The organism is Streptomyces hiroshimensis (assembly GCF_014650335.1).
Taxonomy (GTDB): Bacteria; Actinomycetota; Actinomycetes; order Streptomycetales; family Streptomycetaceae; genus Streptomyces; species Streptomyces hiroshimensis.
The window spans coordinates 104,549-219,891 of record NZ_BMUT01000003.1 but is presented as its reverse complement, the minus strand read 5'-3'; the positions used below and the strand labels follow the sequence as shown (position 1 = coordinate 219,891).

At 71.8% G+C, this 115,343-nt stretch carries 83 protein-coding genes and 2 pseudogenes (1 of these 85 cut by a window edge); 48 read left to right on the top strand and 37 right to left on the bottom strand.

All coding sequences use genetic code 11. The features are described from left to right. The 9 genes from IE241_RS09685 to IE241_RS09645 form a co-directional block, all read left to right on the top strand. A protein-coding gene (locus tag IE241_RS09685) for a PAS domain-containing protein (RefSeq protein WP_190021264.1) crosses the window boundary here: on the top strand, nucleotides 1-11 show its 3' end. 592 nt of this gene lie to the left of the window's left edge; the window shows 11 of its 603 coding nt (coding positions 593-603); the start codon falls outside the window, past its left edge; its stop codon occupies nucleotides 9-11. A 207-nt stretch (nucleotides 12-218) separates the two neighbouring features. Next, complete coding sequence (locus IE241_RS09680) at nucleotides 219-3,050, top strand: helix-turn-helix transcriptional regulator (RefSeq protein ID WP_190021263.1); 2,832 nt, start codon at nucleotides 219-221, stop codon at nucleotides 3,048-3,050. 14 nt (nucleotides 3,051-3,064) lie between these two features. Beyond that, a complete protein-coding gene (locus IE241_RS09675) occupies nucleotides 3,065-5,785 on the top strand; it encodes an AAA family ATPase (protein ID WP_190021262.1) in 2,721 nt (906 codons plus the stop codon). Then, nucleotides 5,782-8,523, top strand: a complete 2,742-nt coding sequence (locus tag IE241_RS09670; protein ID WP_190021261.1) for an ATP-binding protein — start codon at nucleotides 5,782-5,784, stop codon at nucleotides 8,521-8,523. Before IE241_RS09675 ends, IE241_RS09670 begins: the two co-directional genes overlap by 4 nt. 346 nt (nucleotides 8,524-8,869) lie before the next feature. Then, nucleotides 8,870-10,480, top strand: coding sequence for a GMC oxidoreductase (locus IE241_RS09665; RefSeq protein ID WP_190021502.1), 1,611 nt, complete (start codon nucleotides 8,870-8,872; stop codon nucleotides 10,478-10,480). A 125-nt stretch (nucleotides 10,481-10,605) separates the two neighbouring features. Further along, nucleotides 10,606-10,869, top strand: coding sequence for a hypothetical protein (locus IE241_RS09660; RefSeq protein WP_190021260.1), 264 nt, complete (start codon nucleotides 10,606-10,608; stop codon nucleotides 10,867-10,869). 124 nt (nucleotides 10,870-10,993) lie between these two features. After that, nucleotides 10,994-12,016, top strand: a complete 1,023-nt coding sequence (locus tag IE241_RS09655; RefSeq protein WP_190021259.1) for an alpha/beta fold hydrolase — start codon at nucleotides 10,994-10,996, stop codon at nucleotides 12,014-12,016. Between the two features lie 307 nt (nucleotides 12,017-12,323). After that, nucleotides 12,324-13,967, top strand: coding sequence for a ribosomal protection-like ABC-F family protein (gene abc-f / locus IE241_RS09650; RefSeq protein ID WP_190021258.1), 1,644 nt, complete (start codon nucleotides 12,324-12,326; stop codon nucleotides 13,965-13,967). 142 nt (nucleotides 13,968-14,109) lie between these two features. Continuing rightward, nucleotides 14,110-14,670: a CGNR zinc finger domain-containing protein gene (locus IE241_RS09645; protein WP_190021257.1), complete on the top strand. Its 561-nt coding sequence runs from the start codon at nucleotides 14,110-14,112 to the stop codon at nucleotides 14,668-14,670. Between the two features lie 27 nt (nucleotides 14,671-14,697). Here the strand turns inward: IE241_RS09645 and IE241_RS09640 are convergent, their stop codons facing one another. After that, the gene (locus IE241_RS09640; RefSeq protein ID WP_190021256.1) at nucleotides 14,698-15,282 is read right to left on the bottom strand and encodes a TetR/AcrR family transcriptional regulator; all 585 of its coding nucleotides are present in this window, start codon (nucleotides 15,280-15,282) and stop codon (nucleotides 14,698-14,700) included. Between the two features lie 110 nt (nucleotides 15,283-15,392). Between IE241_RS09640 and IE241_RS09635 the strand changes: the two genes are divergently transcribed. Further along, nucleotides 15,393-15,821: a nuclear transport factor 2 family protein gene (locus tag IE241_RS09635; RefSeq protein WP_190021255.1), complete on the top strand. Its 429-nt coding sequence runs from the start codon at nucleotides 15,393-15,395 to the stop codon at nucleotides 15,819-15,821. Next, entirely contained in the window at nucleotides 15,818-16,714 is an 897-nt protein-coding gene (locus tag IE241_RS09630) for an NmrA family NAD(P)-binding protein (RefSeq protein WP_190021254.1), read from the top strand. The genes IE241_RS09635 and IE241_RS09630 overlap by 4 nt, the downstream gene beginning before the upstream one ends. A 13-nt stretch (nucleotides 16,715-16,727) precedes the next feature. Here the strand turns inward: IE241_RS09630 and IE241_RS09625 are convergent, their stop codons facing one another. Continuing rightward, the gene (locus IE241_RS09625; protein WP_268254372.1) at nucleotides 16,728-17,174 is read right to left on the bottom strand and encodes an Lrp/AsnC family transcriptional regulator; all 447 of its coding nucleotides are present in this window, start codon (nucleotides 17,172-17,174) and stop codon (nucleotides 16,728-16,730) included. A 74-nt stretch (nucleotides 17,175-17,248) separates the two neighbouring features. Between IE241_RS09625 and IE241_RS09620 the strand changes: the two genes are divergently transcribed. Next, nucleotides 17,249-18,010, top strand: a complete 762-nt coding sequence (locus tag IE241_RS09620; RefSeq protein WP_190021252.1) for an AzlC family ABC transporter permease — start codon at nucleotides 17,249-17,251, stop codon at nucleotides 18,008-18,010. Further along, entirely contained in the window at nucleotides 18,003-18,332 is a 330-nt protein-coding gene (locus tag IE241_RS09615; protein ID WP_190021251.1) for a branched-chain amino acid transporter permease, read from the top strand. The genes IE241_RS09620 and IE241_RS09615 overlap by 8 nt, the downstream gene beginning before the upstream one ends. Nucleotides 18,333-18,563: 231 nt before the next feature. Here IE241_RS09615 and IE241_RS09610 read toward each other — a convergent pair whose 3' ends face one another. The 6 genes from IE241_RS09610 to IE241_RS09585 are packed head-to-tail and all read right to left on the bottom strand — an operon-like array spanning nucleotide 18,564 to nucleotide 31,761. After that, the gene (locus IE241_RS09610) at nucleotides 18,564-19,685 is read right to left on the bottom strand and encodes a hypothetical protein (protein WP_190021250.1); all 1,122 of its coding nucleotides are present in this window, start codon (nucleotides 19,683-19,685) and stop codon (nucleotides 18,564-18,566) included. Nucleotides 19,686-19,725: 40 nt separating this feature from the next. Further along, nucleotides 19,726-21,330 carry a cell surface protein gene (locus IE241_RS09605; protein WP_190021249.1) on the bottom strand — a complete coding sequence of 535 codons (1,605 nt, stop codon included), beginning with the start codon at nucleotides 21,328-21,330 and terminating at the stop codon, nucleotides 19,726-19,728. 40 nt (nucleotides 21,331-21,370) lie between these two features. Beyond that, nucleotides 21,371-22,513: a hypothetical protein gene (locus IE241_RS09600; RefSeq protein ID WP_190021248.1), complete on the bottom strand. Its 1,143-nt coding sequence runs from the start codon at nucleotides 22,511-22,513 to the stop codon at nucleotides 21,371-21,373. Next, a complete protein-coding gene (locus tag IE241_RS09595) occupies nucleotides 22,510-26,196 on the bottom strand; it encodes a hypothetical protein (RefSeq protein ID WP_190021247.1) in 3,687 nt (1,228 codons plus the stop codon). Before IE241_RS09595 ends, IE241_RS09600 begins: the two co-directional genes overlap by 4 nt. Nucleotides 26,197-26,207: 11 nt before the next feature. Next, nucleotides 26,208-28,502: a hypothetical protein gene (locus IE241_RS09590; protein WP_190021246.1), complete on the bottom strand. Its 2,295-nt coding sequence runs from the start codon at nucleotides 28,500-28,502 to the stop codon at nucleotides 26,208-26,210. A 28-nt stretch (nucleotides 28,503-28,530) separates the two neighbouring features. Next, nucleotides 28,531-31,761, bottom strand: coding sequence for a DUF6603 domain-containing protein (locus IE241_RS09585; RefSeq protein WP_190021245.1), 3,231 nt, complete (start codon nucleotides 31,759-31,761; stop codon nucleotides 28,531-28,533). 424 nt (nucleotides 31,762-32,185) lie between these two features. Between IE241_RS09585 and IE241_RS09580 the strand changes: the two genes are divergently transcribed. Next, nucleotides 32,186-33,931 (top strand): S8 family serine peptidase, encoded by a 1,746-nt coding sequence (locus IE241_RS09580; protein WP_190021244.1) that lies wholly within the window; start codon nucleotides 32,186-32,188, stop codon nucleotides 33,929-33,931. A gap of 14 nt (nucleotides 33,932-33,945) precedes the next feature. Further along, nucleotides 33,946-34,233 carry a hypothetical protein gene (locus tag IE241_RS09575; RefSeq protein ID WP_190021243.1) on the top strand — a complete coding sequence of 96 codons (288 nt, stop codon included), beginning with the start codon at nucleotides 33,946-33,948 and terminating at the stop codon, nucleotides 34,231-34,233. 31 nt (nucleotides 34,234-34,264) lie between these two features. On the opposite strand, the gene IE241_RS09570 is transcribed toward IE241_RS09575, so the two are convergent. Further along, nucleotides 34,265-34,477 (bottom strand): hypothetical protein, encoded by a 213-nt coding sequence (locus tag IE241_RS09570; RefSeq protein WP_190021242.1) that lies wholly within the window; start codon nucleotides 34,475-34,477, stop codon nucleotides 34,265-34,267. Between the two features lie 64 nt (nucleotides 34,478-34,541). After that, nucleotides 34,542-36,044: an IucA/IucC family protein gene (locus IE241_RS09565; protein ID WP_190021241.1), complete on the bottom strand. Its 1,503-nt coding sequence runs from the start codon at nucleotides 36,042-36,044 to the stop codon at nucleotides 34,542-34,544. Between the two features lie 42 nt (nucleotides 36,045-36,086). Here IE241_RS09565 and IE241_RS09560 point away from each other — a divergent pair, with 42 nt between their 5' ends. After that, nucleotides 36,087-37,724 (top strand): IucA/IucC family protein, encoded by a 1,638-nt coding sequence (locus IE241_RS09560; RefSeq protein WP_190021240.1) that lies wholly within the window; start codon nucleotides 36,087-36,089, stop codon nucleotides 37,722-37,724. Here the strand turns inward: IE241_RS09560 and IE241_RS09555 are convergent. Next, the gene (locus tag IE241_RS09555; RefSeq protein WP_190021239.1) at nucleotides 37,649-38,275 is read right to left on the bottom strand and encodes a GNAT family N-acetyltransferase; all 627 of its coding nucleotides are present in this window, start codon (nucleotides 38,273-38,275) and stop codon (nucleotides 37,649-37,651) included. The two genes, IE241_RS09560 and IE241_RS09555, sit on opposite strands and share 76 nt — an antisense overlap. Nucleotides 38,276-38,605: 330 nt before the next feature. Here IE241_RS09555 and IE241_RS09550 point away from each other — a divergent pair, with 330 nt between their 5' ends. From IE241_RS09550 to IE241_RS09540, 3 genes are all read left to right on the top strand, one after another. Further along, entirely contained in the window at nucleotides 38,606-39,982 is a 1,377-nt protein-coding gene (locus IE241_RS09550; RefSeq protein WP_190021238.1) for a phosphatase PAP2 family protein, read from the top strand. Nucleotides 39,983-40,060: 78 nt separating this feature from the next. Further along, complete coding sequence (locus IE241_RS09545) at nucleotides 40,061-40,978, top strand: alpha/beta fold hydrolase (RefSeq protein ID WP_190021237.1); 918 nt, start codon at nucleotides 40,061-40,063, stop codon at nucleotides 40,976-40,978. Nucleotides 40,979-41,015: 37 nt separating this feature from the next. Beyond that, nucleotides 41,016-41,759 (top strand): MerR family transcriptional regulator, encoded by a 744-nt coding sequence (locus IE241_RS09540; protein ID WP_190021236.1) that lies wholly within the window; start codon nucleotides 41,016-41,018, stop codon nucleotides 41,757-41,759. A gap of 111 nt (nucleotides 41,760-41,870) precedes the next feature. On the opposite strand, the gene IE241_RS09535 is transcribed toward IE241_RS09540, so the two are convergent. Continuing rightward, nucleotides 41,871-43,178, bottom strand: a complete 1,308-nt coding sequence (locus tag IE241_RS09535; protein ID WP_373300625.1) for a M14 family metallopeptidase — start codon at nucleotides 43,176-43,178, stop codon at nucleotides 41,871-41,873. Nucleotides 43,179-43,782: 604 nt separating this feature from the next. Here IE241_RS09535 and IE241_RS09530 point away from each other — a divergent pair. From IE241_RS09530 to IE241_RS09490, 9 genes are all read left to right on the top strand, one after another. Continuing rightward, a complete protein-coding gene (locus IE241_RS09530; protein ID WP_190021235.1) occupies nucleotides 43,783-44,334 on the top strand; it encodes a VOC family protein in 552 nt (183 codons plus the stop codon). A gap of 48 nt (nucleotides 44,335-44,382) precedes the next feature. Next, complete coding sequence (locus IE241_RS09525) at nucleotides 44,383-45,300, top strand: SagB family peptide dehydrogenase (RefSeq protein WP_190021234.1); 918 nt, start codon at nucleotides 44,383-44,385, stop codon at nucleotides 45,298-45,300. 3 nt (nucleotides 45,301-45,303) lie between these two features. Next, a complete protein-coding gene (locus IE241_RS09520) occupies nucleotides 45,304-46,530 on the top strand; it encodes a coproporphyrinogen-III oxidase family protein (RefSeq protein ID WP_190021233.1) in 1,227 nt (408 codons plus the stop codon). A gap of 92 nt (nucleotides 46,531-46,622) precedes the next feature. Continuing rightward, nucleotides 46,623-47,660, top strand: a complete 1,038-nt coding sequence (locus tag IE241_RS09515) for a TOMM precursor leader peptide-binding protein (RefSeq protein WP_190021232.1) — start codon at nucleotides 46,623-46,625, stop codon at nucleotides 47,658-47,660. 22 nt (nucleotides 47,661-47,682) lie between these two features. Next, complete coding sequence (locus IE241_RS09510; RefSeq protein WP_190021231.1) at nucleotides 47,683-49,113, top strand: YcaO-like family protein; 1,431 nt, start codon at nucleotides 47,683-47,685, stop codon at nucleotides 49,111-49,113. Continuing rightward, a complete protein-coding gene (locus IE241_RS09505) occupies nucleotides 49,091-49,963 on the top strand; it encodes a CPBP family intramembrane glutamic endopeptidase (protein ID WP_190021230.1) in 873 nt (290 codons plus the stop codon). The genes IE241_RS09510 and IE241_RS09505 overlap by 23 nt, the downstream gene beginning before the upstream one ends. Further along, nucleotides 49,960-50,775 (top strand): CPBP family glutamic-type intramembrane protease, encoded by an 816-nt coding sequence (locus tag IE241_RS09500; RefSeq protein ID WP_190021229.1) that lies wholly within the window; start codon nucleotides 49,960-49,962, stop codon nucleotides 50,773-50,775. The genes IE241_RS09505 and IE241_RS09500 overlap by 4 nt, the downstream gene beginning before the upstream one ends. Nucleotides 50,776-50,872: 97 nt before the next feature. Beyond that, on the top strand, nucleotides 50,873-51,931 hold the full coding sequence (locus IE241_RS09495) for an LLM class flavin-dependent oxidoreductase (RefSeq protein ID WP_190021228.1): 1,059 nt from the start codon (nucleotides 50,873-50,875) through the stop codon (nucleotides 51,929-51,931). 47 nt (nucleotides 51,932-51,978) lie between these two features. Continuing rightward, on the top strand, nucleotides 51,979-53,064 hold the full coding sequence (locus IE241_RS09490) for an alpha/beta hydrolase (protein ID WP_190021227.1): 1,086 nt from the start codon (nucleotides 51,979-51,981) through the stop codon (nucleotides 53,062-53,064). An 11-nt stretch (nucleotides 53,065-53,075) separates the two neighbouring features. Here IE241_RS09490 and IE241_RS09485 read toward each other — a convergent pair whose 3' ends face one another. Then, nucleotides 53,076-53,597, bottom strand: coding sequence for a helix-turn-helix transcriptional regulator (locus IE241_RS09485; RefSeq protein ID WP_190021226.1), 522 nt, complete (start codon nucleotides 53,595-53,597; stop codon nucleotides 53,076-53,078). 708 nt (nucleotides 53,598-54,305) lie between these two features. Here IE241_RS09485 and IE241_RS09480 point away from each other — a divergent pair. After that, on the top strand, nucleotides 54,306-55,055 hold the full coding sequence (locus IE241_RS09480; RefSeq protein WP_190021225.1) for a class I SAM-dependent methyltransferase: 750 nt from the start codon (nucleotides 54,306-54,308) through the stop codon (nucleotides 55,053-55,055). Between the two features lie 285 nt (nucleotides 55,056-55,340). Beyond that, entirely contained in the window at nucleotides 55,341-56,546 is a 1,206-nt protein-coding gene (locus tag IE241_RS09475) for an alginate lyase family protein (protein ID WP_190021500.1), read from the top strand. Between the two features lie 145 nt (nucleotides 56,547-56,691). Here the strand turns inward: IE241_RS09475 and IE241_RS09470 are convergent, their stop codons facing one another. Beyond that, complete coding sequence (locus tag IE241_RS09470) at nucleotides 56,692-58,665, bottom strand: APC family permease (RefSeq protein WP_190021224.1); 1,974 nt, start codon at nucleotides 58,663-58,665, stop codon at nucleotides 56,692-56,694. A 136-nt stretch (nucleotides 58,666-58,801) separates the two neighbouring features. Beyond that, nucleotides 58,802-60,808: an APC family permease gene (locus IE241_RS09465; protein ID WP_373300642.1), complete on the bottom strand. Its 2,007-nt coding sequence runs from the start codon at nucleotides 60,806-60,808 to the stop codon at nucleotides 58,802-58,804. Between the two features lie 380 nt (nucleotides 60,809-61,188). Here IE241_RS09465 and IE241_RS09460 point away from each other — a divergent pair, with 380 nt between their 5' ends. Then, the gene (locus IE241_RS09460; protein ID WP_190021222.1) at nucleotides 61,189-61,998 is read left to right on the top strand and encodes an SDR family NAD(P)-dependent oxidoreductase; all 810 of its coding nucleotides are present in this window, start codon (nucleotides 61,189-61,191) and stop codon (nucleotides 61,996-61,998) included. 24 nt (nucleotides 61,999-62,022) lie between these two features. Here the strand turns inward: IE241_RS09460 and IE241_RS09455 are convergent, their stop codons facing one another. Further along, on the bottom strand, nucleotides 62,023-62,895 hold the full coding sequence (locus tag IE241_RS09455; RefSeq protein ID WP_190021221.1) for a universal stress protein: 873 nt from the start codon (nucleotides 62,893-62,895) through the stop codon (nucleotides 62,023-62,025). A gap of 140 nt (nucleotides 62,896-63,035) precedes the next feature. Further along, nucleotides 63,036-64,571, bottom strand: coding sequence for an alpha/beta hydrolase (locus IE241_RS09450; RefSeq protein ID WP_229899023.1), 1,536 nt, complete (start codon nucleotides 64,569-64,571; stop codon nucleotides 63,036-63,038). A gap of 207 nt (nucleotides 64,572-64,778) precedes the next feature. On the opposite strand from IE241_RS09450, the gene IE241_RS09445 reads away from it, so the two are divergent. After that, on the top strand, nucleotides 64,779-66,113 hold the full coding sequence (locus IE241_RS09445) for a sensor histidine kinase (RefSeq protein WP_190021499.1): 1,335 nt from the start codon (nucleotides 64,779-64,781) through the stop codon (nucleotides 66,111-66,113). After that, the gene (locus IE241_RS09440; RefSeq protein ID WP_190021219.1) at nucleotides 66,110-66,799 is read left to right on the top strand and encodes a response regulator transcription factor; all 690 of its coding nucleotides are present in this window, start codon (nucleotides 66,110-66,112) and stop codon (nucleotides 66,797-66,799) included. Before IE241_RS09445 ends, IE241_RS09440 begins: the two co-directional genes overlap by 4 nt. 51 nt (nucleotides 66,800-66,850) lie before the next feature. Here IE241_RS09440 and IE241_RS09435 read toward each other — a convergent pair whose 3' ends face one another. Beyond that, nucleotides 66,851-67,252 carry a hypothetical protein gene (locus IE241_RS09435; protein WP_190021218.1) on the bottom strand — a complete coding sequence of 134 codons (402 nt, stop codon included), beginning with the start codon at nucleotides 67,250-67,252 and terminating at the stop codon, nucleotides 66,851-66,853. A 229-nt stretch (nucleotides 67,253-67,481) separates the two neighbouring features. Continuing rightward, a complete protein-coding gene (locus IE241_RS09430; protein WP_190021498.1) occupies nucleotides 67,482-68,129 on the bottom strand; it encodes an SRPBCC family protein in 648 nt (215 codons plus the stop codon). Nucleotides 68,130-68,298: 169 nt separating this feature from the next. Between IE241_RS09430 and IE241_RS09425 the strand changes: the two are divergent. Together IE241_RS09425 and IE241_RS09420 are read left to right on the top strand one after the other, a co-directional pair. Continuing rightward, nucleotides 68,299-69,109: pseudogene (locus IE241_RS09425) on the top strand (DUF899 domain-containing protein). A 104-nt stretch (nucleotides 69,110-69,213) separates the two neighbouring features. After that, nucleotides 69,214-70,386 carry a CopD family protein gene (locus tag IE241_RS09420; protein ID WP_190021217.1) on the top strand — a complete coding sequence of 391 codons (1,173 nt, stop codon included), beginning with the start codon at nucleotides 69,214-69,216 and terminating at the stop codon, nucleotides 70,384-70,386. 87 nt (nucleotides 70,387-70,473) lie between these two features. On the opposite strand, the gene IE241_RS09415 is transcribed toward IE241_RS09420, so the two are convergent. Then, nucleotides 70,474-71,220 carry a FadR/GntR family transcriptional regulator gene (locus IE241_RS09415; protein WP_190021216.1) on the bottom strand — a complete coding sequence of 249 codons (747 nt, stop codon included), beginning with the start codon at nucleotides 71,218-71,220 and terminating at the stop codon, nucleotides 70,474-70,476. A 185-nt stretch (nucleotides 71,221-71,405) separates the two neighbouring features. Here IE241_RS09415 and IE241_RS09410 point away from each other — a divergent pair, with 185 nt between their 5' ends. Then, nucleotides 71,406-71,888: a flavin reductase family protein gene (locus IE241_RS09410; RefSeq protein ID WP_229899020.1), complete on the top strand. Its 483-nt coding sequence runs from the start codon at nucleotides 71,406-71,408 to the stop codon at nucleotides 71,886-71,888. Between the two features lie 20 nt (nucleotides 71,889-71,908). Then, nucleotides 71,909-73,144 carry an acyl-CoA dehydrogenase family protein gene (locus tag IE241_RS09405; protein WP_190021215.1) on the top strand — a complete coding sequence of 412 codons (1,236 nt, stop codon included), beginning with the start codon at nucleotides 71,909-71,911 and terminating at the stop codon, nucleotides 73,142-73,144. 72 nt (nucleotides 73,145-73,216) lie between these two features. Here the strand turns inward: IE241_RS09405 and IE241_RS09400 are convergent, their stop codons facing one another. The 11 genes from IE241_RS09400 to IE241_RS09350 form a co-directional block, all read right to left on the bottom strand. Then, on the bottom strand, nucleotides 73,217-73,969 hold the full coding sequence (locus tag IE241_RS09400; RefSeq protein ID WP_190021214.1) for a helix-turn-helix transcriptional regulator: 753 nt from the start codon (nucleotides 73,967-73,969) through the stop codon (nucleotides 73,217-73,219). 128 nt (nucleotides 73,970-74,097) lie between these two features. Next, a complete protein-coding gene (gene helR / locus IE241_RS09395; protein WP_190021213.1) occupies nucleotides 74,098-76,251 on the bottom strand; it encodes an RNA polymerase recycling motor ATPase HelR in 2,154 nt (717 codons plus the stop codon). Nucleotides 76,252-76,446: 195 nt separating this feature from the next. Continuing rightward, nucleotides 76,447-78,636: a catalase/peroxidase HPI gene (gene katG, locus IE241_RS09390; protein WP_190021212.1), complete on the bottom strand. Its 2,190-nt coding sequence runs from the start codon at nucleotides 78,634-78,636 to the stop codon at nucleotides 76,447-76,449. Nucleotides 78,637-78,818: 182 nt separating this feature from the next. Further along, the gene (locus IE241_RS09385) at nucleotides 78,819-80,405 is read right to left on the bottom strand and encodes a mucoidy inhibitor MuiA family protein (protein ID WP_190021211.1); all 1,587 of its coding nucleotides are present in this window, start codon (nucleotides 80,403-80,405) and stop codon (nucleotides 78,819-78,821) included. A gap of 8 nt (nucleotides 80,406-80,413) precedes the next feature. Beyond that, entirely contained in the window at nucleotides 80,414-82,423 is a 2,010-nt protein-coding gene (locus IE241_RS09380) for a DUF4139 domain-containing protein (protein WP_190021210.1), read from the bottom strand. Nucleotides 82,424-82,460: 37 nt separating this feature from the next. After that, nucleotides 82,461-82,988: a nucleoside-triphosphatase gene (locus IE241_RS09375; protein ID WP_190021209.1), complete on the bottom strand. Its 528-nt coding sequence runs from the start codon at nucleotides 82,986-82,988 to the stop codon at nucleotides 82,461-82,463. A 185-nt stretch (nucleotides 82,989-83,173) separates the two neighbouring features. Continuing rightward, the gene (locus IE241_RS34115; protein WP_229899108.1) at nucleotides 83,174-84,301 is read right to left on the bottom strand and encodes a hypothetical protein; all 1,128 of its coding nucleotides are present in this window, start codon (nucleotides 84,299-84,301) and stop codon (nucleotides 83,174-83,176) included. Further along, nucleotides 84,298-85,221 (bottom strand): hypothetical protein, encoded by a 924-nt coding sequence (locus IE241_RS09365; protein ID WP_190021208.1) that lies wholly within the window; start codon nucleotides 85,219-85,221, stop codon nucleotides 84,298-84,300. Before IE241_RS09365 ends, IE241_RS34115 begins: the two co-directional genes overlap by 4 nt. Before the next feature lie 46 nt (nucleotides 85,222-85,267). Beyond that, nucleotides 85,268-88,867 (bottom strand): hypothetical protein, encoded by a 3,600-nt coding sequence (locus IE241_RS09360; RefSeq protein ID WP_190021207.1) that lies wholly within the window; start codon nucleotides 88,865-88,867, stop codon nucleotides 85,268-85,270. Next, complete coding sequence (locus tag IE241_RS09355) at nucleotides 88,860-91,328, bottom strand: hypothetical protein (RefSeq protein WP_190021206.1); 2,469 nt, start codon at nucleotides 91,326-91,328, stop codon at nucleotides 88,860-88,862. Before IE241_RS09355 ends, IE241_RS09360 begins: the two co-directional genes overlap by 8 nt. Then, nucleotides 91,325-95,986 (bottom strand): YncE family protein, encoded by a 4,662-nt coding sequence (locus tag IE241_RS09350; protein ID WP_190021205.1) that lies wholly within the window; start codon nucleotides 95,984-95,986, stop codon nucleotides 91,325-91,327. Before IE241_RS09350 ends, IE241_RS09355 begins: the two co-directional genes overlap by 4 nt. Before the next feature lie 407 nt (nucleotides 95,987-96,393). Here IE241_RS09350 and IE241_RS09345 point away from each other — a divergent pair, with 407 nt between their 5' ends. After that, on the top strand, nucleotides 96,394-97,023 hold the full coding sequence (locus IE241_RS09345; protein WP_190021204.1) for a hypothetical protein: 630 nt from the start codon (nucleotides 96,394-96,396) through the stop codon (nucleotides 97,021-97,023). On the opposite strand, the gene IE241_RS09340 is transcribed toward IE241_RS09345, so the two are convergent. Further along, entirely contained in the window at nucleotides 97,008-97,541 is a 534-nt protein-coding gene (locus IE241_RS09340; RefSeq protein WP_308433658.1) for an AMP-binding enzyme, read from the bottom strand. The genes IE241_RS09345 and IE241_RS09340 overlap by 16 nt on opposite strands. Continuing rightward, nucleotides 97,538-98,230 carry a phosphotransferase enzyme family protein gene (locus tag IE241_RS09335; protein WP_229899018.1) on the bottom strand — a complete coding sequence of 231 codons (693 nt, stop codon included), beginning with the start codon at nucleotides 98,228-98,230 and terminating at the stop codon, nucleotides 97,538-97,540. Before IE241_RS09335 ends, IE241_RS09340 begins: the two co-directional genes overlap by 4 nt. Nucleotides 98,231-98,562: 332 nt before the next feature. On the opposite strand from IE241_RS09335, the gene IE241_RS09330 reads away from it, so the two are divergent. Both IE241_RS09330 and IE241_RS09325 read left to right on the top strand, forming a co-directional pair. Continuing rightward, nucleotides 98,563-99,183 carry an HAD family hydrolase gene (locus IE241_RS09330; RefSeq protein WP_190021202.1) on the top strand — a complete coding sequence of 207 codons (621 nt, stop codon included), beginning with the start codon at nucleotides 98,563-98,565 and terminating at the stop codon, nucleotides 99,181-99,183. A gap of 175 nt (nucleotides 99,184-99,358) precedes the next feature. After that, nucleotides 99,359-100,669 carry a cation:proton antiporter domain-containing protein gene (locus IE241_RS09325; RefSeq protein ID WP_190021201.1) on the top strand — a complete coding sequence of 437 codons (1,311 nt, stop codon included), beginning with the start codon at nucleotides 99,359-99,361 and terminating at the stop codon, nucleotides 100,667-100,669. Nucleotides 100,670-100,712: 43 nt separating this feature from the next. Here IE241_RS09325 and IE241_RS09320 read toward each other — a convergent pair whose 3' ends face one another. Next, nucleotides 100,713-102,113 (bottom strand): DUF2252 domain-containing protein, encoded by a 1,401-nt coding sequence (locus IE241_RS09320; protein ID WP_190021200.1) that lies wholly within the window; start codon nucleotides 102,111-102,113, stop codon nucleotides 100,713-100,715. Continuing rightward, nucleotides 102,110-103,135 carry a hypothetical protein gene (locus tag IE241_RS09315; RefSeq protein WP_190021199.1) on the bottom strand — a complete coding sequence of 342 codons (1,026 nt, stop codon included), beginning with the start codon at nucleotides 103,133-103,135 and terminating at the stop codon, nucleotides 102,110-102,112. The genes IE241_RS09320 and IE241_RS09315 overlap by 4 nt, the downstream gene beginning before the upstream one ends. A 242-nt stretch (nucleotides 103,136-103,377) precedes the next feature. On the opposite strand from IE241_RS09315, the gene IE241_RS09310 reads away from it, so the two are divergent. Next, the gene (locus IE241_RS09310; protein ID WP_190021198.1) at nucleotides 103,378-104,727 is read left to right on the top strand and encodes a diacylglycerol/lipid kinase family protein; all 1,350 of its coding nucleotides are present in this window, start codon (nucleotides 103,378-103,380) and stop codon (nucleotides 104,725-104,727) included. Here IE241_RS09310 and IE241_RS09305 read toward each other — a convergent pair. Both IE241_RS09305 and IE241_RS09300 read right to left on the bottom strand, forming a co-directional pair. After that, a complete protein-coding gene (locus IE241_RS09305; protein ID WP_190021197.1) occupies nucleotides 104,695-105,234 on the bottom strand; it encodes a potassium channel family protein in 540 nt (179 codons plus the stop codon). The two genes, IE241_RS09310 and IE241_RS09305, sit on opposite strands and share 33 nt — an antisense overlap. Next, nucleotides 105,231-106,874 carry an MFS transporter gene (locus IE241_RS09300; RefSeq protein ID WP_190021196.1) on the bottom strand — a complete coding sequence of 548 codons (1,644 nt, stop codon included), beginning with the start codon at nucleotides 106,872-106,874 and terminating at the stop codon, nucleotides 105,231-105,233. Before IE241_RS09300 ends, IE241_RS09305 begins: the two co-directional genes overlap by 4 nt. 324 nt (nucleotides 106,875-107,198) lie before the next feature. Between IE241_RS09300 and IE241_RS09295 the strand changes: the two genes are divergently transcribed. The 7 genes and pseudogenes from IE241_RS09295 to IE241_RS09265 all read left to right on the top strand — a co-directional run. After that, on the top strand, nucleotides 107,199-109,913 hold the full coding sequence (locus tag IE241_RS09295; protein WP_190021195.1) for a winged helix-turn-helix domain-containing protein: 2,715 nt from the start codon (nucleotides 107,199-107,201) through the stop codon (nucleotides 109,911-109,913). A gap of 143 nt (nucleotides 109,914-110,056) precedes the next feature. Continuing rightward, nucleotides 110,057-110,254 (top strand): DUF8691 family protein, encoded by a 198-nt coding sequence (locus tag IE241_RS09290; protein WP_190021194.1) that lies wholly within the window; start codon nucleotides 110,057-110,059, stop codon nucleotides 110,252-110,254. Between the two features lie 124 nt (nucleotides 110,255-110,378). Continuing rightward, complete coding sequence (locus IE241_RS09285; RefSeq protein ID WP_229899016.1) at nucleotides 110,379-111,755, top strand: hypothetical protein; 1,377 nt, start codon at nucleotides 110,379-110,381, stop codon at nucleotides 111,753-111,755. Further along, the gene (locus tag IE241_RS09280) at nucleotides 111,748-112,164 is read left to right on the top strand and encodes an SHOCT domain-containing protein (protein WP_190021193.1); all 417 of its coding nucleotides are present in this window, start codon (nucleotides 111,748-111,750) and stop codon (nucleotides 112,162-112,164) included. The genes IE241_RS09285 and IE241_RS09280 overlap by 8 nt, the downstream gene beginning before the upstream one ends. Before the next feature lie 343 nt (nucleotides 112,165-112,507). Next, nucleotides 112,508-113,251, top strand: coding sequence for a polyprenyl diphosphate synthase (uppS, locus tag IE241_RS09275; protein ID WP_190021192.1), 744 nt, complete (start codon nucleotides 112,508-112,510; stop codon nucleotides 113,249-113,251). A gap of 44 nt (nucleotides 113,252-113,295) precedes the next feature. Beyond that, entirely contained in the window at nucleotides 113,296-114,345 is a 1,050-nt protein-coding gene (locus IE241_RS09270; protein ID WP_190021191.1) for a terpene synthase family protein, read from the top strand. Between the two features lie 74 nt (nucleotides 114,346-114,419). Continuing rightward, nucleotides 114,420-115,343 (top strand): annotated as a pseudogene (locus tag IE241_RS09265) (NAD-dependent epimerase/dehydratase family protein); the annotation flags it as partial.

Here is a 115,343-nt window from a genome sequence, read left to right as displayed (position 1 = left end):
TCGTGAAGTGAACGGACACGCCCCCTCGCCCCCGCTCCGCCGACCAGCGACAATTCGGCCACAATGTCGGCGTTCTGACTCAAAGGTGAGTGGAATCGTTCCGTTCGGTTTCTTACTGTCGTGTCGAGTGGATCACGTACACCGGCTCTCCCCGAGGGCCGCCTGCCGACGCGCCGGCCGACATGCGAGGTCGCGTCAGGCTTCATGAGAGGAACACTTTGGCGGTCAGTACCGAGACGCGTCACGAGGCTTTCCAGGACCTGGTCGGCCGCTCCGCCGAACTGAACAGAGTGCTGCGGCAGGCCGGGCGGGCCCGGGCGGGGACCGCGCAGGCCCTGCTGGTCCGGGGACCGGCCGGAATCGGCAGAAGCAGCCTGCTGACCGCCGTCACCGCCCGGCTGCGAGCCGACGGCTTCACCGTGCGCACCGTCAGCGGCGGTTCCGCGCCCGGCCGGGTCGTCGACGTGCTGATCCCTCCCGCCGAGCCCGCGGCTCCGGGCCCCTCAGAGTCCACGGCTCCGGGCCCTGCCGAGCCGTCGTCCGACCTGTACGCGAGCTGCCGCCGGTTCCACGACCACCTCCTCCGGCTGCTGGCCGACGGCCCGCTGGCCATCGTCCTCGACGATGCCCAGTGGTGCGACGAAACCTCTCTGCGCTGCCTCGGCTTCGTCCTGCGCAGGGTCGCCGCGCAACCCCTCCTCGTGCTCCTGGCCCAGCGCACGGAGAGCGACGGCCCCGGCACGGCCGCCCTCGCCGAACTCCTGGCCCAGGACCGCTGCACGCTGCTGGAGCTGGGGCCGATGAGCGAGTCCGGCACCGGCCGGATGATCGCCCGGGCGCTGGGCGGCCCCGTGGACCCGCTCTTCGCCCGGCGCTGCGCGGAGATCTGCGGAGGCAACCCGCAGCTGCTCGGGCGGCTGCTCGCCGGGCTGCGCTGGGCCGGAATCCGCCCTGACCGCGGAGGTTTGCGCCGGCTGCGCGCGGTGCACCACGACATCCTCGCCTCGCTGATCCCGGGCTTCCTGGCCGGTCAGCCCCGCCCCGTACAGCAGGTGGCCACGGCCCTGGCCGTCCTCGGCCGTGCCGAGCCCGACCTGCTGGGCGCACTGTCGGGCGTTCCGGCCCGGCACGTGGAGACCGCCCTCGGTGTGCTGCGCCGGTTCGAAGCCATAACCCCCGGCCCGCGCGGCCCGGTGATGTGCGATCCCCTCCGCCGGACCGTTCTGGCAGGCCTGCCGACCCGCACCCTGCACGATCTGCGCTCCCGGGCCGCCGGGCTGCTCAACGACGCCGGACGGCCGGCCGCCGAAATCGTCGGCCAGCTCGTCTTCCTGGACCGCATCGACGAGCCGTGGATGCTCGCCGTACTCCGCGACGCCATCGCCGAATCACCCGGCCGGACCGCCACCAGGGACGTGGTCACCTGCCTGCGGAGCGCCCTGACGGCACAGCTCACGTCCGCCGACCGCAAGGACGCCCACCGCGAACTCGCGAGAGCCTGCGCCCCCACGGCTCCCTCCGCCGCGCTCTGGCACCTGCACCAGGCCCTCACCGCCGCCCCGGACGCCCGGGAGAAGGCCGCCATCGCCGTCGACTACGGCCTCTCGGCCGCCGGGACCCGCCACGCGCCCGACGCCGTGCGCATCCTCGGAGACGTCCTGGACGGCTTCGACGCCGGCCTCGGCACCGACCCCGCGCCCGCCGACCGCGAACTGCGCACCACCGTCGCCTCGGCTCTCCTGGTCACCGCCGTCAACGACACGACGGCCATGTCCGCGGCCCGCGAACGGTCCCTCACCTGGGCGCCGCCGCACGGCGACAGCCCCGCCGAGCGCCAGCTGCTGGCCGCCATGAGCGTCATGGCCTGCCTGGAGGGCAGGCCGGCCGGAGAGGCGGCCGCCCTCGCCCGCACGGCGCTACGGGTCGAGGACGAGGCCCCCGCCGCCGGCTGGTGGGTCATCGGCCCCTCCACCGTGCTCGGCCTGGCGGACGCCGTCGACGAGGCGCTGGCCGGCCTGGAGCGCTCCTGCGCCGGCGGTCTCGCCCGCCACGGTGCGAGGGTGCGGGTCCCGGCGCTCGCCGGACGTTCCCTCGCCCTCCACGACGCCGGCGACATCGCCGGCGCCCTGCGGCAGGCGCAGGCCGCTCTCGTGCTCGCCGAGCGGGACGGGCAGGGCGACCCCGCGCCCATGGCCCACATCGCCCTGGGCAGTGCCCTGCTCTCCGCGGGCCGGACCGCCGACGCCTGCGTCGTGCTGGACCGCCTCGTGCGCACCGACTTCGTACTCGAACACCGTCTCTTCGAGTGGCACCACTACCTCTACGTCCGCGGCCGGGCGCTGCGCGAACAGGGCGACCTGGAAGGCGCCGTGGCGGTGTGGCGCAGGTGCGGCCGCAGCCTGGAGGAAGCAGGCGTGGCCAACCCGCTCCTGGCCCCCTGGTGGCTGCCCGCCACCACCACCCTCGCCCGCATGGGCCGGACCGCCGAGGCCGCCGGGATCGTCGAGCAGGTCCAGCCGGACATCCGGCGCTGGGGCACCTCCCGGGCCCTCGGCCTGGGCCTGCTCGCCGCGGCCTGCGTCGCCGAGGGCCGGACCCGGCTGCGGCTGCTCGGCGACTCGGTGGACGCCCTGGCCTCCTCCCCGGCCCGCCTGGAGCTCGGCAAAGCCGAATTCCAGCTCGGCCACGAACTGCTGCGCCACGGCGACACCGACGGCGCCCGCCGCCACCTGCGCCGCGTCATCGAAAGAGCCACCCACTGCGGATACCACCAGCTCGCCGCCATCGCGCGCAGACTGCTGGTCACCGCGGGCGGACGGATGCCGCAGCTCGCCGCCAGCCCGCTGGACTCCCTCACCGCCGGCGAGCGCCGCGTGGCCGCCCTGGCCCGCGACGGAGCGAGCAACAAAAAGATCGCCGAGACGCTGTTCATCACCACCCGCACGGTGGAGATGCACCTGACCAACGCCTACCGCAAGCTCGGCGTACGGGGCCGCGCCGAGCTCCCCGGAGGCCTTCGCCCCGCCGGACTGCAGGCGACGGGCCGGTGACCGGGAGAACGGACATGTCACCGACCACCACCCCGCAGCCCGCTCCCCGTACGCCCGGCGACGGCCCCGGCGCGCCCTCACCGCTCTCCGGCCGCGAACGCGAAGAGGCCCTGCTCTCCGCCGCACTGCAGCACCTGCGCGGGGGCCGGCCCGTGCTCGCCGAGGTGCACGGGCCGCCCGGCATCGGCCGCAGCGCCCTGCTGGAGCGCGCGGCCGTCCTGGCCGGGCAGGCCGGCATCCGGGTCGCCGCCGCCCAGGCCTGCCCGGAGGAGACCGGCCTGCCCTACAGCCTCGCCGCCGAACTGCACAGGGACCTGGCGCGCAGCGGCCACGCCGCGGCCCCACAGCCGCTCCAGGGCCCGTGGGAGCCGGAACGGGCCGCCCTGTGCCGGGTCTTCCTCGCCGCCGCCCGCACCGAGCCGCTGCTCCTCGTCGCCGACGACCTCCACTACGCCGACCAGGCGAGCCTGCGCTGGCTGCAGGCCCTCGGCCGCCGCCTCGCGGGCACCTCCCTGATGCTGCTCACCTCCCGCAGCGACGCCGCCCCCGCCGCACCCGAGGACCGCATCGACGCGTGCCCGCTGGACGGCGAGCACACCGTCGCCCGGCACACCCTCGCCCTCGGCCCGCTGCCGGACCCCGCCGTCAGCCACCTCCTCGCCCGGGCATGGGACACCCCGGCCGACCCCGTGTTCCGGGAAGCGGCCGCGCGCGCCGTCGACGGGAACCCCGCCCTGCTGCGTTCGGTCACCATTCAGTTCGCATGCAACGGATGGCGGCCGACCACCGACCACCTGCCGCGCCTGGCCGACTGCACCGCGGATGCCGTCCGGCAGCGCACCCGGCACACGCTCACCGTGCTGCCCGAAGAACTCCGCGCCGTTCTGCGCGTCATCGCGGCCGCCGGCCCCGACTGCACCGGGCCCATGATCGCCGCCCTCACCGGGGCGCACGCGCCCCGCGCCCTCGCCCGGCTCTCCGGAACAGGCCTGCTCCTCCCCGGCGACCGGCCCGCGTTCCGGCACCCGGCGGCGGCCGAGACCGTCCTGGCCGGCCTGAGCGTCGAGAGCCGGGAGACACTCCACTCCCGTACCGCCGCATGGGCGTACCGGGCCGCCGCCCCCGACGGCGCGGTGGCCCGCATGCTGCTCGGCGCGCGGCCCGACGGCGCCGCCTGGGCCGTCGGCCTCCTGCGCGGCGAGGCCGCCCGCCACCGTGCCGCCGGCCGGACGGCCGACGCCGCCCGGCTGCTCCGGCGCGCCCTGCGCGAACCCGCCCCGCCCGCGCAGCGCGTCCCGCTGCTGACCGAACTCGCGGTCGCCCTCCTGCCCTCCGACCCGGGGGCGGCCGACCGGCACCTGCGCCAGGCCCTGCTCACCCCCGCCGACGCCACCGCCGGGCCCGCCTGGGTACGCGCCGCCGAACTCCTGGTGGCCCGCGGCGACATGGCCGCCGCCCAGCCGCTGATCGCCCGGGCCGCCGAGCGCGTCGCACCGGACGGCGACGACGCGGGCGCCCTGCGCGCCCTGTATTGGCTCGCCGAACAGAGCGAGCCGGAAGCCGCCCACGAGCTGGACAGCCTTCCGGTCCCGCCGCTGCCCCCGGAGCCCGCCGGAGCGGCGGAGGCCGCAGCCGCGGCCTGGCGCACCGCCCTGCGCGGCCAGGACATCGGCCTCGCCCGCCGCCTGGCCCGCACCGCCCTCGCTCCGGCCGCCCGCCGCACCGTGCCGCTCCTCCTGCAGGTGGCCGCCTGCCACGTACTGGTACTCAGCGGCGACCACGAGGAGGCCTGCACGGCCCTCGACACCGTGCTCGTACGCGCTCAGTACGCGGACGTGCGCCCGGTGGCCGGCCTGGCCCTGCTCGTCACCGGCCTCGCCGAACTGGGCCGCGGACGGCCCGGCGCCGCGTCGGACGCGCTGGAACGGGCCCAGGAGACCATGTTCGGCAACTGCCGTTCCCCGTTCCTCACCCCGGGGCTGATCGCCCTCGCGGCCCTGGTGCGGCTGGAACAGGGCGATCCGGACGAAGCCGAAGGGCTCCTCGCCCTGGCACAGCCGTACGGCACCGCAGCCGGACTGGCCGGGGCCCTCCTGTTCTACGCCCGGGGCCGGACCCGCCTGGCCCGCGGCCACCGGGAGCGGGCTCTGGCCGATCTGCTGGAGTGCGGGCGCAGGCTCCTCGCCCGGCAGGTGACCAACCCCGCCTTCCTGCCCTGGCGCTGGGTCGCCGCCTCGGCCTGCGGCGCGCCCGCGGACGACCCCGTGGCCGCCGGCCTCCTCGCCGAGGAACAGCACCTCGCACGCGCCTGGGGCGTCCCCGGGGCCCGGCCCGGCGCCGCGGCGGACGCAGGACGGCCGCCCGCGGGCCCCGGCGCTGCGGAACCCGCCGACCGGCGCACACCAGACCCCACCCTGGGCACCGGCGGCCACCGCAACCAGATCCGCAGCGGCAGGCCGCCCGCCGCCCGTGCCGAGGACCGGCGCGCCGAGGAACTGCGGCCCCCGCCCCGCTCCGCCCCCGCACCGGCGCCCCGGCAGGAACTGACCGTCGCCGAACTGCGGGTGGCCGCACTGGCCGCCGACGGCCTGCCCAACCGGGCCATCGCGTCCCGGCTGTCGGTCACTCCGCGCACCGTCGAACTGCACCTGACCAAGACCTACCGCAAGCTGGGCATCCAGGGCCGGGCCGAACTGGCCGCCGCACTGGGGCACCAACCGAAAGCGACATCATGACACCGCTTCGCGGACGCCAACGCGAACTCGACCTGATCACCGCGGCGATGGACGCCGCCCACCGGGGCGACGGCCGCCTGCTGGCCGTGACGGGCGGCATCGGCAGCGGCAAGACCGCCCTGCTGCAGCGGCTGCCCGCACTCGCCGTACGGCGCGGCCTGCGCACCCTGACCGCCGCCTGCGCTCCGCAGGAGCAGGACTTCCCCTTCGGCGTCGTGAGTCAGCTCCTCGACCCGCTCCCGGGCTCCCGGGCCCCCGACCCCGTCCCCGGCCCGGACCGGTTCGCCGAACTCCTCTCCTTCGTCACCGAGTACAGCGCCGGCAAGCCCCTCCTCGTTCTCGTGGACGACCTCCAGTGGGCCGACCCGCCCTCCCTGCGCTGGCTCGTCGCGCTCGCCAAACGGCTGCCCGGCTCGCGTACCACCATGGTCGTCGGAGTACGGGAGGGCGAGCCGGGCGCGGACGCACCACCGGTGCAGGCCCTCGCGGAACGCGCCGGCTCCGTCCTTCACCTGGCCCCCCTCCCCGTGGAGACCGTCGAGGCCCTCGTCGCCGACCACCTGGGCCACCCAGGTGACCCTGCGCAGGCCGCCGCATGCCACCAGGCATCGGGTGGCAACCCCCTGTTCCTCACCGCGGCCCTGGCCGCCCTCGCCCCGGACGAACCGTCGCCCGGGCACGCCCTCGCCGTGCGGGAACCCCGGCCCGTCGCGCTGCACGAGCGCCTCACCGTCGCCCTGCGCTCCCAGCCGGCCCCGGTACGCCGGCTCGCCAGGGCACTGGCGGTCCTCGGCGAGGACGCAGGCCTCGAACTGGCCGGCGACCTCGCGGAGCTCGACACCGCCGGCAGCGAGGAGGCCGCGCGATCCCTGCGCCGCCTCGGCCTGCTGACCGACGGCCCCGCACCGCGTTTCGCCCACCCCTCCGTGCGGGAGGCAGCCGAGGAATCGATGACACCCGCGGAACACGAGGACATCCACCTGCGCGCCGCGCAACTGCTGCACAGCGGCGGCCACCCGGCGGAACAGGCGGCCGCCCGGCTCCTTGCCGTCACCTCGTGCCACGAAGGCTGGACCGTCGACGTACTGCGCTCCGCCGCAACCGCCGCGCGACGGCGCGGAGCCCCCCAGGACGCCGCCCGCTACCTGCGCCGGGCCCTGCTCGGCAGCTCGTCGTCCGGCGCCGACCGGGCGGCCCTGCTGCTCGACCTGGCCGCTTCGGAGCGCGATACCGACCCGCAGACCGCCCTGAGGCACCTCTCCCAGGCCCTCCTCCTGCTCCCCACCCCCGCCGGGCGCGCGCTCGCCGCCGCCCGCATCCCTCCCTTCCTGCTCGGCAGCTGCCCCCCGCCGGTCATCGACACCGTCGCCAAGGCGGCCGCCGACCTGGGCGACCCCGACGGCCTCACCGGCGTCGAACGCCAGGCCGCTCTGCGGCTCGAGGCCCGGCTGCGCCACATCGCCGTGGCCGGACCGGGCGAGATCGGACGCTGCGGCGAACGGTTGCGCGCCCTGGGCAGCACGCCCCCGATCCACACCGCCGCCGAACGCGAACTGGTCACCGTACTCCTGCACGGCGCCACCGTGACCCAGCAGATGGCCGCCGCCGACGTCGCCTTCCAGGCCAACCGCGTCCTCCAGCACGAACCCGCGGCCCCCTCCCACGTCCACACCGCACTGCCGCACCTGACCGGCGTCCTGGTGGCCGCGGAATCGCTGGAGGCCATCGGCCCCTGGCTGATGATCGCGTGGGAACGCGCCCGCCGGGACGGCGCTCCCGCCCCCCGGGCGGTGATCGCCACCGAGCTCGCCCACCTCCAGCTGGCCCGGGGGCGCCTGCAGGAGGCCAGGGCCCACGTCGAGGAAGCCCTCGGACTCGGCATGACGGAGTGGGCCACGCTGTCCTCCATGGCCGCCCTCGTCATGGTCACCGTCCACAGCCGGGACACCAGGCTGGCCCGGCGGCTGCTCGCCCACCACCGCGAGATCGCCGACCACGACTTCCGGCCCTCACCCCTCCAGCTCCTGCGAGGCTCCGTCGCGGCCGTCGAGGGAGACCTGGCCACGGCCCTGGAGTACATCCTCGACTGGGGCCGCTCGGCGGAGCGCGCCGAATGGCGCAACCCCGCCCTCGTCCCCTGGCGCACCTGGGCGGCAGGGCTGTACCACCGCCTGGGCCGGACCCAGCAGGCCCTCGACATCGCCGACGAGGAGTACGAACGGGCCGTGGCCTGGGGCACCCCCGTCACCATGGGCCGCGTCCAGCGGGTCAGGGGCGCGGCCACGGCGGGGGAGCGGGGCATCGAGCTGCTGCGCGAATCCGCCGCCCTCCTGGGGGACTCGGTGAACACCATGGAAGCCGCGCGCACCGAACTGCTCCTCGGCCGGCGGCTGCTGGCCGCCGGGCGGCACGCCGAGGGCAAGGTCAGGCTGCGCAGGGCCCGCGACCAGGCCCTCACCTGCGGCGTGCCGTGGATCGCCGAGCGGGCGTCCCGCGAACTCGCCGACCCGGCCGGCTCCAGCACCCCGGTGGCGGTGGCGGCACTCACCCGCTCCGAACGCAGGGTCGCCGGGCTCGCCGCCAACGGGGTGCCCAACAAGGACATCGCCGAACGGCTCGAGGTGAGCTCACGCGCCGTGGAGAAGCACCTCACCAGCGCCTACCGCAAGCTCCACGTCGCCGGACGGGCCGAACTCGCCGCGTTCTCCGTCCTGCTGCCCGGCCCGGCGGACGACTGACCGGCCGACCGAACCGAACCGAAGCTTCCGTACCCGGAGTAACCGAACCTCCGGGCCCGGCATCCACAGGGTTAGTCCGGGCCCGTCCGGATTGAGTTGACAGCCTTCTCGGGGCCTCCATAGCGTCCAGTTCGCGGTGCTCCAGAAGGCTCACCACCCGGCACCCGCACGCCGGGTGACCGCCTCCGGTCACCCGGACGAGAAGCGCGAACGGCTGCCGGCACCGGACCGTACCGGGACATCCCCACGGCCGTGCCGTCCCGCGCGCCCTCGCATCCGCCTTTCCTCTCCCCGAAAGCTCAGGAGAAACAGCGTGGTAGCACACCAGCCCCTGTCGCGCCGCCGCATGCTCGGCCTGGCGGCCTTGGGCGCCGCCGCACTCGCCGGCCAGACCACGATCACCGCCGCCCCCCGCGCGGCCGCCGCCGCCCGGACCGCCGGCGGCAGCGGGACGTTCGTCCCCGCCGTCGTGATCGGCACCGGCTACGGCGCAGCCGTCTCCGCGCTGCGCCTCGGCGAGGCAGGGGTCCCCACGCTGATGCTGGAGATGGGCCAGCTGTGGAACCAGCCCGGCCCGGACGGCAACGTCTTCAGCGGCATGCTCAAGCCCGACAAGCGCTCCAGCTGGTTCAAGACCCGCACGGAGGCCCCGCTGGGCTCCTTCCTGTGGCTGGACCTCGCCAACCGGGACATCGACCCCTACGCGGGCGTCCTGGACCGGGTGAACTTCGACCAGATGTCCGTGTACGTGGGCCGCGGCGTCGGCGGTGGCTCGCTCGTCAACGGCGGCATGGCGGTCACGCCCCGGCGCTCGTACTTCGAGGAGGTACTGCCCCGGGTCGACGCCGCCGAGATGTACGACCGGTACTTCCCGCGCGCCAACGCGACCCTCCGGGTGGGCAGCATCGACAAGGGCTGGTTCGAGCAGACCGACTGGTACAAGTTCGCCCGGGTCTCGCGCGAGCAGGCCGAGAAGGCGGGCCTGAAGACCACCTTCGTGCCCAACGTCTACGACTGGGACTACATGCGGCGCGAGGCGGACGGCACGGTGCCCAAGTCCGGGCTGGCCGCCGAGGTCATCTACGGCAACAACCACGGCAAGGTCTCCCTCGACAAGAGCTACCTGGCCGCCGCCCTCGGCACCGGCAAGGTCACCATCGAGACCCTGCACCAGGTCAAGACGATCCGTCAGCAGAAGGACGGCACGTACCTGCTGACCGTGGAGCAGAAGGACGCCGACGGCAAGCTGCTGGCGACCAAGGAGATCTCCTGCCGCCACCTCTTCCTCGGCGCCGGCAGCCTCGGCTCGACCGAACTGCTGCTGCGGGCCCGGGAGACCGGCACCCTGCCGAACCTCAGCTCCGAGGTCGGCGCGGGCTGGGGTCCCAACGGCAACATCATGACCGCCCGCGCCAACCACGTGTGGAACCCCACGGGCACCAAGCAGTCGTCGATCCCCGCCCTGGGCATCGACGACTGGGACAACCCCGACGCCCCCGTCTTCGCCGAGATAGCGCCCATGCCGGCGGGCGTGGAGACCTGGGTCAGCCTCTACCTGGCCATCACCAAGAACCCCCAGCGCGGCACCTTCGTCTACGACGCGGCCAAGGACCGGGCGGACCTGCGCTGGACCCGGGAGCAGAACGCGCCCGCGGTCGCCGCCGCGAAGTCGCTCTTCGACCGCATCAACAAGGCCAACACCACGATGTACCGGTACGACCTCTTCGGCAAGCAGCTCAAGGCCTTCGCCGACGACTTCTGCTACCACCCGCTCGGCGGCTGCGTGCTGGGCAAGGCCACCGACGACTACGGCCGGGTCGCCGGTTACAAGAACCTCTACGTGACGGACGGCTCGCTCATCCCCGGCAGCATCGGCGTCAACCCCTTCGTGACCATCACGGCGCTGGCGGAACGCAACGTCGAGCGCATCATCAAGCAGGACATCACCGCGTCCTGAACCGCGGACCGGAGGAACCCCCGGACGGAGGAACCCCGAGGAGGACCGGCCCGGCCGGTCCTCCTCGGGGGCAGTCTGCGCGGAGGAGGCCGGCCGCCCGCCCGTAGGCGCCCTTCGCGTTCTACGTGTACGGGCCGGGCGGCATCGGCAAGTCGACGCTGCTGCGGCGCATGATGGACCACGCCCGCACGGCAGGCCGGCTGCTCGTCCCCGCCTGGTCCCGGCCCCTGCACGTGACCGAGCTGGAGCCGCTCTCCGAGGAACAGGCCCGGCGCCTGCTGGTCGCGGCGGAGATCCGGCCCGAGCTGCGGGACCGGGTGCCGGCCGCTCGGCGGTCAAACCCCTCTGATGTGCCGCGACTTGGCCTACGTCACCTGTTTGACCAGTGACGCAGGCTGTGCCACAGTCGTATGGCACGCCCATGGCGGTCGTCGGGACCCCTGCGGGCGTGGGATCTCCTGCGAGGCGCAGATCGCTCGCAGGCCGGCACTTCGGGACGCGCGGAGGGCTTTTATGATCAACAGGCGTACGTTCGGCAAGGCTCTCGGCCTGGGTGCCGGTGGTGCGGTCGCCGCGCCACTGGCGGGACCGGCGGGGGCGGCGCAGGCCTCGGCTGTCACAGGGCGCACCGCGTTCCCTCCGCTCAAGAAGGTCAGGGCCGGTCTGCTGGAGATCGGCTACGCCGAAGCCGGGCCGGCGCACGGGCCGCCGGTCATCTGTCTGCACGGCTGGCCGTACGACATCCACAGCTTCGTCGATGTCGCGCCCCTGCTGGCGGCGGAGGGCTACCGAGTGATCGTGCCGTATCTGCGCGGCCACGGCACGACGCGCTTCGTCTCGCCACGGACCTTCAGAAACGGGCAGCAGTCGGCCCTCGCCCTCGACATCATCGCCCTGATGGACGCACTGGGGCTGGAGAAGGCGGTGCTCGCCGGATTCGACTGGGGAGCGCGGACCGCCGATGTCATCGCGGCGCTGTGGCCCGAGCGCTGCAAGGCCCTGGTGTCGGTCGGCGGATACCTTGTCATCAACCTCGAAGCGAACCTTCAGCCGCTGGCGCCGGCGACCGAGCACGCCTGGTGGTACCAGTACTACTTCTCCACGGAGCGGGGCCGGATCGCCATGGAGGACAAGGACAAGCGGCACGACCTGACGCGGCTGGTCTGGGACACCGTGTCCCCGACGTGGAACTTCGACGACGCCACCTTCGAGCGCACGGCCGCCGCCTTCGAGAACCCGGACTACGCCGCCATCGTCATCCACAACTACCGCTGGCGGCTGAGCCTGGCCGAGGGGGAACGGCGCTACGAACCGTACGAGAAGCGGCTCACCGCCCGGCCGGTCATCACCGTGCCGACGGTGACGCTCGACGCCGAGCGCGACCCGTTCACGGTTCCGGGCGGCGGGGAGGCGTACCGGGACAGATTCGCGGGCCCGTACGACCACCGGACCCTGAACGGTATCGGCCACAATGCACCGCAGGAAGCGCCGGGGGCGTTCGCCCGGGCGGTCATCGACGCTGACCGACTCCGATGAGCAATCGTGGGACCTGGTGCTCTGAAGAAAAGGGCTTGCGGGCGACCGCACGGAGCCTGATACCGTTGCCCCGGTAATTGATCTTTCGCGGAGGAGTTCCAGACATGGCGGGTGACGACGACATCTCCGGGTGATACCCGGATCTGATCGACCACCGGCAGGCGCACTCTTGGCAGTGCCGCCGTCGTGGTCATCTCGTCGTCCCCTCTTTCCCTGTCTCAGGGGCAGTGTCTTTCGCGTGGCGAATTCCGTACAGCGGTTTCCTCGCAGAGCGGGCCTGCCCTCTGTCTCTCGCGAGGTCATCCCCATGTCTGTCACTTCGGCCGCTTCCGTCACCTGCTCCCAGCTGGCCTTCTCCTGGCCCGACGACACCCTTGTCTTCGAGGGCCTGTCCTTCACCGTCGGCGCCGGCCGTACGGGGCTCGTGGCACCCAACGGCTCCGGCAAGAGCACCCTGCTGAAGCTGATCGCCGGTGAACTGCGCCCCGCGGCAGGCGTGTTGAACGTGAACGGCTCGATCGGCTACCTTCCGCAGAACCTCCCTTTGACCGGTGAGCCGACGGTGGCCGAGGTCCTGGGCGTCGACGCGGTGATCCGCGCCATCGACGCCGTCGAGTCCGGCGACGTGAGCGAGGAACACTTCACGGCCATCGGCGACGACTGGGACATCGAGGAGCGCACCCGGGCCCAGCTCGACCGGCTCGGCCTCGCCCATCTCGCCCTCGACCGGACCCTGGGCACGCTCAGCGGCGGCCAGATCGTCAGCCTCGGGCTGGCAGCACAGCTGCTCAAGCGCCCCGACGTACTGCTGCTGGACGAACCCACCAACAACCTCGACCTCGAAGCCCGCCACAACCTCTACGACGTGCTCTCGGACTGGAACGGCAGCCTGCTGGTCGTGAGCCACGACCGGGCCCTGCTGGACCGCATGGAGCGCATCGCCGAACTCGATCGCGGTGAACTCCGCTCGTACGGGGGCAACTTCACTCAATACGAGCAGGCCGTACGGGCCGAGCGGGACGTCGCGGAGAAGAACGTACGCAACGCCGAACAGGAGCTGAAGCGGGAGAAGCGCGAGATGCAGCAGGCCCGGGAACGGGCCGAGCGCCGCGCGAGCAACGCCGCCCGCAACCTCAAGAGCGCCGGCCTGCCGCGCATCTTCGCCGGGAACATGAAGCGCGGCGCCCAGGAATCCGCCGGCCGGGCGGGCCAGATGCACGCCGGCCGCCTGCACGAGGCGCAGGCCAGGCTCGACGAAGCGGGGCGTGCCCTGCGGGACGAGCAGCGGCTCGTCCTGGAACTGCCCGACACGGACGTTCCCGCCGGACGCACCGTCGTCCTGGGCGAGCAGATGCAGATCCGCCGCGGCGAGCGGAACCTGTTCGCGGGGGACGGCGTCGACCTCACGATCCGCGGACCCGAACGCATCGCGCTCACCGGCCCCAACGGCGCGGGAAAGACCACCCTGCTGCGGCTGATCGACGGTGAACTGGCCCTGGACGGCGGAAACATCAAGCGGGCGGACGGGCGTATCGCCTCCCTGTCGCAGCGCCTGGATCTGCTCGACCCCGACCGCACGGTGGCCGAGAACTTCGCGGTGTTCGCCCCGCACCGGCCGGAGGCGGAGCGGATGAACCTGCTCGCGCGCTTCCTCTTCCGCGGCCCCCGAGCGCACCTGCCCGTGCGCGTACTCTCCGGCGGTGAACGCCTGCGCGCCACCCTGGCCTGCGTCCTGTGCGCCGAACCGGCCCCGCAGCTCCTGCTGCTGGACGAGCCGACGAACAATCTCGACCTGGTCAGCGCGGGGCAGCTGGAGAGCGCCCTCACGTGCTACCGCGGCGCGTTCGTCGTGGTCAGCCACGACGAGCGCTTCCTGGAGCGGATCGGCGTCGACCGATGGCTGCGGGTCGCCGACGGCGAACTGACGGAGACGGGAGCGCCGCAGACCTGAGCCGCTGACGCGCCGCCCGCGCCACGCCCGATCGCCCTGGACAGCCACGGAGGGAGTTCCGTCGCTGTAACGGCTGTACAGGCTGTACCGGTTGTGGCCGACGACCCTTGCGAGCGTCATAGTCACCCGCCAAGATGGTGACGTGAACATGGATCACGTCTTCGTGTGCGGCAACCCGGCCCTGGATTTCGCGGCCACGCTCCGGGCACGCCGCACGGCGCGATTCGAGATGTTCGCGGCACCGGACCGTCTGGACGCGTGGTACGTGGAGTCCGGCATCGTCGACTCCGTCTCGCCCGCCCGGCAGGCCGATGTGGGGCGGGCGACGGCCGTACGGGAGGCCGCCTACCAGTTGATCACGGCCCGGCGCCTGGGCGCGGACTTCGACGACGAAGCGCTGGCCGTGGTCAACGACGCTGCCCGCAGGGCACCTGCGGCGCCGCAGCTGACCCACTCCGGCCGCTGGACGGCCGCAACGCAGCGAGAAGCGCTGTCCACCGTCGCCCGGTACGTGGTGGAACTGCTGAGCGGCCCGGACGTACCCCTGCTCAAGGAGTGCGGCAACCCCGAGTGCACCCGGGTCTACATCGACCGCTCGCGCGGCAGACGGCGCCAGTGGTGCGGCATGGAGTCCTGCGGCAACAAGATCAAGGCTGCTGCGTACCGCGCCCGCAGGAAGACGGCCGTCGGCTCCACGGGGTGACCGCCGGCGAAGCTTCGCCGGATAACTTCACGTGGTGCTGCCGAGGACTCCGGCGGTGAACTTCGCCAGCCGGTCCCGCAGTTCCTCGCGCGGCATCTCCTTCTCGTCGGTCAGGTACGCGACGAGGTCGGCCCGGGTGGCGGCGAGCAGGGCGTGGGCGGTGAAGTCACTGTCGGCCGGCGCCGGGATGCGCTGCAGCAGGTCGCGGAGCAGGGTGTGCCACCGCTCGTAGTGCTCCGTCCGGTAGGGGCTGTCCGTGCCGGTTCCCTCCAGGGCCTGCGCCAGGTGGCGGTTGTCGAGCTTGAAGCACAGGACGGCGTCGAGCAGGGCCGGCACGCGCTGCAGCGGCGGGGTGGCGGGACCCAGAGGCGGCGGACCCTCTTCGACGGCGTTCCTGACCGGTTCGAGCCGGGCCTCGTACAGCGCGCGGATCAGCGCGGTGCGGTCGCCGAAGGCCCGGAAGAGCGTTCCCTTGCCGACGCCTGCCGCTGCCGCGATGTCGGCCATGGTCACTTCTTCGGGGCTCCGGCATTGAGCGAAGAGGGAGTCGGCGGCCGTGAAGACGGCTGCCCGGTTACGGGCTGCGTCCTTGCGTGGCTTGCGTTCGGGCACGGGATTCCTCCGGTTTCTCAGGTTCCTCAGGTTGCGATGCGGACCAGCGGTCCGTATCTTTGCCGGAAGAAGCGGACCGCTGGTCCGTATCGTACGGGACGGAGAACCTCATGCCCGCAACCACCTCACCGGCGGAGCTCTACCGCCACAGCCTGCGCCTGCTCCTGGACAAGGACATTCCCGCCTGGGTCGGCCTGTGGGCCGAGCGCGGCGTGATGGAGTTCCCGTTCGCTCCTCCGGGGTGGCCCGAGCGGTTGGAGGGGCGGGAGGCCATCGCCGCCTACATGCACGACTACCCCGACCGCATCGACCTGCACGACTTCCCCGACCTGAAGATCCACAAGACCACCGATCCCGGGACCATCGTGGTCGAGATGCGCGGGGTGGGCCGTGTGGTCGCGACAGGAATCCCCTTCGACATGACCTACATCGCCGTCGTGACCGTCCGGGACGGACGGTTCACCTCCTACCGCGACTACTGGAACCCTCTCGCCGTCCGCACACCCGGGCTGGACTTCACGGGGAGCAGCGCCCGATGACTGCCACTGCCACTGCCACCGGCGCTTGCAGCGCCGCCGTTCTCGTCATCGGCGCCACCGGTACCACCGGCCGCCGCACCACCGCGCAGCTGATCGCCGCCGGGCACCGTGTCAAGGCCGCCGGCCGCCGGGCCACCCCGCTCCCGGGCGCGGAACCGGTCCGCTTCGACTGGTACGCCCCGGCCACCTTCGGAGACGCACTCGACGGAACCGACCGTGTCTACCTCGTCCCGCCCGTCGGTGACCCCGACCCGGCCGCGGTCATGGTGCCCTTCCTCCGGCAGGCCCGCGCCGCCGGCGTGCGGCGCGCCGTACTGCTCAGCTCCTCGGCCATCCCCGAGGGCGGGCCTGCGGTGGGGGCGGTGCACCAGGCCCTGCCCGGCCTGTTCGACCAGTGGGCGGTGCTGCGGCCCTCCTGGTTCATGCAGAACTTCACCGGCGCGCACGCCCACGCCGACAGCATTCGCGAGCAGGGCGTCATCCTGACCGCGACCGGAACCGGCCGGGTCGGCTTCGTCGACGCCGACGACATCGCCGCGGTCGCCGTGCACGCCTTGACCGACGACCGCGCCCCCAATGCCGACTTGGTCCTGACCGGACCGGAAGCACTCAGCCACGACGACATCGCCACGATCGTCACCCAGGTCACCGGCCGCCCCGTGGCCCACCACCACCTGACCTACGACGGCCTGCGCGACCGGCTCGCCGCACTGATGCCGCCCGACTTCGCCACGATGCTGGCCGACATGGACCGCGCCATCGCCGAGGGAGCCGAGGACCGTACCACCGACACCGTCCAGCGCCTCACCGGTCGCCCGCCCCACGGTTTCCGGGTGGTAGCCGAACGGGAACTGTCCTGCCGGGCAAGGCCGGAGACCGGCCAGGCCGGGTAGACGCGCACCGCGCTCACCGGTTGGTCTTGATCTTCTTCATGGTCAGGTGGGATTCGAGGCGGAGGACGGCGGGCAGGCAGCTGAGCTTGCCGGTGAGGAAGGCTTCGTAGGCGGCGTGGTCCGCCACGGCGACGCGGATGAAGTAGTCGGGGCGCCCGTACATGCGGCGGAACTCGACGACCTCGTCGTAGGAGGCCACGGTGTCCTCGAACTCCTCGAAGCTCTTACGGTCCTGGGCGTAGATCTCGACGTCGATGAGGACCTCCAGCCCGCGGCCCATGGCCTCGGGATTGATGACGGCCCGGTACCCGGCGATGACGCCGGCCTCCTCCAGCCGTTTGACCCGGCGCAGGCAGGGCGGCGGGGTCAGGCCGACCCGCTTGGCCAGCTCGACGTTGGTCAGCCGCCCGTCCTGACGAAGGTGAAACAAAATTTCTCGATCGAGCTCGTCAAGGCCCATTTCATTGCTCACAGCGCCATCATAGAGCGATAATCGGCAACCATATGAGACGGGATTCTTCCTAAAATTTCTCCATGAACATAAGCCCTGCTGTTGCCGGGAGCCGTTCCCGGCCTGCGCCCGCCCCTGCGCCCGTCCCTCCGGCTGCCGGACCGTCCGAGGCGCGTGCGGCGTTCAAGGAATCCGCGGGCGCCGGCCTGGGATTCATCCCGCTCGGCCTCGCCTTCGGGGCGCTCGTGACCCAGTCGGGCCTGGACTGGTGGTGGGCGGGGCTGTCCGCGACGCTCGCCTTCGGCGGATCGTTCGAGTTCCTGCTCATCGGCATGGTCACCGCCGCGGCCCCGCTGGCCGCCATCGCGCTGTCCGCGTTCATGGTGAACGTCCGGCACGTCTTCTACGCGCTGTCCTTCCCCCTGCACCGCGTGACCGGCCGCCTCGGCAAGACGTACGCCACCTTCGCCCTGTGCGACGAGGCGTACGCGCTGACCACCGGGAAACAGGCCCGCTCCTGGCCCGGCCGGCGCATCCTGTGGCTGCAGCTCTTCCTGCACCTGTACTGGGCGGTCAGCGCGGTGGCCGGGGCCCTGCTCGGCTCCCTCATCCCGGAGGGCGTCACCGGCCTGGACTTCGCCCTCACCGCCATGTTCACGGTCCTCGCCCTCGACGCCGTCCGGGACCTGCGCGGCGACCTGCCCACCCCCGCGCTCGCCCTGGTCAGCGCCCTGGCCGCCCGGCTCCTCTTCCCGGGCCAGATGCTTCTGGCCGCCTTCGCCCTGTTCACCGCCGCCCTCCTGGCCCGCCACTTCACCAACGGCAGGAAGCCGACCCGTGCCTGACACCCGCTACGCCATCGCCGCCGTCCTCGTCGCCGCCGCCGTCACCTGGGGCCTGCGAGCCCTTCCCTTCGCCGCCCTCACACCCCTGCGTGCCAGCAGCATCGTCCAATACCTCAGCACCCGCATGCCCGCCGGCGTCATGGTGATCCTCCTCGTCTACTGCCTGCGCGACCTGTCCCTCACCCAGACACGCACCCTGGCCCCGCTGATCGCCCTCGCCGTCACCGTCGGCCTGCACCTGTGGCGCCGCAACGCCCTGCTGAGCATCCTCGGAGGCACGGCCGCCCACGTGATCCTGGCCAGCGCGGTCTTCGCTCCCTGACTGAGCGTTCGGTCCGTTGTTTTGTAACTTGACCTGCCCTTGAAGTGTGTTGGTCGCCCCCGAGAAGGGAGCCGTGGATTTCGGTGTCGGCACCGGATATCCCTCGGACCGCGCGCGGTGCTTACAGTGCGCCCGAGGCCCCGCGGACGCTGATGGGCAGTGCCGGGCCGGCGCCGCACGTCGCCGGCGCCCGGTCCCGGGGCGGGGCCCGGTTCCGTGCAGGTGCGGCCATCAGGGGTCCACGGGCTTGAGTTCGCCGGTACCGAAGGGCAGCCAGGAGAGGAGGTGCCGGCTCGGAGCGGTGCCCGAGCGGCCGATCGTCACCCGGGCGCCCCGGGGGACGACGGCCGTCAGCCGGGAGCCCGGGAACCTCGGATCCTCGGGGTCCGGCGGTGCGTGCCGTGACTGGACGCTGGTGAGCCGGTCCGTACCGTCGGCCGAGACCGTGACCGTGAGCGTGGGGGCGTCGTCGCCCGGTGCGTCCTCCTCGGTGACGAGCTGCCCGGTGAGAAAGCCGTCCGTCTCCGCCGTGTACGTGAGCTCGTCCGCCTCCCCCAGGCCGAACTCCGTGGGCAGGTGGGTGAGCGTGGTCTTCCCGTGGACGGTGAGGTCGCCGATGGTCAGGTCGGGCCGGGCGACCGTGACGGCGGTCGTCAGCGCGTACTCGGCGACGTTGCCGTCCACGTCCACCTCCACCGCGAGTACGAACGCGGTGTCGCGATGCAGGTTCGGCGTGGGCCAGTTGCGGATGCCGGTGACGTCCACGGGATCGCCGCCGTGCAGCATCGTGTACGTGGCTCCGTCCCGGCTGGTGCCCCGCCAGGTCAGCTCGGCCGGGGAGCCGCTCCGGACGAGGATGTACGTGGGGCGGAAGTCGCTCACGGTGAACCCCGCCGGGACCTTCGCCAGGGGCCACTCCTCCTGCCGGGGCTCACCCCCGCCCTGGAGTGTTTCGGTGACGGTCAGCTTGCTGGTGCCCACCGCCGGGTTGACCTCGATGCCGGTGATCGACACCTCCACCTGGTCCTTGGAGGGAAAGGGCCGGTTCGGGCGCCTCGGCCGGAGGATGAACGCCGGGGTCTCGGAGTCGCGCTCGAACACCCATTTCTGGCCGTCGTCGATGTCGAGGACCCCGCTGTCCGGTTTCGCAGTCAGGTCCCCGGGCCCGCTTCCCACCGGGTAGGAGAAGCGGACCTCCTCGACGTGGACCGGGGTCTGCTGGTGATTGGTGACGGTGATCCGCAGTGTGGCCGTCGCCGGTGTCGTTCCCTGGGAGACCTGGATCGGTGCCGGGTCGGTCTCCACGGTGTAGGTCAGCACACAGGTGCTCTCTTCGGGTCGTCGTACGCCCATGGCGCGCCTCGCCTCCGTCTCTCCGGTCTCCGCCGTCCTGTCAGCCCCAGGCGGGGCCGACGGCCAGGTAAGCGGAGAGGCCCAGGGCCGATCCCAGGGGGAACTCCTCGACCTGCACGCCGTCGGACACCCGCACCTTCTGCACCGAGTCGACGCGCTCACTGGTGACGAAGAGGTGCTCCCCGTCGGGTGAGAGCGCGATCGCGTTCGAGCGGTCGCGTACGCGGATGGGTGCCACCTCGCGGACGGCGGCGACGTCGATCACCTTCACCTCCGCACCGCGGTTGGCGACGTACACGTACCGGGAGTCCGGTGACGCCACGAGCTGTTCCGGGGACTGTCCGACCGGGACGAGGGGAGGTTCGCCGCTGCCGGAGGTGCTGGCGACGGCCACCATGTTCACGGGTGGGATACCGAAGGCCAGGGTGGCGCCGTCGGGGGTGAGCGCCATGCACGTCGCGGTCGTCCACCCGCCGAGACCCCTGACGACCTCCTGCCGTGCGGTGTCCACGACCGCCACGGCGGGGTCGGCGTCGCAGCCGATGTAGACGAAGTCGCCCTCCGGTGATGCCACGACGCCGTCGGGCCGGGGGCCGGTGCCGATGCGGTGCTTCTCCCCGGTGACGAGGTCGATCGCGTGCGCGGCCTCGTCCAGCGGGTTGGTGACGTAGGCCGCGGAACCGTCGGGCAGGACCGCCACCCGGTAGGGCCACGCACCCGCTGCCACCGTCTTGAGGGTGCCCGCCGTGATGTCCAGGAGGGCGAGGGTCCCCTCGCCTCCGCCGGCCCCCTTGGCGGTCGCCAGGACCCGGAAGCCGTCAGGAGAGATCACGACGCCGCCGGGCTCGCGGCCGGTCTGGCTCTGCCTGATCGGCTGCCCGCTGTCGGCGTCGAAGACCCAGAGCCGGCCGTCGGACCCGTCGAGCACGGTCAGGAACGTGCGGTACGGCCACCGGTCCCGGAGCGTCTTGGCGCCGGAGGTGACACGGTGCCGGACGGGGTCGGTGTCGCACTCGACGTAGCGCTTGCCGTCCCGGGTGACGAGATAGCCGTTGCTGGTGGCCGGGTGGTTGAAAGCGGCCGCGATGCCGTCGGCGATGCCGGGGGCGGGGTGGTCGGGGTTGTGCCAGAAGTCGGCGATCGCGCCCTGCTCCAGAACCTCGTCGCCCTCGATGTCGTAGTTGACGCACCGGCTGCCGCGGAAGAAGTAGACCGTGCCGTCGGGTGCCGGCAGGCCGGCGTCGATTCCCTCCGCGAAGTCCGGTGCGTCCTTGCGGAGCCCGGGAAACCTGTCGCCGATCGGCGCCGGGGAGGCGTTCGGCGGCACCGTCGTGTTCTGCACGAAGTCGTACAGCACGCAGGTCGCACCCTTGAACAGGTACACGCGCGCGGAGTCCGTCGAGCAGGCGGCGTCGAAGCCGTTCCGGTACGTGGTGGGGAGTCCGGGCCACAGGTCGCGCACGGCGGCCCCCTCGGCCGGCGGGGCCACCGCCGCCGCCTCGTGCCGGACGGCCCAGTCGCCGCGGACCATGAATACGGAGGCCCGGGACTCGCCCGAGTCCGGGGTGCTGAACGCCGCGTTGACGCCCGGGGGCGTGAGGTCGGTGCTGTCGGTGTTGCCAGTGCTGTCGGTGCTCTCGGTCATGACGGGAACTCCAGGGGTCGCCGGGAAGAGACGGAACACATCACTGAGGGGGAGGCGTGAGGGAGCCCGCGCCGAACGGGAACCAGGTCAGGGCGGCGGTGAAGTTCGTGTCGCCCTTCTGGACCACCCGCACACGCGAGCCCTTGGGCACCGGGACGAACAGGCTCGCCTCCTGGTTGAGCGTGCCGCCCCGCGCGTCCCACGACTGCGTCGCGAACTGCTGCCGCCTCAGTTCCGGGGGAGTGACGAAGACCTTGAGCTCGGCAGGCACCTGGTCCTGCGTGGTCTTGATGTAGCCGGTGATCACACCGTCGGTGTCGGCCACGTACTCCGCCGGACTGCTCTCCGTGCCCCCGGCGATCTCCGCGGCCCGGCCGAACAGGCGGACGGAGCCGTTGACGTCGAGGTCGCCGACTTCAAGGTCGGGCACGTCGACGGTGACGGCGGTGGTGAGGCCGTAGGTGACGGGGACGCCGTCCCGCACCGTGGAGCCCAGGATCATGAACGCGGTGGCGCTGGTGAGGCCGGGCGAGGTCCATTCGCCGTTGCCGTCCTCGTCGATGCAGTCGTTGACCAGGCGGCGCTGGTCGCCGTAGAAGAGCTCGTAGTCGGGCCCGACCTCGCACTTCCACGTCAGCTTCACCGTCCCGCCGTTGGGGACGTCGACCCGGTCCGGGCGGAAGTCTTCCAGCATCGCAGTCGGTGACGCCTTGGCCAGTCGCAGTCCGCCGGGGGCGCGGCGGAGGCTCTCCGGGCTGCCACCTGCCCGGAGGCCCCCCACGCCGCCGCCCGCGCCCCCGCTCTCGCTGATGCCGAGCGTGATCGCGCCGACCGCGTGATTCACCGTGATGTCCGCGAGGGTGACCACGACGCGGGCGCCCGGCTTGAGTTCCGTGCCGTCCGCGGCCGGGCGTACGTGCACGACCCCGCCGCCCCGGTGCTCGGCCGACCAGCCGGCGTCGTCCGTGGACGCCCTGATGGTGTCCGGTGCGGCCGTGAGCGCTTCGGGTCCGCTGCCGACCGGGAGCGTGAAGGCGATCGTGCCGCAGGGGACGGGATCCGGGCCGGAGTTGGTGAGAGTGATGCGTACGGTGGCGTGTGCGGGGGCTTTCTCCGTGCCGACCCGCAAGGGGGCCGGGTCGGTGTGGACGCTGTAGGACAGCGCGGTGGCCGAGGAGTTCATGACGTGCTCCCGTGGGTCGGGGCCGGGCCCTGCGCGGGCGGGCGCTGCCGGCTCTCGTCGGTCTCGCCCAGCGCGCCGCTGAGCTGCAGGAATCCGGTACGGGCGGCAGGCGTGACGTCCGACAGGGCGAGGGCCGCGTCGGGAGTGGTGAGGGGACGGACGGTCCACGCTCCGGGGCCTTCAACCGGCACGGCGGCCCGGCTCGCGGCCGCCGGTTCGGCCCAGGCCCACGTGCCGCGCCAGCCGGAGGGGCCGGGCGTGACGACGTGCTCGCTGGGCGTGCCGCCCTGCCCGTCCGTCACCATACGGGTCCCCGCCAGCAGCGGACCCATCCGGAAGGACAACTTCATCCGGGCCAGGGGCTCGCGCACCCAGGTCGGCGGCAGCAGGAGCCGGCCCACCGGCAGGATGTCGGTCACGGCGTGGACGGCCGCCCAGGGGTCGGCGAGGAGCGTCACCCAGGCGGCGGTCTCCTCGTCCCGGGCGCGGGTCTCCGGCGAGGGAGCGGCCGCCGGCCGCGCGGGCAGCACGATCTCGCTGCCGTCGATGGGGACCACATACTGCGCGTCCGTGGCCTGCGGCTCCGGTTCCGGAACGGCGTGCAGCCGCGTGTAGTCGGTTCCGCAGAAGAATCCGGCCAGCCCGTCGCCGAGCATGTCCCCGGCCCCCAGCCGGACGTTCCACAGGTAGCCGGTGAACTCCGGTACGGGTGGCGGGCTGATGACGTCCTCCCAGGACGAGGGCGTCATCGCGGGACCGTTGAGTTCGAACCGCAGCCGCGAACGGAGCAGCGCCATCGGGCGCCCCACCAGGGCGGCGAGGCTGTCGTCGTCCCCGCCGGGTGCGGTCGCCGACATGGCCCTGTCGACGACGGACAGCAGCTGGGCGAAGGCGGGTTCCCCGCCGCGCAGGAGCTCGGTGACGAAGCCGTGCAGGTGGGGCAGGTCCGCGGCGAAGGCCCGCCCCGATTCCGACTCCGGGTCGGGGTCGGGGTAGGCGGAGCCGGGCAGCGGGTACCAGGTCGAGACCTGCCGGTGCGCGGTGTCGAGCACGATCCGGATCTCGCCCAGCCCGCCGCCGTCCGGGGCGTGGACGAGCAGGGCCCCGGACAGGTGGTTGACGATCAGCCAGCCGCACACCGGGCTCTCGCCCGCGGCCTCCCGCGGCCCGGCGTCGACGTCGATGCGGTGGTGGTCGTCCCGGGCCGAGACGTAGTCGAAGCGCAGCCGGGCGGGCTGGAGCAGGCGCGGCGGCAACTCGATGCACCGGTACGCGTTGTCGGGGATTACGGGGATGCCAGGTGTGACGCTGTCGGCGCGCTCCACCCTGAACCGTTCCACGTTGTCCGGGCTGATGACGGCCAGCGACTGGCCGAACCGGTCGATCACGTGGAGTTCTTCGAAGGCGATCTGCCCGGCCCTGACGGGGCGGAACTCGCGGGCCGTCCGGGATTCGGAACCGGATCCGGAAGCCGGACCGGGGTCCGGCACTTCGCTCAGCGAGACCCGGGTACGGCTGTTGTCGACCAGTTGCGCGAGCTCGCGCTCGTCCTCGTCGTCCGAGGAGGGGGCGATGCCGGTCGCGGGAGAGTGCTGGGCCAGCCAGTCGTTGACGCCGAGGATGCGCTGGGACAGCTGGTCCCATTCCTCGGTCTTGCCGCGCAGCGCGTTGAGCTCGGCCACGGGTCCGCTGCGGTACGTGCGGGCGTGCTGTGCCAGGCGGGAGCGCGTGTTGAAGGAGGGCAGCGGGTTGAGCAGGGCACGCCCGTCGACGAAACCGTCGGGAGCGACGTTGCGGCCGTTCCAGCGGTAGCGGGTGCCGTCGAAGGACCAGTTGTCCTCGTCTCCGCTGCGGTAGGGGGTGGGGTAGCACTTCATCCGCCAGATGAGGTGCAGCGGTGACCAGGGCTGCGCCCATGGCCGGGTCCACCGGCCGACGGCGCCCTCGACGTGGGTCTCCTCGTGGGCGAGCGCCTCCTCCAGGGCCGTCGTACCGGGTGACGATCCGGGCGTGACGGCGGCGCGGTCGAGGAGGAAGAACTCCCCGAGGAGTGCGGGCAGTACGCCGGACTCCGGCAGTTGGGGCAGCGCGGGAGCGGGCACGTCGGCGGGAGGCCGGACCGTCTCTTCGCCGATGCGGATGCCGGTCACGGTCTCGGCGGGGACCCGGCATGGCAGGTCGTTCTTGTCGGTGAGCTGCCGGTCCAGCTTGGCGCCGCGCACGATGACGGACGGGTCGGGGGTGCTGTGGAACGCCGGGTCGGCGCACCGCTGCAGCTCCCGGCCCGGTGCGAGGCCGTGCTCGTCGGCGTAGACCCGGACCGCGTCGTCGAGGTCTTCGGCCGTGTCACCCCACGGGATGCGGGAGCGCAGGCCGCCCGCGCCGAAGACGGTGTCGATCTGCTGCCGGACCTGCCAGGCCAGCGTGCCCGTCACCTCCGGCCTGGTCTCGGCTTCGTACGCCGCGTCCCAGCCGGTGGGCCGGCTGGGACGGCCGCGCAGCCACCACAGGCCGTACAGGCGGCGCTGGACGTGGGCGAGCTCGCGGGAGGCGGCGTCGTGCTCCTCCTGCACCTGGTTCAGCTCGGCCAGCCAGCGCCGCTCCCCGGCGATCTGCTGCGGTGTCCGCTGCGGCCACGCGCCGTCGGCCGGGGCGGGGCGGTCGACGATGCGCCAGGAGTAGCCGCCCGGTTCGGCGTCGAACCAGGTGCGCCGGGTGGCCTGGTCGAGGGCCGTTTCGCCGTCGTCGTCGAGGACGTCCAGCAGGTCGTAGGTGAAGGCCTCCCACAGCAGGGCCGCCTCGGGGTCGTTCAGCGCGGGCGGCACCAGGGCGGTCTCGGCGTCGGTGACGATGTGCCCGACGGCGACGTCGACATCACGCACGTCCGGCTTGCCCGGGAGCGGCGGATCGCCCTTGAGGTCCCAGTGGAGGCCGAGGGCGGTGCCCGCGTAGAACGACCGGGCGGGAGCCGCCGCGGCGTCGGTCGTGGACCACCGCAGGGAGTCCAGCAGTGCCCGGACGTCGCCGCCCGGCGGCGCGTGCAGGACGTCCCACTCAGGGTCGGAGTACCAGCCGACGACGGCGTAGCCGAGCAGGGCGGGGCCGGGGAGACCGGTCAGCGGGTCGTGGAGGGAGAAGACGTTCTCGCTGTACGGCTGGTACGTGGCGAAGGTCGGCAGGCCGGGCCCGACCGCCGTGAGGAACTTCCGTCGCCCTTCGGGCTCGGACCAGGGGCCGTCGGCCAGGTCGTGGGCCCTGCCGATATAGGTGGGCGTCGGCCGGTCCGCGAAGGGGTCGAGAAACGCGCTCGTGCCGTCGTCGTAGTCGAGGAAGTCGCTGTCGACGACCCAGCCCGCCACGGCCGGCCTCTCGTCGGGCCGGTCCGCCGGGCGGCTGTAGCGGACGACGAGCCAGCGATTGGGAACGACAGGGAACTCCACCTTCCCGGCCGGGCCGTCCTGCCGGCCGCGCCGCAGCGCGTCGGGAAGCAGCCACTGCACGTGGACACCGAGCCCCGGTTTGCCGGCCGCGCTCTGGAACGGATCGGGCTCGGGCGGCTGCCGCTCGTCGAGCTGCTCGAAGTCGGCGTACCAGCGGTGGTGGGGCTGGTTGTTGCGTACGCGCTCGTTCACCAGGAACGCGTCCACCTGGACAGGGACGATCAGGGGCGGCTGGGAGCTCATCGTGCGGGTCCTCACTGTCGGCCGGGCTGATCGAAGGAGGGAGCAGAGGCGGCGGGAGCGGAGGCGGAGGGAGAGAAGGTGATGCACTGCGGGGCGTTGACGAGCTCCACGGCGAACGCGCCGGGGGAGAGGTCGTCGTCCGGGCCGAGCTGCCCGGCGGCCCGGAGCGCTACGGCCATGGCGGGGACCAGGGGATCGGCGCCCGCGGCGAGGTCGAGGATCTCGGGTTCTTCCCCGCCGTCGACGGCACGCAGGAAGCGGGTGATGCCCTCCTCGCCCTCGGGCGGGAAGGTGCCTCCTTCCTCCAGCGACTTGCCGACCGGCTCGGTGAGCCTGCGCAGCCCGATGCGCTCGCCCTCGTCGACGCCGAAGTGGATGCCCTCATGCGGTTCGCGGAACCGCACCTCGTCGGGAACGCCGTCGAAGAGGCACAGCAGCAGGTCCGGGCCGATGATCACGCGATGGGCGACAGTCAACGGCTGCGGCTCGCCGTTGCCGCCGGTGACGCGGGGTTCGACGACGACGTCGGGCCAGTTCCGTACGAGCGCGGACCGCATGAGCAGCCCGGTGAGCGGTCGCGGCTCCTCCAGTGCCTCGTGGGCGAGCCGGTTGACCGCTGCGTCGAGCGAAGTGCCGATGCCCGTGCTCAGCACGCCGTCGCGCAGGGCGGTGCACCACTGCGGGTCGACGTGGAAGAAGCGCAGACTCTCGGGGGGCAGCATGCGCGCGTCGGGCACCAGGTGGCTCAGGGGCGTCGCCGCCAGCAGCTTCACCTGGTCGACCGCGCTGATCAGCGGGGCGAGGTGGGCGGACAGTGCGGCCCGGAGCCCTTGCCGTGCCCGGTCGTCGCGCGACCGGTCCAGGAGGGCTTCGAGGGCTTCGACGCCCGGGGGCCGGGGGACGCCTCCGGCCCGGAGCCGTGGCGCCGTCGCGCCGCCCGTACGCGCTTCAGCGGCCGGGGTGGTGGCCGCGGCGTGCAGCCGGTGCCCCAGTCCGCCGGCGATCAGCTCGTGGAAGCGCTCGTGCGCCTGGCCCGGCGCCGTGGCCAGCGGCGTCTTCGTCCGCATCAGCGCGCGTCCGGCAACGTGGCGCGCCCGGGACCGGAACGCCGACAGCGAGGCCGCCAGGGTGTCGTCGGAGAGGGCGAGGGACCGGCCGAGGGTGAAGGCGGCGGCGTAGCTGACGTCGAAGACGCCGGTGTCCGTGAGGTAGACGAGCGCCTCGTCCGCCTGCCGGTAGCCCTCCGCGGGGCGGGGAACGGCCGGGGCCACGACCGGGGTGAAGGGGCCCCGGTACCAGCCGAACGTGTGCTCCCCGGACGGCAGGACGTAGTCCACGGGCGCGTAGCCCAGATCGAGGCGGTCGGTGGCGGCGGTCCGTGCGCCCGCGGGCTGCCGGGGGCGCAGGCGCAGTCCGAGCCCTGCCGGATCCTCGGCCATGTGCCGGATCAGCGCGTCGAAGTGGCCGGTGGGGTCGGGCCGCGCCTCGAAGGACCACGCCCACAGGGACACCATGCGCACGACGGGCCGGGCGGGCTGCTGCCCGGCGAGGTGGTCGCCGAAGCCCTCCAGCGAGACGAGGTGGGCGGCGTAGCGCCCGGCGGTGCGGGGGAAGCGGTTGGCCACCACGACGGAGTAGTCGCCGATTTCCAGGGTCTCGCCGGAGGCCGCTGCCGCCTCGGGCGGCTGCCACGGCCGGACCTTGCGCACGTGGCACAGGAACGGGAGGTCGGCCCGCCGCGGTACGAGGTCTTTGAAGACGGCGGCCGGGACGTCGATGGTGGTGCACGTGCTGTCCCACAGCTCGGACGGGACGTCGTCGAGGTCGATGCGGGGGAGGAGGACGTCGCTGTCCGTGGTGTCGAGGAACTGCTGCACCGTCCTCGTGTCGGTGCGCCCCTGGGCCTTGGGGTCGCCGGGCAACTCCTCCTCGGCGAAAAGGAGCAGGGCCAGCCAGGGCGGGCGCTCCGTCCAGTCCGGCTTGAGGATGCGCTCCCAGGGCAGGATGAGCCGGTCGAGCGTGATGTGCGGCAGGAGGCGGTCGAAGGCGCCGACCGCCGCGGGGGCGGGATGGAGGGCGTGGACGAAGGACGCGTCGATGGTGAACTGCGGTGTCCGGATCTCGAATTCCTGCTGGACCGGCGGCAGTTTGTCGCTACCGACCTTGTCACCGGACAGCTCGTGTTCGAGCATGAGCCGGTAGAGGCCCCCGGGGGCGGGCGCGACGTGGTCGTCGTGGAAGTGGATGTCGAACCGGGGGGTCTCGGTCTCGTCCCCGGTGGTCCCGGCGGCGTCGGGTTGCGTCATGGCGGATTCCCTCGCGCGGTTGGGGGTGTCAGAGCGTTGCGGGGCCGAGCGTCATGGGTTCGGCGGTGAAGGTGTTGTCCGCGAGGGCGGCGAAGCCGTCCAGGCGGTCGTGCGAGGGCGGGGCGAGGCCCAGCGCGGTCAGCTCGGCATAGAGCGCGTCGCGGGCCGGCACGGTGGTCGTGGCGATTCCGGTGGCGATCGTCCCGATGCTGGTGGGCTCGTCGCCCGGCTCCCAGGGCCGGGGCACGGGGCCGGTGGGCCGGTCCGCGGGGCTGATCGGCAGGGCGTCGCTGGGAGCCAGCCTCTCGAAGCCGAGGGAGACGTCGGTCATCCTGCCCGGTGTCGGCCCGTCCACGGGCTTGGGCACGGTGACGCCGAGCCCGGTGAGCTGGTCCTCGATGATCGGGTCCGGCGCGAAGTCCTCGTCCTCGGGGTCGCCCGTGCCCCACAGCGCCTCCGGGACGTTGTCCTTGACCGGTTCGAGCAGCCAGCGGCGCTGCTCCGGCACGCCCGGGTCGAAGGGGTCGAACGGGTAGCCGCCGAGGAGCACCGTGAGGCGGTGGACGGACGACTGCCCGGTGGCCTGCATGGGCCGGATGTCGAGGGTCTTGCCGTTCACCTGCCGTGACCCCGCCGTGGCCTGCGACGCAGGCAGAGCCGTGGACGTGGCGAAGGAGAAGCCGTCGGCGGAGACGACCCAGCGGTCGTCACCGGCCTGCATGCGGCGGGCACGCGTGCCCTCGTCCTCGGGCAGGATGCCGGTGAGCGGTGTGATGCGCAGGATCTGGTCGCGCGCGGGCAGCTGCTCCTGGAACTCGCTCCAGGAGACGGGATCGGGCTTACGCTCGCCGCTCGCCCCGAATGACACGTCGAAGTCGATGCACCACAGGTGCACGGTCGCGATGCCGCCCACGGGCGGTCCCCACACGTCGAGGTCGACGCCGACCTCGCCGCGTACGGTGAACAGCCACAGGTCGACCGCGAAGCCGATACGGACGCCGATGCCGAGCCGGAAGTAGAAGGGCTTCCACTGGACCAGCGCGTCCACCTTGGCGACGAGCCAGGCCTCGACGATGCCGGAGTGGAACGACACCTCCAGCCGGCCGCCGGCCATGAGCGCCGAGGGGGTCAGCGCGCAGTACGCCTCGCCGCGGACGGTGACGACGTCGGAGATGCCCCACGTGAAGCCGAGCCTCGGCACGACGGGGTAGTGATCGGGCCGCCGGAAATCGGGGTGGTAGCCGCCGAGGGTGAACACGAAGTCGCCCTTGTGCCGCCCGCCGAACCAGGTGCGGTAGGCCAGGCCGCCCGTCAGCCGGCACTCGGGGTCCAGGACGTACGACTCGGGCGTGAGCTCCGCGGCCAGCGCCAGCATGCTGTCGCGCGAGGTGTACAGCGCCTGCATCGCGAGCTGGACCTGGGCGTACTTCTTTCCGCCGGAGCCGCGCCGCCGGACGGGGAACGCGGCCGTGGCCAGGCCCAGGACGGCGACGGTGAAGTCGTCGCCGAACTCGACGATCGCCAGCGCCTGGCCGTCCACCAGCTGGAAGACGGTGAAGTCGATGCCGAGGGCGAACCACACCTGCCCGGCCGCCGGGGTCAGCCACGGGGGCCGGCCCCCGGTGCCGTCGAGCAGGTCGTCCAGCACCTCCAGGGGCGGGCGCTCGGCGCCGCCGTGACCGAGCTCGGAGATGAACGGGAACTCCGGCGTCTGGGCCGGTGCGGGAAGCCGGACGGAGCTGTTGTAGCCGAAGCCGGCGGCGATCCCGCGGACCTGGAACGGGGGCGGGCCGAGCCCCTTGCGGCCCGCGAGGACCCCGTACAGGAACAGCGACGGGTAGCCGCCCTCGGCCCGGGCGTACGCGCCGAGGACCTTGACGGCGGCGAACCGCGCCTCGATCACGGCCATGCCCGCGAACAGCATGTCGTAGGGAGGCTCGGACTCCTTGACGAGGAAGGCGCCCCCGATCCTGACGGGCGGCCGGTCGTAGGACAGGCCCAGGCCGCTGAGGGTGGCCCGGAAGGTCCAGTCGCCGTGGTCAAGACCGATGGCGAAACCGAGTTCGGACGCGCTCAGCTCGATCCCGCCGGCGTCGACCGTGGCGTCGATGGTGATCCGCGCCGTGCCGTTCGCGTAGGACAGGCCGATCTCGGACACCCGCAGCGGCCCGAACGTCGCCCCGACCGGGATGCTGGCCTGCGCGGGGACGTCGTCCGGGTCCTCCTGCGGGGTGGCCGGCAGGCGGGGCGGGGGTGTCGGGGCCGGTCCCGGCCCCGGTGTCGGCTGCTTGCGGCGCAGTGGATAGACGAGGGCGTAGTTCTTGACCGTGGTGGCGACGCCGGCGGTGACGGCCAGCGAGGCGCCTGCGGTGAGGTTGCGGCTGGGCAGGCCCAGGTTGACACCGGTGTTGGCCATCAGCTCGTTGAGGGCCTTGACCTTGCGGGCCGTCAAGGCGGCGGAGAGGTGGAAGGCCTGGAGCCCGGCGAAGACCAGGTCGTCCTCGACCGGGGCGTGATCACCGATCGAGGGCAGGTCGGCGAGGCCCGCTTCGTACTTCCCCTGCAGCAGGACGACGCGGATCCGGGGCCCCGCGGCGCCAGTGCCGGCCCGGTGCGGCAGCGAGGCGAAGGCGAGCTGCACGTACTCGGTGGCGGCCGAGAACACGAACGCCCTCTTGCGCTTGTCGTAGGCGAACGCGACCTGCTTCAGCACGGGGACCAGCTGGTCGGGCAGGTCGGCGGGGGCGGAGCCGATCGCGTGCGCGACGTCGTTCCAGGACAGACCGTCGTCGGACGACCAGTCGCCGATCACCGTCGTGCCGTCCAAGGTGGCGGTGAACGCCATCTCCTTGGGCTTGCCGTCCGCGTCGGAGAACTTCAGCACGAGCGCGGCGGACAGTCCCTGGCCGCTCGCGGACAGCACCAGGTGCGGGGCGAAGGAGTCCTCTTCGCCGGCGTCGTCCTCCGTCGCCGGGAGGGTGAAGTCCAGGGCCATCCCGGTGACCAGCATGGCGGCGTCCACGGTGAACGAGACGAGGACGGGGCAGGGGCCTTCGACCAGGGTGAAGGAGTACGTGCCCTGGACGGTCACTTCGCCGCGGTTGGGGACGGCACCGCCCACGGTCAGGTCGGACGACGCCAGCCAGGTCTCCAGCAGCGGGCCGATGCCGGGGATGTCCCCGAGCCGGCCGACGGGCAGGAGGAAGTCCTCACCGGAGTCGGGGAACAGGCCGAGCAGCTCGTCGAGCGATAACGCCATGGGTTCTTCTCCCCGGACATGGGCGACGAGTGGGCGTGGAACCGGGCGGAATCATGGCATGCGCGGGACAGGTCCTCATGCATATGCCGACAACACCTGAACTGAAGTGATTGCATCCGGCCAATGGTCGAATCGGTGCATAAAGGGCGTGATTGTGGGGAGCGGTTCATGCTCCGCAACGGATACCTCGGGGGTGCGAGGGGGTGGGGCCCCTGGGGCGACGGGACCGCCGTCCGCGGACGTCGCAATGTCGCCCCCGGCGGGCTGGGACGGCTGTGGCCGCCGGGTGAGCAGAGGCGGAAGGGGCGTTCGGCGGCGACAGTGTGCACAAAATGCCGTGTTCCGCAACCGTTGCTAGCCTGAAAGGGGTCGCGCTCTCGGAAAACACGAGCTCAAACGCTCAATCAAACGCACGGGGGCGATCATGGAGTATCGCAAGCTCGCACCCTCATTGGCCGCCGCCTACGAGCGGTACCGCCAGGACGACGTCTCCTCACTCCGCCGCCAGTCGGCCTCCCTGGGCTGGGTGTCCGTGGACGAGCCGGCAAAGCCGACGAGAGCCGTCGTCTCTCTCATCTGCACGCCGGGCGCCACGCTGGACAAAGTCGGGTACGAAGGCCTGGAGATCAACCGAGGCGGAGACCGGATCCGTACCGCCATCGTTCCCTTCGACGGCCTCGAGACCCTCGCCGAACACCACGAGATCGAGCGGATCGTCTCCGCCCACCTCATGCGCCCGTACCTCGACGCGGCCCGCACCAGCGTGGGCCTGGACTCGTTCCAGAACACCACCAGCCTCACCGGCAAGGACGTGCTGGTCGGCATCGTCGACACCGGCATCGACCCGCACCACCCCGCCTTCACCGGTCGCATCGAACGGATCTGGGACCAGACCCTGCACGGGCCGGGAGTCCCCGAAGGCGCCTACGGCATGGAGCTCAAAGGTTCACACATCACCCAGTCCCGCGACACCGAAGGCCACGGCAGTCACGTGAGCGGCATCTTCGCCGGCGCCGACTCCACCTACGGAGGCGTGGCCCCCGACGCCCGCATCGTGGCCGTCAAGACGAACTTCCTCGACCCCGGAATCATCGCCGGAGTCCAGTACGTCTTCCGCATCGGTCAAGAGATGGGCCTGCCCACGGTGGTCAACCTCAGCCTGGGCGGACACTACGACCCCCACGACGGCAGCGACTCGATGTCGCAGGCCATCGACGACGAGACCGGTCCCGGGCGCATCGTGTGCTGCGCCGCCGGCAACGAGGGCACCGACGACATCCACGCCCGCGTACCCGTAGACGGGACGGCGGTGAAATCCCTGCCGTGCATCCCCGATATCAAGGGCCGGCGTCACGACTTCATGCTCAACGGCTGGTACGCGACCGACAGCCGTTTCGAAGTCGCCGTCGCCGCGCCCTCCGGGCACAGCACGGAATTCCAGCCCCTGCTTCCGACCACGCAGAACCCCGCCGGGACCTACGACCTCCCCGACGGAAAGGTGGAGATCGCCACGCCGGAGACGAATTCCCTCAACAACGACCGCAATTTCTTCATCATGGTGCGGCCCGAACGGCGATCGCTGTCCCCCGGCCTGCTGCCCACCTGGCAACTGCTGATCCGCGGCAGCGGGGCATCCGACCGAGGTACCGCCGACGTGTGGATCCTGGACACCAGCGGGCACGCCCGGTTCAACGGTCCGATGACGTCCGACGACATGAAGATCGGCTCCCCGGGCTGTGCCTCCTCCGTGATCACCGTCGCCGCCTATGCCACCAAGACCACCTGGGAAGACATCGACCACGACCAGTTCAGCGCCCCGTGGCTGCGCCTCCACGACATCGCGGACTTCAGCAGCGAAGGACCCTTGCGGGACGGCGCCAGGAAACCCGACGTCACCGCGCCGGGCGCCATGGTCGTCTCCTCTCTCTCCCAGGACTCGGAACCCGACCGCGAATTGACGCTCGACACCGCACACGTCGCCCTGCAGGGAACCAGCATGGCCTCCCCGTTCCTGGCCGGAGTCTGCGCCCTCCTGCTCGAAAGGGACAACAACCTCGACCCCGCACGCGTCAAGAAGATCCTCAAGGACCACTCCGCCCGCCCGCACAGCCATGCAGGCGAATTCGACCAGAAATGGGGTTACGGCCTGATCGACGCGGCCGGCCTGTGAGAGGCTGCGCCGACATGGACTACGGAAAGCTCGACGCTCCCCTCGCCGTCCGCCTCGCCGCGACCGCGGACGACGACGAAGCGCGGGATTTTCCCGTAGTCATCCGCCTCACTGCTCCGCCCTCGGCGGAGCAGCTCGCCACGCTCAAAGCGGCGGGCGTCTCCCGCGTTCCCGAGGGGCGCCGGACAATGTCCGCCGACCTCTCTCGCCGGGACCTTGAGCGGCTGTCGGCCGAGCCATGGGTTCTCGCACTGAGCCTGTCCGTACAGAGGCGCCCCTTCGGGGGTGAGCAATCCCGGTAACCGTTAACCGGGACATGGCGGCGCCTGGAGGTCACCGGCCCTGTCTGGCCACGTACTCGTCGAGCGGCTGCAACGCGCCCCAGGCCCGGTCGAAAATGGAGGCGAGGTGCGCCAGGAAGACCGGACCTTCGACGCTGAACCCGGTGAGTTGCTGGCGGCCGTCACCGGCAGCGGTCACCTCCGAGGCGACCCACTGGCCGTCGCGCCTGCGGCCTACGACGACTCGCCCCGCTGTGCTGTTCACGTCTCCCGCCTCTGGGGCCCTCTGCCCAATCGGCCGCGGCAGCAGCCCCTCCTCTGAACCAGAGTCAACCCTGCGCATTGAACAGCGGATTGGGCAGCTGTGCCCATTGGTCGCCCCCCGTCAGCCGCATCAGTGTGAGCGCCTTCGCCGGCAGCGGCTCCGTCCGGAGGGCTTGCAGGTCCGCCGTCCGGGCGAGATCCCGGGTGGCGGCCTCCAGGACCGTGCCCAGCGTGGGGGCGTTTCCCGCCAGCGGGCCCAGCGCCCCCGTGATCAGGCAGCCGAGTGCTTTGCGGCGCAGGGCGGTGGAATCGTCGTTGAGGAGCCGGCCGCTCAGCGGCGGTGCCGGGAAGCCGTTCCGGACCAGCCGGGCCGGGCTGATCCGGATGTCGGCCAGGTCGCGGTACACGAGCCGACGGGCCCGGCCTTCCGCGTCGAGGACGACGAGGAGGTTCTGCCCGTGCGCCTCCAGCGCCACCCCCAGGTCGAGCAGGTCCAGGCAGACGCCGAGGGCCAGCCGCGCGAAGCCGGTGATCCGCTCGAGCCGCGCCCGGGGGGAGTGTGGTGCGAGATACGCGGGCAACTCGGCCACGGGGATGACCTGTTCCCCCGTCCCGGCGTACGCGTACGGCGACTCCCGCAGCACCGCCGCCAGATCCGGCGTGCCCGCCCCCGCCGCCGCCAGCATCCGGGTGACGTGAAGCCGCCCGCCCAGGCGGTCCGCGACGCGCGCGGCGACGTCGGAGGTGATCAGAGCGTTCTCCACCGAATAGGCGGAGATGTCCCGTACGGCAGACGTCAGCTGGGCGCTCACCGAGGTTTTGACGTGAAGGTCCCTGCCGAGGTCGAGGGTGCGCAAGGCCAGGAGCGGATGGGCCTGCGGCCCGGGAAGCAGCCTGCGGTCGGCCAAGACGTGCTCCGCCTGCCAGGGGTGCACCGGGATCAGCGCCGTGTCGCCGTCCCGGAGCCCGGACGGCCACGGGCCGCGGAGCATGGCGCCCGTCACGGGTGCCAGTCGCAGGCCCACCACCGGGCGGTGCTCCGGGGCGTACGCCAGTTGTTCGGTGGCCGAGAAGCCGGGGCGGGACCGGCAACCGGGGTGGTAGGGATGGCCGTCCGGCGACCGCTGCTCCCACTCCCACGGCCGGGCCGGCGGCTTCGTCGGGCGAGGCGCCGTCCGGGACAAGGCCAACGAGGCGGTGCTGCCGTCGAGTTCCGCGGCGAACCGTGCCCGGCCCGGCACTGACAGGGCCGCCATCAGCAGGGCGGGATGGCTGTACGGGGCGCCGTCCAGCTCCAGCGAGCCGACTGTCGTCCCCGTCGCCCACGGGTCCGACCGCGGGCCGTGCAGCCGACGCCCGTCGGTCAGCCGCAGCGTGACGCCGTCGCCTCCGGACGTGCGGCTCGCGACCCAGGGCAGCGGCTCATGGACCAGCCCGCGCCACAGCCGGGCCAGCACCGCAGCCCGCGCGCCGGGCAGCGCGGCCAGGTAGGGCGAGAGCAATTCCGGCCGTTCACGGTCAAGTTCGGCTGCGAGGTCCCGCTCGGCGACGGTTCGGCACACGCGCATGTCCTACCGCGTCCGAACACACTCCACACATACTGATGACCGATGAACACCTTTGCCCAGGCAGCCGACGCACTGGCCGTTACGCCGTTGCTCAACTGCCTCCTTCGAGAAGCCGCAGCCCCGGCCGGGGAACCGGTCGCCGGCCGTGCCGTCCACCGCCTGCGCGCCAGCGGCCGGCTGCTGCGTGTGCGCACCGGTCACCGGCCTGCGGCGCCCGAGCTGTGGTCCGGCGCCACCTGGCGGCCCCTGGGACACTCCGGGCTCGTCGACCTCACCGTCCAGGAGATGCGCGCCGCCACCGGACGCACCAACGCCGCCCTGGCCGCCGAGATGACCGCCAGCCGCACGGCCGTGGAGGCCCTCCTGGCCGCCCGGGCTTGCGCCCCTCCGCCCGACGACCCGTGGCTGCGCTCCGAACAGGCCCTGGTCATGGGCCACCCCTTCCACCCGGCCCCCAAGGCCCGCAGCGGCGGCGGCCCACCCGCCGCCTGGCTGCGCTACGCCCCCGAGGCGTACGCCCGCTTCCCGCTCATCCTGCTGGGCGTGCGCGAGGACGCAGTGATCGACGACGGCGACACCAAGGCCCTCGACGCCCTGGGCGAGGCCCCCTCCGGCTACCGCCTGCTGCCCGCCCACCCCTGGCAGCTCGACCTCACCCACCACCTGCCCGCCGTGCGCACCGCCTTCGCCGAAGGCCGCCTCGTGCGGCTGGGCACCACCCCCTGGCAGGCCCGGGCCACCTCGTCGGTGCGCACGGTCCACATTCCCGGTAGGCCCTTACGCGCCGGGGCCACCGGGGCCACCGGGGCCACCGGGGCCACCGGTGGCACCGAACACGCCGGGGGCACTGGAGCCACGGGGGACCTGTTCCTGAAGTTCAGCCTGGAAGTGCAGATCACCAACGACGTCCGGCGGATGCGACGGCACGAACTGCGCCATGTGCGCCGCACCGACCCGCTGGTAGCCGCCGCCTTCCGGGCGATGGGCGGCTCCGCGGCCTGGCTCACCGAACGCGGGCACCGCACGGTCCGCGGCCTTGACGAGGTGTTCCCCGTCCTCGTCCGCGACGGCCTGGACGCTCACGTGGTCCCCGGCGCCACCGCCGTCCTGGCCGCCGCCCTCCCCGAGGGCTTCGACGGCAGCCCCCTCGACCGCCTCACCGACCCGCTGCCCTGGTGGTCGGCCTATCTGGGCTGTGTCGTCCAGCCTGTGCTGGAGGCGTACGCCCGGCACGGCGTCGCGGTCGAGTGCCATCTTCAGAACACCCTGGTCGCCGTGGACGCCGACGGCATTCCCGTGCAGGCCGTCTTCCGCGACACCGAGGGCGCCAAGGTGATCCCCTGGATGTCTCGTGAGGCTGCCTGGCAGCGCCTGGTGTACTGCCTCGTCGTCAACAACCTCACCGAGATCGCCGGCACTCTCGCCCACCGCTTCCCGGGGGCCGCCGGGGAGCTGTGGTCCGCCGCGCGGCGGGAATTCGAGCGGTGCGACAAGGAGTGCGGCCTCTCCGGGACCGAGGTGGAAGCACTCCTCACCGCGCCGACGGTCCCGGGCAAGGCCAGCCTGCTGTCCCGCTGGATCGACGCGGACGGCACCGACCCCTGTTACCTCCCCGCCCCCAATCCGCTGGCCGTACGCCCCCCAGTGATGGGCAGGCGCAGCAGCAGGCCAGGGCAGTGACAGGGGCGGCCGCACTGGAGGCAGGAGAGGTCGCCGGTCGTGGTGGCCTGCAGCCAGTAGTCGTGGAGGATGGTGACCGGCTGCCGGCCGAGGGCCCTGAGCAGGCCTTCGCTGCGCCCCTGCCGGTTGTGGAGCCAGGAGATCGTGTACGCCTCGGTGCATCGCTCTCGCAGCCACCGGGTGCGGTGTGCGGTCAGGGCGCTGCCGAGGCCTCGTCCGCGCATCGGCGCGGTCACGGCCAGGGAGCTCAGCCGGCCGATCCGGCGGCCGCCGGCCGAAGGCGGAGTGGCGGGGAGCGTACCGGGCGGCATGGGGGCGGTGAGGTCGCGGTAGCCGTCGTCATCCAGCACACGGGCGGCCGCCACGCCCACCGGAACGGGAGGCTTTCCCGCGTATGCGGCCAGGAAGAGCAGGGCCCCGTCGCGGAGGTCCTCAAGGACTTGTTCGACGGTGAACATGCCACGCCCCAAAACGGCGTCGGCCAGGCTGCCGGCGTCCGCCACGGCTTGCCGGTCATGCGGACCGAGCTCGGTGATGGCCCAAGTGGTCATACCGCCACTGTCCCGCGGCGGGCCGACCGCCATAGACGGTCTGCCCGCCGGCCTGCGTCCCCGTAGCCGTACTGCTCCATCTGGCGCAGCAGGCCCTTGGCGCGGGCCGCCGCGTTCGGGCGGCCGCCTCCAGCAGGGGGTCGGGGCCTGTCATGGTCATGGGGAGCTCGGGGTCTCGGGGGTGACCGGCGAAGCCACCCGAACGCTCCGATGGCATGATCGGACTCGACGAGCGTCCTCATCGCCCGTCCTCACCGGAAAACAACGCTGTCCGGGTGTCCGGCACGAAGAGTGACTACGTAATTAACATCTAACAAATCGGCCAAACAATTGATACCTAAAGCATCGCGAGTTTTTTCGCGAATAAACTGCAGAGCCGCGGTCGCCGCGTGGCGCCGGCCGCGGGCGATACTGTGGGTTGCGGTGGGCGTCGTCGCCCTTGGATTTCTCGTCACGCTGGAGATCGCCGCGCGTCGCTACACCGGCCAGCCGGGGCCGATAACCAACCAGGTGCAAGAGGTTCTGTTCGCCCCCAAGCCGGGGCCACTGTACGGCGGTCTGGCGCTGATGATGGTGGCGCTCACCTGGCGGCAGCGGTTCATCGCGGCCGGTATCGCGATCGGCATCGACGTCGTCTTCGTGCTCGTGCGGTGGGCGGCGGACGTCAAGACGGCCGACGGTCATTTCTTCGGCAATGGTGCATTGTGGGTGATGCTGGGCTATGGGGTCATCGCCGTCACGCGCCGCACCGGCCCGGAACGTATTCTGCTGCTGAAGGCCGTCGGGCTGGGCCTGCTGCTGGTGGCCGGCCGCAAGACCGGCGATACCTGGCTGCTCATCACGGCGAAGACCCGTTCGGCGGTGCTCGACCCGTACGTGGCGACCGCCGACCACGCGCTGGGCAACCCCTCATGGCTGGCAGGCCGGATCCTCAAGGCCACCGGCCCGGTGGGCACCCACCTTCTCGACGTGGTCTACGCGCAGCTTGCGGTGGCCGCGATCGTCGTCGCGCTGTACCAGCTGCGTAACGTGACGGTCGAGCGCCGCTTCCCACGCCATCACCTGGTGCGCACCTTTCTGGTGATCGGTCTCCTCGGGCCGGCCATCTACATGATCTTCCCGGTGGTCGGACCGGTCTTCGCCTACGGCCCGGGCGCCTCCGGCACCGGTGGCGTGCAGTGGGCGGTGGCCAACCTGTGGCCGGACACGCCACTGCCGATCAATATCCCGCACCCGGTGTCATACGACGACCTCACCCCGCGCAACTGCATGCCCAGCCTGCACACGGCGTGGGCTACGGCGATCTTCATTCATTCCCGCAAGGGCCCGAGGATTCTCCGGTTCGCAGGCGCGTTCTGGCTGGTTGCCACGCTCAGCGCAACGCTGGGATTCGGCTACCACTACGGCGTGGACCTCGTGGCCGGTGTGGTGTTTGCACTCACCATCGAGGCGGCGCTGCGCTCGATCGAACGCGGATGGGACCGGTTCGGTGTTCAGCTGGTCGCCTACGGCGCGACCGTATTCGCTGCGCTCCTGCTGTCATATCGCTATCTGCCGGTGGAGATGGCCAGGCATCCGTGGGCGTTCGGACCGCTTCTCATTCTGGCCTTGGCCTCCGTGATCTACGGCTACGTACGGACCACCAGACTGTGGGAACCGAAATCCGCACCAGTGCGGCAACCGGAACCGCAACCCGAACTGGTCTGAGTCGTGTGACATCAGTTTGCGGGCGCGGCGGCGGAGGGGCTTGACCCTGACCCTACGTCAGGGTTGGAGCCTTGCCGCATGACGAACAACAGCACTTCCTCGGCTGCTCGGCTCGTTCCTCCGGTCGGAGGGTTCCAGAAGGTCGACGGCCGCCGCGTCTTCGTGCACCGGTCGGGCAGCGGCGGACCGGCCGTCGTGTTCCTGCCGGGCGCGAGCGCGGTCGGCCTGGACTATCTCGGTCTCCAGCGAGCGGTTTCGCAGTTCACCACCGCCGTCGTGTACGACCGCGGCGGTACCGGCTACAGCGATGACGTCCCGCTGCCGCGCACCGCCGCCGCGGTCGCCACGGAGCTGTACGAGCTGCTGCGTGCCCAGGGCATCGCCGGCCCGTACGTTCTGGTGCCGCACTCCCTCGGCGGCGCCTACGCGCACCGGTTCGCGCAGCTGTACCCGCAGGAGGTGGCCGGGCTGGTCTGGCTGGACGCCTTCCACCGTGACTGGGACGACTTCATGCCGCCCGAGGCGAGACTGGCCGAGAGCGTGCGGCTGTCGCCTACCGAGGAGCAGCTCCGGCAGTGGATCCCGGCCATACGCGAGATGTGCGCCCAGGTGCTCACGGACTTCCCGGAGGACGTGCGGGAAGCGCTGATCGATTACCACGTGAGTGAGAGGTGGATCCACGTCGGCATGGCCGAGCGCAGCACGCTGGCCGAACTCGCCACCGAGCTGAAGGCCGGGCCGGACGTTCCCGACGTCCCGGTGATCGCGCTCACCCCGTTGGGCATCGACCCCGGCCAGCAGGCGCTGATGTCGGAACAGGAGTTGCAGGCGATGCATGACGGCAAGGCGAAGTTGTACGCGGCCATGGCGAACTCCGTATCGCACGGGGAACAGCGCATCCTCTCCGACACCGGCCACAGCCAGCTCGTCTTCGAGCGTCCCGATGCCGTGGTCCAGGCGATCCGCGACGTCGTCGACCAGGTGGCCCGCGCCTAGACTCGGCCCGATCAGATCCGACGACCCGAGGTGAACGGTGCTCACGATCAGCCAGCTCGCGGCGACCGCCGGCGTGACCGTGCGCACCGTCCGCCACTACCACCACGTCGGCCTGCTGCCCGAGCCCGAGCGTGATGCCTCCGGCTACCGCCGCTACAGCGCGCAAGCGGTGGTGGATCTCATCCGGATCAGGACCCTCGCCGATGCCGGGGTGCCGCTGGCCCGTATCGACGCGCTGCTGCACGCACAGCCGGCCGAGTTCGCCGCCGCCGTCACCGACATCGACGCCGAGTTGCAGCGCAAGATCGACCAGCTCACCGAACACCGCCGCCGGATAGCCGAACTGGCAAGCGGCGAAGCTCTTGTGCTGCCTCCCGAGGTGGTCGCCAACCTCAACCGGATGCGCAGCCTCGGGGTCAGCGAACGGGCGGTCCGGATCGAGCGCGACGTGTGGATCCTCATGCAGGCACTGGAACCGCACTCCATGCCGCAGGGGATACGGGACAAGACCGCCAGTTTCGACGACCCCGGGACGACGCGCCTCTATCTCGCCATCGGTCAGTCGCTCGACTGGGATCCGCACGATCCACGCGTGGACCGGCTCATCGACGACCTCGACGCATGGGAGACCGAGCACGAACGGGACAGCAGCCGGCCGAGGAACATGGCGAGTCAGCTGGTCTTCTCCCGGATCGTCGAGGCATCACCGGCATGGCAACGGATCCTCGACGTGCTCGCCCACCGCGCCCGGCAGCGCCGGACCGCCGGGCACGACGGCTGAAGGAAGGCCGTCAGCACTCCTCGCACAGGGTGGCATCACCGGAAGGTCCTGCTTGACCGGTACCACCATGGAGCAGTTCCCTTCCCCGGTCTCCGGAGTCGCCCGCGTCCCTCAGCAGTGGTCGACGGGTTCGGCCGCGGTGAGTTCGTGCGATGCCCTGGCGTCCAGCAGCAGCGGTATCAGGGACCGCAGTGGCTGGCGCAGCGGGACCAGCGCGCCGCCTGCGGGTGACGGGAGGGTTTCGATGCCGTGCAGGGCGAGTTCGTCCTGGGTGTCCGCGTACTGCTGCGCGGTGAGCCGGTAGGCACAGGGCGGATCGGGCAGGGTCCGGCCGGGGGGTGCGGGTGCGTTGTCGGCACCGTCGAGGTGGACCGGTCCCCGGTCGGCGAGGCCTTTGAGGCGTGCTGCGGCCGTGGCCGAGGTGATGTGCCCGCGTCGCTCGTCCGCGAAAGCGAACATCCCGTCCAGCGCGACGAGGTGGGACCGCACACGATGCCGGTTGTTCAGGGCCGGGTCCGCCTTCTCCGCGTCCGTCACCGGGGTGGTGCGGCTCTCGATGAGCAGACCGATCGCGTGCTTGATGCCGGCGGTGTTGCGCAGGATGCGCTCCTGCCCGTCTCCGGCGACCTGTTTGACCGGATCGCCGGTGGCGGGGTCGGTCCAGATGCCGTAGGTGCCTGTGGTGTGACCGGCGTCGTGGGCGGCGGGGCGTACATAGGCCTCCGAGAGGGTCTGTGACTCCCGGTGCACACGAGGGTCGGTGTTGAGGTTGCGCGGCCAGAGGTCGAACAGGTCCTTGTCGTAGTACGGAGGGGTGGCGCCGTACTCGTGGAGGTCGTAGACGATGTCGGGCCGGTGGTCCCGGATGACGGCGGCGAGCGCGCGGCTCTCGGCGGTCTTGAGGGCGATGTGGTCGCGGTTGACGTCGACGCCGTCCGCGTTGGTGCGCGTGTGGGCGGCGCGGCCGTCGGGGTTGGCGGTGGGGACGACCAGGACGGTGGTGCGGGAGAGGAAACGCAGGGTGGCCGGGTCCGTGGCGCGGGCGAGGTCGCGGATGCGGATGAGGCAGGCTTCCCGCCCGGCGGGTTCGTCGCCGTGCTGGCTGCAGGCGAGCAGCAGGGTCTCGGCGGTGTGGCGGGCGGGGCCGATGCGGACCAGTCGGAGCGGTCGGCCCTGGCGGGTGGTGCCGATGCGGCGGACGGCGACGCGGTCGTTCCACCCGTCGAGGGCGGCCAGGAGGCGCTGTTCCTCGGCCTGGGTCGTCCAGCGGGACCCGTTGCTGAGCTCGAAGCCGGTCCGGGGCGGGGTGCGGGCGGCCTGCGCGGGGGTCTGGACGAGGGCCAGGGTGAGTGCGGCGGTCGTGAACGCCGTCACGAGCGATCTGCAGATCATGCGGGTGCTCTGCGCATGTATCCCCATGGGGCGGAAAGTACCCCGGTTCACACCTGCGCAACAGAGTGCCGAACCGGCCGTCCCCGCTCCCGGGGCGGACTTCCTCCCCCCGGTCCCTGAGGAATTCCCCAGGCGGCAAACCCGTGAATTCCGGGTGTCCGGATGGCCCGTGCATTGGATACAACGTTCTTCAAGCCGCTCCGGGTGCGCTCCGGAGCGCGCAACGGGGGAACGGAACGGCGCACGCCCGGGTAGCGCCATCAACCCTCCCTCGTGCAACGAAGAACAGCGCAAATGGGAGGTGATTCCGGGAATGAAGCTGGAAACAGTGGCATTCGTCGAGCACCGCAGCATGTCCACGCAGCCCGCTCTGGCAGCCTTCGGGCAGAGCGCGAGTGTGGCCATGGCCGTGCCGGGGGGCTGTTGCTCCTGCGCGGGCTGCTCCTCGTGCTCCTGCGGATCTGTGGTCCGCCCCACCTGACGCGTAGACCTGCGTCAGCGTCCGGCGCGTAGGCCTGCGCCGGACCACGTGTGATGTCCGAAGCCGCGGCCTGCCGGGCGGGGGCCATCCCCCGCCCGGTGCGGGCCGCCTGTTCACGACCGAATCGTCGCGCAGCCGCAGGAGCCCCGCATGAAGCTGTTCAAACCGTCGATCGTCAACATCCCCGTGGACGACGTGGCGGCCGGGATCACCTTTTACCAGAAGATGCTCGGGATTCCGCTCGCCCGCAATCTCTCGTATGCGATCGCCTATCACGCGCCGGTCTCCAGCGACGGTGTGCTGCTGGTCATCACGAAAAAGCGGTTCGAGGGCGAGCCGGTGACGGTCTATTACGCGGTCGAGAGCCTCAAGGAGTCCCTCGGCGAACTCACCGCAGAGGGCGGGGAAGTGATCGCCGGGCCGTACGACCTGCCGATCCCCAAGAAGATCCGCCCGGAGTTCCGGGAGGAGTTCAAGCACAGCCCGTTCGCACACGAGGACGCCGGCGACTCCCTGGGGACGGGCGCCTCCGTCCGGGACCCGCAGGGCAACCGCTTCGGGCTGCTGGAGTTCAACGAGTGGGCGCACGCCACCTTCAAGCTCGGCCCCTACGCCCGGCCGGTGACCGAGGAGCAGATGAAGGACCAGATGATCGCGCTGGACAGGGACGTCCCGCAACCGGCGGAGATCTTCGAGGAGTGAGCAGGCCTTCCGGGACACGAGCAGAACGAGCAGAAAGGAAACCGCCCCATGCCCGAGGTGCCCGCAGGAGAACTGGGCCACGCGGCCATGGCCATCACCTCCTACCGTACGGTCAGCCCCTCCGTCGCCGCCTCCGGACTGCGCACCCACCAGCTCCGCTTCGAGAACCTGGGCGACGCGCGCCTGCCCCGGCCGGCCGAGGAGTTCCTGGCGGCGGGCCGGCTGCGCCGCTGGAACCGTGAGGACGGCCTGTCGGCCTCGGCCTACTTCGCCGACCCGACCGTCACCGCCCTCGCCGAACTGGACCGCGAAACGGGCCCGGGGGACGCCGTCGCGCTGCCCGCGAGCGTCCCGGTGGTCATGGAACTGGGCGAAGCCGTCCACCGCCGCCGCAGCGTCCGCACGTTCAGCGGGGACGCCGTCGGACTGCCGGAGCTCGCCACCGTACTGCGCCACGCCGGCGGCATCACGGCCGAGGGCGACGTCGAGCTGATGCGCGGCGGGACGGCCGTCTACCGCTTCCGTACCGCACCCAGCGGCGGCGGGCTCTACCCCGTCGAGATCTGGTGCGCGGCGCTGGACGTCGACGGCCTGGAGCGCGGCCTGTACCGGTACCGGGCCCCGGCCGACGCACTGGCACCCGCCGGCGGCGCCAACGCCGTCACCCGCGTGCTCGACGCGATGGCCGTCCCCGAGGACCTCATCACCCTCGGTGCCGCCTCCGCCCTGCTGCTGCTCGTCGGCCGCCCGTGGCGCTCCATGCGCAAGTACGGCCCCCGCGGGATGCGCTTCGTCCTGCAGGAAGCCGGTGCCATCGCGCAGAACACCCACCTCACCGCCACCGCCCTGGGCCTGGGCAGCGTCGACTGCGCCAGCTTCTACGACGACGAGATCAATTCCGCCATCGGCGCCGACGGCACAGCAGCGGCCGTGCTGCACACCATCGTCGTCGGGTGGCAGGGCTGAGCCGTGGGCACCCATGCGGACAGGCCGCTGCTGGTCTACGTACACATCCCCTTCTGCAGCTCGAAGTGCCACTTCTGCGACTGGGTCACCGAGATCCCCACCTCCGAGCTGCTGCTGAAGGAACACGACACGGCGCGGGCACGGTACGTCGACGCGCTGTGCCGGCAGATCCGGCAGACCGGCCGCGAACTGACGGCCGCCGGCTACCGGCCCGCGATCCACTACTGGGGAGGAGGAACGGCCAGCATCCTCGGCGAGACGGAGATCATGCGCATCGGCGAGGCGCTGCACTCCGTGCTCGACCTCTCGGACCTGCGCGAGGCCACCATCGAGTGCAGCCCGGAGACCGTGTCCCCGGCCAAGCTCAAGGCCTTCCGGGAGATCGGCTTCTTCCGGATGAGCAGCGGAGTGCAGTCCTTCGACGACGACCGGCTGCGCCGCCTGGGGCGGGCCCACCGGGCCGACGGGGCACGGCGCGTCTTCCAGCTGGCCGCCGAGGCCGGGTTCCGCGACCTCAACATCGACCTGATGTGCGGCTTCCCCGAGGAAGAGCTGGCAGAGGTCGAGCGCACCGTACGGACCGCACTGGAGCTCCCCGTCACCCACGTCTCCTACTACCCCTTCCGTCCCGCCTACGGCACCGTGATGCGCAAGCAACTGCGGCGCGGCGACCACGTCATCCTGCGCGACGAACAGAAGCAGGCCTACCGGCTGGGGGCGGGGCTGCTGGAGGAACACGGCCACCCCGAATACGCCTTCAGCCACTTCGGCCGGCGGCGCTGCCACAGCGACCTGGCCTACTTCCGGCTGGAGATGGACTGGGTGGGCTTCGGGGCCGGAGCCGCCTCACTCCTCGGGGGCGAGTACGTCGCCTCGCCCCGGGGACGGCTCGCCGCGTTCAACCGCGACCCCTTCGCCGGCGCCGAACGCGACCCCGTCGCATCGGCCTCGGTGGCCCCCCGGCTGATGTACCAGTCGCTCACCACCTTCGAGGGCGCCCTCGTACGCAACTGGGAGGAGCGCGCCGGACGCCCCTTCGACCAGATCACCGCCATCCCGGCCGTCCGCTCGCTCCTGCGCTTCCTCGAGACGGCGGGCGGCCTGCGCAGAGACGCCGACGGGCTGCGGATGCCCCGCGAACGCATCGCCGACGCCTTCATCGACCTACAGTTCGCCTCGGCGCCGGACGAGGGCAAGCGGGCCCGCGGCGCCGCCGCGGTCTACGGCTGAACCGGCGCCGTTCCACGTAACGACGACGAACGCCGGCCCCACCCGACCACCGACCACCGACTGCCCACCGCCACGCACAGGGGGAAGACCACGTGCGCACCTCCAGGAACATGAGGATCAAACGATCCGTGACCGTCGTCGGGCACAGCCCCGACATGGTCGAACTCCGCACGGGCGTGTGGAACGCCCAGTCCTTCGTCATCACCGACCACGCCCGCTCGGGAAAGCTGTTCAGCGTGGTCAAGGGCCTGGACGGGGCACTCTCGCGCGGCGAGCTGGCCAAACGGGAGGACATGCCGCGCACCGAGGTCGAGGCCATCGTCGACCACCTGGACCAGCTCGGTCTCGTCGAGCAGGAACCCGCAACCGCGCTCGACGCCTACCTCGACCACGTCGAGACGCTCGCCGCCCCCCAGGACCCGCCGCCCACCGACCGCCCCGTTTACCTGCTGGGCGGCTCCGAGCCGGCCCGCGCCGTCGCCGCCCACCTCGCCGGCCTCGTCCCCTCCGGAGTGACCGAAGTGCCCGCGGACGACCCCGCCCGGCAGGCCCTCGACCGGCTGGCCGAGGAGGGCGCGGCGGACTCCCTGCGCGTCACGGCCCTGTGCGAGGCCGCCGAGGCGTGGCGCGACGGCCTCGTGGTGTCCGTGATGGACCAGGTGGACCCGCCGCACTTCCAGGCCCTCAACCGCATGGCGCTGGAAGTGGGCTTCCCCTGGGTGCACGGCGTCGTCGACGGACCCTTCCTGTTCGTCGGCCCCACGTTCGTACCGGGCCGCTCGGCCTGCTACTCCTGCTTCGAGCGGCGCGTCACGATGAACCTGCGGGAGAGCGCCAGCTACCTCGCCTACAAGGACGCCCTCGCCCGCGGCGCCGTCCGCCGTGGCCGGCCGGCGGTCCTGGGCGCCGTCGCCGCCCTGCTGGCCTCCCACACGGCCCTGGAAGTCGTCAACTTCCTGCACACCGGCTCGACGTTCACCATCGAGAAGACGCTGGGCATCTACCTGCCCTCGATGGAGATCAGCTACAGCGAGGTACTGCCCCTGCCCGGCTGCCCCGAGTGCGGCTCCCTGCCCGAACGGGACGACAGCACCCTGTATTTCGACCCCCGGACGTGGCTCCATGACTGACACGGACGCAAGGGGAACCGGGATGACGGAAACCGCGATGACGGAAAGCGGCATGACGGAAGCCGGCATGACGCAAGCCGGCGCCATCCGCGTCGCCGTCCCGCCCGCCACCCGCGCCGAGCGGCTCCGCCGCCGCATGCACAGCCCCCTGTGCGGACTCCTGCAGTCCATGGGCCACGTGCACGGCGGCCGTTCCGACCCCCGCATCCTGTGCGCGGGCGGCGAGATGACAGGCGTGCACGTACCGCGTCATCAGCCGGCACCGCCGCCGTCCAGCTACCACATCGGCGGCTACGGCCTCCTGCGCTACGAGAGCGAGATCCGCACCCTCGGCGAGACGGCCGAACGCTACGCCGGGTACATGGCGGCCGTCAGCGGCCGCCACCCGGTGGACTTCCGGCCCTACGAGCAGCTCACCGCCGAAGGCCGCACCGTCCTGGAGCCGGGCGCCTACCGGTTCTTCACCCCGGAGCAGCTCGCCGCGCCCTCCTTCCCGTTCCGGGCCTTCGACCCTGCCGCGCCCGTCGGCTGGATCAGGACGGCCTCCCTCACCGACGGCGGCGACACCTGGCTCCCGGCCCAGCTGTTCCTCGTGGGCTACGTCGTACGGGACACCGAAGGCGAGCCCTGGCTCAATGCCGCGGTCACCACGGGCACCGCGGCCCACACCACCCACAGCAGGGCACTGCTCGGCGCACTGCACGAGGCCGTCCAGCTCGACGCCGCGATCGGGCACTGGCACGGCGGCCTGCCCAGCACCCGGATCCGCCCGGACGCCCGCACCCGCCGGCTCGAGAGGATCACCGACCGCTGCCTGCCGGACGGCTTCGGCCGCCCCGAGTACCACTGGCTGCCGGTCCCCGGGCTGTCCGTACCCGGTCTTCACACCGTGGTGTGCCTGCTGCGCGAGCCGGGAGGCGGCTTCCCCGCGATCGTCGCCGGACAGGGCGTCGACGGCTCCCTGGAAGGCGCCATGTACAAGGCCCTGCTGGAAGCGGCGGGCGTCAGGGGCCTCGCGGTGATGTCCGCGGTGACCGCGCGGCTGGAGCAGGAGGCGGCGTCCGGTCCCGCAGGACAGGCACCGGCCGAACGGTCGCCCGCATTCGACCTGGAGAGCAACGTGGTCGCCTACGCCCAGCCCGGCGGTGCGGCCGCGGTCGAGAAGCGGTTCGGCGACCACCGCGAGGCCGTCGCCGGCGAACTGCCCCCGGACGACACCCGGACGGCCCGCGAACAGGCCGTCGCGATCCTGCGCGCCTACCGGGAGGCGGGCCGGCGCCTCTACCACGCCGACCTGACCACCCCCGACCTGCGCGCCCTGGGCCTGTTCGTGGACCGCGTCTGGTCGCCGGACACCCTGAGCCTGCCGTTGCCCGGCGCTCCGGCCGCGGCGCACCCCCGTTTCGAGGACTACGGAGGGTTCCGCAGCAGTGCACCTCACCCTTACCCCTGAGATCACCCATACCTCCGAGATCACTTTCGCCTCCGGGATCGGCCTCACCCCCGACACCCGCACCTACATGTGGGCCGCCCTCGCCCTGTGCAGCGCCTCCTGCCTCACGCTCGCCGCACACCTGCGCACCCGGTGGCTCGCCCACCGCGGTGTGCGCTTCATGCCGGTCCACGTCTGCCTCATGACCGTGCTGACCGCGGCCGGCATCGCCGCACTCGGGCCCGGCGGCATCGCCACCGGGCCGCTGTGGCCCGGTGCCGCGGGGCTGGCCGCCGGAGCGGCCTGCGGTCTGCTGGTGATCTGGTCCGACGGCGCCGTCACCCGGTGGAGCGCCGGCCGGGCGCGCGCGAGAACCACCACCGCCGGGCGGGGGAGCGCGCGCCGCCCTCAGGAGGCCCGCGTGCGTTCCATGCGGCCGGTAAGGGCACCGGGGGCCTCGCCCGGCGACGGCCCGCGCCGCCGCGTGATGGGCATCGCCAAAGGCCGGGGCGGCTACGTACCCACCGCCGAGGACTACCGGGTCGGCCTGGGGTGGCTGCTGGCCGTGGCCGTACTGGAGGAACTCGTCTTCCGGGGCGTACTGCTGCGCATGGCGCTGCGCCCCGGGCACGACGGGCTGCGCGTGGCGGGCGTCGTGGGTGTCGTCGTGATGTTCGCCCTGTCGCACATCTTCTTCGGCTGGGCGCAAGTGCTCGCCAAGCTGCCGCTGTCGGTGCTCGCCACGACGGCGACGCTGATCACGGGCAGCGTCTGGGCGGCCGCCGTGACCCACATGGTCTTCAACGCGTACGTGTGGCGCCGCCAAACCGCACTGCGCATCGGCTACCGCCGCAAGGAGGCCGCTCCATGACCGCGCACTGGCCATGGGCGGTACGGCTGGCCCTGGCCACCGCCTTCGTCCCCGTCTACTACTGGTGGTGCAAGCGGCTGCTGTTCACCGGCGCGCGCCGCTGGGCCCACCGCTTCACCAAGGACCGCAGGTACGACCGCAGCGAGATCGGCGGCGTCATGGAACTGTCGGCGGCGGCCGTCAGCCACGTCCTCGCCGTCGCCGTACTGCTGTGGCTGACCGGCCTGCCCCTGTCCGCCATCCATCTGGACTCCCTCGACCCCGTGCTGCTCGTCCTCGGAGTCCTGGTGGGGATCGGGGAGATGGGCATCGCGTCGTTCCTCTGCCGGCTGGTGATCGAGGCGTCACTGCACAGGCCCGGGCGGCCCGGACGGCCCGGACGGCGCGGCTCACGGCTGCCGGCCGCGGCGTCGGCCGGCACGGCCAGGCTCGGCGGGCCCCGCGACGTCGGCGGATGGATCGCGATGAGCCGGGGCGGCTGGCTCCGTCACCACTTCAAGACCGTCGAAGTGCTGCCGCTGCCCCTGGCGGTGACGGTCATGGCGGTCCAGGTCGGCTGCGAGGAGACGGTCTTCCGCGGCGTCCTCTTCGGCTACCTGGGCAGCGCGGGACTCCCCGCGACCCTCGCCGTCTCGGTGGTGCTCTTCGTGCTGATGCAGTGCTTCTTCATGGGGTCCTGGCGTGCGGCGATGTTCCCCATGGTCGGCGCCCTGGTCATGGGCATCGCGCACGGTCTGCTGTTCTGGGCGGTCCCCGCCCTGCCGCCGCTGATCGTCGCGCACGTCACGTTCTTCCTCTTCGCGGTCCTGTGACGGGGGAGGGGAGGCCCCGCTTCGTACGTACAACCGACCGGTCACCGCCGGCCATTGACGACTGCCGACGACCCACGACCCATCAGGGGGGAACGACGTGTTGCACGGCCTGTCCCTGCTGCCCGACTGCCGGCCCGAGCGCCGCGGCGCGGCCGAGTACTTCCACGACGTGCTGAACCTGGCACGCATCGCCGACTCGGCCGGACTCAGCCATGTGAAGATCACCGAGCACTACCTCACGCCCTACGGCGGATACTGCCCCAGCCCGCCGGCCTTCCTCTCCGCTGTGGCGGCCTGCACCACCCGCATCAGACTGCTCACCGGATGCCTGCTGCCCGTCTTCCACCACCCCGTCCGGCTCGCCGCCGAGACCGCGATGGTGGACGCCATCAGCGGCGGCCGGCTGGACGTCGGTTTCGCGCGCGCCTACCTCCCGCAGGAGTTCGAGGCGTTCGGCATCGACATGGACGAGAGCCGCGAACGCTACGAGAAGACCATCGAGGCGGTCGTCCGGCTGTGGACCGAAGAGGACGTCACCGAGGAGACCCCGTTCTTCTCCTACCGGCGGGCCACCAGCCTTCCGCGGCCGGTGCAGCGGCCCCACCCGCCCGTGTGGGGAGCGGCCGTACGCTCCCGGCAGAGCTTCGCCTGGCTGGGGGAGCAGGGCTACAAGCTGCTGGTGACGCCGGCGCTGACCCCCCTCGCCGACATGCGGGACAACATCGACCTCTACCGGGAGGCGTACCGGGCACGCCACGGCACGGACGGCCCGGGCCCCTTCGTCGCCGCCAGCCTGCCGCTGCTCGTGGCCGACGACGACCGCACGGCCCGGGCGACCGCCGACCCGCTGCTCGCCGCTTACCTGGACGTGTGGGCCGAGGCCACCTCGACGTGGCAGAAGACCGCGTCCCGCGACTACCCCGGCTACACCGGCATGTCCCGCGCCATCCGGGCGATGACCCCGCAGCGCTTCCGCGAGACGGGCAGCGCCGTCGTGGGCGGACCGGCGAGCGTGACGGAACAGATCGCCGCCGTCACCGAGGCCCTGGCACCCGACTGCCTGCTGTGGCAGGCGGACTACGGAGCCGCGCCCGGCGACGTGGCCGAGCGCAGCCTGCGGCTGTTCGTGGACAAGGTCCTGCCGGCGCTGCCGTGAGGACGGCCTGCCGATTCACCGACCCGTCGAACCCTCGGAAGGACGCCATGCTGCCCAGGAGACTGCGCTGCGCCCCGCGCCGCCTGTCCGCCCTGTTCACCGCCGGCACATCGGGCCTCGCCCTCACCGCCGGCCTCGTCCTCGCCCCGGCTGCCGCCCCGGCCGCGGCCACCCCCTCCGCGCCGTCGCACGGGACACCGGCCTGCCGCGAACTGCGCGTACCGGCGCCGGGCACTTCGGTGACCGTTGCCGGACGGCTGTGCCGCCCCGCGGGACCGGCTCCGGACACCGTGCTCGTCCTGGTGCCGGGCATCACCTACGACCGCCATTACTGGACGTCCCGGCCCGCACCGGGCGCCGCCTCCTTCCAGGAAGCGATGGCTGCCGCCGGCCTGGCCACCGTCGCCGTCGACCGGCCGGGCACGGGCGCCAGCGGCCGCCCCGACGCCTCCGCCACCGACCTCGGCTCGGAGGCCGACGCCCTCCACGCAGTCGTCGGCGCCCTGCGAACCGGTGCGGGCGGACCGCGCTACCGCCGGGTGGTGGCCGTCGGCCACTCCTTCGGCTCTGGGGTGGCGCTCGCCGAATCCGTACGCCACGCGGACGTCGACGCCCTGGTCCTCACCGGGTACGGGCACGGCGCCGGCCCGCTGCTGGAGGAGTTCGGCCGCAGCCTGCACCCGGCGGCGGAGGACCCCGTCCTGTCGCACGACCACCCGCCGGCCGGCTACTCCACCACCCGCCCGGGCACCCGCGCCAGGTTCTTCCACAACCTCTCCGACACCTGGCCGGGCACCGTGTTACGGGACGAGGTGACCAAGAGCACCGTGACCTCCGGCGAACTGGCCACCCTCGGGGACGCCTACGCACCCGCGCTCGCCGCACGCGTCCGGGTCCCGGTCCTGGTGGCGCTCGGCGGCGAGGACAGACTCGTCTGCCACGGTCCCTGGCTCACCTGCACGTCCGCGGAACAGGTCGCCGGAGTGGAGCGCACCCTCTTCACCGGCACCCGGCTGACCGCCTACCTGCTGCCGGAATCGGGGCACGCACTGGAAGCGGCCGCGAACGCCGGTCAGTGGCACGGCTTCCTCGCCGGCTGGCTGCGGTCGGAGGCGGCACGGTCTTCGGGGTGAGCCGACGGGCTCTACAGCCCCAGGGCCGCGGCTCTCGCCGTCGCGGCCGTGCGGTTCTTGACGCCCAGCTTGGTCAGGACGTTGCGTACGTGGAACTCCACGGTGCTGCTCGCCAGATGGAGCCGCGCACCGATCTCGCGGTTGCTGACCCCGGTCCGCAGCAGGTTCAGAACCTCCCGCTCGCGGCGGGTCAGCGGGGACGCCGGCGGCTCGCCGGCCGCCATGTCGGGGTGGAATCTCTGGTCGACCACCGTCAGTCCACTGGTGGCGGCCAGCAGCGCCCCGGCCACCCACCCGGGGTCGGCCGCCGCCGACAGATAGGCGTCACATCCGCGCCGCAGCCAGCGCAGGCACCGCGCCTCGTCCGCCGTGTTGCCCAGAAGTGCCCAGCGGATGCCCGGACATCGGTGCTTGGCGTCGTCGACGGCCGCCTCGATGGTCTCGTCGGGCACCGCGGGCCCGAGCACCAGCCAGTCGGGCGGCTCGCCGTCGTCGGCCAGCGCCCTCGTCCACCGCCGCGGACCACCGTCCACGGACCTTATCCGCAACGGGGCGAGGAAACACTCGCTGCGATACGACCATGGAGCCCACTCGCCGATGAGAAGGCCGGAGCACAAAGGGGCCGACCAATGGGAGATCAAATAGCCGAATGGCTCGCCGCCGCCGGCGGCAGGTAAGGGAGCCGGTGTGATGTCCCTGGTTCGCAAGGTAATCCTCCCTGCCGGACCGCTCGGTCGGCCGGCCGCCGCAGGAGATTTCCTCACGTTCTTGTCCGTGGTTTCTCCGCGGCAATGGCTTTACGGCACGATGCTCGGCCCGGGATGAATCGTCCACCCGGTGGGCGGATGGGCGATGGTGACGTCCGCTCAGGGGGAGCGGAGGCAGTCGGCCCGACCTGGCAGGAGGCGGAGAAATGCCTGGTGAAGTATGCCCTTGATCGGTTCGCTCTTCACCGGCGAGCGCGGAGACGGTTTCCGTGATCTCTCGGTGGGCCTTCCGATGGATCTCCTGAGGAAAATTGGAGTACTGGGCTCCATGGAAACCCGTCTTCCTCTCTGCCGCACTGTGCACAGGCGCCGGGAAGACCTCTTCAGGATTTCCCCGCCTTGCCCCCGTCCCGCCTCGCAGCGTAAAGTTCCGCCGCATCCAGTGTCAACGCCACTGGCCGTACGGCAAGTTGGGTTGCAGGTTCCACTTCTGGCCCACGGAAAAGAATGGCAAAAGCGATGACGGAGGCGCACGTGAACGAGCACGACTCCCTCCCCGAACGACGCCGGCCGGTCTACGGCCTGGACGCCCCGCCGGTGGTCGCCGCCTTCGGCGCCGTCGGAGCCCTGGGCGCCGCATGCGTCGCCGCCGGCATCCGGGCCCGGATCGCCCCCCTGGCCTGGGCCGGACTGCCGCCCCTGATGCTGGGAGGGCTCACGCTCACCGCCATGACCGCCTCGTCCAAAATCGGAAAGATCAGGCTCTGCGACCGCCTCCTCGACGACCTGCACCTGCAGGGGGACGAAGACGTGCTCGACCTCGGCTGCGGCAGCGGGCAGATGCTGCTCGGAGCCCTCGGCCGGCTGCCCCGGGGCACCGGCACCGGCATCGACCTCTGGCGGTCGCAGGACCAGCGCGGCAGCAGCCGCGACACCTGCCTGCGCAACGCCCGGGCCCTGGGCCTGGAGAGCCGTCTGACCCTGGAGGACGGCGACATGACCGACCTGCCGTTCCCGGACGCCTCCTTCGACCTGGTCACCGCCTGCCTGGCCGTTCACAACATCCCCGAGGCCGAACAGCGCGCGCGGGCGATCCGCGAGGCCGCCCGTGTCCTGCGGCCCTCCGGCCGCCTGCTCGTCGTGGATTTCATGAAGACCGAGGAGTACGAGCGCGAGGCCTCGGCCGCGGGCCTCGCCGACGTTCAGCGCTCCGGCCTGATACCGCTCATGTACCCACCCGTCCGCGTAGTCCGGGCCCGCGCCCCGCACAAGGACGAGCAGTAGCCGGCTGACTGACTGGCTCACTGGCTGCTGACTGACGCTCCTTCAGTTCGATGTGACCCGGCGGCTTTTGGACATGGCTGTGCTCCAGCCGCGAACGCATGCAGACAAGCCGAATGTAGACAAGCCGACGATGCGCAGGCCGCACGCGTCCGAACGTGGGCGTGGCACCCGGCCCCGGCCTCCCATTGGCGTACTACATAGGGCGAGCGGGCCCGTGCGGGAGTGAGGCTTACAGCACCGACCTGGAGGTGTGCTGTGTCCGGACTCCGCAACAACGGCATCAGGCTGTTGCTTCGCCCCACCGCTCTGACGGTTGCTCTGCTCACTACATTGACGTCGCCGGTCTCCCCGGCGGAAGCCGCCGGTACAGCAGAACCGGTGGTACGGCAATCCGCGCCCGCGCGCGGATTCAAGCATCCGGGGGTGCTGCTGAGCAGGACTCAGCTCAACCGCCTCCGCAAACGAGCCAAGGCCGGCGGCGAGTGGCGGTCGTCGTTCGCCGCGATGCGCCACAGCCGGTACGGGTCGCTCGACTACACCGCGAGGCCCGAGCGGATCGTGGAGTGCCCGCCGGACGACCGGCCCGGCTACGGGTGCGTCGAAGAACGGCAGGACGCGATCGCCGCGTACACGCACGCGCTCCTCTGGTACGTCACCCGGGACCGCGCGCACGCCCGCAAGGCCGTGCAGATCATGGACGCCTGGTCCGCCGTGGTCAGGGAGCACACCGAAGGCAACGCCGGGCTGCAGGCGGCATGGGCCGGCAGCTCCTGGGCGCGGGCGGCGGAGATCATGCGGCACACCTACGGCGGATGGCCGCGCAACCGGGTGCGGCGGTTCTCCGGCATGCTGCGCACGGTCTACCTCCCCGAGGTGACCGCCACCGCACCGGACTACAACGGGAACTGGGACCTGACCATGACCGACGCGGCCATGGGGATCTCGGTGTTCCTCGACGACCGGCGCGGTTTCGACAAGGCCGTGCGCAGGTTCCGTGCCCGTGTCCCGGCCTACTTCTACCTCAGGTCCGACGGCCCCCTGCCCAAGCGCCCGCCGGGCAGCCACATCAGGACCCCCGACAGAACCAGGGAGTACTGGTTCGGGCAGCGCAGGTTCGTCAACGGCCTCGGCCAGGAGACCTGCCGCAACTTCACCCACATCGGCTACTCCCTCGCGGCCACCGCCCACATCGCGGAGACCGCCTGGCACCAGGGCCTCGACCTCTACGGCGGCGAGGCCGGCAAACGGATGCGGGCCGCGCTCACCCTCCACGCCCGGTACCAGCTGGGCGCCCACGTGCCGCATTGGCTGTGCGGCGGCAATCTGGACCTCGCCATGGGGCCGGACACCGAGGTGGCCCTCAACCACTTCCGCAACCGGCAGGGCATCTCGATGCCCCAGGCCCAGCGGGCCGCCCAGCGGCTGCGGAAGGTGGGAACGGACGACCTCTTCGTCGCCTGGGAAGCCCTGACCCACGCGAAGAACCGCTGAGCGGGTCGCTGACCGCTGACGGCCGATCACCGATCGCCGACCGGAGCGGGCAGTGCACACACGATGCACCCACGATGCGTGCACGTATGTGCCTGCCCGTTCTGCTCTGCTCCGGTCGGGCCGGGCGGCCGTGGCGTCGTCTCGGTCAGCCGACGTGGACGCGGGGGCGGCGGGCCGGGTCGGGCACCGCGCGGCGCAGGACCTCCCGTGTGACCGGGGCGACTTCACCGTCGCCGAAGACGAGGAACCGCAGCAGGTGGCTGAGGGGGTGGCCCTCGGTCCAGTTGAAGTACGCGTGGGGAACCTCGCCGGTGCGGTCGCGTAGCCGCAGCAGGACCGCGGCGATGGTGTTGGGCACTCCGGCGCCCTGGACGCGCAGGATGCGCACCCCGTAGCGCTCTTCGCCGGTGACGGTGACGTCGGCGGCGAAGTCGGAGGAGTCGCGTACGGTCACTTCGAGGAAGAGGACGGGTCCGCCGCTCGGGATGTGGGTCTCTTCGCGCTGGGTGTACTCCTTGGTCCGGTACTCGGCCGCATCGCGCTCGTCCGGTTCGTTGGCGATGACGCGCAGGGGCCCCGAGAGGGCGGCGTCGTCGATGAGGCGGGCGGCGGCCTCGTCGAAGGTGACGTCGGCGGCGCGCAGCTCGAAGGCGCGGTGGATCCGGGAGGCCAGCGAGGTGAGGAGGATGCCCAGGATGAACAGCGAGGCGATCTTCAGGCCGTCGGGACGCTCGATGACGTTGGTGACCAGGGTGTAGGCGAAGACGAGCGTGATGAAGCCGAAGCCGACGGCGGCCGCGCGGTGGCCCCGGTGGCGGGCGGCGATGGTGGCGGCGAAGGACGCCGACAGCATGAGCACGAGCACACCGGTGGCGTAGGCACCGCCCTGCGCGTCGACGTCGGCGTCGAAGAGGACGGTGACGGTGAAGGCCGTCGCCATGAAGAGCAGTACCAGGGGCCGGACCGCGCGGGTCCACTCCGGCGCCATCCCGTAGCGCGGGAGGTAGCGGGGGACGAGGTTGAGCAGGCCGGCCAGTGCGGAGGCGCCGGCGAACCACAGGATGGCGATGGTCGACACGTCGTACACCGTGCCGAAGGCCTCGCCCAGGTGCTCGTGCGCGAGATAGGCCAGGGCACGGCCGTTGGCCTCGCCGCCCTTCTCGAACTCCTTCGCCGGGATGAGCATCGTGGTGGCCAGGCTGCTGACGAGCAGGAAACCGCTCATCATCAGGGCGGCGGTGGTGAGCAGCTTGCGCGTGTCACGGATCCGCCCGGCAGGCTTCTCGTAGGTGTCGGTGGAATCCCCGAGGACCTGCGGCATGACCGCGACCCCGGTCTCGAAGCCGGACATGCCCAGGGCGAGCCGGGGGAAGACCAGCAGGGCCACGCCGATCATGGCTATGGGGGAGGAGTGCTCGGCGGTCGCGGCCCGCCACCAGTCGTTGACGACGACCGGCTCGCTGACGACCTGCCACGCTGCGCTGGCCAGCACGATGACGTTGAGGACGAGGTACAGCGACACCAGCACCACGGCTACGTCGATCGCCTCGCGGAAGCCCTTGAGGAAGACCGCGCCGAGGGCGGCTATCAGCACCAGGGTGATCCACATGTTGCCGCCGTGCATCCAGTGCGGGGCGAAAGGATTCTCCACCGCGTGCGCCGATGCGTCCGCCGCCGACAACGTGATGGTGATCATGAAGTCGGTGGCGGCGAAGCCGAGCAGCACCAGCACGAACAGCTTCCCCGCCCACCAGGGCAGCAGCCGCTCGAGCATGGCGATCGAGCCTTCGCCGTGCGGGCTCTCCTTCGCCACCCGCCGGTAGACGGGAAGCGCCCCGAGCAGCGTGAGCGCGATCAGCACGAGGGTCGCCAGCGGCGAGAGCAGCCCGGCGGCGATCGCGGCGATGCCCGGCTGATAGCCCAGCGTCGAGAAGTAGTCGACGCCGGTCAGGCACATCACCCGCCACCACCGGTGACCCTTGTGCTCGGCCGGTGGAGTGCCGTGCGGGCCCGGATGGCGAGCCGACTGCTCGCTCAGTCCTTCCAGGAGCCAGGCTCGCCAGGGGCGGGGGACCGGCTCGGGTTTTTCGGGTTCTTTGTCGACCTGTGTGGTGGTCATGCGGTGATCCTCGATTGAGCATTCGGGCAAGGTGGCGAGTATCCATCAGGTCCTCGCCTGCCCGGTCCGCGGGGTTCGCAGCGGTGGAGGCATGCGTCCGTCACGGAGAGTGCCCCTGCCCGTGCCGGCCGCGAGATCACACGTGCGGAGAGCCTTCTCCGGCGCCTCGGCCGTCGGGCCGCTCGCGGTGCGGCGTGGGTTCGCCCCGGCGGACCGAGCCCGGGGCGCGGCGGGCGGGGTGGTCGGCGCGGGAGGAGGAGGTGAGCTGCCAGGGGACGCTGGTGACCATGACGCCGGGGGTGAAGAGGAGCCGGCTCTTGAGCCAGAGTGCCGACTGGTTGTGCAGCAGGTGTTCCCACCAGCGGCCGACGACGTATTCGGGGATGAAGACGCCGACGACGTCCCGGGGGCCGGCGCGGTGGATGGAGCGGATGTACTCGACGACCGGGCGGGTGATCTCGCGGTAGGGGGAGTCGATGACCTTCAGCGGGATGCCGACGTCGAGCTCTTCCCACTGCTGTTGCAGCGCGCGTGACTCCTCGTGGTCGACGGCGACGGTGAGCGCCTCCAGTTGGTCCGGTTTGAAGGCGCGGGCGTAGGCGAGGGCCCGTAGCGTCGGTTTGTGGATGGTCGACACCAGGACGACGGCCGTCACCTTGGACGGCCGGGCGAGTTCGGCGTGCGGGTCGGTGACCGCCAGCTCGGCGGCGGTGGCGTCGTAGTGGCGGCGGATGCCGCGCATCATCGTCCAGAGCACGGCCGCGGCGAGCACGGCCAGCCAGGCGCCCTCGGTGAACTTGGTGGCCAGCACGATGACCAGAACCAGGCCGGTGACCACGGCGCCGATCGCGTTGATGGCCCGGGCCACTCGGGCGTGCCGGCGCACCGCGGGATCGGTCTCGGTGCGCAGGGCGCGGTTCCAGTGCCGGACCATGCCCGACTGGGACAGCGTGAAGGAGGTGAAGACGCCCAGGATGTACAGGTGGATGAGGCTGGTGACGTCGGCCTTGTAGAACCACAGGAGCAGGCCGGCGGCGACGGCGAGGGCCAGGATGCCGTTGGAGAAGGCGAGCCGGTCGCCCCGGTTGTGCAGCTGGCGCGGAAGGTAGCGGTGCTGGGCGAGGATGTCGGCGAGCAGCGGGAAGCCGTTGAAGGCGGTGTTGGCGGCCAGGATCAGCACCAGGGCCGTGGCCGCCTGGACGAAGTAGAAGCCGAAGCTGTGCTCGCCGCCGAAGACGGCGGAGGCCAGCTGGGCGATGACGGTGCGCTGGGTGTACGAGGAGCAGTCGCCCGCGAGGCCGGTCAGCCGGCACGCGTCGTCGGTGATGTGCACCTTGGCGACCAGCGCGAGGGTGGTGACGCCGGCGAACATCACCACCGCGATGGTGCCCATGACCGCCATGGTGGTCGCCGCGTTCTTCGACTTGGGCTTGCGGAAGGCCGGGACGCCGTTGGAGATCGCCTCCACGCCCGTCAGCGCGGTACAGCCGCTGGAGAACGCGCGCAGACACAGCATGATCAGAGCGAAGCCGGCCAGGCCCGCGTCCGCCGGCTCCGCCCGGACGCCGTACCCGGCGCTCTCGGAGACGGGCGCGTGGCCGAGCAGATAGCGCAGCAGCCCGGTGACGACCATGATCAGTACGCCGGTGATGAAGAGGTAGGTCGGGGCCGCGAAGGCCCGGCCGGACTCGCGCATGCCGCGCAGGTTCACCCCCGTCAGCAGGGCGACGAAGCCGATCGCCAGCCCCACCCGGTGACCGGCCAGCCCGGGCACGGCCGAGACGATGTTGTCCACGCCCGAGGCGACCGAGACCGCCACGGTCATCACGTAGTCGACCAGCAGCGAGGCGGCCACCACCAGTCCGGCCGAGGCGCCGAGGTTGGTCGAGGCGACCTCGTACGAGCCGCCGCCGCTCGGATAGGCGTGCACCACTTGGCGGTACGACAGCACCACCACGGCCATCAGCGCGATGACCGCGACCGCGATCCACGGCGTGAAGTGCAGATACGCCAGCCCGCCGAGCGTGAGCACCAGGAGGATCTCCTGGGTGGCGTACGCCACCGACGACAGCGGGTCGGAAGCGAAGATCGGCAGGGCCAGCCGCTTGGGCAGCAGCGTCTCGTGCAGCTCCTCGCTGCGCATGGCCCTGCCGATCGCCAACCGCTTCAGCAACTCCGTCACTCTGGTCACTGTGCGAGCGTATGTCGCATATAGGGTAAATAGGGCTGCGCGCAACGCCGGGGCGGCCCGTATCAGAACGGCGTCAGGAATGCGGTGCGGCGGTTGAACCCGGGGCGGCTGTCTCGTTGACTGGACGACGTGAACAGCTCGCTGCGCCATGACGACCGGCCGCCTCATACGGCGTCGCCGAGTTCTGCGCGCTGCGCCCTGCGCCTTGCCAACTGAGCGCTGTTCGCTGCCCGGCGCTCTTCGAGCGCCCGGTGATGCCTTCCCGTTCGCACGACGGTCCCGCCGCCCGGCGGAGTGCTGTCGCCTTCGTTCACATCCCGGAGTGGATCATCATGTCTGCTGTCTCGCCCGCCTCCCGGACCGTGCTGGTCACCGGTGCCACCTCCGGCATCGGCTGGGAGACCGCCCGATTGCTCGCAGGGCAGGGCTGCACCGTCATCGTGCACGCGCCGGACGTGGCATCCGGGCAGGAAGCCGTCGACCGGCTGGTGGCCTCCGGTGCCGACGCTTCGCACCTGTGCCTGGCCGTCGCGGACTTCTCCCGCCTCGACGAGGTACGGAGCATGGCCGCCCGGATCGCCGACGGGCACCCCACCCTGGACGTCCTGGTCAACAACGCGGCCGTCGCGGCCCCCGAACGCCACACCATGACCGCCGACGGCAACGAACTCTCCCTCCAGGTCAACTTCCTGGCCGCCTACCTCCTCACCCACGAGCTCTCCGGTCCGCTGTCCGCCCGGCCCGGCAGCCGCGTCGTCAACGTCTCCTCCGCCATGCACCGCACGGCCTCCATCGCCTGGACCGACCCCCACCGCGCCAAGCGCTACTCACGCCTCGCCGCCTACGCCCAGTCCCAGCTCGCCCTGACGATCTCCACCCGCGAAAAGGCGCCCTGGACCTCCGTCAGCGTTCACCCCGGCATCTGCGAGACGGCCCTGCTCCCGCTCTATGCGCACGAGGGCGACTCCGCCGCCGAAGGCGCGCAGCGCGTCGCACGACTGTGCGACCCGGCCATTGAGCTCGTCCCGGGCGCCTACTACGACCGCACCGCCCTCTCCCCGGCCGCCCCGGTGGCGATGGAGGAGCGCACGGTCCGCCGCCTGTGCAAGCTCGCCGACCAGCTGCTCGCCAAAGCCGCCTGAGGCCCCGTAACCGAAGGCCTGGCTTCACGCCTTGTGCGGGACCACGGCGACCGGGCAGGACGAGTGGTGCAGAGCCGTGTGGCTGACCCGGCCGAGTTGCAGGCCGAGGTGTCCCTGCCGCCGGGTGGTGCCGAGGACAAGGAGATCGGCTTCGGCGGCCGGTCCGAGCAGCATCCGGTGAGGGGGCCCTTCAAGTACGGTGCGCCGGACGGTGACGTCCGGGTACTCGCTCTGAGCGTCGCTCAAGACCTCGTCGAGGACGGCGGTGGCCGCTTCTTCGTAGGCGCGGGCGGTGTCGTCCAGAACGGCCAGGACGTCCGTGGACGGCTGGGGGCAGCGCCAGGTCCGGACGGCCTGGAGCTCGCATCCGCGTGCCTTCGCCTCACGCAGGGCGTAGCGCACGGCGGACGCCGCTTCGTCGGCCTCGCCGACTCCGACGACCACTTGCCCGCTCATGCCCCGGACGTTGCGCTGTTCGCCGCGTACGACAGTGACCGGGCAGTCTGCACGGCCGGCCACGGCAAGGCTCACCGAGCCCAGAAGCAGCCCCTTGATGACGCCGCGTCCCGAGGACCCGGTCACCAGCGCAGCGGCCTCGCGCGATTCCTTCACGAGGGCTTCCACGGCGTCCTCGGGCACTACGGTGGCGTGGACCTCGAGCTCCGGCGCCCGCTGCCGGGCCCGCTGCTCGGCCGAGCCGATGACGTGCTCGGCCATGATCGCGTCCGCCGGGCGCTCGGTACCGAAGGACGACGCCGGCCCTTCGTAGCGCTCCCACAACGACGAATGGACAACGCGCAGGGGCAGGCCGAGACGGACCGCCTCGTCCACTGCCCAGTCCAGGGCGTCCAAGCTTCCGTCGGAACCGTCGACGCCTACGACCAGGGGAAGCTCCATCGTTCCCACCACCTTGTGCCTCGAATGAGCCGTAGCGGACCTCCGAGTGCAGTGTGTCTCCTGTGCTCTTGGAGTGCTCGGCACTTCACGGCTGGTCATCATCGTTATGGGCCGTTCGGCCCATGGCCGTCGCTGATCCTCTACCCGGTCGGCGCCTGGCAGGTCAGGTCCTCGGCCGGGAGCCTGCCCGTGGTCAGGTAGGCCGTGGCGCTCTTGTCCGCGCAGGAGCCGGTGCCGTAGACGCCGTGTCCCTGCCCGCCTGCGACGGTGACCATCCGGGAGCCGCGCAGGGCCCGGTGCATGCCCTGGCTGACGGCCAGGGGCGTCTGGGGGTCCCACTCGTTCTGCAGGATCAGTGCCCTGACGTCGTTGTTCACCGCTGTCGCGGGCTCGCTGCCCTGCTTCCAGAAGGCGCACGGCTTGATGTTGGACGCGAAGTCGCCGTACAGCGGGTACCGGGCCTTGTCGCGGATCGCGTCGCGGCGGTACTGCTCGGGGTCGTCCGGCCATGACGTGCGGGTGTCGCCGCAGATGACCGCCCAGACGCTCGCGGCTGCGTTGTCCGGGGGAACGTCACGGGCGGACGCCGGCATGGGCGGAAGGGGGCCCTGGCCTCGCCCGGGCGTGCCGGGCGGGGCCGGTTTCCTGCCTTCAGCCGCCTCCTTCAGCTCGGTGACCCATTCGGCGGCGTGCTGAACGTTGAAGAACACGGCGCGCTGAGCACGGATGTCGTCACCGGTGAGGGCCTTCCCTTCGAAGTCGATGCGCTTGTGGTCGGCCCGGGCGATGAGGTCCCAGAAGGTCTTCCGGACCGCGGCCGGGGTGTCACCCAGTTTGTACGTCGTGTGCCGCTGGGCAGTCCATTCGCTCCATCGCGTGAAGGCCGGCTCGGTCCCCTCCGCCATCGCCTGGAAGACGCCCCGTCCGAACCGCGCGGGGTCGGTCGCACTGTCCAGCACGAACCGGTCGGCTCGTTCGGGGAACATCTGCGTGTAGACGGCGCCGAGGTAGGTGCCGTAGGAGAACCCCAGGTAGGAGATTTTCTCCTCTCCCAGCACGGCACGGATGACGTCCATGTCGCGAGCGGTGTTGCGGGTGGTGAGGTGCCGCAGCGTGTCACCCGCCTTGGCCCGGCACTTGCCGGCCACCGTACATGCCCACTCCACGTCCTTCGCGAAGGTCTCGGCCTTGTACGGGCGCTCGAAGTTCTGTTCGTCGTCGGTCAGACCGCAGCTGACGGGAGAGCTCCGCCCGACGCCCCTCGGGTCGAAGCCGATGACGTCGTACTGTCTCTTCACTTCCTCGGGGAGGTTCAATGCCGGGTCGACGGGCATGTCCAGGCCCGGCCCGCCAGGGCCGCCGGGGTTGAGCAGCAGGACGCCGCGACGTTCCTTCGCGCTGCTCGCCTTCAGCCGGGAGATCGCGATGTCGGTCTTCTTGCCGCCGGGATCTCCGTAGTCCAGCGGCACTTGAAGAGTCGCGCACTGAAAGGTGGCCGGGCTCCCTGCGTCACAGCGCTGCCACCGGGGCTCCTGCTGCGCGTACTGCCGCAGAGGGTCCTTGGCTGCAGAGCCCCCGGTTGCGGCAAAGGCTGTCGCTGTAGCGGGTGTCAGCGCCGAAACGAAAGCCGTCGCGATGCCGGCGCTCAGAAGGGACGCTATTCGTCTGTTTCGCACGGTGGTGCTCGTCCTTACTGGGGAGAGGTGAAGGGTTCTTCCGCCTTTCGGCGGTCGGCCGCCGCCGTCCGGTTCCGGCGCGTCGGCGGTGGGCGGGACATGATTCTGGATTCCGGGGTCTCGGACGCGCATCGCTGGAAGGCGGGAGAAAGTGCTCCCTCGATCGGGGGAGGTCACCGGTGAGCCGCCCTGTCATACTGGCCGATGATGATCATGGGTATCCGGCCACTGCTGCGCGGTTCCACGTATTCGGGCGCGCTGTTCGCCTATTGCGGCGCGTTGGCGAGCCTTCCGCTCCTGCCTTTCGCCATGCTGCCGGCGCTGGCGTGGCGATCCGCTCCGTATGGCGTGCAGGTCGTTCTGACCCTGCCGGTCTGGGCGGTACTGATCGGCGTAGCCGGGCTGTCCCGCCCCGCGCGGCGGGTGCTGATCGTGTGCGCCCGTCGGCTGCTGAACGTGCCGTTGCCGGATCCTGTGGCCGCACGCCGGCCCGCGAACTCACCCGAGAACGGGCCGATTCCTACCGCGCCCAGCCCTACCGCGCCGAGTCCCACTGCACCGGCCCCCGCCGCCGACCGTTGGCGCACCCCTCTCTGGCTGCTGCTGCACGTGGCACTCGGGTGGACGGGGGCGCTCGTGAGCGGTGTGCTGCTCCTCGCTGCCCTGACTCTCCCGCTCGGCGCCGAGGCCGGCCTGAGCCTGTTCGGCCGGTCGGTGCGGGTCATGGGCGGCTGGCAGAGCTGGGCGGTGGCGCTCGGCTGCGTGCTGCTGGGCGCGGCCGGGTGCGCTGTGGTGACGGGCACGCTGCGGTGGTCGGCGCCGAGGCTGCTGGGGCCGTCGCCGGCCGAGCGGCTCGCGCTGGCGGCCGAGCGGGAGCTGGCGCTGGCCGAACGTAACCGACTGGCCCACGAGTTGCACGACTCGATCGGGCACACGCTGACGGCGACCACGATCCAGGCGGCGGTGGCGGGCGAGGTGCTCTCCGCCGATCCGGCGGCGGCGCGGTCCGTCTTGCGCAGCATCGAGGAGTCGGCCCGGGCCGCGCTGGAGGACCTGGACTACGTGCTGGGCGTGCTGCGCGAGCAGGAGACGGAGACGGCGCCCACCCGCACCCTGGCCGACCTGCCCGAGCTGCTGGACCGGTTGCGGCACGCGGGAGCGGTGGTGGAGCCGGAGCTGTCGGGCGCATTGACGCAGGTGCAGGGGACGCTCTCCCGGGCGGCGTACCGGATCCTGCAGGAGGGGCTGACGAACGCGCTGCGGCACGGGGCGGGCGGTCCGATCGAGGTCCGTGTGTCGGCCGCGCCGGACGGACTGGAGCTCAGTGTGGTCAACCGGACCGGGGCAGGGGCGAGCACGGGCAAGGGGAAAGACGCGGGCAGGGGCACGGGTCCGGGCCGGGAGGCCTTCCCGACGTCCGGGCACGGCCTGCCCGGGCTGGCCGAGCGCGTGCGGCTGCTGCACGGTGAGATCGAGGCCGGTCCGGACGGGCCGCAGCGCTGGCGGCTGGCGGTCCGGCTGCCGGTACGGTCGTCGGCATGACCGACTCCGCCACCACCGGTCCTACCGGCACTCCCGTCACACTCCTGATCGCGGACGACGACGAGGTGACCCGTAGCGGTCTGCGTATGTTGCTCGCGGCGCAGCCGGGGATCGCCGTGGTCGGGGAGGCCGCCGATGGCGTAGAGGCGGTCGAGCAGGTGCGGCGGGTGCGGCCGGACGTCGTCCTGATGGATGTGCGGATGCCGCGTCGCAACGGGATCGAGGCCACCCGGCAGCTGCTGGCCGAGTCGGCCGCGCCGCCGAAGGTCGTGGTGATCACCACGTTCGAGAACGACGACTACGTCACCGCCGCGCTCAGTGCGGGGGCCAGCGGGTTCGTCCTCAAGCGGCTTCCGGTCCGGCAGATCGCGGAGGCGGTGCGGGTGGTGGCGGCGGGGGAGGCGATCCTCTTCCCGGCGGCACTGCGCCGGATGGTCACCGCCCGCCCGCTGGACTCCGCCGAGGCGTTGCCGCAGGCGGCACTGACGGGGCGTGAGGAGGAAGTGCTGCGGTTGATGGCCACCGGTCTGTCCAACCCGGAGATCGCGGAGTCGCTCACGGTGAGCCTGGAGACGGCGAAGACGCACGTGGGGAACGTGCTGACCAAGCTCGGCGCGCAGAACCGTACCCACGCGGTAGTGATCGCGTACGAGTCCGGTCTGGTGGTACCGGGGTTCGCCGGCTGACGCGATCCGACAACGAAGCCCCTCTCCCGGAGACAGGAGAGGGGCAGGAGATCACTTCTTCCGGCGCTTGCGGGGCGCGGGCACCATCGGCGTCTCGGTTTCGCGGGCGGCGGCGAAGAAGGGCGCCATTACCTCCTCGTACTGCTTCAAGGATTCGGGCCCCAGGTCGATTTCGAGCCACTTGGGCACCTGGATTTCCTTGATCTCCGTGACCGGGGAACCGTCATCGTCCAGCTCCCCCGTCAGGTCCTCCATTTCCTCGGCCACCGTCACGGCGAACTTGACCGTGGTGAGATTGTCCGTCACCTCCGGGGCGAGGTCATCGAAGTCGATCCGCTGGACGAAAATCGTCGTCGTGATCGTCTGACCACCGACCTCAATTGTCTTAACTCCTTCTTCCACGTTGGGCTGACCCTTGTGGGATTCGTCTACCTCGATGAATTTGGTGCCCATGGACGGCGCCTCTCCTTGGTGCTGGTGTGTGCGTAAAGTCTAGTGGAGCAGGGGCTGTTGACGCCAATTCAGAGGAGTGCTGTCCCGCCCTCGGACGGGTGCCCGCCTGCCGCTGACCAGCAAGGGCGCAAACCGGGTGGGCGTGGGAGGGAAAGGGTTTTCCGAAACCGTCGGCAATCTGACCGGTGAGCCCTTTTCGTGCGTCCGGAAAGCGCTGCTGTCGGTATGTTCAGTGCGGCCGGTGGTGAGCGGGGGCTTCGGCGGCGGCCTTGAGGTCGCGCAGCCATGCTTCGAGGCCTTGGCGGAGGATCTCCGTCGCGGTGGGAACGTCGGCTTCGACCTCGGCGCCGGTGTGGGTCTCTTCGGTGCTCACCCGGACGCCGCCCTTGACCTTGGTGAAGTTCCATACGTGGACGCCGTCGATGCGCAGTCCTTCGCCGACTGCGGGGCCGGTCCAGCGGATGCAGGAGTCGCGCCTGAGCTGCTCGACGGTCGAGGTGATGTCCAGGCGGGTGGCGGGAGTCGTGGGGTTGGGCGGTACCGGGGACGTCCACCGGAACACCGAACCCTTGCGGAACGGGCCGTGGTCGAGGCGCTCCGCAGTCGTGACGGCGCCGTGCCAGGACGGCCAGCGCTCCACGTCGGTCTGCAGCTTCCAGACGGTGCGCAGCGGAGCGTCGATCACGGTCTCGGCCCGGTGGCGGACGAGGGCGTCGCGGTCGACGCCCTCCCCGCGGCAGGTGAGGGGCTTGGCGGGGCGGGAGGTGGCGGCCCCGGCCGGCGCGGCGGCGGTGCCGAGGATGCCGATGGCGACGAGCGGGGCGGTGAACAGGGCGGCGCGGATGCGGGTGCTACGGGTCCTGCGGGTGCCGTACATGGTGTTCCCCTTGTCTGCTGGCACGTCGAGCGTGACATGGGCGGGCGCCCGGCGACGGTCCTGCACACCACGCCGGTGATGGCTTCCGGCCGTCTCGCGCGTCTGTTCCGGTGAGCGTCGCAGTGACGTGGTACGACGTTGCCTGGCACGCGACACCACGGAGGACGCCATGACGACCGCGCCCGGCAATGCGAGCAGCGACCTCCCCGGTAAGCCGCCGGTCGTCGACCTGGCCACCTGGCAGGCGGCGCGCGAGGAGCTGCTGGTCCGCGAGAAGGCGCACACCCATGAGGGCGACGCGATCGCCGCGGCCCGGCGGCGGCTGCCGATGGTCGAGCTCGACGGCACGGTCGAGGTCACCGGCGCCGACGGACCGGTCCCGTTCCTCGACCTGTTCCAGGGGCGCGACGAGCTCGTGGTCTACCAGCACATGTGGTACGACGGCGCGCCGCACCAGGGGCAGTGCGAGGGCTGCACCACCACGGCCTGGCACGTGAAGGACGCCGTCTACCTCAACGCCCGGGGCGTCTCGTTCGCCGTCCTGACCTCGGGCCCGTGGGACGAGGTGGCTCGCTACGTCGAGTTCATGGGATACACCCAGCCCTGGTACTCGGTGCGGGGTGTGGAGGCGCCGATCGGCGGGAGAAATGGGGCACATCGTCTGCTTCCTGCGTGACGGCGACCGCGTGTTCCTCACCTACTCCACGACGGGCCGTGGCAACGAGCGGGTCAACGGGTCCCTCGGTCTGCTCGACATGACGCCCTACGGCCGCGGCGAGGCATGGGAGGACAACCCCGAAGGTTGGCCCGTGATCGGCAATGTCCGCGAGGGGTACCCGTCCGAGGGCCGCCAGGCCTGCTGGTACTGGCGCTCGGACGCCGACGGCGTCGCCACCTGGGGCCCGACCAGCCGGCCCGTGCCGCAGTGGACCCGACCCGGCGCGACCCCCGTGGAGACCCTCGGCCGTTCCCAGGAGTGAGCGAACCGTACGGCGTCCGGCTGAAATCCGGCCAATATCGGATGGGTTGATCTTCGTTCGAGCTGTAGCGGATCACTGGCGACTTTAGGTTAGCCTTACCTGCCATGACCCTCGTTCATCTGGCCGACTCGGCCGGCTATGCCATGCCTCCGATCTGGAGAATTCTCACTAAATCCGGCTATTTCATTGGCCTGTCCGCGGCCATCGGCGCCACGGTGACATACGCGGCGGCAGTCCGCCCGGCGCTTCGTGCCACGGAGAGCGAGCGCGGCGATGCCGCTGCCATGCGCCGCCGGATGGCCGGATATCTCGCTTGGGCCGGGATCGTCCTGCTAGTGGCCGGATATTTCCAGCTCGCCGCCCGCGTGGCCCGAGCAGGCAAGGGGACGCCCTTCGGTGACGCCCTCGCGCCCGGGCGGATCTGGCATTTCCTCCAGGCTCCGGCGGCGAAGGGGGCATGGGTGGCGCAGGGCACGATCTACCTGGTCCAGAACACCGTCCTGGTCCTGGCGTCCGCCGCGCTGATCGCGCTGTTCGTCCCGCGGGTGCGCCGTCACCTGAACACTCTCGCGCTGACCGCCCTGCCCCTCTCGCTCGCGGTGTCGCTCACCGCGGCGATACCGGCCACCGCGCCGAAGAACACCGACAAGGTGCTCGACATCCTGTTCAGCCAGGCCCACATCATCGGTGGCACGGTGTGGGTCGGCGGTCTGGCCCTGCTCGCCGTCCTCGCCGGCACCCGCGGGCGGCTGAGTGAGAACGCCGGCGTTCTGTGGGCCGACCTCTGGCGTCGCTTCAGTCTCGTCGCCTTGGTCTGCGTCGGCGCGGTGCTGATCTCCGGCCTCTGGATGAGCTGGAAGCACGTCGGCTCGATCGGGCAGCTGTGGACGACCACCTACGGCCTGTTCCTCCTCCTCAAGATCGTGTTGACCCTTGCCATGGTCGCGGCCGGCGGCGTCAACCAGTTCTGGCTGATGCCGCGCATCGCTCAGGCCCGCCGCGCGAATTCCACGGCCTCCCTCCTGCGTCTGACGCTGGAGCACTTCCCGAAGGTGGTCTGGGCCGAGGTCGTCCTCGGCCTCGCCGTCCTGGCCGTCGTCCCCTTCCTCAGCGGCTCCGCCCGCTCCGAGGCCGGCAGCCCTCCGCCCGTCGCGAACGGCAGCATCTTCGCCGTGGGCGCCGTACTGGCCCTCACCCTGGCGGCTTCGTTCTACGCCACGGTCAAGACGTCCGAGGCGCTCTCCCGGCGCGAGGTCCTGGCCGCGGCCACGGCCTGACGAGGGGCAGCGTCACGCGCGTGGCACCGCAACGGGCCGGCCGCCGGAAAGGCGGCCGGCCCGCAGTCATTCCCGGGAGGCGTGATCTCACACCCGAGCCCCTCCCGTTCCCGGAGCCCCTCCCGTTTCCGGCGTGCCGGCGGGGAGGGCCACCAGGCGCAGGGCCCGGTCGCGGTCGCGGGTGTCGAGGGCGTCGATGAGGGCGGCGTGGCGGTCGTGCCGGGCGTGAAGGGTTTCGGGGGTGGCGTCGGGCTCGGCGAGTTCGGCGATCGTCAGCAGGCCGTCGTACAGCGAACGCAGCAGGGTGCTGGGGCTGAGGGCGGCGAGGCGGGTGCGCAGCAGCCGGTCGGCGTGAGCGAAGGCGGCCGGGTCGGCGGCGCCGGCCGCCTCGGCCAGGGCGGCCAGGTGCGGCCGCAACTCGGCGACGTCGGCGGGGGAGGCGTGCCACAAGGCGTCCTCGACGAGCAGGGGGTCGAGGGCGTCGCGGATGCGCAGGGCCTCGTCGGGGTGCTGCGCGTCCAGGGCCTGGGGCCAGGCGTCCAGACGTCTGGCGGGGGGCGGTTGGGCGGCGAAGAGCCCGCCGCCGGGGCCGGGGCGAACGGTGACCAGGCCGCGCGCCTGGAGGAGACGCAGAGCCTCGTTGAAGGTGCCGACGGACACTCCGCATTCGGTGCGCAGTTCGTCCTTGGTGCCGAGGCGGGCGCCCGCCTCGGTGCGGGTGATGCGTTCGGCGATGCGCTCGGCGGCCATCTCGGCGCGGGAGGCCGACGAGGGGCGCTCCCAGTCGTCGCGGCGCAGGGCGGGGGGTTCGGTGCTGTCACGCGCGTGGCTCATGTCGCGCCCGCCTGTGCGATGGTCTGCGGTTCCCACAGCGCCTCCTCGGTCCCTCGGTCCTCGACGACCGGTCCTCGACAACCCACCGGAATTGATTATGACGAATAGCATCGCACCTCTTGACGCCTTTCGTAAACCGCGTGCATGATCACCGTAATCATCATGATGATTAGAGGGGAGCGGGCATGATGATCGAGCAGGACTTCCGCGACGCGATGGCCGGGGTCTGTGCCCCGGTGACGATCGTGACGGCCACCGAGGACGAGGTCCCGTACGGGGTCACGGTCAGCGCCTTCACCTCGCTGTCGCTCCGCCCCGCGATGGTTTCGGTGGCGCTGGACCGTTCTTCCGCCGTCCTCGCACGCATCCTCGCGACCGGGCGGTTCGGAGTGAACGTGCTGGGCCGCGACCAGGACGAGCTGGCCAGGACCTTCGCCCGCCGCGTGCCCGACCGCTTCGCCGCGTCCGGGGTGCCCTGGACTGACGACCACGGGCTGCCGCGGCTGACCGGCGCACCGGGCTGGCTCGTGTGCGAGCTCCGCTCGGCGATCGAGGGCGGCGACCACCTGCTGCTCCTCGGCGACGTCGCACACGTCCGTACGGCCAAGGCCGCACCTCTCGTCTACAGCCACCGCACCTTCGGCACCCACTCCGCGTTCGCGCGGTGAACCTCAGTCAGGAGATTCAGATGACCACCATGCATTCCCGTTCCGTGCCGTCCGCCGTCCCGTCTGTCCGCGTCCCCGCCCAGGGCCCGTCCCGTGCCGAGCTCGTGGCGCGGGCGGAGGCGCTGCAGCCGCTGCTGCGCGAACACGCCGCCCGGATCGACGCGGACCGGCAGGTGACCGACGAAGTGATCGACGCGCTGGCGCAGGCCGGGCTGTTCAAGCTGACCGTGCCGCGGCGCTTCGGGGGCTACGAGAGCGATGTACGCACCCTGCTCGACGTGACGGCCGCGATAGCCGAGGGCGACGGCTCGACGGGCTGGGTGGCCGCCGTGGTCAACACCTGCAACTGGCTCGCCGCGCTCTTCCCCGAGCAGGCGCAGGAGGAGGTCTTCGGCGCCGGCCCCGACGCCCGGGTCACCGGGGTGTTCAGCCCGACCGCCACCAGCAGCAAGGTCGAGGGCGGCTGGCGGATGTCCGGACGCTGGTACTACAACTCCGGCTCCTCGCACTCCTCGTGGGCCATCCTCGGCATGCCCCTCACCGACGAGAACGGCGAGGTGGTCGACCAGGCGATGGCCCTGGTGCCGCGGTCCGACCTGACGCTGGAGGACACCTGGTTCGTCGCCGGGCTGCGCGGCACCGCCAGCAACTGCCTGATCGCCGAGGACGTCTTCGTGCCCGAGCACCGGGTGATGTCCGTGCCGAGCGCCATCGAGGGCGACGTCCCCGCCGACCACGGCCCGACCGGTCTGTTCCGCACCGCGTTCGCCCCGCTCCTGGCCGTGGGCCTGGCCGGACCCCAGCTCGGCCTGGGGCGCGCCGCACTGAAGCTCGTCACCGAGAAGGCCGCGACCAAGCCGATCTCGTACACGTACTACGAGACCCAGGCGGCGTCGGTCGGCGTCCAGCTACAGGTCGCCGAGGCCGCCATGAAGATCGACACCGCTCATCTGCACGCGCACCGGGCCGCCGCCGACCTCGACACGGCCGCGGCGCAGGGCGACGATCTCGACCTGCTGACCAGGGCGCGGGTGCGCGCCGACACCGGGCACGCCGTCGACAACCTCATGTCCGCCATCAACACCCTGCTCAATGTGCACGGCGCCGGATCCTTCGCGGACGTCAACGCGCTGCAGCGGATCTGGCGCGACGCGAGCGTGGCCGGCCGGCACGCGGCGTCCACGCCCGCGGTGGGCATGGAGATCTACGGGAAGGTGCTGCTCGGGGTCGAGGAGCGGATCACTCCGTTCGTCTGACCCGTTCGCTGGACCCGTTTGTCTGCTCCGTTCGTCTGACCGGCCTCCCGGCGTCATGGGGAGGACTGCCACTCACGGCACCAGCCCCGACCGCTTCGCCAGCAGTACGGTGGACACCCGGTTGTTGGTGCCGAGCTTCCGGTAGACCTTCTCCAGGTGGCGGTTGACCGTATGCGGGGAGATGAGCAGACGGCGGGCGATGCCCTCGGCCGTCAGGCCCTCCGTCAGCAGACCCAGCACCGTCAGCTCGCGCGGCGTCAGGTCGTGCGCGGCGGGAGCGGGGAGCGGCACGGCGGCGTGGAGACGGCGGAGCTCGCGGGTGTGGCTGTCGGCGGTGAGGAGCAGGGGCTGGATACGGGCCGCCAAGGCGAGGTCGCGTTCGGTGAACTCGTCCTCCCGTCCCAGGATGAGGGCGCGCAACGCCTGCGGGTCGCCGGGGGTGGGCAGGCCGAGCTGCTCCCCACCCCCGTGATCACGGGCCGAGTCGTGCCACTCGGAATGCCGCCACCTCTCGCTGATGCGGCTCATGATGACCGGGCACGTGCCGCCGGACGCCACGTGGAGGGCCAAGGGGTGCTGAGCCGGGGTGTCGTGGCGTTCGGCGAGCTCGAGGACCATGGGGCCTTGGGATTCCGGTGCCCAGGCTTCCGTCCGAAGGACGCGTTCAGTGGTGTAAAGGCCGGCGAAGGACACCGCGCTGCAGTCGAAGGCTTCCAGCAAGTGCCTGGTGATCAGCGGCCATGTCGCCTCCGGGTCGGCGTTCCCGAGGACCGCCACCACGAGGTCCAGTATGCGCTCGTAGTCCCGTACGCGAAGCTGTGCCATACAAGGGAGTCTGCGAGGTGCCTCCTCGGGGCACAAGGCCCTCTTGTTCCGCCGTGGTACGGCTGCAGTTGCAGTTCGGCTGCAGCCGTCTCCCCTCGGCATGACTCAGATCAAGGGCGCGGCCGGCGTCAGGAGCTCGTGAGGATGACGAGTTGCCGGGTCGCCCGGGTCATCGCGACGTAGTGGTCGACGGCTCCTTCGATACCCTCGCCGAACCTCTCCGGGTCGATGAGGACGACCAGATCGAACTCGAGTCCCTTCGTCAGCTCCGGAGCCAGCGACCGGACGCGGGGCGTCGCCCGGAACGTGGGATCGCCGATGACGCAGGCGATGCCGTCGGCGTTCTCGGCGAGCCAGGAGCCGAGGACCGAGTCCAGATCCGCGACGGATCCGTGGGTGACGGGGATGCCGCTGCTGCGGATGGAGGTCGGCACGTTGGCGTCCGGGAGCTCGGCCCGGATGACCAGCTCGGCTTCCGCCATGACCTCTTCCGGCGTGCGGTAGTTGACGCTCAGGGAGGCCGAGGTGATCCGGTCGAGCCCGACCCGCTCGAGCCGTTCCTGCCACGACTCCGTGAACCCGTGCCTGGCCTGGGCGCGGTCACCGACGATGGTGAAGCTCCGGGACGGGCAGCGGAGCAGCAGCATCTGCCACTCGGCGTCGGTCAGTTCCTGGGCCTCGTCCACGACGATGTGCGCGAAGGGGCCGGCGAGCAGGTCCGGTGTGGTGCCGGGCAGCGCGCTCTCGTCGATCAGGGTGTCCTGCAGGTCCTTTCCGTGCAGCATCCCCACCGCGCCTTCGCTCTCGTCGATCTCGACGTTCTGCAGCAGGCCGGCGATGGCGTCGGCCCGGCGCGCACGCTCGGCGGCGACGGAGACCTCGTGCCGGCGCTTGCGCGCGGACGCCTTCGGGTCGCCGAGCCGCTGCCGCGCCGCGTCCAGCAGCGGCAGGTCGGACGCCGTCCAGGCCTGGGCGTCCTGGCGCTGCAGTGTGCGCACGTCCTCGGGGCTGAGCCACGGAGCGCACTTGCGCAGGTAGGCGGGCACCGACCACAGGTCACCGACGAGGTCACTCGCTTCGAGCATCGGCCAGGCCCGGTTGAGGGCCCTGATCAGCTCCCGGTTCTGCAGCAGCGACCTGCGGAGCAGCTCGGGCGGGGCGTCGCTGTCGTCCTTGTCGATCAGGATCGTGAGCAGCTCCTCCCATATCTGCTCGTGCGCCTCATTGTGTGGAGTGCCCGATTCCACCGCTTCGAACGCCGCCGCCCATTCGTCGGCGCTCAGCCGGATGTCGGACCAGTGGGTGGTGACCGTCATCCCCTTGGCGGGCGGCTCCTCGTAGAACCTGACGGCCGGTTCGATCGCCTTCACCATGTCCGCGGACGACTTCAGAAGGGCCACGCCCGGGTCGGTCTCGACCGCTGCTCCGGCTCCCTCGGGGACGAGGTCGCGCAGGGTGCAGGTCTGCACGCCCTCCTCGCCGAGGCTGGGCAGCACATCCGCGACGTAGGCGAGGTAGGGCTGGTGCGGGCCGACGAAGAGCACGCCGCCCCGGCGGTGCCCGAGGCGGGGGTCGGAGTAGAGGAGGTGGGCGGCGCGGTGCAGAGCGACGACGGTCTTGCCCGTACCCGGACCGCCGTCCACGACGAGGGCGCCGCGGGAGCCCGCCCGGATGACGGCATCCTGGTCGGCCTGGATGGTGGCGAGCACGTCGCGCATCCGGGCCGACCGGTTACTGCCCAGGCTGGCGATGAAGGCGGACTGGTCGTCGAGCGCGGCGTGCCCCTCGAGCCCGTCGGCGGTGAACACCTCGTCCCAGTAGTCGCTGATCCGGCCGCGGGTCCAGCGGTACCTGCGGCGGCTCGCCAGCCCCATCGGGTTGGCGTGCGTCGCCGCGAAGAACGGCTCGGCCGCGGGGGAGCGCCAGTCGAGCAGCAGCCGGCGCCCCGTGCTGTCGGTGAGGCCGAGACGCCCGATGTACACGGGCTCGGGGCTGTCCGCAGGGACGAAGTGCCCCAGGCACAGGTCCAGGCCGAAGCGGCGCAGGGTGCGCAGGCGACCGGTCAGGCGGTGGATCTCCGCGTCGCGGTCCATCGCCTCCCGGCCGATGCCGCCGGGCGCCTTGCGCTCGGCCTCCAGGCGGGCGGACAGCTCGGCGATCGACTGCTCGAGACTCTCCGAGATGGCCGCGAAGTGCTGCTCGTCGCCGCCGATCAAGGCCTGATCGGCCTTGGGGGAGAGGCGGTCGGGAAGGTCGAACGCGCTGGTGGTCAACACATGCACTTCGTGGATCTCCTGTTTCTGCAGGTCATGACCTTGGATCCGCGATTGTGCCCCACGACGGGGGCCTTGCCGCAAGGCCCCGGGTACGCTATAAGTTGAGAGTGGCAAGGAGTGGGTAATCCTCCTTGCTTCCTCAAAATCCGAGTTCTGATGCCCCGGTCGGCTGATGCGCGGCCGACCGGGGACGACTCCGGCTCAGGCGAGGTCGAATCGGTCGAGGTTCATCACCTTGTCCCACGCCGCCACGAAATCGCGTACGAACTTCTCTCCCGCGTCGTCGGACGCGTAGACCTCCGAGACGGCCCGGAGCTGGGAATGCGAACCGAAGATGAGGTCGACGGCGGTGGCCGTCCACTTGACTTCGCCCGTGGTGCGATCCCGGCCTTCGAAGACGTTCTCGGCCGAGGCCGACGCCTTCCACTCCGTGCCCATGTCGAGCAGGTTGACGAAGAAGTCGTTGGTCAATGTCCCCGACCGGTGCGTGAAGACGCCGTGCCGAGATCGCTCGAAGCCGGTGCCCAGCGCCCGCATGCCGCCGATCAGCACCGTCATCTCGGGGGCGGTCAGCGTCAGCAGGCTGGCGCGGTCCAGCAGGAGGGTCTCCGGGGACAGTTTCTCTCCCGCCCGGAGGTAGTTGCGGAAGCCGTCCGCCTTGGGTTCGAGCACGGCGAACGACTCGACGTCCGTCTGCTCCTGCGAGGCGTCCGTGCGCCCCGGTGCGAACGGGACCGTGATGTCGTGCCCGGCGTTCTTCGCGGCTCGCTCGACGGCCGCACACCCGCCCAGGACGATCAGGTCAGCGAGGGAAACCTTCGTTCCGTCGGCCTGTGAGCGGTTGAAGTCCTGTTGGATCTGCTCCAGGGTCTGCAGCGTCTCGGTCACCTCGGGCAGGGCGTTGACCTCCCAGTCCCTTTGCGGCGCGAGCCGGATCCGCGCCCCGTTGGCCCCGCCGCGCTTGTCGGTGCCGCGGAAGCTCGCCGCCGCGGCCCAGGCGGTGGTGACCAGCTGGGAGACGGACAGCCCCGAGGCGAGGATCCTGCCCTTGAGGCCGGCGATGCCCTCGCCCGCGACCAGCTCGTGATCGACCTCGGGGACGGGGTCCTGCCACAGCTGCGGCCCGGGAATCCACGGGCCGAGGTAGCGCGAGAGAGGTCCCATGTCGCGGTGCAAGAGCTTGTACCACGCCTTGGCGAACGCTTCCGCCAGCTTGCCCGGATTCTCGTGGAAGCTCTTCGCGATCGGCTCGTAGACCGGATCCAGCTTCAGCGCGAGGTCCGTCGTCAGCATCATGGGAGCGTGCCTCTTCGACGGATCATGAGCATCGGGCACCGTGCTCTTGGCCGAGGGATCCGTGGGAGTCCACTGCTTCGCACCGGCCGGGCTCGTCGTCAGCTCCCAGTCGTATCCGAAGAGGTTGTCCAGGTACCCGTTGTCCCACTTCGTCGGCTCGGAGGTCCATGCGCCCTCGAGCCCACTGGTGAGCGCGTCGCCGCCCTTGCCGCTGCCGCAGGTGTTCCTCCAGCCGAGGCCTTGCTGCTCGATGGGGCCGGCCTCGGGTTCCGGGCCGATGTACGAGGGATCGACGGCACCGTGGCACTTGCCGAAGGTGTGGCCGCCGACGATGAGCGCGACCGTCTCCTCGTCGTTCATCGCCATACGCCCGAACGTCTCGCGAATGTCCCGGGCGGCGGCCATCGGATCGGGGTTGCCGTTGGGCCCCTCCGGATTGACGTAGATCAGCCCCATCTGCACGGCGCCGAAAGGACCGGTCAGTTCCCTGTCACCGCGGTAGCGCTCGTCTCCGAGCCAGGTGTCCTCGGGTCCCCAGAAGATTTCCTCGGGTTCCCAGATGTCCTCTCGCCCGAATCCGAAACCGAATGTCTTGAACCCCATCGATTCCACGGCGCAGTTTCCGGCGAAGATCAGAAGATCGGCCCAGGAGATTTTCCGGCCGTACTTCTGCTTGACCGGCCAGAGCAGACGGCGCGCCTTGTCGAGGCTCGCATTGTCCGGCCAGCTGTTGAGCGGGGCGAAGCGCTGAGCGCCGGAGCCGCCACCGCCCCGGCCGTCGGCGATGCGGTACGTTCCCGCGGCGTGCCAGCTCATCCGGATGAAGAGCGGTCCGTAGTGGCCGTAGTCGGCAGGCCACCAGTCCTGTGACGTCGTCATCACCTCGAAGACGTCCTGCTTCAAGGCGTCGAGGTCCAAGGTCGCGAACTCTTCGGCGTAGGTGAATTCCTCGCCCATCGGATCGGACAGAGGCGAGTGCTGGTGGAGAACCTGAAGGTCCAGCTGATTCGGCCACCAGTCCCGGTTCGTCCTGGGACGAGTCGGCGTGGGAGTCGGGGAGGGGATTACCGGGTTCTCGCTTTCGCTGCCGGACACGTCCGTCCTTCTTCCTGTCGCGGTGCTTTCCGTTTGCCGGCTGCAGGCTCTTGGCGTTGTTCCTTTTCTGATGCCGGGCCGGAATCCGTATGGTCGCGCACCGCGGACCGCACCGCTACGAAAACACGCAGAGCACCCCGCGTAACCACCACTGACAGCGTGCGTGCAGCGGGCCGCCGGGCTCAGAGCCCGGCGACTTTGGCGCTCGCCGACAGCTCGTAGACCAGGGTGACCGTGCGGCGGCCGCCGGGTGGAAGGGGGACGTCCCAGCGGGCGATGCCTTCGGCGTCCACCACGGCGGGCGCCGGGGAGCAGGCCTCCTTGCGCAGGCGTACCTCCACCGCCGAGACCTCGGAGACCGGGATCCGCTCCCGCACGACGACCACCCGTTCGCCGCGCTCCCCGGGGGCGGAGAACCGGGACAGATGCAGCCGGACCGTGCGGGTGACCACGGTCCGCTGCAGGATTCCGGCGGAGTCGCGGGACTCCTCGGCCTGCCGCACCACCCGGTGGTCGTCGCAGCTGCCGAAGGCGAGCTCGACGGAGGCGCCGGGGGCGGTGAAGTCCAGCGTGCCACGGCCGCTGAATCCGCTGCCGCGGACCAGGTCCACGGGCCCGGCGAGCAGCACGTGGCCGGACAGGTTGTCGAACCGCGCCACCTGGGTGACCAGCGGAGACAGCTCGGGCGAGCAGGCGTACTCGCTGCTCGCGGCCGTGGTGAAGACGGAGAGCGGCACCCGGTGAGCGCGGCCGTCTCCGGGCACGGAGACCGGCGCGGGGGAGCGCAGCACCCGCGTCTCGCCGCCGTCGTCCACCCCGGGCAGGCCGAGCACCGGAGCCGGGCCGAGCTCCCCGATCTCCTCCTCGCGCACCTCGACGTCGACCGTGCGGCGCTCCGCGGCGGAGCGGTCCTTGAGCGTCAGCCGGTCCTCGCCCAGGCGCGGAGGGTCGGTGGCCAGTGCTGACCGCGCCGTCGACAGCGTCAGCCGTACGCCCGACCAGTCCTCGCCGGTACGCTGCCAGACCACCGCGTCGGTCTCCAGCGTCAGGGAGTCCCCGTCGAGCACGGCCCGGTAGGCGGGCCGCCACAGCGCACACGGGGTGAGGTGGCTCAAGCGAAGCCCGGCCGGCCCGGCGACCGCGGCCTCCACGGTCAGCTCGATATGACCGACGAGCTCGGCGGGCTCCTCCTCGGCGAGATCCATGGCCCGCTGGACCTCGCCGAGTTCGACGGCGAGGGCAGCCAGGCGGGCCTCCACGGCGCGGAGTTGCTCGCCGTACGCGTCGCGCTCGTCGTCCACACGGTCCAGTTCGCGCGCCCAGCGGGCTGCTTCGGTCTCCCCGGAGCCCGCGCCTTCACCGATCTCCCGCAGCACGTCGGCGGCCAGGCGGCCGAGAAGGTCGAGGCGGGCGTGCAGCCGGTCGCGTCGCTGCCCCAAGGCGAGCCGCTCCTCTTCGAGGGCGTGCACGCGGTGACGCAGGACGGAGTCGTCGGCGGCGGACGGCAGCGGCCCGCGCGGCGTCCAGGTGCGGACGATCCGTGCGTCGAGCACGGTCGAGGGGTGATCTGCGGTCAGCTCGGCATGGAGGGTGCGGTCGACGGCCAGGGCACTGACCGGCCCGAGACGCAGCCGCTGGACCCCGGCCTCCAGGTCGAGCACGGCGGTGCGCTCGATGTGGGCGCGGTCCTCCAGGCAGGTGACGGCGGTGACGGGGACGGCGATCGGCTTCGGTGACGTGTTCGGTGACGCGTTCGGCGACGTGGACATGGTGGGTGTCAGCTCCTGCGGTTACCGCCGACCAGGGCCCTGCCGGCCGGGATGCGGATCTCGTAAGCGCCGTCGAGGGCGGCGGTGCCGCCGGCGGGCAGGTCCACCCGCCAGATGCGGGTACCCGGGGCATGGCGGGGCTCGGGCCCTGTGCCGGCCTCGGGTGCCGTCCAGCCGGCCCGCTCCTCGATTCGGACATCCGGTTCGGAGGTGACCGGCACCCGCTCGCGGACCTCGACGGTGACGGCCCTCGCGAGCCGGTTGGCCAGCTCCACGTGGACGCGGTGATCCAGCACGGTGGTGTTGTTGCGCAGGCCCGAGGTCGACTCGTGCAGGTTCGTTCGGCGGGTGACCCGGATGCCCTCGGCCGGCCCGAGCCCCACCCGGCGGACACCGCCGGGGGCGAGCGTGGGCAGTGCGGCGGTCAGCAGGAAGTCGTCGTCGACGGTGACCTCCACCGGGCCGGCCAGCAGAGCCTGGTCGGTGGCGTTGGAGAGCACCAGCGTCGCGTACACGGTCTGCTCCACGGACGGCACACACAGGTACTCGGTGCGCAGCCCGACCGGGATCGCGGCGACGGTGACGGTGTGCCAGGTGCCGTCCGACGGAACGTCGGCGCGGGCGGTGGCGTCGAAGCGGTGGTCGAAGGAACCCGCCGATTCGCGGGGCCGCACGGCGTGCCCGGGCAGCGGCAGCGCGGCCACCGCCTCAGCGCGGCGGCGGTACTCGGTTGCCACCGCGTCGAGGGAAGAGCCGGGAAACAGCCTGCCCCGGCGGCCGCGCTGCTCGTCGGGGCCGCACAGGACGAGGGCGGCGTAATCGAGCTCGCCGCCGCTCGGCTGCGGCGGACCGGCCACCGGAGGCGATGGCGGTGGCGGCGCAGCCCGGCCGGGCGCCGCGGGTGCCATGGCAGCGGGGGCAACGGCGAAGGGGCTGCCGCCGGGCGCCGGGGGCGGTGCGCCGTAGCCCTGCGGTGCTGGCGCCGCCACTACTGCCGGCGGTGGCGGAACGGAAACGGGCGCGGAGCCGCCCGCGGCACCACCGGGCGCGGAACCGGCCCACACGGCGCCGGTCGTCTCAGGGCGAGAGCCGGCCGCCTCGTACCCGGCGAACAGGTCGGCGAGCCCCGCCGGGGGCTCGCGCCAGCCCGAAGGGGTGGGTACGGGCTGACGGCGTCCGATGCGGACCGAGCGGAGCCTCGGCAGGTCGGTGCGGCGCCGCAGGTCGGCGGTGGCCAGGGCGATGCGCACGCCGGTCCAGTCCTCGCCGGTGCGCTGCGCGACCGAGGCGCGCAGCACCAGATCGCCGGTGCCGTCGCCCTGACGGCAGGCGAGGCGGTAGGCAGGCACCCAGACGGCGCCCGGCACCCCGTACTCCAGTTCCAGCTCCAGGTCCGGCCCCGTCTCCGCGTCAGCGCTGCCGTCGAGCGTCAGGACCGCGGAGACCGTGGTCTCCACGTGCGCTGACGGTGCGTCGCTGGAGGCGCGGAAGAGCCTGTCAGTGGCGACGGTGAGTTCGTGCTCGACGCGGCGCAGAGCCTCCTCCAGCTCGACGAGGCGGGCGTGCAGTCCCGTCAGCCGTTCGTCGACGAAGCCGGCGAGCTCCAGCCACGCGTCGACCGGGGTACGGCGGTGAGGGTCCTCGCGCCTGCGGGCCGGCGGAACCGGGCGCAGCGTCCTGACCTCCTCGATCCGGCCCAGTTGCCGGTCCCGGCGGCCCTGTGCCGCCGCGTACTCGTCACGCAGCCGCTCGACCTCGCGCTGCAACCCGTCGGGCGTGCCGGTGCTGCGCGGCTCGGCCTCGACTTCCACCCGGGCCTCGGTGACGCGCACCCCGGGGGCGCCCAGGACGCGGGCCCGCAGTGAGTCGGGTTCCATCGAGCGGGGCAGTCCCGTCACCCGCACCCGGCCGTCCGGCGGCACGGTGCCCCCGGCCAGGCGGCGGCAGACGGCTCCCTGCGCGTACACCACGACCGAGTCGAGGGCCGACTCCCACCTCTGTGCCGTCTCAGCCGTCATGTGCTCCGCCCCCCGCCGCGTCCATGCTGAGCGCAGCCTACGCCCCCAGCCGTGCCGCCAGTTCCCCCGGCAGCGCATCCCGGTTCCGCGCGGTCACTTCGACCAGTTCGATGCCGGCACGCCGCTTGAGGGCGTCGGTGAACGGGTCGTGGCGCGCGTGCACGGTGGCGACGACGTCGACATCGGCCGTGAGCAGTTCCCCCACGGCCTTCCGGAACGCGGAGCTGTACAGCTCCATCCCACCCAGCTCGTCGATGAGCGCGAGAGCCCCGGGCGTCGGGCTCGGCGACAGCGGGGCGAGGGCCGACAGCGCCAGTTCGTCCATGACGCGCAGATCGACACCGTACCGGCCGACGCTCGGCGGCCCGGGGAACGCGACATGCGCGAGCACGGCCCGCCTGCCGTCCAGCGTCTCCAGCGCGAAACCCACGCGGGCGGTGCCTTCCCGGATCTCCTCCGTCGTGAATCCGACGGGCGCACGGGTGTGCAGCAGAGAGGCCAGCCGCCGCAGGGCGGTCGTCTTGCCCACGCCCGGCCGTCCTTCCAGCAGGATCCTTGTCGGCATCGCGTCCTCCGAGGGCGGGTGCGTTTTTGCGTCCCCGCGATCCTCGCGCGGGCGGAGCCGCAGGCGTGAGGCGGCGCTCCGGCGGACACGGCGCCTGTTCGCCAACCGGGCGGGCGGCCTACGAGTGCGGGCCCTGTCGTGCACGTACGACGTCGTGTACGTACGACAGGGCCCGCATCGCCGGTTCACGCGGGGAAGACGTGGTCGCCCCAGGCGATGGTGACCTGCGCGGAGCCGGTGTGGTCCGCACTGGCGGACATCAGTGTGGCCTTGGTGGAGTCGAAGTAGCTGTCGCCACCCTGGCCGCCTTGGCCGCCACCGCCTCCGGCGCCACCGCCGCCCCCACCGCCTCCGCCTCCGCCGGCGTAGGAGTCGAAGACGCTGGTCCCCGTCCCCGAACCGCCTCCTCCACCGCCGCCACCACCGCAGCCCGCCGCGCCCGTGCTGCCGTCCGCCGCGCGGTTGCCGTCACCCCCGTTGGCGCCGCCCAGGCCTCCCTGACCACCGGATCCGCCATCGCCGCCCCGGCCTCCGTAACCACCGCGATTGACGCCGGCGCTGTCCGACGTCTTGGGTTCTCCTCCGGAGCCGCCGGCCGACTCGGACCCGCGGCCGCCGTCGTGAGTTCCCCCACCGTGTGAGGCTCCGCCGGCTCCGCCGGAGGAAGACGTACCGCCTCCACCGCCGTCACCGCCGGTGCCGGCTGTCTGCCCGAAGAAGCCCCAGCCCCCTCCGCCACTGCTCCCTCCTCCACCGGAGGAGCCGGCGCTGCCCGATCCTCCCGGGGAGCCTGCTGCGGTCGGGCTGCCGGCGCGGATCAGGCCTGCGTCACCACCGGAGCCGCCCTGGCCGCCGCCACCCCCTTCGCCACCGGAGCCACCGTGTGACCGCTCGGCGCCGGAGCCGGTTCCCGGGGCGCCGGTGCTGCCGCTGTCCCCGGAGGAGCCGGTGTCGCCCGGTCGGCCGGCGTCGCCGCCGCTGCCCGCTCCGGCGACGAGGTCTCCGTTGTGCAGCACTTTCGCCGAGGCTCCCGAGGCACCCCCGCGGGTGATCCGGACGGTGACCTGGTCGCCGTGTTTGACGTACATGAGTGCCTTGATATCGGCGCCCTTGCCGGCGTTCGATCCGCTGCCGCCCGCACCCTGCAGGTGCAACGAGAGGATGGTGACGTCCCTCGGGACCTCGAAGGGCTGGTCGTCGTCGCTGTAAGTAAAAGTCCGATGGTTCGCCGGATTGCGGATGACGAGCCGGCTGTCGGCAGTCACATTGCCCGTGACCGTGAGGCGGCCGCCCATCTTGAATCGTGGGGTCACTGCAGCATCCCCCGCAGAGGCGTGCCCTTGGGGTCCAGGAACTGCGCGGAGGTCGTGATGTCGTCGGTGGCCTCGAGGGCTCCGGTGACGGTGGTGTCCTTCCCGACGGTCAGATTGCCGTGAATCTCTGCGTCGTTGTCGACGACGAGCCCCGTGAGCTGCGGGTTGGCCACCATGACCGTCGTGGTCAGGTAGTGAGTGGCATCGCCGACGGTGTACTCCAGGCGGAAGGTGGTGTCGCGGGTGATCTTGCCCTTCCACTCGAGGTCGGTGGTCGGCTTCTCGCTCGTACCGCCGTGCACCACCGTGTACGCCACGCCCTTCTTCGGCCCGCGCCACTTGAGGTGCACCTCGTCGCCCGCGTTCACCTCGGCCTTCTCGGCGTGGAAGTCGTAGACGTCCCGCGCTGTCGGCGCCGGGGCCGGGAACTTGGTGATCGGGAGGGCGACGAAGCGCGGGCTTTCCGGCCATTGGCCCTGGTCCAGGGTGGCCGTCTCGCGGACTTCCACGCGGGCCGTGCCCGGCTTGTCGCTGATCGTCAGGTTGTCGAAGGTGATCGTGATGCCGGAGACATCCAACTTCCCTCCGCCTTCAGGTGCCTTGGCGATGAAGTGCTCGTAGTCGCCCTGCGGCACGGCGATGGCCACGCCGTCCTGGAGCCGGCCGACGGTCCAGCCGTCGGTGCCGCTCTGGTCGCCGTCCTTCGCCAGCGTCCGGATCAGACTCTGCGCGAGGTCACCGTGCGGCAGCGAGAAGAGGATCTCCCGGCAGTAGACAGTGGTGCCCGTGCCGTTGGAGACCACGATGTGCACGGTGGCGGGCTCCGGATCGGCTCCCGGCGCCGCCGCGTAGAGCGGGAAGGGCTCGCTGATGATGGCGTAGTCCAGCAGGCACTGGTCGCCGTTGGCCGGCTCGGTCACGGAGTCGGTTCCTTTCGGGGGTACGGGGGTATGGAGGGGCGCGACGTCACTGGTCGCTGAATCCGTCGGACAAGCGGAGGAATCCGGTACGGACCACCGGGCCGTCCTCGTCCAGGCGGGCCTTCTGATCGATCTGGACGATCGCCTGATGGGCCCACTCGGGTGCCGGACCGGCACCGGCCGCCGCCGTGTCCGGGACGACGAGCTCCGCCCAGTCCCACGTGCCCTGCGGCGACGTGGGGTGCGGCAGGGCGAGGGCGTCGACGAAGCCCGACGGCCGGGTCGGCATCTTCCGGGTCGTGGTCAGCACGGGGCTCAGCCGCAGCGCCACCTTCATCGCGGCCATCGCCGTCCGCGTGAAGCGCTCCGGCAGGCGCAGATCCGTCACCGGGAGCACGTCCGTCGTGGCGTGTACGGTCGCCAGGGGGTCGAGCAGCAGCGTGAGGTGCGTGTGGTGGGTGGAGTCCGCCGCGAGCCGGGGCCAGTTCTTCGCGGCGATCTCCTCCACGTAGCCGGTGGGCTGCGCGGTCTCCGGTGCGGCGACCGCGTAGAACTTCGTGTAGTCGTCCTCGGAGAAGTAGCCGATCAGGCCGTCGCCCTTCTGCCCGGCGTTGCCGAGCCGGACGGGCCACTGGTAGGCGAGGTGGGCCATCTCCTCGGGCACCGACGTTCCGTCACCCATCCGGTCACGCCACTCCGTCAGGGCCCGCCAGTCCAGCGCGTACTGCCACCCCGGGTCCGTGACCGGGGGACCGTCCAGCTCGAAGCCGAGCCGCGCCCGCACCAGGGCGAGCGGACGGCCGAGCAGGGCGCCGAGCACCTCGTCGCCGTACGGGTTGCCCGGGTCGATGCCGGCCAGGGCGCGGTCGACGGTGGACATCAGGTCCGCGAAGGCGGCGGTGCCCCCCGCGGTGAGCCGCGTCGCGAACGCGTACAGCTGGGGCCGGGCGGTGCGCAGGGCTTCGAGCGTACGGACCGACGAGTCCGGCAGCGGGTCCCAGCCGACCACCGTCGTGATCCGGCCCGGTGAAGCACCTTCTGAAGCGTCTTCCCGGAGCTTCAGGCGCAGCTCACCCAGCGGTGCGCCGTCCGGGGCGTAGCAGAGCAGGGAGCGGTCGACGTAGTTGGGGATGATCCACGCGCAGACGGGGGTGGTGTTCGCCTCCAGGTCGACCGGTTTGTCGGCCTCGCGCTCGTCGACGAAGTCGAACCGCAGCCTGGCGGCCTGGAGCAGACGCGGCGGCAACTGCACGAAGCGGCCCGTCAGGACCTCCTCGACGTGCTTGTCGCCGGGATGCAGGCTGTCGGCCACCACGGGTTCCACGTAGCCCGCGTCCCCTTGCAGTACGACGTCGAGCGTCTGCCCGAACTCGTCGACGATGCTCAGTGCCTTCACCGCGAACTGTCCCGCCCGGATCTGGGTGAATCCGGACGGGTTCCAGCCCTTGAACGGCTCGGGCAGCTCGCCCGCGTCGGGCAGGTGGCGGAAGGCGTCGCCGACCAGCTTGCCGATCTCCCCGGGCGGGCTGAGGTTGGGCGCGGTGTCCCGGCGGGCGAACGCGTCGGTCAGCCCGTCCAGGCGCTGGGAGAGCAGGTCCAGGTCCTTGACCCGGTCCGAGGCCGCGGCGAACGTCTCCGGTACGGCGGTGGGGTGGTCGGCGGCGTGCCGGTCGAGTCCGTTGCCGAGCGTGTACTGCGGCAGCGGTACGAGGAAGCGCCGCCCGGTCACCTGGAGCGCGTTCTTGACCGCGTCTCCGCGCCGCCACTCGTAGCGACTGCCGTCGAACTCCCAGTTCTGCCGGCCCAGGTCGCCGTAGGGCACCTGCCAGTGGTCGACCTGCCACTGGTACAGCAGCGGCTTCCACGGCTGCCGCCACGCCGGGAGGCTCTTCTCGTCGAGCAGGCGCACGAACTCGCCCAGCAGGGCCGTCACGATCGGGGGCAGTTCGCCGACTGCCAGGCCGCTGAGGGCGGGCGGGAGCTTGCCGCCCGGCTCGACGCCACCGCTGATCTGCCCGGGCATCCGGCAGACCAGCGGGTCCTTGCCCGTCAGCGGGGTGTGGGGCGTGTGGTCGTTCGCCCCGGACAGCACCACCGTCGGGTCGGTCACCTGCCAGAACGGCGGCAGGGCCTCGCGGCGGAGTTCGTAGCCGGTGGGGAGCGGGTGCTCACGCAGGTACGCGGCGATGGAACGGTCCAGCTCCGGCCCGTCGGCGCCGTGCGGAACCTTCGCCCGCAGGCCCTCGAGTGCCTTCTGCCGCCCGGCCACCTCGGCGGCGAGGCCGTCCGGGTTGCCCGGGTCGATCTCGGCGCGGAACTGCTCGCGCCGGTACTGCGGCGGGATGAGGGGCAGGCCGTGCATCCACCACAGCCCGTACAGCCGCTGCTGGAGCGCGGCGAGTTCGCGCGCCGCCGTGTCGTACGCGTCCTGGTCGTTGTTCAGGCGCGCCAGCCACTGCTCCTGCTCGGGGGCCACGCCGGACCATGTGACCGACTTCGGGTCGCCGGAGGTGTTGCCCTTGCCGGACGTATCGGCGAGCCGCCACACATAGCCGCCCGGCACCTGCTCGAACCAGCCCTTGTGCAGGGCCTGCGCGGTGCGGACGGTGCCGTCCGTACCGTCGAGGGTGTCGGCCAGGCCGCGCCCGAGCGCGTGCAGCAGGGCGGGATCGGCGTGGCCGATGCCGTTGCCGGAGGCGGCGGGCAGGGCCGCGCGGGCCGCGGCGATCAGGGCGGCGTGCGCCTCGTCGGCGCTGCTGCCGACCGCGATCTTGATCTTGTCCTTCTCCGGGCGGTCCGAGTCCGGAGGGGTCGTGGCCGTACGGTCCCAGGCCACGCTCGCGACCCTGCCGCAGTAGGTCGTACTGCCCGGCTTCCAGTCGTGGGGCCGGCTGTCCACCGTCCACCCGAGCCCGGCCAGCACGCTCTCCACTGTGGCGCCCTCGGCGCCCAGCAGGCGGTTGAGCTCCTCCTGGGCGGGGTCCGAGTACCAGCCGACGACCTGGTAGTCGACGGACGCCTGGTCGATGCCCTCCAGTGGGTCGTGCAGCGAGAAGACGTTCTCGTGGTACGGCTGGTAGACGTGGAAGGTCATGATCCCCGGGCCGACCGCGGTGAGGAACAGCTCCTTGCGGGCGGGATCACCGGACGGCTCGCGCCAGCCCTCCAGGGGCGTGGCCCGGCCGATCCTCGTCGTGATGAGGGTCGCGCGGTACGGGGTGAGCGCCGGGTCGGCGCCGCGCCGGACGGGGTGCACGGAAGGCGAAGTGCCCTCCGTGTCGTGCAGGAAGTCGCTCTCCACCACCCAGGCGGCGAGGTGCTGCTGCTGGTCCTTCACATACCGGACGACCAGCCAGCGGTTGGGCACGAGCGGGAACTCGGTCCGGCCGCCCGGCTTGCGGGCCGCGCCCTGGCGCAGTGCCTCGGGCAGCTCCCAGCGCACGTGCACTCCGTCGCCGTCGGCGTCGAGGTTGTGCTCGTTGGCGAACGGCTCCGGCTCGGGGCTGAGGTTGTGGCGCAGCAGGTTGAAGTTGGGCTGCCAGCGCCGGAAGCCCTTTCCGCCCCGCACGCGCACGGGCTCGTTGACCACCAGGGCGTCCACGTTCACCGGGACGACGAGCGTGTGCGTATCGTCGCGGTCAGCCATTGTGGTGGTCTCCTGTCGTGGTGGTACCGGCGGTGGTGAAGGTGCGGAGCTGTGCCGCGTTGATCATCTGGATGGCGAACTGGGCCGGCGTCAGGGGCTGTTGCGGGTCCAGCTGGCCCAGCCTGCCCAAGCCGTCCTTGATCCCGTCCGCGAGCTTGCCGATCCGCAGGACGGTGTCGGGCTGACCGTCCCCGGGCGCGCGCACATGGGAACGCAGCCCCGGCGTGGAGGGGAAGTGCTTGTCCTCCCCGAGCTCCTCGCCGATCGTTCCCTTGAGCGCCCGCAGCCGGATGACGCCGTCGTCGAGCGGGTCGTCACTGCGGCCGTCCTTGAGCTCGTCGATGCCGAAGTGGACGCCCTGCTGCGGCTCGGCGATCTCGACCCGGCCCGGTACGCCCTCGAAGAGGACGAGCAGGACGTCGTCGGCGAGCGGCTCGCGGCGCAGCACCTTCAGCGCGTTCTCGCCCTCGACGGTCTTCGGGTCCGCGTACGGGCGGATCTCCAGCGCCGGCCAGCCGCTGACGAGCTGCGAGCGCAGCAGCAGACCGGTGACCGGCGCGGAGGGCTCGGGCAGCGCGGCCTTGCCGAGCGGGCCGAACAGCAGGTCGTCGGCGACGAGGTCGAAGGAGTGGGCGAGCCCGACGCTGAGCGCGCCCTCGAGGAGGGTGGTCGTCCAGTCGGAGTCGACGTGGAAGAAGCGCAGGCTCTCCGCGGGCAGCATCCGGGCGTCGGGGACGAGGTGGGCGAAGGGCACGCCTGTCAGGTCCCGGAGCCCGAGCAGCCAGTTCCGGACGGCGGTGAGGTCCTCGTCCTTCTCCGCGCCCTCCGCGCCCTCCGCGCCCTCCGCGCCCTCCGCGTCACCGGTCAGGGCCTCGACGGCCGAGCCCAGCCGGGCCTGCAGACCGGCGTCGGTCCGGAGCCGCCGGACCGTGAGGTCGGCGGTGCCGGGCAGGTCCGTGGCGGCGGGCACCGGGGTGACGGCCGGGCGCGTGCCTGCGGCCGCAGGGGCCACGGCGGCGGCACCGGCCACGGCGGCGACCGGGTGGCGGTGAATCTCGTGGAGGTGGTCGCCGAGCCCGCCGGCCACGAGGTGCTCGATCCGGGCGCGTGCCCCGGTGGACGCGGCCTCCTGCTCCTGCCCGCCCAGCGCGTTCTCGACGATCTGCCGCACCTTGCCGCGCAGCCGCAGCAGCGTCGCGCAGAACTGGTGATCGGCGAAGGCGACGCCCCGGCCCGCCGTGAACGCGGTGGCGAGGCTGACGTCGAAGACGCCGTACTGCTCGAGGTGGATCAGCGCCTCTGCGGCACAGCGGTGCCGGTCGCGCGCCGTGAGCGGTTTGGCGGGTTCCGCGATGAGCGGCCCCCGGTACCAGCCGAAGGTGGCGCGCCCGGACTCGGTGCGGCACGAGACCGGCAGGTACCCGGCGCTCAGCCGCTCGGCGACGTGTCGCTGCTCGGGCCCGGTCAGCTGGTCTTCGTTCTTGCCCAGCGGTACGCGCAGCAGCAGCTCGGAGCCGTCGGTGCCCTCGGTGTCGACGAAGTGCTGGGTGAGGGCGGCGAAGCCGGGCTCGTGGTCGGCGAGCGTCTCGAACGACCACGACCACAGGGAGATCAGCCGCAGCCGCTCGCCGGGATTCCCGGTGTACGCCTCCTTGTCCTCGCTCCCCTCGGGCAGCCGTGACAGCCAGCCCTCCAGGGACACCAGGTGGGCGACGTACCGGCCGCCGGCGGCACGGGGCAGCCGGTTGGCGACGGCGACCGCGTAGTCGCCGGGCCGGAGCAGGTCCTCGCTGAGCGTCACGCCCTGGTGCCGCTCGTCGACCCGGCGGACGTGGGTCAGGTAGTGCAGCTCGTCCTTGGCGGGTGCGACGGCGTGGAAGACGGCGGCGGGCACCAGGATCGTGCGGCAGGTCCGCTCCATGTCCTCGGCCGGAACGGGGTCGGTGACCTGGTCGAAGGCGGGCAGGACGACGTCGGCGCCCTCGCCTCCGAGCAGTTGCCTCACCGTCCGCGCCTCGGTCTGCCCCAGGCAGTGCGGATCACCCGGCAGCTCGCCCTCGCCGAAGACGAGGAGGGCCGTCCACGGCAGCCGGGTTCCTCCCCCAGCTACCGCTGGGAGGTGCCCCCAGTCGTCCACGCCCTCTTCCCGTTCCCACGGGAGGGTGGGACGGCTGAGCGTGAGGTGCGGCAGCACGTCGTCGTACAGTCCGGTGGCTCCGGGCGGCGGGTACGCGCCGTGGATCCACTCCGGCTGCACGGAGAAGCGCGGGGCCCGCACCTCGATGCGCTGCTTCACCGGCTGTTGTGCCGTCGGCAGGTACGTCGGGTTCGTGTCGCCGTCGAGGGTCTGGTACGCGGTGAGGGTGTAGCGCCCGGCGGTGATGTCCGGCACGAGCGAGTCGATGAACTGCACGTTCAGCGACGACGGGTCGGGCTCTGGGGCGTTCTCGGGCCGGCTCATGCCGCACCGCCTTCCTTGGTTCGGGTGCTGTCGGCGGCCGGTACGGTGACGGCGAGCGCCAGAGGGTCGTCGGGGAGCCCGATGGTGACGGGCAGCAGAGCCGGCGGGTCGACGCTGACGTCCACGACCACGAGCGCCCGCTGCTTCGACCGGGCGACGTACAGCCGGTCACCGGCGGAGGAGACGGCGAGCGCGATGGGCTCCGCGCCGACCCACACCGGATCGCCCGCCTCCTGCGGCACGGTTCCGGAGGTGTCGAACACGGCCACCGTGCCGCTGGTGGCGCCGGCCACGTACAGGCGGTCGCCGTCGGGCGAGACGACCAGGGCGCTCGGGTCGGTGCCGGTGCGCAGAGTCGTGACCACGCCCGTACCGGCGGAGGTGACGTCGACGACCGTCACAGTGGACCGGCCCGCGTTGAGCGCGTAGAGCCAGCGGCCCTTGGGGTCGACGGCGAGACGGGTGGGGGAGGGGCCGGCGGGCAGCCAGCCCTGCGGGGTCGGGTTGGCGAGGTTGCCGACGTCCATCTTCACGACGGTGCCGTCGTCGGGCAGGGCGATGTACACGACCTGGTGCTTGTCGTCCCACGGGACGGCGGCGGCCACCCCGGCGGGCCGCGCGTCCCCGCCCGCCTTCGTCAGCGTGCCGACCTGGTGGCGCACCACCGGTGCGGTGCCCGTGAGGTCGAGGATCAGCAACTGGTTCGGCTGCTCGCAGGTGACGTACGCCCATTTGCTGTCGGGCGAGAACGCCACTCCGCGCTCGTTCTGCGCCAGCCAGACCTTGTCGGTGGCAAGGGAAACGGCGTCGGCGGGCGGGTTCGCCGAGATGTCGAAGGCGTCGACGTGCTGCGTGGTGGGGTTCACCACGCACAACCGGCTGCCGTCAGGGCTGAGCGCCATGTGCGTCGGACCCGCGTTCTTCAGCGGGAAGCGCTCGTACGCGGTCAGGCTCTGCGCGTCGACCGGCGTCATGGTCTGCCCGGCGCCCAGGACGTACAGCCGCTCGCTGGCCGTCGGGGTGCCCGGGACCGGGTCCGCCGTCTCGGCCGTGACGTCGCCGGCCACCAGTGCGTCGACGGCCGTCAGACGGTCGTTGGTGCCGGGGCTCACGCCCAGGTACTCCATCGCCGCGAACAGCCGGTCGCGCGACTGGTCGACGAGCGGACCGGCCTGGCCGCCCGTGGCGCCTGCCACGTTCCCGGTGTCGCCGGGGCTCCTGACCGCCGCTTCGGCGAACAACTCCAGGGTGACGGGCCGGGCGACGGCGGCAGGCTTCCGGAGCGGCAGGATCCCGTCCGGCGTGCGCTCGTCGTGGGCGATCGTCCCGGCCTCGACCGGTCCGGGGGAGCCGCCCTCCTTTGCGGGCGGCAGCCGGAGGTCGACGCCCATGAGCTGGTCGTCGACGCGCTGTGGGATGTCCTTGACGGGCTTGTCCTTGTACGGGCCCTCGTACGGGCCCCACAGCGCGGCGGGCAGGCTGGCCTTCTGCTCGGCGCCCTTGACGTACCAGGTGCTCAGGTCGTGTGTGTCATCACCCTGCGTCAAAGTGACCGTGAGGACCGAGGCCAGGCCCTTGCCGTCGTCGCGGCGAGGACGGATGTTGACGGTGTTGCCTTGGATGTCGCTTCCGGAGCCGGCGAGGTGCAGGGTGGAAACCGGGACGGCCGTACGGACGGCGAACGAGAAGGCACCAGGCCCGACGATCCACATATCCGTCTCCTCCGCGGACCGGGCCGGTAGCAGCCCGTCCATCGGCACCAGCCGGACGGCGTCCTTGGCGGCCGGCAGCTGGTTGACCACGTCCGACCAGGGGGCCGCATGGTCGTCGCGCGCGCTGCCGTCACCGAAGGCGATGGTGAAGGAGATGAACCAGAGGTGGATGGTGACCTCACCGGCCGTCGGCGGCCCCCACAGCCGCAGCGACGCGCCGACCTCGACGCTGATCGTCTCGCGCACCAGCCACAGGTCGAGGACATAGCTGACGCCGATGCTCACGCCGATCTCGGCGTCGAAGTGGAAGGGCGCCCACTCGATGAGCATGTCGGCGTGGGCGTTGAGCCAGGCGTGCAGGTCGCCGGAGCGGTAGTTCACGTCCAGCGCGCCACCGGCCATGATCGCGCCGGGGGTGAGGGCGAAGTACGAGCCGCCGCTGATCGTCAGCTCGGAGGTGACGGGCCAGGAGAAGCCCAGCCTCGGCACCTGCGGATAGTGCGCGGGCACGGTGAATTTGGGGTGGTAGCCGCCGAGCGTCAGCACGAAGTCGCCGGCGTGCGCGTCGTCGAACCATGTGTACAGGGCGAAACCGCCGGTCAGCACGCATGCCTGGTCGATGAGGTACGAGCCGGGGGCGAGCTGCGCGGTGATCTTCAGTACGCGCTCGCTCTCGCGGTACTTGGCCGACAGGCCCAGCAGGACGCGTGCGTACTTCTCCGGCCCCTGCTTGGGGAATTCCGCCGTCGCCGTGCCGAGCACCGCGACGGCGAAGTCGTCGCCGACCTCCAGCACCAGCAGCGCCTGGCCGTCGATGAACTCGAAGAGGTTGAACCCCAGCCCGGCCGCGAACCACATCTGGCCGGACGCCGGGCGCACCCACGCCTTCTCGTCGCCGCCCATGAGCGTGTCGAGGACGTCCAGCGGCTGGGTGGCGGTCATGTCGGTCAGGAACGGGAACGTCAGCACCTCGTCGCCCTCGGGCAGCCTGAGGTCGGTGTTGAACCCGAATCCGGCCATGATCTCGGTGATCTGGACGGGCGGAGGGCCGCCGAACCTGCCGTTGACCTTCCCGAAAAGGAACATCGACGGCTGGTCGGGGTGCTCATGGGGCTGTGCGTACGCGCCGAGCACCGTCAGCCCGAACTTCGCGGCGGAGACGGCGAGCGCGCCCTCCACGAGCGTGTCGTAGGTCTGGTCGGCGGGCCGGTTCACCAGGGCGCCCTCGATCGCCAGCGGCGGCCGGGAGTAGGCGACGCTCAGCCCGTCGAGCCGGACCCCCACGTGCTTGGGGTCGGACAGCGGGATGCCCAGTCCGAGCCCCTCGACGCCGAGTTCGAGCCCGGCCATGCCCATCGAGGCGTCGAAGAGCACCCAGACGGTGCCGTCGGCGAAGCCCACACCGACGCGGCGCAGGCGCAGCGGGCCGACCGAGCGCTGGACGTCGGCCCAGGCCACGAGGGGAAGGCCGGTGGCCTGGGCGTGCGGCGCTGCGACGGGTGTGCCGTCCTCGGTGATCAGCCGGGGCCGCTCGGGGGAGGGGGCAGGCGTGGGCTTGTCGTGCCTCTTGCTGTCACTGCCACCGCCACCGCCCCGTACGAGGAGGGAGATCGTCTCCGACCGGCCCGGCAGCTGCAGGTCGACGGTGAAGGCGACGCCCTTGCGCAGCCCGTCGGCGGGCAGCAGGGGTAATGCTTCGTCGCTAGCGACCAGCGCCTTGTTCAGCTCGGTGATCCGGGCTGCGGGCAGGTCCTGGGAGGTGATCAGCACCCCCAGCCCGCGCACCCCGGCGTCCTGGTCTTCGGGAATCTGCCCCTGCAGCAGGGGCGCTTGGGACAGCATGGCGTTCAGCCCGAGGTCGACGCGCACCGCCCAGGCCCGTGCCTCGGTGGTCGTAGGCTTGTCCGACACCACGACCAGCATGCCGCCGCCGGGCTTGTCCTCGGCGGCGAACACGACGGACTTGCGGGCGGCCGAGTAGCCGACGGTGAGGCCGGTGACGGTGCCGAGCTTCGCGAGCACCTCGGCGGCGGAGGCGTCCGCCACTCCCAACAGCTCGGCGAGGTCCGCGAGGGAGACGCCCTTGGTGTCCTCGCAGGTGGCGGAGAAGTCGGCGTGCTGGGCGTCCTTGACGGCGAAGGTCAGGGTGCGGTCGTCGGAGACGGTCAGGGCGAGACGGGCGGAATACACCTGGTCGTAGCCGGGTTCGCCGGCCCGTTTGGCCAGCGCGACCTTGACGTCGAGGTCCGCGGCGACGTCCCCGAGCGGGAACGCGGCGTCCACCTCCACCCGGAAGCCGCTCGTTCCGGTTCCGCGGTCGTAGGCGATCGCCAGGCGCTCGAGCGCGATGTCCTTCAGCACGGGCGGCGGCGCGGCGCCGAACAGCCCGAAGAACGCCTGGGCGACGTGGAACTGCTTTCCCTCTTCGGGCTCGACGACGAACTCGTAGCTCGTCGACTCGGCCTCGAAGTCGAGCGCGCAGGTGATGGTGAGCGCGTCCCCGTCCGGCAGCCCGACGTCCCCCTGAGCGGAGAGCTTGCGGACGGCCGCGCCGTCGAGCATGCGGATCTCGTAGACCAGCGTGAGGTCCTGCAGCCCGATGTCGCCGAGGATCCCCAGTACGGGATTTCCGGTCAGGGACAGGGCGATCCGGACGCCGACGATCTCGGCATCGTCGGGTGCGGGAGCCGAATCGTCGTCGGTGAAGAACGACAGTGACAAGAGGGGCGTGCTCGGTGCGATGGTTCCGCTGAGACGCATATGGTCCGGATCGAGTGCGAGGCCCGTGAGGGTGGTTTCCACGGTGAACCACTTCTCCAGGGCGCCGACGTTCACAGCGCCCTTGAGATCTCCCAATTCATCGGGGAGGCCATCGGGAAGAGTGAGTTCCTGCCCGGAGGAAAGGCTGTGGAGCCATTCCTTGAGCCCGCCGACGGTTATCGCCACAACGCATTCCCTCTCGACCGTTCGGGCCGCGCAGGGCACGGGCCGTCATGGATGCCGGATGCAAATTCGGCGGAACGGTATCAAGTGGTGATCATGGCGATGGTCACCATGTGTAAGGTTTCGGCCACGGTTCGGGGTCGTGGGCTGCGCCCCTGATGGGCCGCAGGAGACGGACGGGTGACGTCGGTCGGAGGGCGCGGCCACCGTGACGCCGGGCGTCAGGACGTCCAAAAACGATCAACCGAACCAGCGGTAACCCGGAGCGCGTGGAGCTGCGTGCTAATTTCGCCCGCGCCAGCGGTGTTCAGCGGCGTATCCAGCGGTATTCATCAGGGAGGACGCGTATGACCGTCATCAACCTCCGGCACGGGGGCCATGCCTCCGACACCTGTCCTCGGTGTCACCGCGTGCGAAGCAAGCTGCACGGCATCCCCGAACTCACCGACTCTCCCGAGTTGCGGGAGAAGGTCATAGGGCCGATCTGGACGAACCTGAAGACGGACCGGGATCTCCTCGACGGCAGGGACCGGGACTGGTTCATGATGGGTGTGCTGGAAGCGAAGATAGGCAACAAGGAACACCTGCTCGTTGCTTCCAGCGGCGGTCCGAACAACCTCCCGTGGATCACCGGGAAGCATCTCAAGGGAATTGCCTACAAGCGAGGATGGACCCTGGCCGAGACGCCCGAATCGCGCATCGCGGTGCCCGCCACACAGAATGGATGGCGCACCGTCATGGGCATGGACGTGCAGCTGGCGGGGGTCCCGGTCCAGAACATCGGCCAGCCCTGCGCCGCCGTCAAGCTCCTGCTCAAGCTCGCGGAGCTGAACACCGCCCACGAGAAGGTGCGCGACCTGCACATCAGCGAGCAGGTCGTCGTGTACGGCGACCGCATCCCGCCGAACATGCGCCAGTACCACGGCAAGGGCGCCGACGGCTCCCCCAGCAGCACGTGGACCGCCCACTCCTGCGCCCAGTGCGAGGCCCGCATCCCCTACCTGATCTGCGACGTCCCGGCCAATCAGATTCTCGCCTGAGGGCGCGGACCGCCCCCCTCGCCCTTGAGCCGGTCCGCGAGGGCCCGGCGGCCGACCTTGCGGTTGCCGTTCAGCGGAAGGTCTTCCACGACGGTGCAGCAGCGCGGGATCTTCATCGGCTCGATCTGCTCGCGCAGCAGGGTGAGGACCTTCCCCGATGCGAGGGCGGAGACGACGACCAGCTCCGCGGTGCGTTCGCCGTCCGGAGGCAGGACCACCGCCCTGTCCACTCCCGGCACGCGCCGGGCCGCCGCCTCCACCTCCGTGGTGCTGACGCGGAACCCGCGTTCCTTGTAGAGGTCGTCGCCCCGGCCGACGAAGTACACGTAGCCGTCGGCGTCGATCCAGCCGTAGTCGCCCGTGCGCAGTTCCGGAAAGAGACCGTGTCTGGTGCCGTCGCGGTCGCACAGGAGCGCGGCGGAGCCGGGCACCGAGGGCTGTGAGGCTGCGGTCGCGCCGGCGGGGGCGGCCGGACCCGCCATGTAGAGGGGCTCGTTCACGTAGAGGGGCTGGTTCACCTTTCACCGCACGGCACTTCTTCCAGGAGACAGTCCTGGTTTCGCTGTACGTACTCGATGTCGCGCAGGTACAGGTCCACGTGCCCCTCGTCGATGGCCCGTTGGAAGTTCTCGTCACCGCCCGCGGCGGACTCGCGCATCAGGTCGACGAGGGCCTGGAGCCGGGGCGCCACCGCCCGGACGGCGGCCTGTCCTTCTGCGGGCGTGCAGCCGTAGCTCCGGAGGAAAAGGCGGGTGCGCTGCGCCTGTTCCTCAAGGACGCCGAAACCGTCTTCGTCGGCGGGATGCGTCAGCGGGGCGAACCGGTAGAGCGCGTAGGCGAGATCCCAGTGGCGCGGCCCCGGCCTGGCGTAGTCGAAGTCGATGACTCCTACCGTCTCCTGCCCCTCGAAGACGCAGTTGTACGGCGCGAAGTCGCCGTGGCAGATCACCTCGACCGGTTCGAGCGGGGGTGCCCACCAGCCGTGGTCGAGAGTCCGCGCAAGGTCCGCGGTGGCATCGTGGAGCCTGCGCAGCAGCCGGGCGGCAGTGATCAGCGCCTGCTCGCTGCGCACATCGGCGCTGAGCGGGTAGTTGCCGACAGCACCGGGCAGGTAGTCCAGGACCTCGCGTCCGCTGTCGTCGATGCCGTGCCAGCGGGGCACTTCCGCGATGCCCGCCCGGTTCAAGTGCTCCAGCAGCCGGTGCACGTTACCGCTCCACGGCCGCACCGTTCTCCGGACGGTCTCTCCGACACGTACGACCTGAGTCGTTCCGCCGCCCGTCAGTTCGGTTTCCGAGGTATCGGTCTTCTCGTCCATGACCGGCCGCATGCCTCTCTTCCCGTCGCGCCGCGCGCTGCTGGAGGGCTGGAATTGACGCCCTCTCGTTTCCCGGTCCGACCATTCCCGGCGAGCGAATGCGCCGGGGTTTTCTCAAGGATTCCCATACCGGCTTGCCATGCATCGTATCAGCGGGTGGGGTCGTTTCCGAGATCTCCGAATGTTCACAAGTGGAGTGACTTACTTCAATGTTGGCGACGGTGATTTCGTTTATCGTGGGCACGGCGGTGGCTTTCGGGAAGGTCCTCGAGCTGGCCGGAATACCGTGGACACCGGAGGGCGTGGCCGCCTACCGCGGGGCCTGGGAGCCGTATACGCGTGTTCCCCCGGAGACGGCGGCGGTGCTGGCCGCGCTGCAGGACGCGGGGGTGACCATGGGCCTCCTCTCGTACAACGACGCCTCGGCCGACCTGGGCGAGGCGACCGGCTTCACGGCATGGGCGGCCGAAGAGCGCGGGTACCTGCGGAGCGCCGAGGCCGAGGAGGACGCCGACTGGTGGCGGGGCGCGCTGAACCGCGACTCCGCACGGCAGTCCGTCCTGTCGGGCCTGGAGCGCGGGGGCGTCGCACGAGGTGAGGCAGGTGCTGCCGGGCGAGCTCACCGAACGGGTGCGGCGAGCGGAGGAGGAGGACCGCGTCACGGGCTACTGGAGGCGGTGTCGGGTGTGCAACGGCAGCTGTGGGACGCACTGGAGCGCAGCCGGTTGCCGTACGCTCCGACCTCCGCCGAACCGGGCTACCCGGGTGACGAGGACCTGGAGGCCCGGATCACCGCCTGGATCCGCTCGGCGGGGCGAGGTCGAGCCGGTGACGGTGGGTGAGGCCGTACGGCGGTACGGCTTGGAGGGCTGACCCCGACGCACGAGGGACGTACAGGTGAGGCGAGTGCCGGCGGCGTACGCTGCAGGCGATCGGAGCCCCCGTTCCGGTATCCGGGCCGGCGCGCGGGAGCCACACGTCGGTGCACAGCGCGCCGCGGGCGGCCGGAGGTGGGACGTGAGCGGGAGCGGTGCATGGGCGGCGGCTGCGGTGGCCGCCGTGACCGGCGGATACGCCCTGGTCTCCCGGCGCCTGGCCGCGACCGCCGTGTCCGCCCCGCTGGTGTTCACCACCGCCGGCGTGCTCATCGGCCCGGTAGGCCTCGGCCTCCTGGACCTGGAGCGCGACGCCGGCCCGGTGCTCGTGCTGGCCGAGGTGGCCCTGGCCCTGGTCCTGTTCAGCGACGCCGCCACCATCCGTTCGGAGGAGTTCCGCAGCGGCTGGTTCCTGCCCGTCCGGCTGCTCGTCGTCGGGCTGCCGCTGACGATCGCGGCCGGCGGGCTCCTGGCGTGGGCGCTGCTGCCGGGGATGACGGGATGGGAGCCGGCGCTCGTCGGGGTGATCCTCGCGCCCACCGACGCGTCCGTGAGCAAGGCCGCGGTGTTCGCCCCGCGGATCCCGGCGGTCGTGCGGCACGGCCTCAACGCCGAGTGCGGGCTGAACGAGTGTCTGGTCCTGCCGGTCTTCGCCGTCCTCCTCGCCGGGCTGCCAGGGACGGCGGCCTCCCAGCAGGGAGCGACGGGAATCCTCCGGGACGTGCTGGTGCTCAGCCCCGCGCTGGGTCTGGTCGTCGGAGGCCTCGGCGGCCGGCTGCTGCGCCGGGCGCGGGACCGGGGTTTCGTCACCCACGACTGGCGCCGCATCCTCCCCCTCGCCCTCGTCACGCTGGCGGGTGCGCTCGCGGCCGCCACGGGCGGCAGCGCCTTCGTCGCCGCCTGGGTCGCAGGCTTCGTCTTCGCGGCAGCCGCCGGTGCGGGGGCGTCTGCGAGCGCCGTCCCGGGCGGTGAGGACGACACGCTCGAATCGATCGAGCACCTGGCGGCGCTGCTTGCCGCGCTGAGCTTCACGGTCTTCGGCGCGGTGCTGCTCGGGCCGGCGCTGGCACACCTGAGCTGGAGTGTCCTCGGCTACGCGGTACTGAGCCTGACGGTCGTGCGCATGCTGCCCACCGCCCTCGCTCTCACGGGCAGCCGGCTGCGGCCGGCCACCCTGGCCTACACCGGCTGGTTCGGCTCCCGCGGCCTGCCCTCCCTCGTCCTCGGGTTGCTCGTGGCGGCCGAGGACGTACCCGGGACGCGGCTCATGGGCACGGTGATCGCGGTGACCGTCGGGCTCAGCGTCCTCCTGCACGGCGTCTCGTCCGTCGTTCTCGCCGACCGGTACGGCAGGTGGTACGAGAAGGCCGGGGCGCTCCGGCCGTCCCTGCGGGAGCGGGTGGCCGACAAGCCGCCCGGCGAGCACCCACTGCCCGAGTGGAAGATGTGGTGACCGCAGGACGGCGGCCGCGGACGCGACAGGCGGCGCGGATCCCTCAGGCCCGCCGGGCCGTGACGCGGCCGCGGCCTACGGCGTCCGCAAGCGCCTCGAAGTCCAGCGCGTTGCGGTCGGCGTAGGTCTCGGCGAACTCCGCCATGGCCCGGTCGAAGACGTCGCCGCCACCCAGGTACGCGGCGATCGCGATCCGGTCGCCGGAACGGGCGTGGGCGCGGGCCAGGGTGACACCGCACAGCTCGCCGTAGACCAGCAGTCGGCCGGGTGACATCGTCTCGGGCCGGGCGCTTCCCTTCCAGTCGCGCAACTGGCGGACGAAGAAGTCGCGTCGGCGGCCGTCGAGGCCCGTGGCGCGCTCCCAGCCGAGGAAGATGTCACTGACGGCCTGCATCAAGCGCTGCCCGCAGACGACGCGCTGCCCCTCGTTGCGGTACGGGCTCGCACTCACGTAGGGCGCCAGCACCGACGGGCCGGCCTCCTTGGCCTGCAGGAGCAGCGGATCGTCGTCGTCCCTGCCGAGCATCAGCACGATCCAGCAGCGGGTTCCGACGCTGCCCACTCCCACGACCTTGCGGGCGGCGTCGGCCATCCGGAACTGGCTCAGCAGGTGCCGCCGGTCGGGGGCCAGGCTGTGGCCGTAGTTCTCGACGAGCAGGCGGAGGCGTTCTTCGAGTTCGGCGCGCGGGGCGTCGGCGAGCAGGTCGCCCAGCGGGACGACCAGGGGAGGGTCGGGGGCGATGCGCCGGGCGCCGTCGACGACCGCGGTGAGCTTCTCGAAGGCCTGCAGGTGGTCGCGGGCGCGCGCCGTCTCCAGCGCCCGGGACATCCGCCGGCGCCCCTGCTTGTCGAGCCGGTCGGCGAACAGTGTGCGCAGGCGCTCGGCGTCGGAATGCGCGTACCACACGTCCAGGTTGCGCATCCCCGCGAAGCCGCGCATCGCCTCCCGGTAAGACCGCACGGTGCCGCGGACGACGGCTTCGCGCCGCCCGGCCGGGAAGCCGTTCTCCCGTCCCACGACCGCCATGCCGGCAGCAAGCCTCTTGACGTCCCACTCCCACGGCCCGGGCAGGGTCTCGTCGAAGTCGTTGAGGTCGAAGACCAGGTGGCGCTCGGGCGAGGCGAAGAGCCCGAAGTTCAGCAGATGGGCGTCCCCGCACAGCTGCGCCTCGATCCCGGTGCGGGGCTGGGTGCCCAGGTCCGCGGCCATGACCGCCGCGGCGCCGCGGTAGAAGGAGAACGGCGATTCCAGCATTCTCCCGTAGCGGATCGGCACGAGTTCCGGCTCGCGGTCGGCGCTTTGCCGCTGGAGGATCTCCACGGGGTCGGCCCGGTCGGCCCGGGGCTCGAACGCGGCGTGGGCCGAACGGCGCACCCGGCCGCGCGCCGCCTTGCCGCGTGCCGCGCGTTCGGCCGGTGTCGCACGGGGTTCCTGGGCGTTCACGGCCGTCTCCTTCCCTCGTCACTGCGGCTTTCCTCGTCACCGCGGCGTGAGCGGCGACGTACGAACCAGATGCCCGCTGCGAGAAGGGAGACCCCGACGAGGACGAGCAGCGCGGTCCCCCAGAACCCGCCGGCCAGCCGGACCCCCGCCACGACGGCCGTGGCGGCAGCCGCGAACGGCACCACGGCGAGAGCGAACACCCGCAGCACGGTGGCGAGGCCGGCTGCCCTGGGCACGTGCGGGAGCCGTCTGCGGTGTCTGAGCAGCTCTCCCGCAGCGCCCGGGGTGTAGTACTGCACGGCCTTCGCCGCGAGCCGCAAGGTGTTCTTGCGGTAGATGACCGCGAGAGCGGGCACCCATATCAGCGGCAGCACCATGCCCACGAGGAACAGGGCCACGATCGGGGCCGTCGACACCGCCTGCTGAAGTCTGCTGCGCTTCTCGCCTCCGCCCACGATGCCGAGGATCGCCGCCATCCGGACGATCAGGGACCATCGTGTCCGCCGGGGGATACGGCCCCGGCCTCCCGGCGGATGGCGCTTCACCCCCTCCAGGGCCCCGGCGGCCGCCTCGGTCGACGGGTACACGTCCTGGAGGACCAGCAGGTCCTCCACCCGGTGCTCGCTCCGGGGGTCGTGCCCGGCGAGGACGGCGAGTTCGAGCACCATCCGCGCCTGGGAGAGCAGGGCCGCCACGAAGCTCACGGGCATGAAGATCACGAACGGGCCGCCCAGCACGGCGCCGTCGGCGATCGTCATGCGCGTTCCGTGGGCGATGGCGTCCTGGCGGAGCTCGTCGTCCCCGGCCGATGGCTTGCGCTCCTTCCGGCGGGCCACGGAGGCGGCGGCGCGCGGGCCGAACCGCCGTACCGCGAAGAAGGCCAGCTGCTCGGGCATGTGCCGCGGATCGGCCCAGATCATCGGCAGCAGCGCCTGGGCCTGCACCGTCGCCGACTCGTCGCGACGGGCCGGCGAGGGCTCGCCGGACGGCTTGCTGCTCGTCGTGCGTCCGCCGCCGTTCATCCGGGTCTGCCTTCCTCGGCTGCCGCTCGGGCGGCACTGCGCCGCGCCGCGGTACGTGCCGCAGCGGTACGTGCCCGGGGCCGCGCAGCGGCCTCCCTTGCCACAGGTCCGGCCGGCACCGGTGGCAGCCCCACTGTGTGCCCGGCGTGCCGGGCCCGCCTCACCCGTTCCGGGTGACGGTGACTGCCCCTCCGCGCGGCGACCCTGGGCGAAGGGGCGAGCCGCCGGCCCGAGGAGGTCCGATGGGGCACGTCGCCGGACACGCAGGAGTGAGGCAGTGCTGGAGTGCGCGCCTGGCAGTCGTGGCGGCCGTCGGCGCCGCGGCCCTGCTGCTGTCCGTGGCGGGGCTCAAGAGCATGGCACTGGTGGCCGTGGGGCTGGCGGGCCTGGCCGTCACGGCGGCAGCCGGGTGGTGGGCGCTGACACACCGGGGCGTGGTGCGAGGCTTCGCCCTCGTGCTGGCGGGGGTGGCACCGCCGGCCGTCCTCGCGTCGTACATCGCGGCGAGGCTGCTCTGGCTCGTCCTGGCCTGCCTGGCGCTGTGGGCGCTGGCCGCCGCCGCGGGCTGGGCCGCGCTGAGGGCGGACGCGGTCCCGGGCACGGCTCCCGGCCGTCCGGTCCCGCCGCCCGGGCACGCCTGCCTCCTGATGAATCCCCGCTCGGGCGGCGGGAAGGTGGGGCGCTTCCGGCTCAAGGAGAGGGCCGAGGCGCTCGGCGCGGAGGTGGTGCTGCTCGGCCCCGGCGATTTCGCGGACGTCGCCGGACTCGCCCGCGACGCCCTCGTCCGGGGCGCGGACCTGCTCGGCGTGGCGGGCGGCGACGGGACACAGGCGCTGGTGGCGGACGTTGCGGCGGCGCACGGCGTGCCGTTCGTGGTGATCCCGGCCGGAACGCGCAATCACTTCGCCCTGGACCTCGGGCTCGACCGGGACGACCCGTCGCGGAGCCTGGAAGCGCTCACCGACGGGGTCGAGCTCCGGGTGGACCTGGGGCGCGTCGGCGGGCGCGTCTTCGTCAACAACGCGTCCTTCGGCGCGTATGCGGAGGTCGTACAGAGCCCGGCGTACCGCGACGACAAGGCCGGCACCCTCCTGCGGCTGCTGCCCGGCGTGCTGACCCACCAGCAGGGCCCACGGCTGAGGGCCGTGGCGGGGGACGTCACCGTCGACGGCCCGCAGGCCGTACTGGTCGCCAACAACCCGTACCGCGTGGGTGACCGCGCGGGCCTGGGCCGGCGCGACCGGCTCGACGGGGGAGTGCTGGGGCTGGTGAGCGTCAAAGTCGACACTGCGGTTCAGGCGGCCGATCTGCTCCGCGGCCGGCGCGCTCCCGGCCTGGTCACCCTCACCGCTGCCGAGCTCGTCGTCGATGCCGACCGGCCGGAAGTGCGGGTCGGCGTCGACGGTGAGGCGCTGACGCTCCCCACCCCGGTGCGCTGCGTCTCGGAGCCCGGCGTGCTGCGGGTACGGGTTCCCCGGCACCGTCCGGGTGTCCCGCCGGCGCGGCCGCGGCTGGACTGGCGGCGCCTGTGGGAGCTCGCGTTCCCGGCAGGCCGTGCGCTACCCGCGGCCGGCGCTCCCGGAGCCCGGTGACTGTCCCGCTGCAGGTGGTGGTCCGTCCGCCTGGCTGCGCGCGAGGGCGGACTGGACCGCGCCGACGACGACGTGGGCGGCGACGCCGATAAGCAGGATGTCGCCCACCATCTGCACCATGGTCATGATCCGTGCCGGTTCCGTGTGGGGAGTGATGTCGCCGAAGCCGACGGTGCTGAAGACCGTGAGCGTGAAGTACAGGGCGTCGGTCCGGCTGAGAGGCTCGCCGAAACTGCCCGGCCCCGTCTGCTCCATGAGGAAGTAGGCGGCCGCGAAGAGCAGCAGGAACAACGGCACGGTGGTGGCCAGCGCCTGGACGGCTCGCAGGCGGGGCCGGGAGGAGCGCAGGATCGAACGGATCTGCCAGGTGAAGAGGGCCGCCACGACGGCCAGGCCGAGGACGAGGCCGACGGCGCCGGCTCCCTGGAACTTCTTGTCCAGGGGGAGGAGGTAGTAGGCGAGGACGAGACCGGTCGCGGTCGCGACGGGACGCAGGACCACGCTCACCGGCCGGTCTCCCCGGTCTTGCCGGTCGTCTTGCCCGTTTTACCCGTCTCTCCGGTCTTTGCCGCCTCCTTGGCCAGCCGCTCGGCCGGCAGGCGGCGGGTGAACGGGTAGGCGCCGAGGGTGATGGCCGCGGCGGCCAGGACGGCGGCCTTGAGAGCGTCGAGCTGCGCCGCGGCATAGGAGTCGACGATCGCGTCGGTCTCGGACGCCGGGAGCGAGGCGCGCTCGGCGGCGCCGCGCACCTGGTCCGTGCTCACGAAGCTGACCCCGGCCTCCATGGTGATGCCGGCCTGCTTGCGCGCCGCGTCCGAGATCTTCGGGTTGTCGTCGATCTGGGTGGTGAAGGCATGGACCAGGGCGCCGATCAGCAGGGAGCCGATGAGTGCGGTGCCCAGGGACGAACCGAGGTTCTGCGCGGTGTACTGCAGGCCGCCCGCCTCGCTGCGTTCGGCCTCGCCGACGCCGGACTGCACGACATTGCCCAGCTGGGAGGCGAGAAGACCCATGCCCAGGCCGAGGACGGCCATCGCCAGACCGAAGGAGAGGTTGTCGATCCGGGGCTCGATCGTGGCCAGCAGCCACACCTGCGCCACCACGAGCACCAGCAGGCCGCAGCGCACCACGGTCCTGGGCGCCGCGAACCGGCCGAGCAACGGGCCCGCCATGGCGGACAGCAGCATGGTCACCGACACGGGCAGCAGACGGAGCCCGGTCTGGAAGGCGTCGAAACCCTGAACGACCTGGAGATACAAAGGGATGACGAAGAACAGGCCCAGCAGGACGAGGTTCTGACAGAGCAGCATGGTCAGGCCGGACCGCAACGTCGGTACCGCGAACAGCGACAGACGCACCAGAGGTTCCCTCTCCCGCGCCTGCTGCCGCCGTTCCCAGCAGCAGAAGAGCCACAGCACGACGGCCCCCGCGGCGATGACGAACACGGTCGGGGAGAAGCCGAAGACGGTGAACGGCGGGTTCCGGGGCTTCAGCCATCCCCAGGAGCTGCTCTGCAGGACGCCCAGGACGACGCCGGCGAGCCCGGCCGCGGACAGCACGACGCCTCCCGCGTCCAGCCTGGTCCTCGGCTCCGGCTTGATGTCCGGGATCCACCGGATGACACACAGCATGGCGATGACGAGCACGACCTCGCCGGCGAACACCAGCCGCCAGGTGAGGTACGTGGTCACCCATCCGCCGAGCAGCGGCCCCACGGCGATGCCGGCACCGGCCAGCCCTCCGATGACGCCGTAGGCGACCGACCGCTCCCGGCCGCGGTACGCGCCGGCGACGAGCGCCGCGAGCGCCGGGAGGACGAGGGTGGCTCCGAGCCCCTCGACCACCGACCAGCCGAGTGCCAGGACCCACAGCGACGGCGCCAGCGAGGTGACGGCGGACCCGGCTCCGTAGACGATCAGCCCGATGGTGAAGGCCCTGCGGCGTCCGAACGCGTCGCCGAGCTTCCCGCCCGTGATCATGAAGGCGGCCATGACCAGGGTGTAGAGGGTGATGACGGCCTGGATGGCCGTGACCTCGGTGTGAAAGTCCTCGACCAGCGTGCTGATCGACACGTTCATCACCGACGTGTCCAGCACCATCAGGAACTGGGCCGTCCCGAGCACGATCAGAGCCCGCCATCGATTCACGCCTGCACCCTCTTCGCCTTGCGGTGTGCCCCGGTGACGGGCGAGCGGCCGCTTGATCGCACCAATCGCACCAATCGCACCCTAGAACCGCATGGCGACCGCCGGGTGTTTTGGGCGAGCGCGTGTCGCCCGCCGGCCCGGGGCCGGCCGGTCACGGATCCGTCCGTACGCGGCCGCCCGGCCCGTGTGCGATCACCGGCCGCAGGGGGTGAAGATGGAGGCGAACGGCCTGCTGACGTGGCCCGGACGCACGGTGCGGGCCGGACGCACGGTGCGGGTCCGTGCAGCCGGAGCGGCACTTCCCCATGGCACGGCGGTGATCGGATGCCCCCGACCGAACCCCCGCTCTCCGAACCCCCGCTCTCCGACGGCGGGCCCGGGGCGACGCTCCCGTGGTCGGGCGATCCCCTGCTCGACGCGAAATTCTCGGTACCCGCTGCTCCCCGGGCCCACGTGCCCCGGCGCCGGCTGCTCGGCAGGCTCGGCGACGGAGCCAACGGTCCGCTGACCCTGATCACCGGCCCGGCCGGCGCGGGGAAGACCACCCTCGCCGCCGCCTGGACGCGGGACGGCGCACCACCCGGAGCCGTGGCGTGGCTGACGCTCGACGCGCACGACGCCGCGCCGGGCGTCTTCTGGAGCTACGTCGTGGAAGCCCTGCGGCGTGCCCTCACCCGGCTGCCCGGCGGGGTCACCGTGCCCGCCTGCCCCGGCGGCGTCGGCACCTCCCTGCTGACCCGGCTGGCCGCTGCGACGGAACGCCTGCCCGGCCCCGTGGTCCTGGTGCTCGACGGCTTCGAGAAGGTGGCGGGCCGCCGGGTGCCGGCCGGTCTGGAATTCCTCCTCGACCACTGCGGGCCCCTGCTGCGGCTGGTCGTGACCAGCCGGGTGGACCCCTTGCTGCCGCTCCACCGCTACCGGGCCGGGGACCGGATGACGGAGATCCGCGGCGCCGACCTGGCCTTCACCCCGCACGAGGCGGCCGTGCTGCTGCGCAGGCACGACCTCACGCCGGGGGACGACGCCGTCCGCGCCCTCACACAGCGCACCGAAGGATGGGCCGCCGGCCTGCGGCTGTGTGCCCTGGCCATGCGGCGCACCGGCGATCCGGCCGGCTTCACCCGCTCGTTCACGGCCTCCGAACAGGCGGTCTCCGACTACCTCCTCGCCGAAGTGCTCGACGCCCGGCCCACCGCCGTGCAGGAGCTGTTGCTGCGCTCCAGTGTCCTGGACCGGCTCCACCCGGACCTGGTGAACGCCCTGACCGGGCGCAGGGACGCCGAGGCGGTGCTTGCGAGGCTCACGCGCGAGAACGCCTTCGTCGAGCCCGTCCCCGGCACGGCCTGGTGCCGGATCCACCCGCTGTTCGCCGAGGTGCTCCGCACCCGGCTGCGGATCCGGCACCCCGGCCTCGTACCGCGGCTCCATGCCCGGGCCGCCCGGTGGCTGGCCGGGGCGGGCCGCGTCACCGAGGCGCTGGAGCACGCCGCGGAGGCGGGTGACTGGCAGTACGGCGCCTCCGAGGCCGTCCACCGGCTGCTGGTCGGGGCCGTGCTCGCCGCTCCGCAGGCCGAACGCGTCGAACGGGCCTTCTCCCGTATGCCGGCCTCCGTGCCGGGAGCCGATGCGGCCCTGGTGGCAGCCGCGTGCCGGCTGGCCCGCCACGACCGCGCCGGCTGCCGCGAGCGCCTCGCCGTGGCCGAGCGGCACCTGCGCGGGAACGGCGGGAAGGGCGGGGGCGGTGAGGACGGCGGGCACGGTGAGAACGGTGCGGCACCGGACCCGGAGGCCGCGCTCACCCACGCGCTGCTGCGCCTGCTGTGCGAACCGCAGACGGAAGGGCGGCCGGCCCAGGAAACGGCACGCGCCGTCTCGGACTTGATGCAGCGGATACCGCCCGAGTGCATCCGGGCGCACCCCGAGATCGAGGCGCTACGGCTCCACGGGCTCGCCAGGGCCCTTCTGGGATCCGGCCGGCTCGCCGAGGCCCGCCGCCTCTGCGGCGAGGCCGCCGGTGTCCGCGCGACCGAGGCGACGCTCCCCGTACGGCACATGTCCCTCGGCCTGCTGGCCCTGGCCGAGAGTGCCGAGGGCGACCTGACCGCGGCGGAAGACCATGCGCTGCGCTCGCTGGTGATCGCCGACCAGCACGGCATCACGGCGGACCACCGTTCCGGGGCCGCATACCTCGCATGGGCCGAAGCGGCCTTCGAACGGGACGACCCGGGAGTCGCCCACCGCCGGCTGGAACAGGCCCTCGCATGCCGTGACGTGGACGAGGACCCGGTCCTGGCCACCGAGGCGGCCGTGCTCCGGTCCCGCCTGGAGCTGGTCGGCGGACGCCGCGAGGAGGCCCTCACCGCTCTTTGCCGCCCGGGCGGGAGCGACGAGCCGTGGCCCACCCAGCGGATCGCTCTCGCGCGCTCGGCCGTGGCACTGGCGCGAGGGGAGCACCGGGCAGCCGTCGCCGCGCTGCACGGCACCCCCGCCGGCGGACCGGCGCCCCTCGTCGCCCTCGCCCGCGCCCACTTCGCCGCCGGTCGCGCCGCCAGGGCCGTGCGGCTGCTGGACCGCGCCGAGGACTCCCCGCACCTGGGCCTGCCGGACCGGGTGGGGATCCAGCTGCTGCGGGCCCATGCCGCGCTCCTGGCAGGCGACCGGGCGACCGCTCAGTGCCTGCTCGGCAGGGCGCTGGACACCGCCCGGCCCGAGCGGCTGCGCCGGCCCTTCGCCGAAGCCGGCCCCTGGCTGCGCCACCTGCTGGAGGGGGCCGGCGGCACCGCTGCCGCACAGGCCCGGGACACCTGGCTCACCGCGCACGGGGGCAGGGATCTCCCGGGACCCGTACAGCCCCTCAGCAACCGCGAACGCGATGTGCTCCTGTGCGTGCAGAAGATGATGTCCACCGACGAGATCGCCGACGAGCTCACCCTCTCCGTCAACACCGTGAAGACCCATCTGCGCAGCGTCTACCGCAAGCTGTGCGTCTCCCGGCGCCGTGACGCCGTGGAACGGGGGAGGGAACTGCACATCCTCTGACGCCGCCCGGCCCGGCCGTTCCCACCCGTTCCGGGTGGTGGCCCGGGCACCCGGCCGGCGCAGCCTGTGACCGAAGAAGCCCAGTTCTCCAGACGCTCTGTTCTCCAGACGTTCTGTTCTCCGGCGGTGGAAGCGGCACGACCATGCGCTACGAATTCCGCGTGACCGGCAGCGTCTCCCTTCTCCTGGCCGAAACGTTCCCGGACCTGGTGGCAGAACCGCTCCCACGGCAGACGCGGTTCTTCGGCACGGTCACGGACGAGGCCCATCTGTACGGGATCCTCGCCCGCTTCCAGGACCTCGGACTGCGGGTCGAGGAGATGCGGCGCCTGCCGGAATGACGAGTGCACGCCACCCGGGCCCGGCTCGCCCGCTACGGGTGATGCGACGGGGACCGGGCTCCGGCGAGGCTGCGACTGAGACCGCCGCCGCGCCCGGCACCCCGCCGGCCAGGAGGGAGCAGGCATGAACGCGCCCCGAGCTCCGGGTCCCCCGTCCGACGACCGCCCCCTCACCCCGGGCGAACGCGACCACTACCGGCGTCTGCGCGAACGCGAGGCCCTGCACCACCGGCGGCTGCGTTACGCGACGACATCCGTCCTGCTGGTTCTCGCCTTCGTGCTCTCGCCGCTGGCGGTCGTGGCGGCCTGGGCCGACAGCCAGGTCTCGGACACCGACCGCTACGTCCAGACCGTCGCACCATTGGCCAAAGATCCCTCCGTACAGAACGCCGTCACGGACCGGCTGACCACCCGCGTGGTCGACAACGTCGACGTCAAGGGCATCACGGACGCGCTCTCCGGGGCGCTCGCCAAGACCGACGCCCCACCGGCGATCGTGGACAAGTCGCACCTCCTCGCAGGCCCCCTGAAGGAGGGCCTCACCACGGTCGTCCACAAGGTGGTCGACAAGGTCGTCACGAGCGACCAGTTCGCGCAGCTGTGGGACGAAGCGAACCGGCGGGCCCACGCAGCCGTCGTCAAGACGCTCACCGGCGAGGGCAACAGCGCCGTGCAGGCCAAAGGCGATGCCGTCGTCCTGGACCTGGGCACGGTCGTGGACAAGGTCCGGCAGAAGCTGGTCGACGAAGGCTACGAGAAGGCCGCGAAGATCCCCGACGTCGACAAGCAGATCACTCTCTTCCGCACCGACAAGCTCGACGACGCCCAGGCCGCCATGCGCCTGCTCGACGTCGTCGGCACATGGCTGCCCGTCGCGGTCATCGTCCTGGCCGCACTCGCCGTGTGGTCGGCGCCCGCGCACAGGGTGACGCTCATGGCCGCGGCCACCGGCGTCGGCGTGATGATGCTGCTGCTCCTCGTGGGGCTCGCCGTCGCACGACACATCTACCTGGACTCCGTCCCGCCCACGGCGCTGCCCCCGGCCGCGGCGGCCGCGGCCTACGACACCTTCGTCCGCTTCCTGCGCAACAGCACCCGCACGGTCCTCGTCATCGCGGTCATCACGGCACTGGCCGGATACCTCTACGGCCCCGGACGCGGCGCCCGGTTCATCCGCTCGACGACCTCCCGGGGCACCGGCGCCACCGGCCGGGCCATGGCCCGCTCCGGTCTGCGCACCGGCGCCACGGGCCACTGGCTGGAGACGCACCGGCGCTGGACCACGGGCATCGTCATCGCGGCGGCGGCAGTGGCCCTGCTCCTCTGGAACTACCCCACCGCGGCGGTCGTGGCCCTGGTCCTCGGCATCACCGTCCTCGTCCTGGCCGCCCTCGCGATCCTCGGCGCCGCCTCCGCGACGCACGTCCCCGCGGCACAGGGCACCGCACCCCACGGAACCGCACACGACACTGCACCGGAAAAGGACCCAGATCATGAATGAAAACGTCTATCTGGCCTACGACTACCCACTTCTGGGCGCCTTCTGGACCGTCCTCTGGATAGTCCTGTGGGTTTCGTGGTTCATCCTGCTGTTCCGTGTGATCGCCGACATCTTCCGCGACGACACACTGAGCGGATGGGCCAAGACAGGCTGGCTCATCCTCACCATCGTGCTGCCCTTCCTGGGCGTGTTCGTCTACATCCTCGCCCGGGGCCGGAGCATGGGCACCCGGGAGCGGCGCCACCTCCAGGCGCAGCAGGAGGCGTTCGACCAGTACATCCGTGAAGCGGCCGGAGGAACGGACCGCAGAAGCCAGGCGGACGAGCTCATGAAACTCTCGGAGATCCGCGCCAGAGGCGACATCACCGACGAGGAATTCCGCCGGGCGAAGGAGAAGATCCTGCACTGACGCACCGGGAGCTCCGCCGGAAAACCCCGGCATGGGGAAGCGGACGGGAGGGACACGGGGAAGTGAACGGGAGGCGCCCGGAGACCGGCACGCAGTGCCGAAGACCGCGCACGCGCCCTCCTGACGCTGAAGTGAGGCACCCAGGTGCCTTACTTCGCCGTACCCGTCCACCATTGCCGCGGGCGTGCGAGAAGCGGTTCACGAGGGCACGCCTCACGAGGAATCTCCAAGAGGCACGCGTTTTTGCGCCGGTTGGCCCGCACGCCCCCCGTGAGGGTGATTGCTGTCCCGGGCCGACAGGAGTGAGGTGAAGGCCCAGGCTCTGAGAGCGAGGAACCAGGTCGTGACAGGAACCAGTACTTCCTCCGTCGGCGCCGTCCCCACGAGGGCCCGGCTGACACCGCAGCACGTCGGCATCATCATGGACGGCAACCGCCGCTGGGCACGTGCCCGGGGGCTCGAAGCCGTCGAAGGGCACCGGGAAGGCGCCTTACGGCTGGGCGAAGTGTGCGAGTGGGGCGACGAGGCGGGGCTGGAGACCCTCACCCTGTGGGTGTTGTCCATCGACAATCTGCAGCGGTCCGAGCGGGAACTGGCCGGCCTGCTGCCGCTGATCGGCGAGACCATCGAGAACCTCGCCGCCCGCAGGCGATGGGCGGTCAACCCGATAGGCGACCTCGAGGTGCTGCCCGGCCACCTGCGCGCGAGCATGGAGCGGGCCCACGACATCGGCCGCGGAGCACCGGGCATGACCGTGAACATCGCCGTCGGCTACGACGGCCGCCGTGAAATCGCCCACGCGGTGCGGCAGATACTGTGTGCCGGCATCGCTCTCCCCGACGACGACGGCGACCCGGCGAACATCTGGCAGGTCCTGATCGCGGAGCACCTCTACACCCGCCACCAGGCAGACCCCGACCTCATCATCCGGACCTCGGGAGAGCACCGGCTCTCGGGATTCCTGCTGTGGCAGACGGCGTGCTCCGAGTTCCACTTCTGCGACGTCCCCTGGCCCGCTTTCACCCGGGCCGACTTCCGCACGGCACTGGACTCCTACGCGGCACGGCACCGCCGTTACGGCCGTTGAGTCCGGACCCCCCAGAGGTTCCGTCATCGCAGGAGGAGGGCGCCATGACCGTCACACCTCGCACGGACCCCTTAGGTCACACCGTGCGTGTCCCCGAACTGCTGGTCAGCCTGAAAGCCGGGCTCCATCCCGATCACGAGGCCATCCGCATCGCCTCGGACACCTGGACCAGGCAGCACCTGAAGCTGATGGGCCTCGAAGCGGACTGGATCGACGTCTTCGTCTCCATGCGACACGAGCACTGGCCGTGCCGGGTATACCCGCGCGGCCGCACGGACCGGGTGCGTCACGCCGCTGACCTCACGGTCTGTGTATCCGTGTGCGACAACCTCATGACCGACATGCAGCGCGGTCTGCGACCCGACCGGTCCGCCGCGATGTCCGCCGCCGTCCTGCGCATCGTGGCAGGCGAAGCAGCACCGGCCGACGATCCGCAGGCCGTCATGACGGGCCGGGCCTGGCAGGCACTCACGGCCCCGATGCGTCCGCGGCAGCGTGCGCGGGTGTGTGCGGGTGTGCGCGACTATTTCGCCGGCGAAGCCATGGCCGCCGAGATCCATCGCACCGGCCGCCGGCTGACCGTCGAGGAGTACCTGCCCGTACGCGGCTACGCCATCGGGGCCCGGCCCTTCACCGCGATGATCGACCACGTGCTGGGCCTGGACCTCCCCGACGACCTGCTGGACAGCCCGGACATGCAGCAGGCACGCGAGCTTGCGGTGCTCCACTCGGCACTGGTCAACGACCTCTTCTCCTTCGGCCGTGAATGCCGCGAAGGGCAATGGCCCTTCAACGCCCTGGGCATCCTGCACTTCCACCAAGGGCTGAGCCTCCAGGAAGCCACCGACGCCCTGTGCGAACTGATCGCCGACCACGAACGACGCCTCCACCACCTCGCCGACGCCGTCAAGGAGACCCCGGGGCGCCACCCGGACCTGGACGCCTATCTGGACGGCATCGGCGAGTTCATCGCCGGTAACGTCCCTTACCACTATTTCTCTCCCCGTTACGGGGGGCGGGGTCACGTGTGGGACGGACACACCACCAGCGGCCGGGCCACCTTCCTCGGCGACCGGCTCCGGATCGAGCCCTGACCCCGGCAGGGGCGCCGTGGCCGGGCCGGCTCCGGGCCCGGCCCACGCATACGCACTCGCGCTAGTGTGCGTGCGTGAGTCTTTACGTCGTTGTGGGTTTCGGGGCCGCCGGGGCGGCCACTGCTCGGCTGCTGGCCGAACAGGGTCATGCGGTACGGGTTGTCACCAGGTCGGGGCGGAGCCCGGAGCCCGGCATCGAGCACGTCGCGCTGGACGCGACGGACGGCAAGCGTCTGACCGAGGCGGCACAGGGCGCTGCCGCGATCTTCAGCTGTGCCGCACCGCCGTACCACCGCTGGGCGAGCGACTGGCCGCCGCTGGCGAAGTCGCTCTGCGCGGCGGCCGAGGCCACCGGAGCCGTCCTGGTCATGCTGGGCAACCTCTACGGTTACGGACCGGTCGACGGGCCCATGGCCGAGAAGCTGCCGCTCACCGCGACCGGCCCGAAGGGACGGGTACGCGCCGCAGTCTGGGAGCAGGCGCAGAACCTGCACGAGCAAGGTCGTATCAAGGCGGTCGAAGTGCGGGCCTCGGACTTCTTCGGGCCCGGCGTGACCGACGGCGGGCACCTGGCCGCGCGGCTCATGCCACGCCTGCTGCGCGGCAAGCCGGTTTCCGCGCTCGGGGATCCGGACGCCCCGCACAGCTGGAGCTATCTGCCCGACGTGGCCAGGGCCCTGGCCGAGGTCGCGGGCGAGGAGCGGGCCTGGGGGCGGGCCTGGCACGTCCCGACGGAACCCGCGCTGTCCATACGGGAGATGACCGACCGCCTTGCCGCCCGGGCGGGTTCGGGTCCGGTCGCCGTACGCAGGCTCTCCCCGGCCCTGCTGGGTGTCGTGGCGTTGTTCTCCCCGCTGATTCGCGAACTGAAGGAGATCCGCTACCAGTTCGACCGTCCGTTCGTGGTGGATTCAAGCGCTTACGAGACCGAATTCGCGGTACGGGCGACCCCGGTCGACGAGCAGGTCGGGGCGACGGTGGACTGGTGGCGCGGGCGG

Coding starts and splice junctions, on each gene's coding strand:
- IE241_RS09675 (WP_190021262.1), top strand. CDS start 3,065: ATGTCACCGACCACCACCCCGCAGCCCGCTCCCCGTACGCCCGGCGAC.
- IE241_RS09670 (WP_190021261.1), top strand. CDS start 5,782: ATGACACCGCTTCGCGGACGCCAACGCGAACTCGACCTGATCACCGCG.
- IE241_RS09665 (WP_190021502.1), top strand. CDS start 8,870: ATGCTCGGCCTGGCGGCCTTGGGCGCCGCCGCACTCGCCGGCCAGACC.
- IE241_RS09655 (WP_190021259.1), top strand. CDS start 10,994: ATGATCAACAGGCGTACGTTCGGCAAGGCTCTCGGCCTGGGTGCCGGT.
- abc-f (WP_190021258.1), top strand. CDS start 12,324: ATGTCTGTCACTTCGGCCGCTTCCGTCACCTGCTCCCAGCTGGCCTTC.
- IE241_RS09635 (WP_190021255.1), top strand. CDS start 15,393: ATGCCCGCAACCACCTCACCGGCGGAGCTCTACCGCCACAGCCTGCGC.
- IE241_RS09630 (WP_190021254.1), top strand. CDS start 15,818: ATGACTGCCACTGCCACTGCCACCGGCGCTTGCAGCGCCGCCGTTCTC.
- IE241_RS09625 (WP_268254372.1), bottom strand. CDS start 17,174: ATGGGCCTTGACGAGCTCGATCGAGAAATTTTGTTTCACCTTCGTCAG.
- IE241_RS09620 (WP_190021252.1), top strand. CDS start 17,249: ATGAACATAAGCCCTGCTGTTGCCGGGAGCCGTTCCCGGCCTGCGCCC.
- IE241_RS09610 (WP_190021250.1), bottom strand. CDS start 19,685: ATGGGCGTACGACGACCCGAAGAGAGCACCTGTGTGCTGACCTACACC.
- IE241_RS09605 (WP_190021249.1), bottom strand. CDS start 21,330: ATGACCGAGAGCACCGACAGCACTGGCAACACCGACAGCACCGACCTC.
- IE241_RS09600 (WP_190021248.1), bottom strand. CDS start 22,513: ATGAACTCCTCGGCCACCGCGCTGTCCTACAGCGTCCACACCGACCCG.
- IE241_RS09595 (WP_190021247.1), bottom strand. CDS start 26,196: ATGAGCTCCCAGCCGCCCCTGATCGTCCCTGTCCAGGTGGACGCGTTC.
- IE241_RS09590 (WP_190021246.1), bottom strand. CDS start 28,502: ATGACGCAACCCGACGCCGCCGGGACCACCGGGGACGAGACCGAGACC.
- IE241_RS09585 (WP_190021245.1), bottom strand. CDS start 31,761: ATGGCGTTATCGCTCGACGAGCTGCTCGGCCTGTTCCCCGACTCCGGT.
- IE241_RS09580 (WP_190021244.1), top strand. CDS start 32,186: ATGGAGTATCGCAAGCTCGCACCCTCATTGGCCGCCGCCTACGAGCGG.
- IE241_RS09575 (WP_190021243.1), top strand. CDS start 33,946: ATGGACTACGGAAAGCTCGACGCTCCCCTCGCCGTCCGCCTCGCCGCG.
- IE241_RS09565 (WP_190021241.1), bottom strand. CDS start 36,044: ATGCGCGTGTGCCGAACCGTCGCCGAGCGGGACCTCGCAGCCGAACTT.
- IE241_RS09560 (WP_190021240.1), top strand. CDS start 36,087: ATGAACACCTTTGCCCAGGCAGCCGACGCACTGGCCGTTACGCCGTTG.
- IE241_RS09555 (WP_190021239.1), bottom strand. CDS start 38,275: ATGACCACTTGGGCCATCACCGAGCTCGGTCCGCATGACCGGCAAGCC.
- IE241_RS09545 (WP_190021237.1), top strand. CDS start 40,061: ATGACGAACAACAGCACTTCCTCGGCTGCTCGGCTCGTTCCTCCGGTC.
- IE241_RS09535 (WP_373300625.1), bottom strand. CDS start 43,178: ATGGGGATACATGCGCAGAGCACCCGCATGATCTGCAGATCGCTCGTG.
- IE241_RS09530 (WP_190021235.1), top strand. CDS start 43,783: ATGAAGCTGTTCAAACCGTCGATCGTCAACATCCCCGTGGACGACGTG.
- IE241_RS09525 (WP_190021234.1), top strand. CDS start 44,383: ATGCCCGAGGTGCCCGCAGGAGAACTGGGCCACGCGGCCATGGCCATC.
- IE241_RS09510 (WP_190021231.1), top strand. CDS start 47,683: ATGACGGAAACCGCGATGACGGAAAGCGGCATGACGGAAGCCGGCATG.
- IE241_RS09500 (WP_190021229.1), top strand. CDS start 49,960: ATGACCGCGCACTGGCCATGGGCGGTACGGCTGGCCCTGGCCACCGCC.
- IE241_RS09490 (WP_190021227.1), top strand. CDS start 51,979: ATGCTGCCCAGGAGACTGCGCTGCGCCCCGCGCCGCCTGTCCGCCCTG.
- IE241_RS09470 (WP_190021224.1), bottom strand. CDS start 58,665: ATGACCACCACACAGGTCGACAAAGAACCCGAAAAACCCGAGCCGGTC.
- IE241_RS09465 (WP_373300642.1), bottom strand. CDS start 60,808: ATGCGCAGCGAGGAGCTGCACGAGACGCTGCTGCCCAAGCGGCTGGCC.
- IE241_RS09460 (WP_190021222.1), top strand. CDS start 61,189: ATGTCTGCTGTCTCGCCCGCCTCCCGGACCGTGCTGGTCACCGGTGCC.
- IE241_RS09455 (WP_190021221.1), bottom strand. CDS start 62,895: ATGGAGCTTCCCCTGGTCGTAGGCGTCGACGGTTCCGACGGAAGCTTG.
- IE241_RS09445 (WP_190021499.1), top strand. CDS start 64,779: ATGATCATGGGTATCCGGCCACTGCTGCGCGGTTCCACGTATTCGGGC.
- IE241_RS09440 (WP_190021219.1), top strand. CDS start 66,110: ATGACCGACTCCGCCACCACCGGTCCTACCGGCACTCCCGTCACACTC.
- IE241_RS09435 (WP_190021218.1), bottom strand. CDS start 67,252: ATGGGCACCAAATTCATCGAGGTAGACGAATCCCACAAGGGTCAGCCC.
- IE241_RS09430 (WP_190021498.1), bottom strand. CDS start 68,129: ATGTACGGCACCCGCAGGACCCGTAGCACCCGCATCCGCGCCGCCCTG.
- IE241_RS09420 (WP_190021217.1), top strand. CDS start 69,214: ATGACCCTCGTTCATCTGGCCGACTCGGCCGGCTATGCCATGCCTCCG.
- IE241_RS09415 (WP_190021216.1), bottom strand. CDS start 71,220: ATGAGCCACGCGCGTGACAGCACCGAACCCCCCGCCCTGCGCCGCGAC.
- IE241_RS09410 (WP_229899020.1), top strand. CDS start 71,406: ATGATGATCGAGCAGGACTTCCGCGACGCGATGGCCGGGGTCTGTGCC.
- IE241_RS09405 (WP_190021215.1), top strand. CDS start 71,909: ATGACCACCATGCATTCCCGTTCCGTGCCGTCCGCCGTCCCGTCTGTC.
- IE241_RS09400 (WP_190021214.1), bottom strand. CDS start 73,969: ATGGCACAGCTTCGCGTACGGGACTACGAGCGCATACTGGACCTCGTG.
- IE241_RS09385 (WP_190021211.1), bottom strand. CDS start 80,405: ATGTCCACGTCGCCGAACGCGTCACCGAACACGTCACCGAAGCCGATC.
- IE241_RS09380 (WP_190021210.1), bottom strand. CDS start 82,423: ATGACGGCTGAGACGGCACAGAGGTGGGAGTCGGCCCTCGACTCGGTC.
- IE241_RS09375 (WP_190021209.1), bottom strand. CDS start 82,988: ATGCCGACAAGGATCCTGCTGGAAGGACGGCCGGGCGTGGGCAAGACG.
- IE241_RS09360 (WP_190021207.1), bottom strand. CDS start 88,867: ATGGCTGACCGCGACGATACGCACACGCTCGTCGTCCCGGTGAACGTG.
- IE241_RS09355 (WP_190021206.1), bottom strand. CDS start 91,328: ATGAGCCGGCCCGAGAACGCCCCAGAGCCCGACCCGTCGTCGCTGAAC.
- IE241_RS09315 (WP_190021199.1), bottom strand. CDS start 103,135: ATGAACGGCGGCGGACGCACGACGAGCAGCAAGCCGTCCGGCGAGCCC.
- IE241_RS09310 (WP_190021198.1), top strand. CDS start 103,378: ATGGGGCACGTCGCCGGACACGCAGGAGTGAGGCAGTGCTGGAGTGCG.
- IE241_RS09295 (WP_190021195.1), top strand. CDS start 107,199: ATGCCCCCGACCGAACCCCCGCTCTCCGAACCCCCGCTCTCCGACGGC.
- IE241_RS09290 (WP_190021194.1), top strand. CDS start 110,057: ATGCGCTACGAATTCCGCGTGACCGGCAGCGTCTCCCTTCTCCTGGCC.
- IE241_RS09285 (WP_229899016.1), top strand. CDS start 110,379: ATGAACGCGCCCCGAGCTCCGGGTCCCCCGTCCGACGACCGCCCCCTC.
- IE241_RS09280 (WP_190021193.1), top strand. CDS start 111,748: ATGAATGAAAACGTCTATCTGGCCTACGACTACCCACTTCTGGGCGCC.
- IE241_RS09270 (WP_190021191.1), top strand. CDS start 113,296: ATGACCGTCACACCTCGCACGGACCCCTTAGGTCACACCGTGCGTGTC.